At 36.1% G+C, this 115,343-nt stretch carries 101 protein-coding genes, 1 tRNA gene and 1 riboswitch (1 of these 103 running past the window's edge); of the genes, 10 read left to right on the top strand and 92 right to left on the bottom strand.

Annotated elements, in window-relative coordinates; all coding sequences use genetic code 11:
- Positions 1-34: 34 nt before the first annotated feature.
- From ACZLXV_RS02635 to ACZLXV_RS02660, 6 genes are read right to left on the bottom strand one after another with little or no spacing between them, the layout of a single operon-like run.
- Positions 35-610, bottom strand: a complete 576-nt coding sequence (locus ACZLXV_RS02635) for an FkbM family methyltransferase (protein ID WP_482382408.1) — start codon at positions 608-610, stop codon at positions 35-37.
- A 6-nt stretch (positions 611-616) separates the two neighbouring features.
- Positions 617-988, bottom strand: coding sequence for a hypothetical protein (locus tag ACZLXV_RS02640; protein ID WP_482382409.1), 372 nt, complete (start codon positions 986-988; stop codon positions 617-619).
- Between the two features lie 12 nt (positions 989-1,000).
- Positions 1,001-1,678: a ribulose-phosphate 3-epimerase gene (locus ACZLXV_RS02645; protein WP_482382410.1), complete on the bottom strand. Its 678-nt coding sequence runs from the start codon at positions 1,676-1,678 to the stop codon at positions 1,001-1,003.
- Positions 1,679-1,702: 24 nt separating this feature from the next.
- Complete coding sequence (locus ACZLXV_RS02650) at positions 1,703-2,743, bottom strand: galactitol-1-phosphate 5-dehydrogenase (RefSeq protein ID WP_482382411.1); 1,041 nt, start codon at positions 2,741-2,743, stop codon at positions 1,703-1,705.
- A gap of 19 nt (positions 2,744-2,762) precedes the next feature.
- Positions 2,763-3,455: a 2-C-methyl-D-erythritol 4-phosphate cytidylyltransferase gene (gene ispD / locus ACZLXV_RS02655; RefSeq protein WP_482382412.1), complete on the bottom strand. Its 693-nt coding sequence runs from the start codon at positions 3,453-3,455 to the stop codon at positions 2,763-2,765.
- A 2-nt stretch (positions 3,456-3,457) separates the two neighbouring features.
- Positions 3,458-4,684: a CDP-glycerol glycerophosphotransferase family protein gene (locus ACZLXV_RS02660; protein WP_482382413.1), complete on the bottom strand. Its 1,227-nt coding sequence runs from the start codon at positions 4,682-4,684 to the stop codon at positions 3,458-3,460.
- A 218-nt stretch (positions 4,685-4,902) separates the two neighbouring features.
- On the opposite strand from ACZLXV_RS02660, the gene ACZLXV_RS02665 reads away from it, so the two are divergent.
- Positions 4,903-5,814, top strand: coding sequence for a class I SAM-dependent methyltransferase (locus ACZLXV_RS02665; protein WP_482382414.1), 912 nt, complete (start codon positions 4,903-4,905; stop codon positions 5,812-5,814).
- Between the two features lie 58 nt (positions 5,815-5,872).
- On the opposite strand, the gene ACZLXV_RS02670 is transcribed toward ACZLXV_RS02665, so the two are convergent.
- The 29 genes from ACZLXV_RS02670 to murB all read right to left on the bottom strand — a co-directional run bounded on the left by ACZLXV_RS02670 (position 5,873) and on the right by murB (position 41,868).
- Positions 5,873-6,877, bottom strand: a complete 1,005-nt coding sequence (locus tag ACZLXV_RS02670; protein WP_482382415.1) for a GT-D fold domain-containing glycosyltransferase — start codon at positions 6,875-6,877, stop codon at positions 5,873-5,875.
- A gap of 16 nt (positions 6,878-6,893) precedes the next feature.
- The gene (locus ACZLXV_RS02675) at positions 6,894-8,387 is read right to left on the bottom strand and encodes an N-acetylneuraminate synthase family protein (RefSeq protein ID WP_482382416.1); all 1,494 of its coding nucleotides are present in this window, start codon (positions 8,385-8,387) and stop codon (positions 6,894-6,896) included.
- An 18-nt stretch (positions 8,388-8,405) separates the two neighbouring features.
- Entirely contained in the window at positions 8,406-10,232 is a 1,827-nt protein-coding gene (locus tag ACZLXV_RS02680) for a motility associated factor glycosyltransferase family protein (protein WP_482382417.1), read from the bottom strand.
- 34 nt (positions 10,233-10,266) lie between these two features.
- Complete coding sequence (locus ACZLXV_RS02685) at positions 10,267-10,986, bottom strand: acylneuraminate cytidylyltransferase family protein (RefSeq protein WP_482382418.1); 720 nt, start codon at positions 10,984-10,986, stop codon at positions 10,267-10,269.
- A 52-nt stretch (positions 10,987-11,038) separates the two neighbouring features.
- Positions 11,039-12,676 carry a motility associated factor glycosyltransferase family protein gene (locus ACZLXV_RS02690; RefSeq protein ID WP_482382419.1) on the bottom strand — a complete coding sequence of 546 codons (1,638 nt, stop codon included), beginning with the start codon at positions 12,674-12,676 and terminating at the stop codon, positions 11,039-11,041.
- 14 nt (positions 12,677-12,690) lie between these two features.
- A complete protein-coding gene (locus tag ACZLXV_RS02695) occupies positions 12,691-14,529 on the bottom strand; it encodes a motility associated factor glycosyltransferase family protein (protein WP_482382420.1) in 1,839 nt (612 codons plus the stop codon).
- Positions 14,530-14,563: 34 nt separating this feature from the next.
- A complete protein-coding gene (locus ACZLXV_RS02700) occupies positions 14,564-14,878 on the bottom strand; it encodes a DUF8042 domain-containing protein (protein ID WP_482382421.1) in 315 nt (104 codons plus the stop codon).
- Between the two features lie 157 nt (positions 14,879-15,035).
- Positions 15,036-15,860, bottom strand: coding sequence for a flagellin N-terminal helical domain-containing protein (locus ACZLXV_RS02705; protein ID WP_482382422.1), 825 nt, complete (start codon positions 15,858-15,860; stop codon positions 15,036-15,038).
- 171 nt (positions 15,861-16,031) lie between these two features.
- Positions 16,032-16,526 carry a flagellar export chaperone FlgN gene (flgN, locus tag ACZLXV_RS02710; RefSeq protein WP_482382423.1) on the bottom strand — a complete coding sequence of 165 codons (495 nt, stop codon included), beginning with the start codon at positions 16,524-16,526 and terminating at the stop codon, positions 16,032-16,034.
- Positions 16,527-16,545: 19 nt separating this feature from the next.
- Positions 16,546-16,944, bottom strand: a complete 399-nt coding sequence (fliS, locus tag ACZLXV_RS02715; protein ID WP_482382424.1) for a flagellar export chaperone FliS — start codon at positions 16,942-16,944, stop codon at positions 16,546-16,548.
- 185 nt (positions 16,945-17,129) lie between these two features.
- The gene (gene fliD / locus ACZLXV_RS02720) at positions 17,130-19,301 is read right to left on the bottom strand and encodes a flagellar filament capping protein FliD (protein WP_482382425.1); all 2,172 of its coding nucleotides are present in this window, start codon (positions 19,299-19,301) and stop codon (positions 17,130-17,132) included.
- A gap of 21 nt (positions 19,302-19,322) precedes the next feature.
- Positions 19,323-19,748, bottom strand: coding sequence for a flagellar protein FlaG (locus ACZLXV_RS02725; protein ID WP_482382426.1), 426 nt, complete (start codon positions 19,746-19,748; stop codon positions 19,323-19,325).
- A 141-nt stretch (positions 19,749-19,889) separates the two neighbouring features.
- Positions 19,890-20,120: a carbon storage regulator CsrA gene (csrA, locus tag ACZLXV_RS02730; RefSeq protein ID WP_367335664.1), complete on the bottom strand. Its 231-nt coding sequence runs from the start codon at positions 20,118-20,120 to the stop codon at positions 19,890-19,892.
- An 8-nt stretch (positions 20,121-20,128) separates the two neighbouring features.
- Positions 20,129-20,584, bottom strand: coding sequence for a flagellar assembly protein FliW (gene fliW / locus ACZLXV_RS02735; RefSeq protein WP_482382427.1), 456 nt, complete (start codon positions 20,582-20,584; stop codon positions 20,129-20,131).
- 90 nt (positions 20,585-20,674) lie between these two features.
- Positions 20,675-22,234: a flagellin N-terminal helical domain-containing protein gene (locus ACZLXV_RS02740; RefSeq protein WP_482382428.1), complete on the bottom strand. Its 1,560-nt coding sequence runs from the start codon at positions 22,232-22,234 to the stop codon at positions 20,675-20,677.
- Positions 22,235-22,406: 172 nt separating this feature from the next.
- The gene (flgK, locus tag ACZLXV_RS02745; protein ID WP_482382429.1) at positions 22,407-24,560 is read right to left on the bottom strand and encodes a flagellar hook-associated protein FlgK; all 2,154 of its coding nucleotides are present in this window, start codon (positions 24,558-24,560) and stop codon (positions 22,407-22,409) included.
- A 27-nt stretch (positions 24,561-24,587) separates the two neighbouring features.
- A complete protein-coding gene (flgK, locus tag ACZLXV_RS02750) occupies positions 24,588-26,564 on the bottom strand; it encodes a flagellar hook-associated protein FlgK (RefSeq protein WP_482382430.1) in 1,977 nt (658 codons plus the stop codon).
- A gap of 185 nt (positions 26,565-26,749) precedes the next feature.
- Positions 26,750-27,262, bottom strand: coding sequence for a flagellar protein FlgN (locus ACZLXV_RS02755; protein ID WP_482382431.1), 513 nt, complete (start codon positions 27,260-27,262; stop codon positions 26,750-26,752).
- 49 nt (positions 27,263-27,311) lie between these two features.
- Positions 27,312-27,590, bottom strand: coding sequence for a flagellar biosynthesis anti-sigma factor FlgM (gene flgM / locus ACZLXV_RS02760; RefSeq protein WP_367336161.1), 279 nt, complete (start codon positions 27,588-27,590; stop codon positions 27,312-27,314).
- A 207-nt stretch (positions 27,591-27,797) separates the two neighbouring features.
- Complete coding sequence (locus ACZLXV_RS02765) at positions 27,798-29,066, bottom strand: diaminopimelate decarboxylase (RefSeq protein ID WP_482382432.1); 1,269 nt, start codon at positions 29,064-29,066, stop codon at positions 27,798-27,800.
- A 266-nt stretch (positions 29,067-29,332) separates the two neighbouring features.
- Positions 29,333-31,585, bottom strand: coding sequence for a DNA gyrase/topoisomerase IV subunit A (locus ACZLXV_RS02770; RefSeq protein WP_482382433.1), 2,253 nt, complete (start codon positions 31,583-31,585; stop codon positions 29,333-29,335).
- 15 nt (positions 31,586-31,600) lie between these two features.
- Positions 31,601-33,532, bottom strand: coding sequence for a DNA gyrase/topoisomerase IV subunit B (locus ACZLXV_RS02775; protein WP_482382434.1), 1,932 nt, complete (start codon positions 33,530-33,532; stop codon positions 31,601-31,603).
- 138 nt (positions 33,533-33,670) lie between these two features.
- Entirely contained in the window at positions 33,671-33,994 is a 324-nt protein-coding gene (locus tag ACZLXV_RS02780) for a hypothetical protein (protein WP_022225281.1), read from the bottom strand.
- 40 nt (positions 33,995-34,034) lie between these two features.
- Positions 34,035-35,012: a 6-phosphofructokinase gene (gene pfkA, locus ACZLXV_RS02785; protein ID WP_022225280.1), complete on the bottom strand. Its 978-nt coding sequence runs from the start codon at positions 35,010-35,012 to the stop codon at positions 34,035-34,037.
- 140 nt (positions 35,013-35,152) lie between these two features.
- Positions 35,153-38,620, bottom strand: coding sequence for a DNA polymerase III subunit alpha (locus tag ACZLXV_RS02790; RefSeq protein ID WP_482382435.1), 3,468 nt, complete (start codon positions 38,618-38,620; stop codon positions 35,153-35,155).
- 148 nt (positions 38,621-38,768) lie between these two features.
- Positions 38,769-39,029: an HPr family phosphocarrier protein gene (locus tag ACZLXV_RS02795; RefSeq protein ID WP_022015187.1), complete on the bottom strand. Its 261-nt coding sequence runs from the start codon at positions 39,027-39,029 to the stop codon at positions 38,769-38,771.
- 37 nt (positions 39,030-39,066) lie between these two features.
- Positions 39,067-40,026: a DNA-binding protein WhiA gene (gene whiA, locus ACZLXV_RS02800; RefSeq protein ID WP_482382436.1), complete on the bottom strand. Its 960-nt coding sequence runs from the start codon at positions 40,024-40,026 to the stop codon at positions 39,067-39,069.
- A 3-nt stretch (positions 40,027-40,029) separates the two neighbouring features.
- Entirely contained in the window at positions 40,030-40,905 is an 876-nt protein-coding gene (gene rapZ, locus ACZLXV_RS02805; protein WP_482382437.1) for an RNase adapter RapZ, read from the bottom strand.
- Positions 40,906-40,941: 36 nt separating this feature from the next.
- Positions 40,942-41,868, bottom strand: coding sequence for a UDP-N-acetylmuramate dehydrogenase (gene murB / locus ACZLXV_RS02810; RefSeq protein ID WP_482382438.1), 927 nt, complete (start codon positions 41,866-41,868; stop codon positions 40,942-40,944).
- Positions 41,869-42,084: 216 nt separating this feature from the next.
- On the opposite strand from murB, the gene ACZLXV_RS02815 reads away from it, so the two are divergent.
- A tRNA-Arg gene (locus tag ACZLXV_RS02815) sits at positions 42,085-42,158 on the top strand.
- A 126-nt stretch (positions 42,159-42,284) separates the two neighbouring features.
- Here the strand turns inward: ACZLXV_RS02815 and ACZLXV_RS02820 are convergent.
- Positions 42,285-42,440 (bottom strand): hypothetical protein, encoded by a 156-nt coding sequence (locus ACZLXV_RS02820; RefSeq protein ID WP_482382468.1) that lies wholly within the window; start codon positions 42,438-42,440, stop codon positions 42,285-42,287.
- Between ACZLXV_RS02820 and ACZLXV_RS02825 the strand changes: the two genes are divergently transcribed.
- Together ACZLXV_RS02825 and ACZLXV_RS02830 are read left to right on the top strand one after the other, a co-directional pair.
- Positions 42,418-43,620 carry a potassium transporter TrkG gene (locus ACZLXV_RS02825; RefSeq protein WP_482382466.1) on the top strand — a complete coding sequence of 401 codons (1,203 nt, stop codon included), beginning with the start codon at positions 42,418-42,420 and terminating at the stop codon, positions 43,618-43,620. The genes ACZLXV_RS02820 and ACZLXV_RS02825 overlap by 23 nt on opposite strands.
- A gap of 104 nt (positions 43,621-43,724) precedes the next feature.
- Complete coding sequence (locus ACZLXV_RS02830) at positions 43,725-44,375, top strand: potassium channel family protein (protein ID WP_022225274.1); 651 nt, start codon at positions 43,725-43,727, stop codon at positions 44,373-44,375.
- A 97-nt stretch (positions 44,376-44,472) separates the two neighbouring features.
- Here ACZLXV_RS02830 and fucO read toward each other — a convergent pair whose 3' ends face one another.
- The 11 genes from fucO to ACZLXV_RS02885 all read right to left on the bottom strand — a co-directional run bounded on the left by fucO (position 44,473) and on the right by ACZLXV_RS02885 (position 60,564).
- A complete protein-coding gene (gene fucO, locus ACZLXV_RS02835) occupies positions 44,473-45,621 on the bottom strand; it encodes a lactaldehyde reductase (RefSeq protein ID WP_482382439.1) in 1,149 nt (382 codons plus the stop codon).
- Between the two features lie 197 nt (positions 45,622-45,818).
- Positions 45,819-47,312, bottom strand: coding sequence for a chromate transporter (locus tag ACZLXV_RS02840; protein WP_482382440.1), 1,494 nt, complete (start codon positions 47,310-47,312; stop codon positions 45,819-45,821).
- Between the two features lie 196 nt (positions 47,313-47,508).
- Positions 47,509-48,135, bottom strand: coding sequence for an adenylyl-sulfate kinase (cysC, locus tag ACZLXV_RS02845; RefSeq protein WP_022225271.1), 627 nt, complete (start codon positions 48,133-48,135; stop codon positions 47,509-47,511).
- 149 nt (positions 48,136-48,284) lie between these two features.
- On the bottom strand, positions 48,285-50,213 hold the full coding sequence (locus tag ACZLXV_RS02850; protein ID WP_482382441.1) for an aryl-sulfate sulfotransferase: 1,929 nt from the start codon (positions 50,211-50,213) through the stop codon (positions 48,285-48,287).
- Positions 50,214-50,218: 5 nt separating this feature from the next.
- Positions 50,219-52,600, bottom strand: a complete 2,382-nt coding sequence (locus ACZLXV_RS02855; RefSeq protein WP_022225269.1) for a Tex family protein — start codon at positions 52,598-52,600, stop codon at positions 50,219-50,221.
- 126 nt (positions 52,601-52,726) lie between these two features.
- Positions 52,727-53,941 carry a homoserine dehydrogenase gene (locus tag ACZLXV_RS02860; RefSeq protein ID WP_022225268.1) on the bottom strand — a complete coding sequence of 405 codons (1,215 nt, stop codon included), beginning with the start codon at positions 53,939-53,941 and terminating at the stop codon, positions 52,727-52,729.
- 19 nt (positions 53,942-53,960) lie between these two features.
- Positions 53,961-55,080 (bottom strand): peptide chain release factor 2 gene (gene prfB / locus ACZLXV_RS02865; RefSeq protein WP_482382442.1). Its coding sequence is split into 2 segments (ribosomal slippage): positions 53,961-55,004 and positions 55,006-55,080, totalling 1,119 coding nucleotides; the frame shifts between segments, so codons are not numbered across the junction.
- A 162-nt stretch (positions 55,081-55,242) separates the two neighbouring features.
- Positions 55,243-57,807, bottom strand: coding sequence for a preprotein translocase subunit SecA (secA, locus tag ACZLXV_RS02870; protein ID WP_022225266.1), 2,565 nt, complete (start codon positions 57,805-57,807; stop codon positions 55,243-55,245).
- 221 nt (positions 57,808-58,028) lie between these two features.
- On the bottom strand, positions 58,029-58,556 hold the full coding sequence (hpf, locus tag ACZLXV_RS02875; RefSeq protein ID WP_022225265.1) for a ribosome hibernation-promoting factor, HPF/YfiA family: 528 nt from the start codon (positions 58,554-58,556) through the stop codon (positions 58,029-58,031).
- Positions 58,557-59,057: 501 nt separating this feature from the next.
- Positions 59,058-60,119 (bottom strand): C40 family peptidase, encoded by a 1,062-nt coding sequence (locus ACZLXV_RS02880; protein WP_482382443.1) that lies wholly within the window; start codon positions 60,117-60,119, stop codon positions 59,058-59,060.
- 67 nt (positions 60,120-60,186) lie between these two features.
- Entirely contained in the window at positions 60,187-60,564 is a 378-nt protein-coding gene (locus ACZLXV_RS02885; protein WP_022225263.1) for a RidA family protein, read from the bottom strand.
- A gap of 451 nt (positions 60,565-61,015) precedes the next feature.
- Between ACZLXV_RS02885 and ACZLXV_RS02890 the strand changes: the two genes are divergently transcribed.
- On the top strand, positions 61,016-61,849 hold the full coding sequence (locus tag ACZLXV_RS02890) for a CvfB family protein (protein ID WP_367336206.1): 834 nt from the start codon (positions 61,016-61,018) through the stop codon (positions 61,847-61,849).
- 178 nt (positions 61,850-62,027) lie between these two features.
- Here the strand turns inward: ACZLXV_RS02890 and ACZLXV_RS02895 are convergent, their stop codons facing one another.
- The 22 genes from ACZLXV_RS02895 to recJ form a co-directional block, all read right to left on the bottom strand.
- Entirely contained in the window at positions 62,028-62,825 is a 798-nt protein-coding gene (locus ACZLXV_RS02895; RefSeq protein WP_367336183.1) for an acetyl-CoA carboxylase carboxyltransferase subunit alpha, read from the bottom strand.
- Positions 62,826-62,918: 93 nt separating this feature from the next.
- Positions 62,919-63,785 carry an acetyl-CoA carboxylase, carboxyltransferase subunit beta gene (gene accD, locus ACZLXV_RS02900; RefSeq protein ID WP_022225260.1) on the bottom strand — a complete coding sequence of 289 codons (867 nt, stop codon included), beginning with the start codon at positions 63,783-63,785 and terminating at the stop codon, positions 62,919-62,921.
- Between the two features lie 45 nt (positions 63,786-63,830).
- Positions 63,831-65,177, bottom strand: a complete 1,347-nt coding sequence (locus tag ACZLXV_RS02905; protein ID WP_482382444.1) for an acetyl-CoA carboxylase biotin carboxylase subunit — start codon at positions 65,175-65,177, stop codon at positions 63,831-63,833.
- A 13-nt stretch (positions 65,178-65,190) separates the two neighbouring features.
- On the bottom strand, positions 65,191-65,616 hold the full coding sequence (fabZ, locus tag ACZLXV_RS02910) for a 3-hydroxyacyl-ACP dehydratase FabZ (protein WP_022015166.1): 426 nt from the start codon (positions 65,614-65,616) through the stop codon (positions 65,191-65,193).
- Positions 65,617-65,637: 21 nt separating this feature from the next.
- Positions 65,638-66,141 carry an acetyl-CoA carboxylase biotin carboxyl carrier protein gene (accB, locus tag ACZLXV_RS02915; RefSeq protein ID WP_022225258.1) on the bottom strand — a complete coding sequence of 168 codons (504 nt, stop codon included), beginning with the start codon at positions 66,139-66,141 and terminating at the stop codon, positions 65,638-65,640.
- A 4-nt stretch (positions 66,142-66,145) separates the two neighbouring features.
- Complete coding sequence (gene fabF / locus ACZLXV_RS02920; protein WP_022225257.1) at positions 66,146-67,387, bottom strand: beta-ketoacyl-ACP synthase II; 1,242 nt, start codon at positions 67,385-67,387, stop codon at positions 66,146-66,148.
- Positions 67,388-67,499: 112 nt separating this feature from the next.
- The gene (gene fabG, locus ACZLXV_RS02925) at positions 67,500-68,228 is read right to left on the bottom strand and encodes a 3-oxoacyl-[acyl-carrier-protein] reductase (RefSeq protein WP_022225256.1); all 729 of its coding nucleotides are present in this window, start codon (positions 68,226-68,228) and stop codon (positions 67,500-67,502) included.
- Between the two features lie 76 nt (positions 68,229-68,304).
- Complete coding sequence (gene fabD, locus ACZLXV_RS02930; protein WP_022225255.1) at positions 68,305-69,240, bottom strand: ACP S-malonyltransferase; 936 nt, start codon at positions 69,238-69,240, stop codon at positions 68,305-68,307.
- Between the two features lie 189 nt (positions 69,241-69,429).
- A complete protein-coding gene (locus tag ACZLXV_RS02935) occupies positions 69,430-69,654 on the bottom strand; it encodes an acyl carrier protein (RefSeq protein ID WP_022225254.1) in 225 nt (74 codons plus the stop codon).
- A gap of 137 nt (positions 69,655-69,791) precedes the next feature.
- The gene (locus ACZLXV_RS02940) at positions 69,792-70,769 is read right to left on the bottom strand and encodes a beta-ketoacyl-ACP synthase III (RefSeq protein WP_367336187.1); all 978 of its coding nucleotides are present in this window, start codon (positions 70,767-70,769) and stop codon (positions 69,792-69,794) included.
- On the bottom strand, positions 70,766-71,224 hold the full coding sequence (locus tag ACZLXV_RS02945) for a MarR family winged helix-turn-helix transcriptional regulator (protein WP_482382445.1): 459 nt from the start codon (positions 71,222-71,224) through the stop codon (positions 70,766-70,768). The genes ACZLXV_RS02940 and ACZLXV_RS02945 overlap by 4 nt, the downstream gene beginning before the upstream one ends.
- A 276-nt stretch (positions 71,225-71,500) precedes the next feature.
- A complete protein-coding gene (locus ACZLXV_RS02950) occupies positions 71,501-71,899 on the bottom strand; it encodes a response regulator (protein ID WP_022225251.1) in 399 nt (132 codons plus the stop codon).
- Between the two features lie 25 nt (positions 71,900-71,924).
- Positions 71,925-72,380: a hypothetical protein gene (locus tag ACZLXV_RS02955; RefSeq protein ID WP_482382446.1), complete on the bottom strand. Its 456-nt coding sequence runs from the start codon at positions 72,378-72,380 to the stop codon at positions 71,925-71,927.
- A 29-nt stretch (positions 72,381-72,409) separates the two neighbouring features.
- Positions 72,410-72,814 carry a hypothetical protein gene (locus ACZLXV_RS02960; RefSeq protein WP_022225249.1) on the bottom strand — a complete coding sequence of 135 codons (405 nt, stop codon included), beginning with the start codon at positions 72,812-72,814 and terminating at the stop codon, positions 72,410-72,412.
- A gap of 2 nt (positions 72,815-72,816) precedes the next feature.
- The gene (locus ACZLXV_RS02965; RefSeq protein ID WP_022225248.1) at positions 72,817-73,539 is read right to left on the bottom strand and encodes a ComF family protein; all 723 of its coding nucleotides are present in this window, start codon (positions 73,537-73,539) and stop codon (positions 72,817-72,819) included.
- 35 nt (positions 73,540-73,574) lie between these two features.
- Positions 73,575-75,818 (bottom strand): SF1B family DNA helicase RecD2, encoded by a 2,244-nt coding sequence (recD2, locus tag ACZLXV_RS02970; protein ID WP_022225247.1) that lies wholly within the window; start codon positions 75,816-75,818, stop codon positions 73,575-73,577.
- A gap of 111 nt (positions 75,819-75,929) precedes the next feature.
- Positions 75,930-76,271 carry a rod-binding protein gene (locus ACZLXV_RS02975; RefSeq protein ID WP_022225246.1) on the bottom strand — a complete coding sequence of 114 codons (342 nt, stop codon included), beginning with the start codon at positions 76,269-76,271 and terminating at the stop codon, positions 75,930-75,932.
- 14 nt (positions 76,272-76,285) lie between these two features.
- Positions 76,286-77,104, bottom strand: a complete 819-nt coding sequence (locus tag ACZLXV_RS02980; RefSeq protein WP_022225245.1) for a flagellar hook-basal body protein — start codon at positions 77,102-77,104, stop codon at positions 76,286-76,288.
- Between the two features lie 107 nt (positions 77,105-77,211).
- A complete protein-coding gene (flgF, locus tag ACZLXV_RS02985; RefSeq protein ID WP_022225244.1) occupies positions 77,212-77,985 on the bottom strand; it encodes a flagellar basal-body rod protein FlgF in 774 nt (257 codons plus the stop codon).
- An 81-nt stretch (positions 77,986-78,066) separates the two neighbouring features.
- Positions 78,067-79,062 (bottom strand): rod shape-determining protein, encoded by a 996-nt coding sequence (locus ACZLXV_RS02990; RefSeq protein ID WP_367336208.1) that lies wholly within the window; start codon positions 79,060-79,062, stop codon positions 78,067-78,069.
- 837 nt (positions 79,063-79,899) lie between these two features.
- Entirely contained in the window at positions 79,900-80,544 is a 645-nt protein-coding gene (locus ACZLXV_RS02995; RefSeq protein WP_482382447.1) for a hypothetical protein, read from the bottom strand.
- 135 nt (positions 80,545-80,679) lie between these two features.
- Entirely contained in the window at positions 80,680-82,419 is a 1,740-nt protein-coding gene (recJ, locus tag ACZLXV_RS03000) for a single-stranded-DNA-specific exonuclease RecJ (protein WP_022225240.1), read from the bottom strand.
- Positions 82,420-82,566: 147 nt separating this feature from the next.
- Between recJ and prmA the strand changes: the two genes are divergently transcribed.
- Positions 82,567-83,604 (top strand): 50S ribosomal protein L11 methyltransferase, encoded by a 1,038-nt coding sequence (gene prmA / locus ACZLXV_RS03005; RefSeq protein ID WP_022225239.1) that lies wholly within the window; start codon positions 82,567-82,569, stop codon positions 83,602-83,604.
- Between the two features lie 62 nt (positions 83,605-83,666).
- Here prmA and ACZLXV_RS03010 read toward each other — a convergent pair whose 3' ends face one another.
- From ACZLXV_RS03010 to ACZLXV_RS03020, 3 genes are all read right to left on the bottom strand, one after another.
- Positions 83,667-85,892, bottom strand: a complete 2,226-nt coding sequence (locus ACZLXV_RS03010) for a protein translocase subunit SecDF (RefSeq protein WP_022225238.1) — start codon at positions 85,890-85,892, stop codon at positions 83,667-83,669.
- Between the two features lie 152 nt (positions 85,893-86,044).
- Positions 86,045-87,004, bottom strand: coding sequence for a polysaccharide deacetylase family protein (locus tag ACZLXV_RS03015; protein WP_022225237.1), 960 nt, complete (start codon positions 87,002-87,004; stop codon positions 86,045-86,047).
- 89 nt (positions 87,005-87,093) lie between these two features.
- The gene (locus tag ACZLXV_RS03020; RefSeq protein WP_022225236.1) at positions 87,094-87,468 is read right to left on the bottom strand and encodes a TIGR04086 family membrane protein; all 375 of its coding nucleotides are present in this window, start codon (positions 87,466-87,468) and stop codon (positions 87,094-87,096) included.
- Positions 87,469-87,594: 126 nt separating this feature from the next.
- Here ACZLXV_RS03020 and ACZLXV_RS03025 point away from each other — a divergent pair, with 126 nt between their 5' ends.
- On the top strand, positions 87,595-88,503 hold the full coding sequence (locus ACZLXV_RS03025; RefSeq protein WP_482382448.1) for a PHP domain-containing protein: 909 nt from the start codon (positions 87,595-87,597) through the stop codon (positions 88,501-88,503).
- A 104-nt stretch (positions 88,504-88,607) separates the two neighbouring features.
- On the opposite strand, the gene yajC is transcribed toward ACZLXV_RS03025, so the two are convergent.
- The 11 genes from yajC to ACZLXV_RS03080 form a co-directional block, all read right to left on the bottom strand.
- The gene (gene yajC / locus ACZLXV_RS03030; protein ID WP_367336209.1) at positions 88,608-88,937 is read right to left on the bottom strand and encodes a preprotein translocase subunit YajC; all 330 of its coding nucleotides are present in this window, start codon (positions 88,935-88,937) and stop codon (positions 88,608-88,610) included.
- Positions 88,938-88,939: 2 nt separating this feature from the next.
- Positions 88,940-90,073 carry a tRNA guanosine(34) transglycosylase Tgt gene (tgt, locus tag ACZLXV_RS03035; RefSeq protein ID WP_482382449.1) on the bottom strand — a complete coding sequence of 378 codons (1,134 nt, stop codon included), beginning with the start codon at positions 90,071-90,073 and terminating at the stop codon, positions 88,940-88,942.
- A gap of 77 nt (positions 90,074-90,150) precedes the next feature.
- On the bottom strand, positions 90,151-90,627 hold the full coding sequence (locus tag ACZLXV_RS03040; RefSeq protein ID WP_022225232.1) for a DUF1700 domain-containing protein: 477 nt from the start codon (positions 90,625-90,627) through the stop codon (positions 90,151-90,153).
- Positions 90,628-90,776: 149 nt separating this feature from the next.
- A complete protein-coding gene (gene fba / locus ACZLXV_RS03045; RefSeq protein WP_022225231.1) occupies positions 90,777-91,649 on the bottom strand; it encodes a class II fructose-1,6-bisphosphate aldolase in 873 nt (290 codons plus the stop codon).
- 137 nt (positions 91,650-91,786) lie between these two features.
- Entirely contained in the window at positions 91,787-92,626 is an 840-nt protein-coding gene (locus ACZLXV_RS03050) for a patatin-like phospholipase family protein (RefSeq protein ID WP_022225230.1), read from the bottom strand.
- Complete coding sequence (locus ACZLXV_RS03055) at positions 92,623-93,402, bottom strand: tetratricopeptide repeat protein (RefSeq protein WP_367336202.1); 780 nt, start codon at positions 93,400-93,402, stop codon at positions 92,623-92,625. The genes ACZLXV_RS03050 and ACZLXV_RS03055 overlap by 4 nt, the downstream gene beginning before the upstream one ends.
- Before the next feature lie 263 nt (positions 93,403-93,665).
- Positions 93,666-94,379: an IMP cyclohydrolase gene (locus ACZLXV_RS03060; protein ID WP_482382450.1), complete on the bottom strand. Its 714-nt coding sequence runs from the start codon at positions 94,377-94,379 to the stop codon at positions 93,666-93,668.
- Between the two features lie 26 nt (positions 94,380-94,405).
- On the bottom strand, positions 94,406-95,584 hold the full coding sequence (locus ACZLXV_RS03065) for a phosphoribosylaminoimidazolecarboxamide formyltransferase (RefSeq protein WP_022225227.1): 1,179 nt from the start codon (positions 95,582-95,584) through the stop codon (positions 94,406-94,408).
- Between the two features lie 103 nt (positions 95,585-95,687).
- Positions 95,688-95,767, bottom strand: a riboswitch (ZMP/ZTP riboswitch).
- Positions 95,768-95,856: 89 nt separating this feature from the next.
- Complete coding sequence (locus ACZLXV_RS03070) at positions 95,857-97,155, bottom strand: FtsW/RodA/SpoVE family cell cycle protein (protein ID WP_022223365.1); 1,299 nt, start codon at positions 97,153-97,155, stop codon at positions 95,857-95,859.
- 164 nt (positions 97,156-97,319) lie between these two features.
- Positions 97,320-102,746 (bottom strand): lipocalin-like domain-containing protein, encoded by a 5,427-nt coding sequence (locus tag ACZLXV_RS03075; protein ID WP_482382451.1) that lies wholly within the window; start codon positions 102,744-102,746, stop codon positions 97,320-97,322.
- Between the two features lie 156 nt (positions 102,747-102,902).
- Positions 102,903-104,003: a hypothetical protein gene (locus ACZLXV_RS03080; protein ID WP_022224015.1), complete on the bottom strand. Its 1,101-nt coding sequence runs from the start codon at positions 104,001-104,003 to the stop codon at positions 102,903-102,905.
- A 652-nt stretch (positions 104,004-104,655) separates the two neighbouring features.
- Between ACZLXV_RS03080 and ACZLXV_RS03085 the strand changes: the two genes are divergently transcribed.
- From ACZLXV_RS03085 to ACZLXV_RS03095, 3 genes are all read left to right on the top strand, one after another.
- Positions 104,656-104,802: a hypothetical protein gene (locus tag ACZLXV_RS03085; RefSeq protein WP_482382452.1), complete on the top strand. Its 147-nt coding sequence runs from the start codon at positions 104,656-104,658 to the stop codon at positions 104,800-104,802.
- A 246-nt stretch (positions 104,803-105,048) separates the two neighbouring features.
- Positions 105,049-105,417, top strand: coding sequence for a transposase (locus tag ACZLXV_RS03090; protein WP_022224016.1), 369 nt, complete (start codon positions 105,049-105,051; stop codon positions 105,415-105,417).
- A 113-nt stretch (positions 105,418-105,530) separates the two neighbouring features.
- Positions 105,531-105,785 carry a transposase gene (locus tag ACZLXV_RS03095; RefSeq protein WP_022224017.1) on the top strand — a complete coding sequence of 85 codons (255 nt, stop codon included), beginning with the start codon at positions 105,531-105,533 and terminating at the stop codon, positions 105,783-105,785.
- Positions 105,786-106,402: 617 nt separating this feature from the next.
- Here ACZLXV_RS03095 and ACZLXV_RS03100 read toward each other — a convergent pair.
- The 9 genes from ACZLXV_RS03100 to ACZLXV_RS03140 form a co-directional block, all read right to left on the bottom strand.
- Positions 106,403-107,020 (bottom strand): nucleoside recognition domain-containing protein, encoded by a 618-nt coding sequence (locus ACZLXV_RS03100; RefSeq protein ID WP_022224018.1) that lies wholly within the window; start codon positions 107,018-107,020, stop codon positions 106,403-106,405.
- Positions 107,021-107,206: 186 nt separating this feature from the next.
- Positions 107,207-108,919, bottom strand: a complete 1,713-nt coding sequence (locus ACZLXV_RS03105; protein ID WP_022224019.1) for an AAA family ATPase — start codon at positions 108,917-108,919, stop codon at positions 107,207-107,209.
- Positions 108,920-109,080: 161 nt separating this feature from the next.
- Positions 109,081-109,839, bottom strand: coding sequence for a 4Fe-4S binding protein (locus ACZLXV_RS03110; RefSeq protein WP_482382453.1), 759 nt, complete (start codon positions 109,837-109,839; stop codon positions 109,081-109,083).
- A gap of 4 nt (positions 109,840-109,843) precedes the next feature.
- Positions 109,844-110,242: an FMN-binding protein gene (locus ACZLXV_RS03115; RefSeq protein WP_482382454.1), complete on the bottom strand. Its 399-nt coding sequence runs from the start codon at positions 110,240-110,242 to the stop codon at positions 109,844-109,846.
- The gene (locus ACZLXV_RS03120; protein ID WP_482382455.1) at positions 110,243-111,760 is read right to left on the bottom strand and encodes an FMN-binding protein; all 1,518 of its coding nucleotides are present in this window, start codon (positions 111,758-111,760) and stop codon (positions 110,243-110,245) included.
- Between the two features lie 76 nt (positions 111,761-111,836).
- Complete coding sequence (locus tag ACZLXV_RS03125) at positions 111,837-112,742, bottom strand: FAD:protein FMN transferase (RefSeq protein WP_482382456.1); 906 nt, start codon at positions 112,740-112,742, stop codon at positions 111,837-111,839.
- Positions 112,720-112,893, bottom strand: a complete 174-nt coding sequence (locus ACZLXV_RS03130; RefSeq protein WP_482382457.1) for a hypothetical protein — start codon at positions 112,891-112,893, stop codon at positions 112,720-112,722. The genes ACZLXV_RS03125 and ACZLXV_RS03130 overlap by 23 nt, the downstream gene beginning before the upstream one ends.
- A 105-nt stretch (positions 112,894-112,998) precedes the next feature.
- Entirely contained in the window at positions 112,999-114,603 is a 1,605-nt protein-coding gene (locus ACZLXV_RS03135; RefSeq protein WP_482382458.1) for a penicillin-binding Tp47 domain C-containing protein, read from the bottom strand.
- Positions 114,604-114,867: 264 nt separating this feature from the next.
- Positions 114,868-115,343, bottom strand: the 3' portion of a protein-coding gene (locus ACZLXV_RS03140) for a hypothetical protein (protein WP_482382459.1). It continues 469 nt past the right edge of the window; the window shows 476 of its 945 coding nt (coding positions 470-945); its start codon lies beyond the right edge, outside the window; it ends in the stop codon at positions 114,868-114,870.

Consider the following 115,343-nt stretch of genomic DNA (forward strand, 5'->3'; position numbering starts at 1 on the left):
TGTCATTTTTTCTTCCTACATTTATTAATATTTTTTAATACTCACATTCTTTATATTTGTTTAATTCTTCTTCTAATACAAAAATATTATTTTCTTTAGTTGTCATACAATGTATATAATTATTTTTCTGCAAAAAATCTAATGCTTCTTCACTATCATTTTCTATACAGATTATTTTAATTTTGTATTTATTAAAATTAATATTTTTCAAAATCTCTATATCCATACCTTCGGTATCTATATCAATAACATCCGGAAAACTTTCAAAGTTTTCTTCTATGATTTCATTTATATTTCTAATAGGAATTTCGCAATAATTATCCAATATATTTCTCTGTTTTGCTATTTCTTTTTTAAAAGTATTTAACCCTGGCGTACTTTTACTATAATAATATCTTAATGTTTCATCATTTTTTCCACCGGTTCCACATACAATCACTTTATCTTCTGGTCTATACTCTTTTATCAATTCGACCATAAGCGGATTCGGCTCTACCAATACACCTTTTGATTTACTATTTTCATAAAACAAATATGTATTATTGCGTATAACTGGATGGCATACACCTATATCCATATATGTGAACTTCTCATATCCTAATTTTTTCATAATATCTTACATTATAATATCTTCACAATCAGTTGAATATGTATTTTCATTTTCTTCTGCTTCAACTAATCTAGCAACTATGGTATCTGCACCTGGAATATATTTTTCTATCTGTTTTATAATTTCATACTCAATATTTGGTGCTATAACTACACAAACTTTACTTTCCTCAACTTCTTTTAATTTATCAATTCCATAAACCTTTATACCGCAAATTATTTTGCCAACATCTCGATTTTGACCATTTATAACAAAATCGAGCTTGTACATAAAAGGATTATATCTGCTTTTAAATTCATTTTTAGGTGTTCCCCACCCAATAATATAATCATACTTCTCTCTCAATTCTTCATATTTAACTTTTTTCGTATATCTCACTATTAGTCCTTTCTATTGTATATGTCTACGATACTTTCTAATATTTTCCGCTAAATTTTCTCCATTGAATATACTTGAACTTCCAGCGACAAAAATATCTGCGCCTAATTCTCTAAGTAATTTTCCATTTTCAAAACTAATGTTTCCATCAACTTCTATCGTTAGTTCCGGATAACTCATTTGTTTGAGAAATGTTTCTAATTTTTTTACTTTTGGGACACAACTCTTTACTATACGCTGTCCTGCAAAACCCGGATTGACTGTAAGAACCGTAATTCCATCTATGTAATCCAATACTTCTTCAACACAATATATAGGCGTTGCAGGATTAATTGCTAAAAATACTTTACACCCATAAGTTTTAGCTTTTACTAATGTACGTTGCACATGTATTGTACTTTCATAATGTATTGAAATCTGATCCTGTGGTCTAAGTTTCAGCCATTCTATTTTTTCTTCCGGTCTTGTTACCATCATATGAAAATCCAAAGGAATGTCAGTCATTTCCCTAATTCCATTTATATAATCAATTCCAAGCCCAAAATTTGGAACAAATTCACCGTCCATTACATCTATATGAAGATACTCAACACTTTCTTTTTCCAATATACGAATATCTTCTTCCAATTTTTTCAATCTTAAACACATTAGCGATGCAGATATTTTCCCATTTTCCAGTTGTCTGTTCATCAATTCTTCCTCTTTAATATGTTTTTATCTAACAATCATTACCTTGCATGAATACTCTTTTTTATTTTTCATTATTTTTAATCCGTTAAACAAATCATTAAATTCTAATTTATGAGTAATCAAATCATTAACTTGCATTTTCCCACTACTTAATACTTCTAATGATTTGTGCCAATCATCATCATTCTTTTTGGTAAAACTTGAATTCCATGAACCATAAATTTTTAGCTGTTTACGATGAATTTTCCAAAATATTTTCTTATCAAGTGATAAATCTTCTTTTGGATTTCCTACGATTAAAACATTTCCTTCAGCTTTAACACTTTCTAAAGCCTGTGAAAATACACTATTAGCTCCCACTCCTTCTACCGCTACATCAACCCCATGACCATTTGTCAATTCCATAATCCAGTTAACAGGATTTTTCTTTGATGCATCACATATATTTTCAAATCCTAATTTACCTGCTGTTTGCATCTGAGCATCTTTATTTCCCACCAAATAAATATCTTTTATACCAAGTATTCTCGCCCACTGCACCATCATCATACCTATCGGACCAAGTCCATATATTACAATACTTGAAATTTTTTTCCCCCCTATTCGCCTTAAAGCATGTATTCCTACAGACATCGGTTCCAACATTGCAGCTTCCTCAAATGATACATTTTCAGGTATTTCAATAAGATTCCACTCAGGCACCAAAACATATTCTGCAAATCCTCCATCTCTTCTTGAGCCTAAGTAATCATAATTATTACACAGTTCATATTTTTCTTGTACACAACATTCACATTTTCCACATGGGATGAGCGGAAATACTCCAACTCTTTCTCCCACCATATCCTCTTCACTATCATCAGACATCTTTTTAACAATCCCTGAAAATTCATGTCCAGGAATTGTCGGAAAATAATAGGTTCCAGTTTCAAATATTCTCGGAATGTCTGAACCACATATACCTGCTGCCTTAACTTCTACTAAAACCCATCCTTTTGGTATCTTTGGTATATCAATATCTTGATATCTTAAATCATTTATTCCATGTAGCAAATAAGCTTTCATTGACTTTACCTTCCTTACTCTAGTGTTCTATAAGCAACTTAAATTTATCTAAATCTTCCATTGTTGTTATCTTAAAATTTGATTCATGACCTTTAATCATCTGTATATCCATTCCGCCCTTAAAGGCGATTTCACTACTTCCCCTCACTAAATTAATCTCATCTTCTGTCATCCTATCATGTATTTTAATATATTTCCCAAATCTAAAACACTCTGGCGACTGTCCAGCATATAATTCATCACGATTTAACAATTTATCTATTTTTTCTCCATTTTCACTTAAATATATCGTATCTTTAACTGTTATAACCGGCATTGCACCATCTCCGCTCTTTGTTGCTTCTATACACTCCGTTATAGTTTGTTCATCAACACACGGTCTAGCTGCATCGTGTATTATCACAATATCATTTTCTTCTGCTTGACTTCTAACCACGCTCAACCCATTATAAATTGACATTTGTCTTGATGCTCCTCCTAAAGCATACTTTACCACTTTCGTAAATTTTTCTTCTTTTACTACTTCTTCCACGTGTTCTTTCCATTCATTCGCTACTACAACGATTATCTTATCTATCTGACTATGATTCTGAAATTTTTCTATCGCATACGCAATAATCTCTCTGTTATTTACTTTCAAATACTGTTTAGGTATACTTTTTAATTTCATTCTGCTTCCACTTCCACCAGCAAGTATAATTGCATAATTCATACTTAATTTTCCTCTATCTTTTCAATTTTTTTTACAAGCCTCTTACATGCTCCAGCTTTCTGGTATTTCCACATACGATTTTTTGATTTTATTCTGTCTTTTCTATGTATATCATTATTTAAAACTAAAACAGTCTTTTCCATAAGCTGTTCCATATCAAAAGCTCTTTCCTCAGGCATATATTCATCAAATGATACATATCCTACCCTTGTATTTTCAGAATATTCTTTATAATCATAGAAAAATGATACTACCGGTCTGTCCAAAAGCATATATTCTGAATATACTGATGAATAATCAACAGTCAGCAAATCAACATATTCTAAAAATGTATAAGGGTCAACTTCTGCCGTAACATTATATATATTTGAATATTTTAATTTGCTAAATTTTTCATGCATTTTTGATTTTGGATGAAGCTTTGAAACAAATACAATATTATTTTGTTTTAAAAAGTCATTAAATTTTTGCAAATCCATTACTTCAAAAAATTTGCTTTCCGATTCTCTAAATGTTGGCATATAAAAATCAATAACCATTCCTTCTGATTTCCATTTTTTAATATTTGCCAAATTTAATTTTTCTTCAGTTGTATAAACATTAACTATCTTTTCTCCTAATATTGCATCCATTCTTGGATAGCCATCTATTATAACATGCTCTAGTGTCGTATTGAAAGCTGATGTTGTTATGTCAGCTAATGGTTCTGATGTAGCTAGTGTATAATGATGTGGTTTCTCGTCTGATATTCTACGTGGAAACGTAATAAATCTTTCCCATATATTTTGTGGATGCCTGAATTTATCAAACATATTGTCATGATTCGCCTTTTTGTTTCCTGTACCATGCCAAAGGTTTACTTTCATCGCACCGCCACTTTGCCAAAAATTTATATCTTTTGAATAATTATCAAATAAATAGACCTTTCCACGCAAAGCATACCAGATTCCTTTCAAGCTATGATACATATATGCCTCATAACCTTCCGCATTCAACATCCTGACAATATCTTCATTATGCGAAATCCAAATTGGTCTAATCGACAATTCTTCTTTGTGCTGACTTACATACAAGTACAAATATCTGGGATTATCTGCAAATCTTCTTCCAAATGTGCTGCCAAATAGCCATATCTTTTTATTTCGTGGCACTAAAAAAGATAACCAATAGACCGGCAACAGTAACAACTGTCCCCAATATTTTAGTCTATCAGTTATCTTGATAATCATTACTATTTCCTCCATGAAATGTTCATTTGTCTTTTTACAGCTTCCCTGCTACTCTGTTTAATATATATATCGACATTTTTTTCATTATGTTTAATCCCATATGCAAACTAATTTTTTCCAGTTCTCCTACATCTTTTTTTATATATGCCGATATAAATATTGGTATATATACACATATATAACCAAATAATTGTGTTATACTCGACATGGAGGTTGAAATGCTTGACAATTTAAATATTAAATGTACACTCTGCGGATGCGCTGAAGTTGAACTACAAGATTATAAAATACGAAATATCACTGATGATTCATGTAAAATGTATAAATGCAAAAATTGTGAAACACATTTTATGTATCCGCTCCCTTCTCAAGATTTATCAGAATATTACGATGGCACTTTCAGAGAAGAAGTGCATACTGCTGATTATTACGACTATACCGAACTGGATAAAGTATTCAATAATTTCTTATCCGAAGCAAAACTCAGAACCGAACGAGTTAAAAATGACTTATCGGTCAATGATACAATTCTTGAAATAGGTTCTTCTGTCGGATATTTTACTGCCGCTATATCTGATTATGCAAAAGATGTATATGCTACCGAATGGGACAGTAAAGCCAGAGCTTATATAAAAGACAGACTTGCAAAATACAATATTCATGTAGCCAAAGATCCTGAAGACTTTGAAACCAAATTTGATAAAATTTTTATGTTCCATGTATTAGAACATATCGAGAAACCAATTGATTTTCTCAAAAACTTAAAACAGTTATTAAATGAAAACGGAAAGATTTACATTGAGGTTCCTAATGTTGACGATGTAATGTTAAAAACATTCCGATGCCGTCCATTTATAGAACACTATTATAAAAAAGCACACATTTTTAATTATAATGAAAAAGGACTTGAATATATTTTTGACAATTGCAATTTTTCAAATTATAAAATAAGACAGATACAGCGGTACAATCTTTCTAATAACTTATACTGGTTATCTGACGGCAGACCCAGTGGACGCCAGAGTTCTGTCTATAAGACATTGATAACAGATGCATTAAATAAAGAATATATAGCTTCTTTAATAAAAAACAAGCAAGCCGATACTCTATTCGCAGTTGTAGATAAATAATTTTATTAAAAAAATCAGGTTATATAATAACTATTTTAATATTATATAACCTGATTTTTTATACTAATATCTTTATCTCACTCTCATACTTTTCGTCATGTATCTGCTCAACATTCTCTCCACCAGCTATCTCATTTACATATTTATATGGCACCGGTACTCTGACACCCTCTCCTCTTAAAAACCATTCGTACTCAAGATCCAAATGTCCTATATCAACTGCCTGTCTTCCTGTTTTTGCCAAATCATATGCCATGACTGTAGCGACAGGTCCAAGTGCAAGAAGATATAATGCATCCTCTTTCTCCTGCATGGCGGCTTTAAATATTTCATCATATTTATTTATCGCATCTACTGCCGGTCCTAATATTCTTGTAACAGACTTCGCTCCTGAAAGCAGGTCATTTCCAACTCCAAATCGTGTGTATACACCTTCTATAAGCACAACATCTCTGTTCTTCCATATAAGTTTAAGCTTGTCAAATCTATTTTTAGGTCCATCAGTAAAAGCATCTGCAAATGTAATATATGGTCTTGTCACATAAGTATTATAATATGCTCTATGCAAATCCAAAAGTACAATATGCTCTTTTCTTGCTCCGCTTGCCATATAACTTCTTATCTCTCGTTTTGAAGCTTCTGAGTATTTCTCAAGACTTCCATAATTATCCGCTATGGCAATCATTATATTCTCATCATCACTCGCCAAAACTTCCAACAGTTTTTTGGCAAGTCTTTCACTGTATGTTGTAGTAAATTTTGCCCTGAGATTTCCTGAAATACATGCAAATTCACCGTCACCGAACCTGCACAGCGACTTTTTTCCTTTTAAAAGTTCATCCAATGTCGCATCACAGGACAATACCGTTGGTACATCAAGCAAATCTTTTTCAAGCCTTTTGTCAGTCACTTCATACATTACATTCTTTTTAAAACAATCCATTTCCGATAAAAGCATGTTATATGCCTCGGACAAAGTCTGTATTGACTCAACAAGCATATTATTGACTTTTTCACAATTTGCTACCTTTTTAGCTAATTCAAAAACTCTTCTTTCATCCATTAAAATCCCCTTATTATTACCAGTTACGTAATATCGTCTTTCTCTCCATAGGATCAAGTTTACTTATCTTTGGGTCATCATAATAAGAATCTTTTCTTATATGTGTTGTTGAAATTTCCTCAAATATTGCTCCGTTTCTTGATGTAAATGCATGTTTCTGTCCACGAAGAACAGTCTGTACATCTCCTGCTTTAAGTTCCTTCTTCTCGCCATCAAGAACAATCTCAAGGTCTCCATATAAAAGCTGGAATGTCTCTTCTTTTATCTTATGCATATGCATAGGATGTTTCTGACCCGGAAGGACTATCAAAAGTTTCTTACAATATTCTCTATTTATTACACTTACAATAATGGCTCCTGTCTGTCTGAAGTTCTTCATTCCATAATGATGAGAAAGTTCTATCTCGATATCATCACCAAGTGCAATTCCTGCTTCATAAAGCATACCCTTTGCATCATGTATAATACTTCTTGCAAGCTTTGTCGGTGTAATATGCCTTGTCTCAAAAAGTGCCTCATTAGCTGCATAATCTCTTGACACTTCTATTCCGTCGTTAAACTCTCCGCTGTTCATCTGTTTTTCCTGACATGGCATTGCAAAGAATACATCTTCAATTCCTATAGTATCTCCTGCCTTGACGTCATGTTTAAGATAAACTCCACGCATAAGAGAATTGAGAGAATCTATCTCCGCCTGACTTACATATTTGTCATTTTCCTTCTTTGTAGTACATATGGTCTTTGCTTTAATTGAAGCCTCTACCCATTTGTCTGCCTGAGCAGGTGTCATAGAATATGCATTTATCGAATATTTTTCTGTCGGCAGTGCTACATGTCTCTCAAGTATCTTTGCACCTTTTGCTACCGCAAGCATTGCAACAGTATTATCATCTGGGTCTTCATGTCCTGAATATCCTATTGTAATGTCTCTGTATCTTTTATTCATGCGGTCAATAAAATCAAGCTGAAGATGATCCGCCGGTGCCGGATATTCTGCAATACAATGTAAAAATGCAAAATCACATTTTTTGTGAGAAAAGAAATTATAAAGCTTGTCTATATCTGATAATGTTTTTCCACCTGTAGATATAATAAGCGGTTTGCCTGTAGATGCTGCTTTCTCAATCAATGGCCAGTCGAGAGCACTGCAGCTTGCAATCTTTATGATATCTATCCCCTGTTCCATACACCAGTCAACACCATCCTCGTCAAATGGCGTACTCATTGCTATCATTCCCTCTTCCTTGATAGCATCAACAAGTTCCGTAAACTGCTCATATGTAAGTCTTGTACTCATAAATCTTGACACATGAGGAATATCAGTTCTATTCACATAATCGGGATGTATAAAGTTGTCAAGATTTCTGTACTGTAGCTTTACTGCAGCATTTATATTATACTTTCTCGCAATTTTACCCATCTCATGAATAATATCTTTTCCATGCTCCACATCACCCTGATGGCTGTTTGCCATCTCAAAAATAAATAAATCATTAAATAATCTGCTCAATTCATTAGCCTCCGTTCCTTATATTTTCTCCAATGCTTCTTCTAAAATCGGCATTGCAAAATCTACTGTTTCCAAAATTGCCTCGAAAGCATTTTTTGACAATTCATATGACATCCTAATATTTTCTTCGTCATTTTGAGATAACATATTAATCTTAAATATGCTGTTTTTCATTCTTGTTTCAACATAATCACTAATGATTATATATACAAACTGCTTTTCTATAAAATCAATTTTTTCTTTTATGGCTGCCATTGTTTTCCTTACTTCATCTCTACTCTGTGTTTCTAAATTCAATAGCATATAATCCGAAATCTCAATTCCTTCTTTTGCACACTCAGTTATTTCATTTAATTCTATCTTTAGGTCTAACAAATCATTTTTAACAAGTGAATATTTTTCGGCAGAAAATGTCGCTGGCATACTCTTCAACAACATATCAAAATCAAATTGTCCGGTGCAATAATTATCAATTACTTCTGATAATTTCATAATCCTGGTTCCTTGTATTTTAGCACCACCCTCTGTTGCATCTATCACGTCAATTTTTCCATTAAGCGTTGCTATTTCAGATTTAAACCAGTCAAGCATATCTACCCAATCACCTCTTGATTTTATCATATTTCCATAAATATCCTCAACATCTACTACACCATTTATTTCATCATAAACATGATTAGCAACTCCATTTGCATGTGTATATTCCCCTGCATATGCTAAATCCTGTCCTATTAACACTATTCTTTTCGCACCTATTATCTCAGCTACAGTGAATGCGTCTGTTGCTACAGAACCGCCAAGCATACATGATGTATATCCCAATCCATATTTTGAATATAAATTACATAAAAAATCCGAAGTGTTATTCCATATTTTTCTGCCGTGATTCATTTCCAAAATGCTGTTTCTTGCTTTAATATCAGCAATAATAGGATGATTAAAGCAACGCTCATCAGATAAATGTGATATACTTTTCCTCGCATCCTTTATTATTATTACATCATAATGTACATTATGAGATATAAATGACTTGACCGCTGTATCTGTTGCTATTATAAAAGCCTTTCCTTCTGCCCTTTTTAGTTCGTCGATATTTTTGTCAAGAGATGGTCCGGCAGCTGCAATAATAACAGGAACATTGTCAGGTACTTTTCCTATAAATTCTGTCAGATAATTACTTTCTTTAATAAAATGAAGATTTTTTAACAAATTTATAATACCCATTTTAAATATATCCTGTGACCCAAATGCCAAAGATAACTCTACACTATAACATTTCTCGATTGTATCTAAAAACTTTCTCGCTTTAGCTTTATACAATTTTTCCATTCCAGGATATATGCAAATTACCTGATTTGGTAGCATTGCATCACTTATATAATCAAAAAAACCAAAGTATAAATTATCATCATTTATTGTATCTATAAAAAGATGTACCCTACTATCCGATAGTATTTGTTCAAAATCAAAATTTTCTAAACAATACAAAAAAAGTTCTATATCCGGCTCTACCAAAATAATTACTGCATCATCTTTTGTATTTTCAAGAATCGTATTTGCAAAAATTCCATTTGCAACTCCAAACATTACAACTGACGAACTTATGTGTTCAAAATTATACTGTTTAATCCATCTTTCTGCTTCTTTTTTAGGACTATAGATACTATTTAATCTTATTTTTTTTCCTTCATCTATAATCTCAACCGTTTTGCTCCCGTCTCTTGTTTCAACAAGGTTAAACCTGTCAAAATTAAATTTTTCAGCATCATATTTTTCTTTTATTTTCTCATATAATGCAGGTCGATATTCTTCCATATTCTGAAAATTTTTATTAATATATTGCATATTCCAATCTCCTAATATGTATCAATGCTAAAAATCATTTTTCAACATTTACCATGCCCTCAATTTTTTTGCTTGCAATTAAAAATTCTTCTTCCGTATCAATATCAAAATTTTCTTCCATTTTATATCCTGCTATAACATCACCTGTCATAGAATTTTTTTTCATTACAACCTCTGCTCTAAAGACATCTATACATGCATTTTGATAATATACATTTGGCAACTTCTGTCTGGGCATATTATAACATTCAGGTATGTCTTTCATTATCGGTTCTAACAAACACTTTTCATTCATAAACCACATTTTATATGGAATTTCTTTTGCAGGTGCAACACATCTTACAGAATCTACCTCCGGATGTTCTTCCAAATACTTTATCATATTCTCTATATCCTGTATATTTCTTATAGGATATGTCGGTCTAAGCTGAACTACAATATCCGGTACATATTTTTCATTTTCTTCTAAAAATGACAGTGCATGTTTAAACACATCAATATCAAGTGCCTCATCAGTCGCATACTCCGCCGGTCGCAAAAACGGTATCTCTGCACCATAGCTTTTTGCAATTTCTGCATATTTTAAACTGTCGGTACTCACTATAACCCTATCTATACTTGGTGCATTTAAAGCATGCTCTATTGAATATGCAATCATTGGTTTTCCTGCAATAAGACGAATATTTTTATCTTTTACACTTTTTGAACCGCTCCTTGCCGGTATAACAGCCAACACTTTTTTACAGTTAATCATATCTTCACCTTCTTTCACAACTATTTTTTGCTGATATATTCACCTATATATTTCAATTTAAATTATATATTTGTGTTAAATTCTGCTCTCGCATCCCCTTAATTCTCGCTCCATGTGATGCATTTATTACCGTTACTCCTTCTTCCCCTGATATTCTCTTTTCTATCCATTTTCTGTATATCTCAAGATTTTTATTTGTATATGCCTTTCCGCCACCTACAGCTTCAATCTGCCTAAAACTGTTCTTATTAACAAGCTTTCTTCCTATTTCACCGGCATGCGTTTTTTCACCTGAATATCCCATGTCTAAACCAACACATATAAGTCTGTTGCATTTAAATTTTAACGCTATATCTATCGCAAAAGTTGCCACTGACCCTCCTGTTTCAAATAACGGATATCCACATGATAATGCTGCCTGCTCTGATTTTTCAAAATCCTTTTGATATGCTATATATCTTTTTCCTTTATATTCTCTTGCAACATCTGACGCAACAGTTGATATATAAATTAATGGTATGCCACTCTCTTCAACACCACTTATCTGCCATTTTGTGCTCTTATTGGCATCGGTCATAATTATAAAATCCGGAATAATCTTCTCCTTTATTAACCTTCTGCACATCTTTCCGACACATAATACACAAATTTCACTTCTTAATCTGGATTTCAATAATTTCTTTAAATTCTCTACATCTAAATCGAATGAAGGTCCGGCAGCAATTAATATTACATCCTTTCCCTCAAATAAATACCTTACACTTGTGACATATTCATCATTCAACAATTGATTCTGCTCAAAATTTTCTTCTAATATATCTTTAAAATACTTCATAGAAAAAAAAGTCAACTTATATCTTTCAAGCAATTCCCTTAGCCCTTCATCCTCTATTGCTTTAATTGACGGCATCCACATCCTGCATTCCATTGCTACAGAATCTTCATAATTGATGTTATCTCTTATGGCTTCTGCATAATCCAATATATTTTTGCAATATATCAAATGTATTTTTTCATTATTAATTATATCTAAAATATTTCTATAACACACGGCTATGTTTATCTGTCTTATATCATTTTCAATTACATATATATCCATATTAGGATGCATTTTTGCCATTTCCTGGATATGGTATCCTAATCCAAAACCAAATACAATGCATTTTTCAGTTTTAGCATCAACTCCGTCTGCATAAAGCATAGCTTCCTGCCAAGGATTTCCAAATGAACAGATATTTATTTTCCCAACATTACCACTCTCTATCGCCAACGAAACATCTAATACCCTGTTCCATTCCAAATCATATTTTCGTTTCTTATTATCTACATAATAGGCTTCGTTTTTTATATGCTCACTTAACTCTTTATCTCTCCTCTTCAAACTCTCTAAGTTTTTTTCGTAATAAAAAATAGGATTAACATTATAATTATTTAAAATATATTCCTTTATTTTACATATTCCTTTTAAAAAACTTCGTTCAAACCAATCTTTATTTTGTATATTTTCACAAAACAAAATTTCTAATGTTTCGTCCTTATATTCTCTTATTTTTTCATCAAGTTTTCTTAAATTATATGAAATTAAACCTAAAACATCGTCTATTTCTGTATATCTTTCTTTTTTTCTATAATACAGAATTTCCGATGTTTCTCTGATTAAGTCATCCACCAATGAAACAATTTCATACATCTGTTTTCCCCTTATTAAATTTTTTTCAAAGTTTCGCATAAAACAGGCATAAGTTCATCAACGGCTTTTAATAATGCCTTAAATAAAACATCCATACTCTTTGCTGTTTCATATAGCTTTTCATTCTCAGTATCATATTTTTTCGCAGCTGCTTCAATTCTGTCAGCTATATCTGCAGATATATATTCATCTAACAATAAATATATATTCTGTTTTTGTATACTCTTTTGTACATCATTTATTTTTTTCATATTTATATCAACTTTTTTTGGAATTATCTTGCTCTGTTCAAACATTTGCAAGATTCTATTTGCTGATGCAATTCCCGTCTTTGAATTGTCATAAACACATTCCAATTCCTTTTTTATATGTTCAATATCACGATGTACACTCTTATATTTTTCATTTCCAAATGTTGCCGGAAGTTCAGTTAATATATGTCTAAAATCAACTTTTTCACTGCAATATTTATCTATTGCTTCAGTTAATTTCATAATTCTTGTTCCTGAAATTTTAGCACCGCCCTCTGTTGCATCAATTACATTAATATTTTCTCCCGACTGAACTATCATATTCTCAAACCATCTAAGATATCCAAGCCAATCATATCTTGTCTTAATTTTATCTCCATTTATACTATCAATATAAATTTCTTTTTCTTCAATCCATTCACTGCATTGATTTTTAATGTCTCCTGCATGCGTCTTATCACCTTTAAAAGCTAAATCCTGACCGATTAAAATTATATTTTTTGCCCCTATTTCCTGTGCAACCCAAAACGCCGCCGTTGCTACCGAACCACCTGAATTGTATTCAGGAAATAAACAACCATATTTACTATATAAATTTTGTAAATATCCTGAACCATTTATCCATATCTTTTTTCCATGATTCCTTTCTAATACTTCACTTTTTGCATCAGGTACCGTAAATATCGGATATGATGCACATCTCTCATCTGCTAAATGGCTTACACTCTTTCTTCCATCTACAGTTATTATAGCATCAAAAGCTATATTATGAGCCAGTAAATACTTTACTGCTGTGTCTGTTGCCAAAATAACTGATTTTTTTTCTGCCATTTTTAATGCATCTATATTTTTATCAAGTGAGGGTCCTGCTGAAACAATTATGAACGGAATATTTTCATCAATTATTCCTTTTAACTCGCCGATGTAGTTACTTTCTTTTACATACTGCAAATTTTTAATTGCATTTACAGTAAATTTTTTTGCATAAATAACAGATGTATTTTTTCTTGCATTGAGCATATTTTTTAATTGTTCTGTCTCGCAAACAAATTTAATATACTTTTCATTATATAGCTTGTCATATATAGGATGCACACATAACATTTGCGTAGATATCATAGCCCAATTTAACTTAACAGATAAGTCACTTAAAAAGCTACTACTATTAACATTGTCTACATAAATAAATACTCTCTCATCAGATAACATTTCTGTCATATCAAAATTTCTAAAACAAAACAAAAACAATTCAAAATCCGGTTCATATAAAAATAAATAGGTTGAGCTGTTTAATACTTTTTTTATACTCCTATAAAAAACACCTGTTCCAATCCCAAACATAACAACTGATGTGATATTGTCAACTTTATTTAGCTTATTAGTCCAATGTAATGCTTCCCTTTCAGGGCTATATATACTATTAAGTCTCACAAATCTACTATCGCTATAAACTTCTACTGTTTTATCTCCATCTTTGGTATCAACAAGCCTGAATTCTTTGGATATCTCTTTATAATCATCTTTTGATATATTTTCCAAAATTGCATTACAAACTTCCGGATTTTTGTTTTTTAATTCTTTAATATTATTTTCTAAATACATAATGAAAATCCTCCGAGCTGCCATAATTTATCCGCTACTCCATATTTTCTACCAAATCACTTATGTATTCTATAAAATCATACTGTAATATGTCAGCCATCAAAACTTTATCGTCAGACTGAAGAGCTTCCATTGCATCACTCAATATACTGAAAATTTTACCTTCATCCATTACAAATTCCGGATTAGAATTCTTATATACTGCAAGATTATCAATTGCTTTTGTCATATCTTCTAACACAAACATAAATTTTTCAAATGCATCTTTATCATTTTGTTGATAAAATAAATCTACAACTTCCTGCACTTCATTAATCGTACTTTTAATCTGCTCTTTTTCTTTACTCATAATAAACCTCTTTCTTATTTAATTATTTATTTTCAAAAAAAAGAGGCTGGCTTTACGCCAGCCCCTTTCAGAGTAACTGTTATAATCATAATATGAATAAACAACACCCTGTCTGGTCTCTTACGCATATAATTATGCCATACAAAATATTCTTTAATTACTGAAGTAATGAAAGAACACCCTGTGTAGCCTGATTTGCATGAGAAAGCATAGACTGTCCAGCCTGCTGAAGAATACTCATGCTTGAATATGCTACCATCTCTGATGCCATATTTACATCACGGATCTTGCTTTCTGAAGACTGGAGATTCTCAGCCATGTTATCAGCATTTGCGATTGTATGGTCAAGTCTGTTTGAAATAGCACCAAGATCTGATCTCTTTTCTGATACAGCTGTAATAGCTTCATCAATCTTTGTGAGCTGTATTCCGATAGCACTACCCTTAGCCTTACGAACTGCTGAATGAATCTTGTCTACACCAAGCTTCTTAGCTGTCATAGTTGTAATGCTAATGCTGATTGTCTGTTTATCGTTTGCACCAACCTGAATCTGTTTACTCTTGTATGATCCATTAAGAAGGTTCATCTTGTTGAACTGAGTCTGTGTAGCAATACGTGTAATCTCAGATTCGAGCTGCTGCATCTCTGCCTGAATCTTAGCACGATCTTCTGATAAATATGTATCATTCTTAGCCTGAACAACAAGTTCTCTCATTCTCTGAAGAACTGAGTGAATTTCGTTCATAGCACCTTCTGCTGTCTGGATAAGTGACTGACCATCCTGAGCATTTGTAGATGCCTGTTTAAGACCTCTGATCTGTCCACGCATCTTCTCTGAAATAGAAAGTCCTGCAGCATCATCTGACGCACGGTTGATTCTATAACCTGAAGAAAGCTTCTCTGTGCTTCTTGAAAGATTTGTATTTGTGATGCCTAACTGTCTGTTTGCGTTTAACGCAGTCATATTATGCTGTACTATCATAATGTTTTCCTCCTTGAATTTACAATGGCTTCCATGCCATTGAGATAATAATTAATAATTTTGCTTTCCTATCTGTCCGTACACATATAGTCAAAAGCTATTATAAGTATTAACTTACTCAATATATATATCGGTTGATTGCCATATGACTTTAGCTTTTTTTTAATATTTTTATTTTTTTTGATCCAAAAAATGCGACTGCCATACTCTATGCTGGTTTGACATATTCTGATAGTATGAAGTAGCAACTCTGTTTGACTGTTTAAAGTCATTTATAGCATGTCTTTTATTTCTTATATAAGTATTGAACTTTGTTTTATTTTGCTGTTCAAGACTTTCAAGTTCCATACCTATATTTGTAATCGTCCTTATAAGATTCTGCATCTGAAGTATTTCGGATTTATACATGTCTTTATTATCTGCTAACATTTTTCCTATCTTTTTATAAACTGAATCGAATCCGTTATCAAGTTCCTGCATTTCATTAAGCAGCTCATATTTTTTCTCTACAATTCTGTCAAATCCATCAACATCCATTTTTTCTATATCCGATTCACTTAAAATCTGTCCCTGTTCTTTTGTCAAATCAAGGATATTTTGCAATACATCTATTTTTTTTCTGAGAGAATCTGAAAGAATTGTTATATATACATTTATATTTTCCATATAACCGACCTTTCAATCATCACTTCGCTTTACCTTCATTATTTAAACGCACTACCTCTTTCCAAGTATCACGCATGGTATGTATATGCGTAAGTGTATCCTTTATTATATCTACATCTTTTTTCATATTGCCTTCAACAAGTCTTCTATATATATAATCATATACTTTTTCAAACTCGCCCGCTACAGGATATTTAAAATCAAGCCCCATTCTAAGCTCCATTATACAATCTTGAGCTTTTTTTAAATTCTTATTTATCTCCTCATAATTATTAGGATCATTTTCCATAAGTTCTATACCTGCGTCTGTAAATCTGACTGCTGCATCATAAAGCATACTCGTAAGTCTTGCCGGCGATGCTGTTTTTATTGCATTAAGTTTGTATGCCTGTGCCGCATTCCTCTTGTTTGGTATCATATTTTCTCCTCATTTCTCGATTAATTTTAATTTACATACATATATCCAGCTTTTTTTATTTTACTAAATTTCAATAATATTATAAAGATAAAATTTGCTCTTTTTAACAAAATTTTAAAAGTAGCAACAATTGATATAACCTCTGCCGCTACTTTTAAAATGTATTATGTAAAATATATAATTAATTAACTTCCAAGATAACTTGACAATGTATTCTGCTGACTCTGTATCTTTGCAAGTGCAGTCTCCATCGCACTAAACTGTGAATAATATCTTTCTTCCATATCACTGAGTTTCGATTCCCAATCTGATATTTCTTTCTTGTAATCTGAAAGCTGCGATGCCATCTCTTTATCGTTATAAAATGTAAGTGCACTACTGAGTGTAGATGTTCCCATCTTTTTATTTAAACCGTCATAAAGATTTTTCGCAAGTCCTGACAATACTTCCTTGACCGTATCAGGATCTTCCTCAAGCATCTGCATAAGTGTATTTGTTGAGTCTGCAAATTCATCATCATCCTCATCACCTTTAATATGAAGTAAGCCCCCCTCATTATAATTCTTTGAAGAAGTCGTAATACCAAGGTTAGCAAGCGAATATGTCTTGCCATTTGACGCAGTAACTGTACCCATCATATTGGTTTTCATAGTAGATATAAGTCCACTTAGCGTGCTGTCTCTGCGAAGCAATGAATCCTTGATTTTAGTATTCCACTTGTCAACTTCATCATCAGACATTGCCTCTTTCTGTTCGTCGGTGAGTACTTCATAACTGCTTGCTGATGACGCATCATAATATGTATTCATCGTCTTGAGAATACTGTTGTACTCTGTAATAAATTCTTTTATTGTATCATAAACAGCTGATGTATCATTGCTTACTGTTACATTAACAGTTCCATATACAGGTATTTTTTTATCTGGGTCATTCGGATCTTGAATTTCTCCCGTCTGTGTAGTTCCAAGAAGATTAAGTGTTACTCCTGCTACATCTATACTGGTAGTCGTGCTCGTAAGCGTTGCTCCATTATATACAACTTCTGTATCCTTAGCTTTTGTAAGAACCATTCCCTTTCCAGGTGCGGTCTCTGAAATGCCTGGCTTGTCCTTAAGAGCTTCCATGCTAAAATTCTGCATTCCCAAAGCTGACAATGCACTACTCTCCGATGTCAGTCCTGTTTTTGCAACAGCATTATATGCTTTTACTGAATTTGTCACTGCTTCTTCAGCAATCTTATCTCTTTCTGTCTTTTCTGCAAAAGTGTACTTTGATGCATCATCTGATGATAATCCCGCACCTGTAACAGTAGCATCTGTTATTCCTTTTTTAACAAGTTCTGCTATAGCAGCTTTGCTCTCGTCAGTTGCCATTGCCGCATCGATTTCAGTTTTCTTTTTTTCATCTATTTCTTTTTGAATAGCTGTTTCCTTATCAGCATCAGTTAATGTGGTATCATCCTTATACTTTTCACGGATTGCTTTTTCAGCTTCATCCGAAATAGTATAACCTTTTTCCATTTTTGCTCTGTAAAAAGCTGTTGCTTTACTTGTTGCCTCTGCATCTGCTGAACTTTTTGCAAGCGTCTGTAATGTAGCAATATCTTCACTTGAGATTTCTTTTTTAGCTGATATTGCTCCATATACAATAGAATTATATGTTTTCTTCTGTTCTGATGTAAGATTTGAAAGTCCCACTGAATCATTAATGTTATTTATAATGTTCTTACCGTCACCTGAATAATCATTAGCAGACAATTCAAATGAATTTTCTGAACCACTGTCTTTTGAACTAAGGAAAAATCTCTGCTGTTTCTCATCAAATGTGGCATTAAGTCCCGCATCACTGCAGAATTTAACAAAATCATCTATTGTAGTACTGTCATTTACCTCTAACGCTGTTGACTTATCACCAACTTTTAACTTTAAGACAGTACCTGATGTCATCCCTAAATCATTAAGCTTTGTTGAAGAAGTAGCTGTTTTATCATTGCCATCACTATCTTTATAAGTACTTAGTTTTCCACTTGTTACATACTGTGCTGATGCTATAGAATGGATTTCAACCTTATATGAACCTGCTGCGGCCTTTGTTGATGCAGTTGCTGTAAGTTTTGTTGAATCACTAACTGCGGCTTTTTTTGTCGAATAGTTTGAAGCATACTTCATCTTTGAAAGCGAATCTTTATAAAATCCGTAAATCTTTGTATTGAGTCCCTTCCAAATTTCCTGCTTCCATTCAAGTTTCTGTTTTTTATTTTCAACCTTTGTCTGCTTTGTACGCTGTGCTGACATCAGGGCATTTACAATAGATTCTGTATCGAGTCCCGATGTAAGTCCTGTCATCCTTATTGGCATAATGATACCTCCTTTTATTTCTTATAATTTCTTATCTACTATAATACCTGCTATTTCCCATATCTTCTTTATTGCTTCAAGCGTTTCTTCAGGTGGAATTTCTCGTATAACCTTGTCTGTATTCTGGTCAATAACTTTTATGGATATTCGCTGTGTTTCTTCGTCTATTGAATATTTAAGCTGTGTATTAGACATTTTTATTTTTGAGTTTATGTCCGACATAGTGCTGTCAATAGTGCTCTGAGCTACCTTCTTACCATCCAAAGTTGTCTCTGTCTCAGGATTCTGACCACCGTTTTGTTTTTGACTTGCTACATTTGATGTTGTGACCGGTTTACCTTGTGTTTTGACTGCTTTCACCGTATTGCCGGATGAATTTTCCGATACCGGTGCCGCGTTCACATTTGCACTCTGAGTCCCTGCCTGATTTACTGATTCTATTTCCATAATAATACACCTCCATGTGATTTCCTTTTTCACTACATTTAATAAACTGTTGCTCTCTTTAAAGTGTTTCAAAATCCTTTTTATGACATTCTAAAGAAACTATTTGCTTTATCCTTTATATCGGCAATTCCACGCTTTTTTTTAGGCTTTACCGGAAAATAACTTATTTAAAGCTTCTACATCTATCTCTCCCTCTGAAGCTTTTTTATTTTCATCCTGTATCTGCACATATATTTCTTTCCTGTATATAGGTACAGATTTGGGTGCATTTATTCCTATTTTCACCTGGTCGCCTTTTATTTCAAGCAATGTTATCTCAATATCATTGCCAATCATAATAGACTGGTTTGTTTTTCTGGCTAATGCTAACATACTACCTCCTATTTTGATGTTTCTTTACCAATGTCTTCTATAATTTTATGTTTTATACTGTAATTGCCTTTTTCAAGAATTACCTGTATAGCTTTTCCATTTGCGGCATTTACTATAATAGGCGCCTTCATATTAACTGAAGCTTCTCTTACATTTTTAGGGATAGTGGCAAGTACAAAAAGAACTATATCCTCATCTTTAAGTTCGCCAAGCGGTTCAAGAAGTGCTTCTTCCACTACGGGATTGTAGTCTTTTATCACATTTAAAGGATTGACAACCGGAAAAGCAAGCCATTTCTCAGTCACGCACTGAAGCCATGAAAAAAACGGCTTTTTCTCTGCTTCACTGTCATAAAGAATAGTAAAATCCTTGTATTCCTCAAACCCCATAATACCGCTTTCAAAGTGGATTATCTTTTCATCACCAATCTCTATTTCACCGAAATATTTTGTATCTATTTTCATACAAACCTCCGTTCTAAATTTAGAATACCGGAAGCAATGAACTTCTATTCATCACATCCGGCATCCTTTCCATCTGTTATGATTTTTTATTTAAATATAATTAAGAAGTGAATTTCCAAGTATCTTAGCTGTTGCGGACAATGATGCCTGATAAAGGTTGTCTGCCTGTGTAAGATTTATGTACACATCAGTAAGGCTTACGTCCTCATTTTCAGAAAGCTTGTCTTCCGAATCTGTCTGTTCATCTAGAAGCTTGTTGTATGTAAGCTGTGCCCTGTTATATTTTGCTCCAAGTTCTGATGTTGCAACGCTTACTTTCTGCCCTGCTTCATCAATCATTGTAAGTCCCATTCCAAAAGCATCCGTCATTACCTTTGAGCGAAGGTCTCTTTCTGTCTCAAGTGATGTTTTAAGACTGTTGAGCGTTGCAAGCTTGTCTTTGTCAGTAGTATTTGATATCATTTTGTCTACTTCATCAATCTTTGTCTCTACTTCATCAACATATTTCACTGTTTTAGAAATATAGTCTACCATTCTGTAAATATCCGTGCTTATCGCATCTTTTGCCTGTGTGTTTACGATTATATTCTGGCTGTAATTTATCTCGTACTCTATCTCCTGATCACTTGGGTCTGCATAATCAGTTGTTTTATTGTTTACCGAGTCATATGCCGTACATTTAAAATACATCTCAGGTCTTATGTCATTCTTTTCAAAATCATTTTTAACATATGTAACACTGAAATCTGCCTGCTTTGTCTGAATGTCTGCATATTTTGTTTTACCGACAAGAACTTCTCCTGTATCATAAAGATAAACGATTTCATTGTCACCTACTTCGTATGCATTTGTATCTGTTGATGAACGTGTAATGATATTTCCTTTTGCCGCCGGTGTTCCATTATAGCCTGCCGCTGCATAAACTTCTGTCGTATCTTTACCTGTAGTCTGGTCTTTATATGTGAACGATATGGCTATGCTTGTACCATTGGTGCCTGCCTGTGCGAATGCATCTTTTGAGCAGTTATCATATGCAAGTCTTAACTGATATACTTCATTTTTCTTTGCTGTTTTATCTGTATATTGCTGACCGTTTGCTATAGTAGAGTCATAATTCGCTCCACCTGTTATTACAGTTATATTGTCAAATGAATCATATGAAAAGTTTTCTTTTATCTGATATGAAAGTTTGTCTGTATTCTCAGGGAATAAAAGTGATGTATCCGTACGATAACCTGTAAATACATATCTTCCCGAATAATCTGTATTTGCCTCATCCTCAAAAATAGAATTTACATACTGCTGAAGTGTTGTTAATACTGACTTTCTGTCATCTGCTTTAAGATAATCATTTGCTCCCTGGTTCAGATATGATTTCATATTATCAAATTTCTTTGATATGTTTGAAAGTGCTGTTTCTGTTGTGTTCATCCAGCTCATTGCATCTTTTACATTCTTCTCGGCATACTGTGTAAGCTGAGAATATGTAGTACGAAGCTTCAAAGAACGAACAGCAACTGTCGGATCATCTGAAGGCCTCTGTATCTTTTTCTGTGTCGTATACTGCTCAGAATATTTCAAAAGACTGTTTTTTGCATTTGTAATATGTGCCGAAGCACTATTTGAAATCATGGAATTCGTTACTCTCATGTCAATCCCCCTTCTATAAACTATCAAGCCCTGTATTATTGTGGTAATTCAAAAAATTTTCTTCGTCTTTTTTGCCAGATATTTTTGAAAAAGACTGTCTTTGTTTTTTTATATACGTTCTTGAAAAGGCTGTCTTTGCCTTTTTTTAATACCAAATCGAAGATTTGGTATTTTATACACCTGTCTGATTTATAAGTTTGTCAAGCACTTCATTCATTACTGAAATCACTCTGTACTGCGCATTTAACAAATTCTGCGTAATTATAAGGTTCTGTCCTTCCTCATCCTCATCAACGCCCATTACCGAAAGTCTTCTGTTCTCAATCGCTTTTTGTATATTTTCAGAGTTTGTTGTTGCTGCCACTATCTTATTTGAATCTACTCCGACTGTTGCTGTCATTATCTGAAGGAAAGCTGTCGGTGTTCCCTGCTTAAATATATTCTGGTCATTCTGCAATGCTACAAGTTTATCAAGATTTCCCGACTCTGATATACCTGTCTTGTCCTGTGAATACTTAGCGGCTGCTATAAGTCTTCCATCCTTTACAACATCCTTATTTGCCTGAAAACGTGCTGCGGTGACATTATAATAAGAAGAATAAATATTACCATCCGTACTTTCTTTTGTTGATGAACTGAAAGTAAATACATTTTTAGAGTCATCCGGTACAAATATCGTTTCTGCTTCTTCCCCATTTTTATCTAAGAGTGTATATTTCTTTCCGCTTATACCATTTGCACTGACTGCTGTTTCAGATTTTCCTTTTATTGTATATTCATTGTTTGTAAGATATGATTCAAGGTCTGAGCCGGCTGCTGCCTTCGGAGCATCTGTTGTTCCTCCTGTAACTTTTCCTGAAAATACCTTGCTTCCATTCAAATAATAATATCCGTCTTTTGTGTTTCTGATAAGCTCAATCATGTTCATCTGCTTATCTGTCTGACTATCAAGTCCGACAAACAAATCTACACCTTTATTATTATCCATGTCATAACCGGCATTCTGAAGCTGGTTTACATTTGCTGAGAATGTTCTGATAAACTCATTTAACTGTGACATATAATAAGGTATTCCTCTAAAGTCTACCGAATCTCCTATCGATGCAGACTCGCTATTATCGAATGCTGTCTTTATGTTTTTCTTATCTGCTTCTTCCAGCGGTTCCGATAATGTAAATGTGTATGTATATGTTCCGTCAATTCCTACTGTTACTTCAAATGAATCATATTTATAATCTTTTCCGGCTATAGTAAGGCATGCATTCGCTTCCGGTATGCTTAATTTTGCTAAATCGCAGTTGTTTGCTCCGCTTACTGATTTTGCTGATAATGTGATTGTTGATTTGTTATTTTTTGTTCCTATACATGAACCATTACCATTGTTTGTAAGCTTTGCCGTAAAGTTTTCTCCGTTATTTCCGTCTCTGAGTTCAAACAATGCCTGAAGCTTTCCGCCGAGTACTGTATTTCTTATATTAAATGACTGTCCGTCACTCCATTTAAGTCCGTAAAGTCCCTGATTATCGCACTGATTATCCTTTGTCTTAGATGCTTCTACTGATATTGTTTTGTAATTGTAAGTATCTACAAGTATATTTCCGCCAAGTGCAACTATGTACTGATGAAGTCCGCTTCCTGTTTCAGGATTTTTTTCTGTCACTTCAACATCTGCAAGCTGTGACAACTCATCCAATATTCTCGCTCTCTGGTCACGAAGGTCATTTGCCTGGTTTCCATATACCTCAAGTGAGTTTATCTGCTTTGTAAGTGCTGCAAGCTGTTCTGCATACGCATTTATCTGTTTGACTGTTGAACTTATCTCAGTGTTTATGTCATTCTGGAGTGTCTGAAGATTTGTTGACATTTTTCTTGCATATTCTCCAAGTGCATCTGCATAACCTGCTGTTTCAGCTCTCTTTGTGGTGTCTGTCGAATCTGTTGTCATATTTATGAGTGATTTGAAGAATGAATCTAAAGATGTTGAAAGTCCACCGCTCTTTTCATCTTTTACATAAAGATAATCTTCAATACTGCTCATATAATATTTGGCTGTATCATAATATCCGAGTGTTGTTGTACTCTTTCTGTACTTATAATCATAATATGAATCTCTTGTATTTACTATTTCGGTAACTTCTACACCTGTTCCCTGCATTCCGAAAGATGTTTTAAGGGATAATGCTTTTTTAGCCTGCTGGTTTACTACCTGCTTTGAATATCCGGTTGTTTTTGTATTTGATATATTGTGTGCTGTTGTGTTGAGCACGGCATTATATGTATTCATTCCGGATACAGCTATATTTAGTCCAAAAAATGTTGATGCCATATTCTACCTCCAATGAATTTTTCGTTTTTATCCGAGTCTCTCTATCAAGTGTTCAAGCATCTGGTTTACTACGTTTATGTATCTTGATGCTGCATTGTATGCATGCTGATATGTCAGAAGACTTGTAAGCTCTTCATCTGTCGATACTCCTGACACCTGTTGTCTCTTACCCTCAACCTCCTGGGCAAGTTTTTCCTGATTATCTACTACAGTCTGCCATACTTTTCCCTTTGATCCGAAATTTCCTATCATCTCATTGTAATACTCATCATATGTGTATGATGTCTTAGTATTAGGGTCGAGTACCGCAAAATCTGACTTCCAGGCTGTAAGTATCTCTTTGTATATTTCCTGTGCATATGCTCCCGAATCACCGCCTGCTGAATTTGCTTTTATAGGTAAAAGTGAATAGTCAGCAAGTATATCCGGATTTATCTGAAGATTCGTGATTGTATACATTGAAGTCTTTTCAGTATAATCATCACCATGTTCAACATATGTATATTTGCCATCTGTACCTTTCTCTATGGTAACATTTTCTTCATTGTAGACATAAAGTGTAAATGTTCCGTCTCCATTGTCTTTTGCAAGTCCGATTTGATTTCCATCCTCATCTGTATAATTGTCTGCGTATACCTGACCGGTAAGTGTGATTTTTGTATATCTTGATGAACCTGTTCTTGTAAAAAGCTCTGTTCCTATTGTTTCATCATCATCTGCTCCCACAGGTGTGTTCTTCACATCAAGTATCTTATATTTCTTTGTCGCATCAAGCTTAAATGTAATATCGTTTCCGACTTCATCTTTCGTAGTTCCCTCCACAGCTGTGTTGAACTGTATTTTGCTGCTTCCGCTGTCATCCTTAACATTCGGGCAAAAGATGTCATTGAGCATAGTGACAACGCCATGTATAAGCAAATCAAATTGTGCTTCTGCCTGTGTGAGGATTGAATTTCCTGTAGTATTGTTGTAGAGTTCTACTTTATCCTTATATTTGCCGTAATCTTCATCATATAAATCCTGGTTGAAAGAGCCATCTGTTTTCTGATACTTCGTGTCATTTGGGTCAGGCTGCTGTGGTATATCACTATATACGGCGTTCTTCTTTCCTCTCGCCGTAAGTATACCGAGGAGCGAACCTGTATCTGTCTTTTTGGCTGTCGAATACGCTTCGTCTGTATTGTAAACCTCTCCAAATCCACTGTCTTCCCATACTACATTGTACATGCCTGTCTGTGTGGCACTTTCTGTTTTCATATGGAATGATTTTGTCTCAATAACAAGTGGTGCATCATCTATATATATCTGTACTTTTCCGTCTACATCTTCGTTGTATGTATAATATGTATAACCGGCAAGTTTATCCATAAGAAGATTTCTCTGGTCTCTGTAGTCATTTGCATTTTCTATTCCGGCTGCTTCCTTTTCAGCTATTACTTTGTTCAAATCTGCAATCTGATCTGCTATGCTGTTTATCTCTTTTACCTGCTTTGCAACCTCATTGTTTAGACCCGTCTGGTACTTAGTAATTGCATTGTAGGCATTTTTAGCCGTCTCTATAAACGACTCACACTGTGCTATAAAAAGCTGTCTGTTTACAACACTCTCAGGATTTGTTGAAAGGTTCTGGACTGCCTCCCATATGCTTTTCATCGAATTTCTGAATTCTACGCCTTCCGTTTCACCAAATATATCTTCTACTTCCTGCTCACATTCAACCTGTTTCTCATAAAAACTCTGTCTGCTGACCTGAAGTCTGTACTCTTTATCAAGGAACATGTCTCTTATCTGACGTACATCCGCCACATACGTTCCCATACCCACTTTCATAGTTGCATTGTTTGTAACTTTGAATGTCTGATAATACATATCTTTCTGAATGTTCTGCTGTCTCGTATATCCCGCCGTTTTTGTGTTGGCAAGGTTGTGCGAAGTCGTGTTAAGCCCCGCCGACGCAGCATTCAGACCTGAAACCCCATTTTGTAAACTTGTAAATAAGCTCATCTTTCTTCCTCCATATTTTATGAACTCTGTCAAATCACATATAAATGATGATGCCACAGATTGCTATCTGTTTTTGACTCTTGCATCACATAAATCAAAAAAAGAATGTACACCGTATAACCATAATCTTTCCTGACGCTTATGACTATACGCTATACATTCTTTGTTTAATGTATAACATATAATCACTGTTTTGCATCAAATCCGCCTCTGTCTGAATCTGTGTAACTCGTAGCGGCGTTACGATTATAATTGTTATTTCCCGGCGACATCCTTGTGCTTTTAATATAGTTCATATTGAACTCTATCATTCCTAGGGAATTTTCTATAAGTTCTTTATTTTGTTCATTTGCAACGACAAGCCTGTTCATAACTTTCTTCAATGAATCATGAAGCTGATTCAGTTTTTTTCTTTCCTCAGGCTGCTTGCACAGTATAGTTCCGAGTGTTGCCAAATCCAATTCCTTTGGATCTTTGTTTAAAACCACACTGATATTCTTTATAACCTTTTCTCTTTTCCTGTCAATGATACTCACCTTATCAACAAGAAGCTGCTCCTCGTCCGTTATCTTTTTGAGTTCTTCAAGGTCTTCTTTTATAAGCACCTTTGTCTTTCTCTCTGATATCGGCGCAAGCTGTTCATAAATATCTCTTTCCTCGCTCAATGTTTCGAGGAGTTCATCCATTAAACTAGCCAAATCTTTTTCCTCTTTTTTCACGCCCAGACATCTAATGCCCCCGGCTTATTTAAAAAATTGAATCAAAATATCTGCTTACCATCTTATCGGCAATCTCTGCTGCTGATACATTATAAGTACCACTCGCTACAGCTTCTTTAAGTTCAGCCACCTTTTCTTCTCTTATGTCAGATGATTCGCTGACTGCTGCTTTTGCCACCTGATAATCCTTTGCTGACTGTGATATTTCAAACTTATCTGCTGTATCGTTCTCTTTGCCTTTTGAAACCTTTTTAGGTTTGTTTGCCTGATACAACTGGCTTACCTGATTTAATGCATCAATTCTCATATAATCACCACCTGTTTAAATCTTATAAATGCTTTTTCATATTATTTATCGGTCTTTCGTAAAGAAAACTTTACCTGAAAACAGCTATAAAACAAAAAAGACACCGACAAATTTTATCGGTGTCTCTCTTTGTTTTTATGCAATTTGAACAATTTTTATCATTTACTATTTCTGGTACAATTAATAATTGATATAATTTTCGCTGTATTAGTATTTAACATCTTTAAGTATATCGCAGAAGTCAAATGTTGCAAAATAATCCTTAGGTGTCTCTGCTCTTCTTATCATCTGAACACTTCCGTCCTCTTTGAGAAGAAGCTCTGCTGACTTTAACTTGCCGTTGTAGTTGTAACCCATGGCAAATCCGTGTGCTCCTGTATCATGAATAAAGAGATAGTCTCCCATGTCAATCTTTGGAAGCATACGATCAATTGCAAATTTGTCATTGTTTTCACAAAGTGAACCTGTTACATCATATTTGTGGTCACACGGCTCATTTTCCTTGCCGAGTACGGTAATGTGATGATATGCTCCGTACATTGCCGGACGCATAAGGTTTACTGCACACGCATCCACTCCTATATACTCTTTATAGATATGTTTCTCATGAATTGCTTTTGTTACAAGTCCTCCGTATGGTGCAAGCATGAAACGTCCAAGTTCTGTAAATATCGCTACATCTCCCATTCCTGCCGGAACCATAATCTCATCGAACTTCTTGTGTACACCCTCACCGATAACTGCTATATCGTTCGGCTCTTTGTCCTCTGTATACGGAATTCCTACTCCGCCTGAGAGATTGATAAATTTAATCTCAACACCTGTCTTTTCTTTGAGCTCTACTGCAAGTTCAAAGAGGATGCCTGCAAGTGTAGGATAATATTCATTGCTTACTGTATTGCTTGCGAGGAATGAATGGATTCCAAAATATTTGGCTCCCATTGTTTTGAGTCTCTTAAACGCCTCTATCATCTGCTCTTTTGTCATACCGTATTTGGCATCTCCCGGGTTGTCCATAATGTCTGTTCCCATCTTGAATACTCCGCCCGGATTGTAACGGCAGCAGATTGTTTCTGGTATTCCTGCTACTTCATCAAGAAAATCTATATGTGTAATATCATCAAGATTTATATATGCACCGAGCTCTTTTGCTTTCTTATATTCAGCTGCCGGTGTAACATTTGAAGAGAACATGATATCATTATTGCTAAATCCACATGCCTCTGACATCATAAGCTCTGTAAGTGATGAGCAGTCCACTCCGCATCCTTCCTCCTGAAGAAGTTTAAGTATAAAAGGATTTGGTGTTGCCTTTACGGCAAAATACTCACGATAGCCTTTGTTCCATGAGAATGCTTTTTTAAGTCTGCGTGCATTTTCTCTAATTCCCTTCTCATCATATATATGAAAAGGTGTAGGATATGTCTTTGCAATTTCTTCAATCTGTTCTTTTGTTACAAATGGTGTCTTTTTCATGTTGTGTCGTCCTTTCTTAAAGCAGTCTCCCTGTAAATCAGACGATTCCGTTCGTGTCTGCTTTTGTATATTCAAGGTCATTTTTGTTTTAACCTGATACAATTTTTATTTTTTATAAAAGTTATACCTCACTTATGTTATCAAAAATAAAATAAGGTTTCAATACCCTAACCGGAGAAATATTTAAAACATATCACATAAACGCTCTTGACAGTACCACAAGATTTTAAATAAACCAACAGTTAATTTTCCTCACCCAAAAAAACTTACATCCTTATCTTAGTTTTTGTCGCTTTATCATTTCGCTTGCGTGTCTTTATCTTCTTAACCATAAATCTCTTTCCGTCGTGTTCAATTGTCTCCGTTTCTTTTGATACTGCTTCTGCACACCATGCATAATCCTCTGCTGCCATGGTTATTCCCTTTACTCCCTTGCTGGCTTTTTTGAGTTCATTTACCTGAGAGAGTGGAAAACGCAGTGATGCTTCTTTATGTGTTATGATGACCACACTGCTGTCTTCTGATATTGATTCTTCATCGGTGAGTGGGCGTACTTTTATGAGTTCATCCCCATCGTCAAGTTTTGTTGAATTTATCATTGAACGGTTTGTTTCAAATTCTACGCCTGATACAAGTTTCACAAGACCGTTTTTTGTCACAAACAAAAGCTGTGAATTAAATAAATCTTCAAATGCTATATATGTGAGTGCCTCATCGTCACCCAGTTTACACAGTGATTGTATAAGTACACCTTTATCTCTGTTTCTCCCTTTCGGTATCGCATTCATTTTTATTTGATGCATAAATCCGTTTCTGGTAAATACACATAACTTGTCTGTATTCCTTATCTGTATTTTATGTGTATATTCATTTAACGATTCTTCGGATATTCTCGAATAACTTGACTCGTCTACTGACTTGCAATAACCAAATCTGTCAATAAGCACATAAAGATTTTCTTCTTTTACTTCCTCGACATACTTTCCTGCATCAAGATTTGTAATCAGTGTGCGTCTTCCTCTGCCAAACTGTTTTTTATAATTTTTAAGTCTTGCCTTTATAACTTTGTGAAGTTCATTTATATTTCCAAGTATTCCATTGTACTCTTCTATATTTGCAAGCAGCGAATCGTTCTCCTGATGAAGTTTTAAAAGTTCCAGTCCTATCAATTTGCTGAGCGGCATTGCGAGTATCGCATCTGCCTGATTTTTTGTAAAATCAAGTTTTGCTGCCGCATTCTTAGACTTCTGCGACTTGAATTTAATATCCGTTGTCACTCCGTTTATGAGACAGTTCTTAGCCTGTTTTACCGAATCACTTCCTCGAAGTATTTCTATAATAAGATCAATTACATCTGTCGCTTTTATAAGTCCTGCTACTATCTCAAGTCTTGCTTTCGCTTTTTCCAAAAGATGCTCGTACTCTTTTGTGTAGAGTTCCTCCTGAAACTCCACAAATTCCTGTACAAGCCCTTTGAGTGTAAATGTAATCGGCTGCTTATCTTTTACGGCAAGCATATTTACGCCGTATGTATCTTCAAGTGATGTTTTTTGATAGAGTCCGTTCAAAAGATTTTCTGCGTTTCTGTCTTTTTTTACTTCTACTACTATTCTTATTCCTTCCTTTGACGATTCGTCACGCACATCATATATCTCATCAAACACTTTATCCTTTGATAATGATACAAGATTTTCAAGCAGTTTTGTTTTGTTTCCTGCTACTGTATATGGAATTTCCGTTACCACGATATTTTTTCTTCCGTTTGTGCCCGCTTCTATCTCTGCTTTTGCACGCAGCTTTATTTTTCCCTCACCTGTATCATAAATTTCAAACAAATCATCTGAATTTGTCACTGAAGCACCCGTCGGAAAATCAGGTCCCTTTATATATTTCATAAGTCCTTTTGTAGAAATCTCAGGATTATCCATATATGCAATAACTCCGTCTATCACTTCTCCCGGATTGTGCGGCGGCATATTTGTCGCCATTCCTACCGCAATTCCTGTTGTTCCGTTTATAAGGAGATTTGGAAGTGTTGCCGGAAGTACAAGCGGCTCCTTTTCACTCTCGTCAAAGTTTGGTCCAAATGGTACAAGCCCCTTATCAAGATTTTCAAGCATTGTCATTGCCGGTTTTGAAAGTCTTGCCTCTGTATAACGCATAGCTGCCGCACCGTCACCGTCTATTGAGCCAAAATTTCCATGTCCGTCAACAAGCGGCAGTGAAAGTGAATAATCTTCCGTCATATGCACAAGCGCATCATAGATGGAACTGTCACCGTGAGGATGATACTTACCCATAGTATCACCTACTATACGTGCACTTTTTCTGTGTGGTTTATCCGGTGCAAGTCCGAGTTCATCCATAGCATAAAGTATTCTTCTCTGAACAGGCTTTAATCCATCCCTTACATCAGGAAGTGCCCTTGCAATAATAACACTCATTGCATAATCTCTATATGAATTTCTCATTTCCTCGGAGAAATCAAGCTGTATAATCGATTGTTCCTTCGTTTTCATTCTAATCCCCATTTCTTATATATCCAGATTTGCATACTGTGCTTCTTCCATTATAAACTGGCGTCTCGGAGGCACATTACTGCTCATAAGTGTTGTCGTTACATCGTCTGCATCTACACCGTCACTTATGTTTATCTGTGCAAGCAGTCTGCTCTCTGGGTCAAGTGTCGTCTCCCAGAGCTGTGATGCGTCCATCTCGCCAAGACCTTTATAACGCTGTATGCTTATTATTTTATTGTTCTTATTTTTTCTAAACTTTTCAAGTTCAAAATCATTAAATACATACTCTGATTGTTTCTTTTTCGTTTTTTTGTCAAGTGCTTCATAATCTACTTTGTAAAGTGGCGGAAGTCCTCTGTATATTTTACCTGAATAAATAAGTTCCGGCATAAAACGATAGAAAAATGTGAGCAGCAATGTGCTTATGTGTGCCCCATCAACATCGGCATCGGTAAGAATGATAATCTTATCATATCTCAATTTACTTATATCAAATTCATCACCTATACCACATCCGAACGCAGCAATCATTGATTTTATCTCATTGTTCAATAAAATCTTTTCAAGTGATGCTTTCTCTACATTCAGTATTTTTCCCCTCAGCGGCAGAACAGCCTGTGTTTTTCTGTTTCTTGCTGTCTTTACTGTACCTCCGGCTGAATCTCCCTCGACTATATATACCTCACACTCTTCAGGATTTTTCGATGTACATGCCGCCAGTTTGCTCTTTGTATCTACATCATTTAACTGCTTTAATACCGTATTTCTTGCTTTGTCACTTGCCTTTCTTGCATTGTAGCTTTTCACTGAATTGTCAAGGATTGCCTGAAGCACATTGATATTTTTGTCAAGATAACGCTGTATCTCTGTTGTCACGACCTCATCTACTGCCGTTTTGGCATCGGTATTTCCAAGTTTTGTCTTTGTCTGACCCTCAAACTGCGGGTCTGGATGCTTTATTGAAATAATTGCAACAAGTCCGTTTCTTATATCTTTACCGTCAAAATTTTCATCTTTGTCTTTTAACACTCCGAGTTCTCTCGCATATTGATTCATAACTCTGGTAAGTGCCATCTTGAATCCTGTTACAAGTGTTCCTCCATCTACCACATTTATTCTGTTGCAGTATGGATTTATCTGCTCTGTAAAATTCGTCGTATATTGAAGGGCAACTTCCACTTCTATATCACCGCTTGATCCCTCAAAATAAATCGGCTCTTTATGAAGTACATGTGCATCTCTGTTTATGTAAGATACAAAGCTTTTTATACCATGTTCTTCAAGGTATGTCTGCTCTTCTCCGTCGTTTTCATTTTTAAATATAAGCTTAAGATTTTTATTAAGGTATGCTATCTCTTTAAGTTTTTTCTTTATAACTTCTGCTTTAAAATGTATTGTCTCAAATATCTCGGCATCCGGATAAAATGTAACTTTTGTTCCTGTCGCTGATTTTGCACATTTTCCTACCGGCTCAAGCGCGCCCTTTTTCAGCTCAACTACAGGATGACCTCCATCTCTGTACTCATCTCTGTATACAAATCCGCCTCTTTTTACTTCAACTATCATATGCGTTGAGAGTGCATTAACAACCGATGAACCTACACCGTGCAACCCTCCTGATACTTTGTATGCAGAATTTCCAAACTTTCCTCCTGCATGAAGTATCGTATAAACCACACGCACCGTCGATACTTTTTTTGTAGGATGTATATCTACGGGAACACCTCGTCCATTATCCTCTATACATATACCCCCGTCTCCTCGCATTGTAATATGTATCTCATCACAAAATCCGGCAAGATGTTCATCTATGCTATTGTCAAGTATTTCCCATATCAGATGATGAAGTCCCCTCGAACCTGTAGAACCTATATACATTCCCGGTCTTTTTCTTACCGCTTCAAGCCCCTCAAGTATCACTATCTCTTTTCCTGTATACTCGCTCATTATATCATGCAACCTCCTATAATTTTATACGAACAAATATTTGCCATTATAACAGAAATAAAAAAAAAATGCAAAAAAATCTGCGTGGCATGATTTATCCACACAGATTTTTTGAATCATATGTCAAAAGACTTTCTTTTATTCATCTGATTTTTCATCATCCTCTGATGCCTTTTCACTGTCATCTGATGTATCTTCACTTTCCATGTCAAGTGTCACATATTCCCTGTCACCTGCTTCATCATCATTTGACGGCTCAGCGTCTTCTGCTTCATCGTCATCTTCGTCTTCATCATCAAAATCATCATCGAAATCGTCATCAAATTCTTCATCGAAGTCATCAAAGTCCTCATCTCTCTTTAAAAGGTCGATTCCGCAGAATTTTTTAAGACAGTAAACAGCACCACATGCTGCTCCCGCAATCGCTGCCACACCCGCAGCAAATTTAAAAAGTTTCTTCATAGACAAACTTACCTCCTTCTATTCTATTTGAATTTGTTTATTATCTTGTTGTAAGTTTATGAGTAATATGGAATAAATATGGGTCCAAATCTTTTGACATTGAGAGTGCTTCCTGAATATCAAAATCAACAAATTCTCCCTCTTTATATCCTACAACTCTATTGCTCTTTCCCTCACATAAAAGTTCAACAGCCATAGTACCCATTGCTGATGCAAATACTCTGTCTTTACATGTAGGGTTTCCACCACGCTGAATATGTCCAAGAATTGTCGCTCTTGTCTCAACGCCTGTTGCTACCTCAATAATCTTAGCCATTTCTGCTGAGTTTCCAACTCCCTCGGCATTTACTATAATATGATTTTTCTTGCCGAGTTTTCTTCTGTCCTGAATTTTTGAAATAATTCTCTGAATATCTCCGTGATATTTCTCAGTAGTAAGAATATATTCTGCACCACTCGCAATACCGGTCCAAAGAGCAATGTGACCTGCTGTACGTCCCATAACCTCAACGACACTACAGCGCTCATGGGATTCAGATGTATCTCTAAGTTTGTCAATAGCTTCCATAGCTGTATTTATAGCTGTATCAAATCCTATAGTATACTCTGTACAGGCTATATCAAGGTCAATGGTTCCCGGTACTCCTATCGTGTTTATTCCCTGTTCCGAAAGTCTGCTCGCTCCGTTGAACGAACCGTCACCACCGATAACTACTATACCGTCAATACCATGCTTACGGCAGATTTCTGCTGCCTTCTGCTGATATTCTTTCTTTTTAAATTCAAGACATCTAGCAGTATAAAGGATTGTTCCTCCTGTCTGAATGATGTCTGATACAGAAAGATTGTTCATATCAATGATATCTTCCTCTAAAAGGCCTGCATATCCTCTTCTGATTCCTTTAACATTAAGTCCGTTTGAAATTCCTGTACGGACAACTGCTCTTATAGCAGCGTTCATTCCCGGTGCATCTCCACCGCTTGTCAGCACACCAATAGTCTTAACAGCATTACTCATAATGTCCTCCTTAAGTATCGTAAAATAAAAACGTTAGTATAAATTTTCCGAAACAATAAGTATAGTACAATAAGTATTTTTACATAAAATTTACTATGACTTATTCTCATTTATCCAATATAATTTTACGGCAAATTTGATTATTTTTCAATACTCTTTTCACGAATTGCAAGTGCCTCTTTCGGCATAAATTTAAAGTTTTCATCTCTAACCAGTCTTCTTGCATCTACACCTCTGCTTCTTGGAAGTCTTTTTATCTGTTTTTCCTTTGCGGCATAGATACATACCATATCTTTTCCGTCATACGGAAGCAGATTTTTATATAATTCCTGCTCTTTTGAAGCAAACTCATCCAAATCCTCAAATCGTATCCACAATTCACACGGTATCATGTCGAAAGGTATTATATCCTGGCATATAAGTTTTGCCGCACCGTTCTCGCTGTTTTGTGCCCTTCCCTTTACAAATACTTTTGCATCATCCTCAAGAAGCGGTTTAAGTCTCTCATAATCTCTAGGAAAAATTGTGACTTCAACTGTTCCATAAAGGTCCTCAATCTGAATATATGCCATAAGTTTATTTGTTTTTTTTGTGACTTTCACTTTCTTATCCGAAAGCATGCCACCGATAACAACACTTTCTCCGTCTGCGACTTTTGCCGATGAATTATCCTCGTCTTCCGATACCATAAAATCGAGTGATGACCTTGTGCAGTTTTTATCCATCAGCTCCGTATAATCGTTTAAAGGATGTCCACTTATATATATACCCAGAACTTCCTTTTCAAATCCAAGAAGTTCCTCTTTGCCAAATTCTTCAATGTCCGGATATTTTATCTCATTTGCCTTGTCGAGTTCTTCATCGCCCATATCAAAGAGTGACATCTGTCCTGCGATTGCATCTTTTTTCTCTCTGTTTACACTGTCAAGCATCGAGTCGTACACCATCATTTTCTGACGGCGGTTTCCCGGCATCGAATCAAGTGCTCCTGCTTTTATAAAATTCTCTATTGTATGTCTGTTTATTTCTTTTGATGTAAGACGTTTCATGAAATCATACATGGATTCAAATTTTCCTCCACGTTTTCTTTCGGCTACTATAGCCTCGATAACCGGTTCGCCTACACCTTTTATTGCCGACATTCCAAATCGTATTGCGCCACCTGCCACATGAAATCTGCTGTATCCCTCATTTACATCAGGTGGAAGAATGTCTATACCAAGGCTTTTGCTGCTCATAATGTATGATATGACTTTTGTCGTATTGTCTTTTACGGACGTGAGAAGTGCCGCCATAAATTCAACGGGATAATAACATTTTAAGTATGCTGTCTGATAAGATACTACCGCATACGCCGCCGCATGTGATTTGTTGAAAGCATATTTTGCAAAATCAATCATCTCATCATAGATTTTATTTGCAACAGCTTCATCTATTCCGTTTGCTACGCATCCCTTTACTCCCTCAGCTTCATTTCCATAAACAAAGTTTTTACGCTCTGCCTCCATGACTTTTGTTTTCTTTTTAGCCATGGCACGGCGTACAAGGTCACTTCGTCCAAAACTGTATCCGGCAAGGTTTCTTACTATCTGCATTACCTGCTCCTGATATACAATACAGCCATATGTAGGTGCAAGTATCGGTTCAAGCTGCGGGCAGTCGTAAACTATACTGTCTCTGTTGTTCTTTCCTGCTATATATTTGGGAATAAAGTCCATAGGTCCCGGACGGTAGAGTGAAATTCCGGCAATAACATCTTCCATGTTCTGAGGCTTTAATTCTTTCATGAACTGTCTCATGCCGGGACTTTCAAGCTGAAATACCCCCTCTGTCTTTCCTGTTCCTATCATTTCAAACACTTTTTTATCGTCATAATCAATATCCATCATGGTATCATCGGCAAGCCCTGCCATGTGTGCCGCATTCTGTATAACGGTAAGTGTTCTAAGTCCAAGGAAATCCATCTTTAACAGACCAAGTTCCTCAAGTGTTGTCATCGTGTACTGCGTTGTTATCGTTCCGTCAGAAGCTCTCGAAAGCGGCACATATTCATCTACCGCCTCAGGGCTTATCAAAACCCCTGCCGCATGCATTGATGTATGACGTGGAAGTCCTTCGAGACGCATTGACATATCAATAAGATTTTCCGCCTGCTCATCACTGTCATAAAGTGCTTTTAATTCAGGATTTTCCTTCAATGCCTTTTCTATTGTAATTCCAAGTTCCATAGGAATCGCTTTTGCAACCATATCCACAAAACTGAGTGGCAGATCAAGTGCTCTTCCGACATCTCTTATTGCATTTCTTGCTGCCATAGTTCCGAATGTTACAATCTGAACCACATGATTTCTTCCATATTTATCCATTACATATTTTATGACCTCAGGACGTCTTTCATAACAGAAATCTATATCTATATCAGGCATTGTCACTCGTTCAGGGTTCAAAAATCTTTCAAAGAGAAGGTCATACCTTAACGGGTCTATATTTGTAATCCCAAGCGTATACGACACAACACTTCCGGCTGCTGAACCTCGTCCCGGTCCGACGCTTATGCCATTGTCCCTCGCATATTTAATAAAGTCCCATACAATAAGGAAATAATCAACAAATCCCATGGTATGAATTGTCTCAAGCTCATATTCAAGCCTTTCCTTAAGTGACTTGTCAGGCTTGCCATATCTTCTTATAAGTCCCTCATTACAAAGCTTGTTCAGATATTCCCATGCCGTATATCCGTCAGGCACATCATAATGCGGCAGTTTATAGTTGCCAAACTCAATCTCAACATGACATCTGTCTGCAACTTTTTCCGTATTTTCCAATGCTTCCAGTGCATACGGAAAAAGACTTTTCATCTCATCTTCCGATTTGAGGTAATACTGACCCCCGTCATATCTCATTCTGTCCTCATCGGTAACTTTTTTCTGTGTCTGGATACAAAGCAAAATATCGTGTGCCTTGGCATCATCAGCCATTATGTAATGTACATCGTTTGTCGCAACAAGTTCAATTCCAGTCTCCTGGCTCATTCTGAGCAGTCCCTGATTTACAGTTGTCTGGTCTGATATTCCGTGATCCTGAAGTTCAAGAAAAAAATTATTTTCTCCGAATATATCTCTCAGTCTTAGAGCTTCTTTTTTTGCTTCGTCATAAAATCCCTGTCTGAGATTCGTTGCCACAATTCCGGCAAGACATGCACTAAGCGCAATAATTCCTTCATGAAACTGCTCAAGTACTTCATAATCTACTCTCGGTTTGTAGTAAAAGCCTTCCGTAAATCCTCTTGAAACAATCTTCATAAGATTTGCGTAACCCTTATCATTTTCCGCAAGCAGAACAAGATGGTTATATCTTCCTTCACCCTTTTCATTTTTCTTATCAAACCTTGACCCCGGTGCCACATACACTTCACAGCCTATTACAGGATTTATATCCGCCGCCTTACATGCTCTATAAAAGTCTATGACACCGTACATATTTCCATGGTCTGTAATCGCAAGATTTTTCATTCCAAGTTCTTTTGCTCTGTTTACAATCTCATTTATCTTGCATGAACCGTCCAACAAAGAATACTGTGTATGGACATGAAGATGTGTAAAACTCATATACACCGGCCTCCTCTTCTTTAAATGCAGCTACATAATAACGAAACTGTTATAATTTATAATTAAATAGTTTTTCAAAAAACAAAAAGCAGACTGCATCATATAATGTAACCGTCTGCTTTCATTTTTTATTTCAGGCAATATCTATCTATGCATTGGCTGTGCTTAAATACTTTACAATATCATCCATAGCTGTCTGTTCGTCATCTCCATTTGCTGAAACTACAACTTCCTCACCTGCTGTAAGTCCAAGTGTCATCATACCCATGATACTTTTTGCGTTTACTTTTCTGTCATCACACTCAACATAGATGCTGCTGTTGTACTGGCTTGCAACCTGAACTAATACTGCTACAGGTCTTGCCTCCAACCCATTCTGAAGCTGAATTTGAATTTTTTTTGTAATCATGTTGTTCCTCCTTTTGTCAGACATCGTATTCAGTCTCTCAACTGATACCCTCTTTTTCCTGTCTGAGCTCATTTGCAATATTGCTTAGTTTTTTCAAACGATGGTTAACACCGGATTTGCTTATGGGATTGTCTAACATTTTCCCAAGCTCCTGCAGTGAACTGTCAGGATACTCAAGTCTTAGTTCGGCAATCTCTCTCAATCCGTCTGATAACGTACCAAACCCCATATTACATTGAATATACTTAATATCTTCTATCTGCCTGGCGGCAGTATTTACTATCTTTGTTATATTTGCTGTCTCACAATTCACCTGTCTGTTTACGGAATTCCGCACTTCTTTGACAATACGGACATTTTCAAATTCCATAAGTGCCATATGCGCCCCTATGACATTTAAAAAATCGACTATCTGCGCTCCTTCTTTTATATAAACAACCTGATATTTTTTTCTCTCAACAATTTTTGCATCAATGTCAAAAGCACTCATTTCCTCTTTTAACTGCTCTGCAAGTTTTGCTGAAAGAACAGCTATTTCAAGATGATATCCCTTTTCAGGATTCGTCACCGAACCAGCTACCATAAATGCTCCTCGAAGGAATGCACGCTTGCAGCACATATTTTGTACTATAAGCTTATTTACCGTTCCAAAATCACCCCATTGATTTTCATCACTCAACAGTTTTATGGTCTTTAACACTTCTATTACAAGTGCGCTGTCTTTTATACATATAAAATAATTTTTTGACTGAACCTGAAGATTATGTGTTCGTATCATTACCTCAGGTGAAGTATCAAACATACACTTTAATAACATATAAGATTTCTTTGCAACTGTCAAGTTCTCTGTTCGCATTTCAATATAATTATCATTTTTAAAATCTTTTTTTATATGTCCCGTAAGTGCAAATATTATCGCAAACTGTGCTATCTGACAATGCCTTCCCCTGTCTGTCTGTTTTCCTATTTCTTCTTTTACATCACTTGCAAATGACATGTACTACTCTCCCTTTATTTTTGCATCCTTCTCAATATCTCTATGTTCTGTTTTCAGACTGTACGGAAGTTCCTGCATATGTTTTGCCAATGCATTTGCCAATGAAACGGAGCGATGTTTTCCGCCTGTACACCCTATTCCTATGACAAGCTGATTTTTCCCTTCTGTTATATAATTAGGTATAAGGAATTTCACCATATCAAACAACTTTTCGTCAAACTGCTTTGCCTGTTCTGATTTCATGACATAATCAAACACCTCAAAATCATTGCCTGTTTTCTTTTTTAGTTCCGGTATATAGTATGGATTGGGCAGAAATCTTACATCAAACACAAGGTCACAGTCTGCCGGTATTCCGTATTTAAAACCAAATGATAATATCGTAACAAAAAAGTTCTGATACTCTTCATTTTTGAGAAATATTTTATCTATCTCCTGTTTTAATTCGCGTACAAGCATATGACTTGTGTCCATTATATAATCTGCACGTTTCTTTATAAATTGAAGTTCTTCTCTCTCCGCTTCTATTGCTTTATCAACCCTGCCCTGAAGTGCAAGCGGATGATTTCGTCTCGTCTCCTTGTATCTCTTAACCAAAACATTGCTGTCCGCATCAAGAAAAAGTACTTCATACTTATAACCTTCATTTTTCATCTCGTCGAGAATTTTATCAAGATATGAGAGTCCCTCAAGATTTCTTATGTCTATACCAAGTGCAAGCTTATCAATACTGTCAGTTTCACATATAAACATTTTTGTAAGTTTTGGTATAAGTTTTACCGGCAGGTTATCAACACAAAAATATCCGATATCTTCAAGCATTTTAAGCACCGAACTTTTTCCGGCTCCTGACATTCCCGTAACTATTACAAAACGCATATCCATCCTCATTTCTCCTGCCTTTTTATCAGGCTTTTAATTCCAACCAAGTTTTCTTACTTCCATTTCAAGAGTAACACCAAATTGTTTCTCAACCTCTTCTCTTACATGGTTTATCACGGCTTTTGCTTCTTCACATGTTCCGCCGCCCATATTTACCACAAAACCACAGTGTTTTTCAGATACCATGACATTTCCGACTCTGTAACCGCGCAGGCCTGCATCATCTATAAGTTTTCCGGCAAAATATCCCTCAGGTCTTTTAAATGTACTTCCGGCACTTGCATACTCTAATGGCTGTTTATCACGCCTTCTCTGCGAAAAATCTTTCATCTTGTCGAGTATTTCACTTTTATTTCCTTTTTTCAATGCAAATTCTGCCGACAAAACAATCATTTTTTCTTTCTGTACAATGCTGTTTCTATATGAAAGTTCGAGTTCATCCTTTGTAAGTTTTACAACTGTTCCATCACTCATAAGCACATCCGCACTTACTATGACATCCTTTATCTCCCCTCCGTATGCTCCGGCATTCATAGATACCGCTCCGCCGACTGTCCCTGGAATTCCTCCTGCAAATTCAAAACCTGTAAGCGAACTTTCCGATGCAAGTACAGCTGCCCTTGAGAGCATTACACCCGCCTCTGCATATATATAAGTTTCGTCACCGTCTTCTCTTTCTATATTTAAATCCTTTAAACTTTCAGTAGATACAACTATACCGTCATATCCTTCATCTGCTGCCAAAATATTACTTCCATTTCCAAGTATAAAATAATCACATTTTTCATTTTTAAGTAATTCTATTGTTTTTATTATCTTTTCTATATTATCAGGACTGACAAATACTTTTGCCGGACCTCCTATTCTGAATGTAGTATGTCTGCTCATAGGTTCCGACTCTGCTACTTGTTTTTCTCCATTTATATCGATAAGTTTTTTTACAATTTCAGATACGACCATATCGTCCTCCATTCTTTTATTTACCCCATATATTTATATCACAATGGTTATGAATGTTGCAAGCTTTACATTTTGGGGCTGATTTTATGACGCAGGGATTGATATAGTTTTATATAGTTTTATATAGATTTTTAAATTTTTTTTAAAAAGTACTTGATTTTTTCTTTTAGATAGGTTATAGTATAACTCGTTGGTGCGAAAGCATCACTCAAATATGTGCGCGTAGCTCAGCTGGATAGAGCGTCTGACTACGGATCAGAAGGCCGGGAGTTCGAATCTTCTCGCGCACGTTTGATTATCCTCGTATTATGAATTGTCATGATATGGGGATTTTTGTTTTTATCTTTTTATTTATGGTTTTATTTATGGAATGAGGTTTATATGTTTAAAACTTTGATTAAAGAGCTGTCTACTACTCAGATTATCGCCCTTGGTTTTTTAGGTACAATTTTCATAGGTGCTTTTATTCTATGTCTGCCTTTTTGTTCTTCCAATGGCACTTTTACTCCTTTCATCGATGCGTTATTTACTTCAACTACCTCTGTCTGCGTGACAGGTCTTGTTGTTGTCAATACAGCCTCTCACTGGAGTTTGTTTGGAAAAATCATAATTCTTATACTTATACAGCTTGGCGGTCTTGGTATTGTATCTTTCGTCACCGGTATTATGATGATTGCCGGAAGCCGTATTACTCTAAGTGACCGTCTTCTTTTGGAAGATGCACTGAATCTCAGCACACTTAAAGGATTGGTGCGCTTTTTGAAATTTATTTTTAAAGGAACATTTATAATAGAAATAACCGGTGCAATATGTTACAGTTTTGTTTTTATTCCGGATTATGGGCTGATAAAAGGATTGTGGTTTTCTCTGTTCCATTCGGTGTCTGCTTTTTGTAATGCAGGTATTGACCTGCTTGGCGAAAACAGCCTTGAAATATATGCTTCAAATGTATGGATCAATCTGATTACAATGTTTTTAATTATCTCCGGCGGAATAGGTTTTATAGTATGGAAAGATATTATGGACGGTTTTAAAAATCATTTTATAAAAGGATTTTCTTTTAAAAAATGTTTGCAAAAACTCAGGCTTCATACAAAAATAACACTTATCACTACTGCTATTTTAATTTTTGGCGGTGCATTGCTTATATTTCTTCTTGAATATACAAATTCAGATACAATTGGTAATATGAGTTTTTCAGGTAAGATAATCGCCAGTTTCTTCCAGTCTGTTACACTTAGAACTGCCGGTTTTGCTACTTTTTCACAATCAGGATTGAGACACGGTACCGTCCTTTTATGTTATTTTCTTATGATTATCGGCGGTTCCTCAATAGGTACGGCAGGCGGAATAAAAACAACAACCGCAGCCACCTTATTTTTAAGTACACGGGCAGTTGTAAAAAATAAAAACCACCTTTTTGTATTCAGAAAAAATATACCGCACCAAACTGTCACTAAAGCTCTCGCAATAACAATGGTCAGTATATCTTTTCTGTTGCTGGCATCCTTTAGCCTTTACCAGGCTGAAGGTGGTTCAATGGTCGATGTTGTCTACGAGACAACAAGTGCAATCGGAACTGTGGGACTGACAAGAGATTTCACTCCAAAACTTCATCTTTTAGGAAAACTTATTATAATCATATGTATGTACCTCGGTCGTATAGGCCCGATTTCAATGGTTATCTTCTTTAATAATGACAGCAGGAAAGAACTTGTATCTTTCCCTCACGAAGACATTACTGTTGGCTGATAAATTTAATTCACACAGCTTTTTGTGTTACAAAGAATTTGAGTCTGTGCGCACCTGACTCAAATCTTTTATATTCAGAAAATGTGCGCAGAAATGAGGATTGTATGGATAATTCATTTGCTGTTATAGGACTTGGAAAATTTGGCAGAAGTGTCGCAATAGAACTCACAAATACCGGTGCTGACGTTCTCGCCATTGATATTGATAAGGAACGTGTTCATTCCGTTGCTGATTTTGTAACATGTGCCGTTGCCGTCGATGTAAGAGATACAGAGGCTATGGATACTCTTGGTCTTTCAAATATGGATGCCGTTGTTATAGCTATCACTGGAAAACTTGATATAAGTATTCTCGCCACAATTTATGCTAAAGATGCAGGTGTTGGTACTGTTGTCTGCAAAGCACAGGATGAAACTCACAAAAAAATCCTTGAAAAACTTGGTGCAGACCAGACAATAATGCCTGAACACGAAACCGGAATACGTCTGGCAAGGAAACTTTCTAACAGACGTGTTATAAATTTTATGGAAATATCAGATAAATTAAAAATGGTCGAAATTGATGTAAAAAATAACTGGGTTGACAAGACACTCAGAGAACTTGACCTTCGCAACAAAGAAAACCTGAATGTGATAGCAATCAGAAAAGATACTTCATCAGAATATGAAGTAAATCCCTCTCCCGATATAAAACTCACAAACAATATGACCATGCTTATCACCTGCGATGTTAAAGACCTTGATAAACTTGTGTAATTTTTATTTTGAACGAAAAAAAACTGCCACAGAACAACGATAAAATCGTGATACTCTGTGGCAGTTTTTAACAGTGATTATTTTTTATTTTGTATTGTCAGATAAGTGATTCATAAAGCTTTGTAATATCTTCTACACTTGTCTCTTTTGGATTTCCCGGACGGCATGCATCATCATATGCTGACTGTGCAAGGAATGGAATATCCTCTCTCTTTACGATTTCTTTAAGGTCATCAGGTATTCCAACATCTTTTGAAAGCTGTTTTACGGCATCTACTGCTGCCTTTCTGTATTCTTCCTGTGACATGTTTTCTGTTCCTTCAACTCCCATTGCTTTTGCTATATCACGATACTTTTCCCCTGTAGCTTCTGCATTATATTCCATAACCGTAGGAAGTATGATTGCATTTGCAATGCCGTGTGGTGTATCATAAAGTGCTCCAAGAGGATGTGCCATACTATGTACTATACCAAGACCTACATTTGAAAATCCCATACCTGCAACATACTGTCCAAGTGCCATGCCTTCTCTGCCTTCTGGTGTATTGTCAACTGCTCCTCTGAGTGAACGTGAGATTATCTCAATTGCCCTTAAGTGGAACATGTCTGAAAGTTCCCACGCACCTGCCGTAATATAACCTTCTATCGCATGTGTAAGTGCGTCCATACCTGTTGCTGCTGTAAGACCTTTTGGCATAGATGACATCATATCAGGGTCTACAAATGCCACAAGCGGAATATCTTTAGGGTCTACACAAACCATTTTTCTGTTTTTCTGCGCATCTGTTATAACGTAATTGATGGTAACCTCTGCTGCTGTTCCTGCTGTCGTAGGTACAGCAAGGATAGGCACTGATTTATTCTTTGTCTCAGCAACTCCCTCAAGACTTACAACATCTGCAAAATCAGGATTGTTGATAATAATTCCTATTGCTTTGGCAGTATCCATAGAAGAACCGCCACCGATTGCTATAAGATAATCTGCTCCTGATTTTTTGAAAGTTTCTACACCTGTCTGAACATTTTCAATAGTAGGATTTGGCTTAATATTTGAATAAAGTTCGTAGTCAAGGCTGTCCTTTTCAAGAACATCCAAAACTTTCTTTGTAACACCAAATTTCACAAGGTCAGGGTCTGAACATACAAAAGCTTTCTTGTAACCTCTCTGTTTAACCTCTGTAGCAATCTCTGCAACAGCTCCTGCTCCGTGATAAGATGTTTCATTTAAGATAAAACGATTTGCCATAATTTATCTACCTCCTATATAATTGTATTTTTGATGCCACGGATTGCTCCATTGCATCATATAATAACATTATTTTTGTACATAACTGCCAATTATTTTTGCACAATCAACATTTTTATATATACATTATACAAATCATATCAGGATAAATCAATATAAATTTATGGTTGTAGTTATAATATTTTTTAATCGTATTCCTAAATTAAAATACCGTTGCAAAGTACAAGTCCGAATACGGCAGATATGAGAATAAGCACTCCGTTACCTGCCTTAACCTTTAACATAAGAACAAGATTTACTATATAAATAATAAATGTAATTACAAGTGTTATTGCTACTTTGCCGCCTATGGCAAGTCCTGTTGCAATGTTCTGATATATCATTGACACCATGACATTTAATAAAAGTCCGGCTATTATAGGTCTAATCCATCTTCCTATAAGTCTGAATACTGCTATTCCCTCAAATTTTTCATATAAATAATAAATTATACAAAATACAACCCCCGATGCAGCCACACTGCACGCAAATCCAGCAAGTGCAACCCCGAAACCTTCAAGTATGCTGTTATTTATATCGTATCCGATGAAATATCCGATTCCGGCAAGTGTTTTACATAAAATCGAACCCGGCAATACATTAACTATTGATACAAGCTGGCTGTAAAACTCACTTTCCCTTATCATTCCAGTACTTACAAACATACCGTCAGCTACAGACAAATATGCATCTCCGCCTCCGAATGATATGATTGATGAAGCAAATCCTCTCAAAAGATAAAGCCATGTATCTTTTGTTATTATTACCGCCGGTATCGAAAGGATAAGCAAAAACAGGAACCATGTAACCATTTCTTTTGTGAATTTCGCAGTTGTAAGTTTATTGCCTGATTTTAAAATTTCCTCTTCAGGTCTTTTTCCTTTGCTCATACCATATCTTGTACAGATGCAAAGTCCACGGATTGCAAGTACAAACATTAACACCTTTAATCCTGTTTCAAGATACGCATTCTGGATAATCCCTGCTTTTCCCACACAAAGTACATATAATATAATTATTATTCCTGATACTAGCGTATTTTTAATATTAAATCTGCAATGTGTATAAAAAATCCCAAAGAAGGCTATTCCCAGAACCTGAACTGTTGACAGACCAAATATCGGCGAAGCTTTTATACCGAGTATACTGTAAACCGATTTTCCGCATGATAATAAAAATACAGCTATCATTATCACAAATGCACGCTGAAACCTCTTTGTACTCTCTTTTTTGGCTTCCTGCATGCTTTTTACGGCATACTGTGTAAGAAGGCAGCTTATAAACGCAGTAAGTCCGATAGACAGACATTCTATCTGTACAAAAAGCTGTTCATCAACTTTTGACAATACAGACAGCATAAGTACAGTCATAAGCACTCCCGGAAAAGCCATAAGAAATGCAGCAAGTGCCATTCCTCTTGCACCATACGCGCGCTTTCCAAGACCTGTCGCAATCTCTACAGGAAGTGCTCCCGGAGTGATACTGGCGACAATAACATCCTTATCATATTCACTTTTTTCAACTATTTTCTGGTCTTCTACAACTTCTCTCTCTATAACAGGTATAAGAGCTGTTCCTCCACCGAAACCAACAACACCTATTTTAAAAATCGAAGCCATCAGTTTAAATTCTTTTTGTATATTTGCCTTCATATTTTAAATTCCTATCTTTTTTCTATATCATATAGGATTACTATGAATAAGGCAACCCTACTCAAGAAAAAAGTTGATTTATATTACAAAATCAAATACTTTTATTTAATTTCATTACAATATTAGATACATTATATTTAGTAAAATCTGACAAAGACAGTATACAGAATTTTTATTGCTATATACTGTCCTTTGTCTATAAGTGTTTCTTTAATTCCGAATATATATAATCAGCTGTCTCTTCTATTGTTCTGCCTGTAGTATCTGCTTCAATATCAGGTGCTTCAGGTGCCTCATAAGGACTTGAAATTCCTGAAAAATCTGCTATTTTTCCGGCTCTCGCCTTTTTGTAAAGTCCTTTTACATCTCTTCTTTCGCACTCTTCTATAGGTGTGCTTATATAAACTTCAATAAAACTGTCCTCACCTATTATTTTTTTTGCATTCCTTCTATCCTTTCTAAAAGGAGAAATAAATGATGTAAGTACAATAACTCCCGCATCATTCATCAGTTTAGATACTTCAGCTATACGTCTTATGTTTTCAACCCTGTCTTCCTCGCTGAATCCAAGATTTTTATTTAATCCCATTCTGACATTATCACCGTCAAGCACCATAGTCTTTTTTCCGTAAACAAACAATCTTTTTTCCAATTCATTTACTATTGTAGACTTGCCGGCTCCTGATAACCCCGTAAGCCATATTGTTTTAGGCTGCTGCCCCATTTTTTCGGCACGAACCTCTCTTGTTATGTCCATATTATGCCATGTAAGATTATTTTCCGACTTTGCTGTTGTATTTTTTGATTTTGGTAACTGCTCCATATTTTCCTCCATATTTTGCCAGGTTGTCTGTAATTTATCCCTCCCTAATGTAGTACAACTAAAATTAAATCTTTAATATATTCATTATACTAAAACGCTTGATTTTGCATCAATCATAAATATTAGATGCCACGGATTGCTCCACTATATTACTTTATAATACGAATCTCATTTTTTAATTTATGAACCTCATCATCATATTCAACATATACATGATATTCATCTTTCTCAAAATCGTTTAAAGGAATTGCAAATCCCTCTTTTTTATTCACAAATTTTACATTTTCCATATCTTTGACATATGAATGCTTCTCTCCGATAAAATATATTTTATCTACCGTTCCCGGTCTCATATTACACAAAAACAAATCATCACATATTCTGCCGCTCCCAAAGAAATATCCGTCTGTCTTATTTTCAGACAGTGCCGGCATAATGCCTTCAAACTTTTCTAAAGGATTAAGTTTTCCTAAAATCGCATTGTCATTTTTCTCCATTGATACACAATAATCTTTTATATCCGGTGCAAACGGCCATGCATTAGAAAAAACTTTTTTGATACCTGCACCGTGCAGTTTTTCTCCTGTTGCTGCATCTATCTCTTGGATTATACCTCTAACACCCCCTGTTTGTGTTCTCAGATAGCCTTGAGCGACCAAAAGATACTTTTCATCTTGTGAATGAAGCACTCTTGAAAATCTTATTGAACTTGGTACCTCAATACATTTTTCAACTTTTAATGACATGTCATTCTCGTCTATGTCTATTATTTTGACCAATGAATTTTTTACAGACCGCTTTCCTCCGGGTACAATCACTTTCCCATCAATTTTGACAACATTTCTTATATCAAACAATACTGCTTTCTGTTTCCCGTTATTGTCCTCCATAAGAGATGTATATTCAGGCAACGAACATATTGGTATCTTTGCGCTCTTCTCATCATTCACAGATATATCCTTTAGTACATATTTTTCTGCTTTACTGTCTTTCCATACCTGCTGCGGTGCTATAATCCACTCAATCTTTTGTTCATTCCAGTCAATATTTATAACAGAATTCAATCTCTTTGCAGTTATGAGAAGCTTGCCACTATTATACTCAATATACGATGTATCAATCCAATTATCGTACTGCCTGTATTCTTCTCCTATAATGGCATGTATGTCACAATATTTTACAAGCTCCCCCGTATTTAAATTTAATTCTGCTATTCTGTCTGAAAGATGTTCATCATCAGATGACGTTATAAAGAAAAGTGACTCTCCATGCTGGGCTATGGCTCTTCCTATTTTGTGTTCAAGAAGATATGTCTTATAAACCCTTCCCATATAATCTATCTCATGATATCTGCATAGTGTAACTTTTCCATACTTATCAACTCTGTTCGCCGTCTTATCTACAAGAAGAAAATGCCCATTTGCAAGAGGAATCATACCTAATCTTCCCGTTTTTATCTGAAGCGAATATCTTACATCACCATGCCCGTCAATTGCTACAGGACTTCCTATGGCAGTATTTAACAGTATAAATCCAAAATGTGACATTTTCATGTCGTTGTCAGATACCATCTTTCTTATGTTTTCCTGAATCGGAGACACATATATCTGTAACATTCTGTGCTTGACAACTTCACCATTTTTATCAACAAGTTTAAGGTCTATCTTATTATTTCTTCCTCCATAAAGTCCAAGTATAGGAACTCTGTGTCTTGTAGTAAATCCTGTCTCACCCGTAAAATCACAATCAGGTGTATCACCGAGAACTCTGTACACAACTTTATACTCTTTTGAAGAATTAAACAAAATAAGTGCTGTCTGCTTTGCGACACCATATGGATCAGGTATCACAAGCATATATTTGAATGTGTAAAGATGTCTGTCCAATATCTTTTCAAATGCATAATCCCTTACCTGTGCCTGAAAACTTTTCTGCATTTCCTTTTTGAACGGCGACATTACCCTCTTTTCTTTTCTTTCAAATACCTCTGTCTCGTACATCCTGTCCAATTTGTTAAGGTCACTTACACTGTAAGTCATCTTTCCGCCATTCTTTACTTCAACAAATAATTTTTTCATATTTATTAGCCTTTCAGTTTCATTGTAAGCTGAATCCTCTTTTTCTCAAGATCAACACTCATAACTTTAACATCAACTATATCTCCTACACTTACTACATCAAGCGGATGCTTTACAAATTTACTGTCAGAAAGTTCAGATATATGAACAAGTCCGTCCTGGTGAACTCCTATATCCACAAATGCACCAAAATCAATAACATTTCTTACCGTTCCTTTTAATATCATTCCCGGTTTTAAATCTTTCATTTCAAGCACATCTGTACGAAGTATAGGTTTTGGCATCTCATCACGCGGATCTCTTCCCGGCTTCTCAAGCTCCTTTACGATGTCTGAAAGTGTTATTTCTCCTATGCCAAGTTCCTCTGCCATTTTAGCTTTATCTTTTATGCGGTACTCAATGCTGTTTTTAACATTTTTTCCTGACGTTGATGAATTACTCTTTTTGTTATTTGATTTATCTTCATCTTCATTAAATTCAATGCCGTCACCATCACCTAAAGCCTTCATAAGTGCAGCTCCAAATGCTGAATTTTTCTTTTTAATGACAAAGTCTTTTTTCTTTTTCTTCTTTTCAGGATTGGCTGTTTCTGACTTCTTTATCTTATCATTTGTCTTTGCGGCTTCTGCCTGTATCTCCTTTAATTCATCCTGGGAAATTCCCAATTTTTCCAAAAGTGCCTCCGCTGCCTCATATGACTCAGGGTGAACGCTTGTCGCATCAAGAGGATTATCTCCTCCCTCTATTCTTAAAAATCCCGCACATTGAAGAAATGCCTTCGGTCCAAGCTTTGCTACTTTTAGAAGCTGTTTTCTGTTTGTAAATTTACCATTTTCCTCTCTGTAAATTACAATATTTTTTGCTATAGTTTTGCTTATTCCTGAAATATATTCAAGAAGCGATGCGGATGCGGTATTTATATCCACTCCGACTCTGTTTACACAGTCCTCTACTACTCCCGTAAGTGTTTCTTCAAGCTTTTTTTGGTTCATGTCATGCTGGTACTGACCTACACCGATTGATTTTGGGTCAATCTTTACAAGTTCTGCAAGTGGGTCTTGAAGCCTTCTTGCTATCGATGCGGCACTTCTCTCTCCAACATTCAAATCCGGAAATTCCTCTGTCGCAAGTTTGCTTGCTGAATATACCGACGCTCCTGCTTCATTTACAATAATATACTGAACAGGCTTTTTGATTTCCTTTAACATATCGGCAATTATAAGCTCGGATTCCCTCGATGCTGTTCCGTTTCCTACTGATATAAGCGAAATATCATATTTATCAATAAGTTTTTTTACGGCAGCCTTTGTTTCTTCTATCTTATTTTGCGGCTCCGTCGGAAATACTACAGTGGTATCAAGCACTTTTCCCGTACTGTCAACTACTGCAAGTTTACATCCTGTTCTGAATGCCGGGTCCCAGCCAAGTACGTTTCTTCCCTGAATAGGTGGCTGCATAAGAAGCTGCTCGAGATTTTTACCAAATACCTTTATCGCTCCGTCCTCTGCCTTTTCAGTAAGTTCATTTCTTATCTCACGCTCTATCGCAGGTGCTATAAGTCTCTTATAACTGTCCTCTATTGTCTCTGAAAGAATTTCGTTTGTATTCGGATTGTCATTTGTGAGCACCTTTTTCTTCAGATAGCCTATAATTCTTTCTTCCGGTGCCTCAATCTTTACCGTTAGGAATTTTTCTTTTTCTCCTCTGTTTATTGCAAGAATTCTGTGTCCGACAATCTTGTCAAGTTTCTCCTGAAACTCATAATACATCTCGTAAACCGACTTTGCTTTCTCGTCTTTAGCATTTGAAATAAGAAAACCTTCCTGCATTGTTATGTTTCTTATGTACATACGATAATCTGCATTATCGGAAATAATCTCAGCTATTATGTCTTTTGCTCCCGATACAGCATCTTCTGCGGAATTGACTTCCTTTTCCTCTGATATGTAATCTCCGGCTATATTTTCTATAGGTTCTGTAGTTGTCTGCTCAAGGATAATATCTGCAAGCGGTTCAAGACCTTTTTCTTTGGCAATTGTTGCTCTTGTTCTTCTCTTTGGCCTGTATGGTCTGTAAAGGTCATCTACAACAACCTGTGTCTGTGCCTGCTCTATCTGGGCTTTAAGTTCCTCTGTAAGTTTTCCCTGCTCCTCAATACTTGCTATAACCTGTGCTTTCTTTTCTTCAAGGTTTCTAAGGTATGTAAGTCTCTCATTAAGATTTCTAAGCTGCTCATCATCAAGCGAACCATGTGCTTCTTTTCTGTATCTCGCAATAAAAGGAATTGTGTTCCCCTCATCTATAAGTTTTATTACAGCTTCAACCTGCCACTTTTTTATTTCCAATTCCTCGGCAATCTTTGCCGCAATATCAAGTCTGCTTTCCATGTTACTCTCCATTCATTCAAAAAAAACAACAATAGACGGCTATAAAATAGCCGCCCACTGTCAATTTATAAGTAGTGTTATACTACAACGATTTAATTTTTCCGCGCCAACTATTTTTATGTTTCACTATGCATCAAAACGAATCTTATTTATAACATTTCCCATCTCTTTTGCCGCATTTTCATATACTGCTTCAGTGATATCTTTTGTTACAAAACCTGTTTCGTCTGCATAACCTGCATCCACAAACTCAACTTCGCCAAATAATTCCTTGATTTTTGCTTCATTATCAGCTTTGTTTCCTAATACTCTTACAAAGAATTTTGATACTACTTCGTCCATTGGCATAAGCTCAAGTTTATCAGCAGACCAAATTACATTTATATTATTTTCAAGATTTTTTGACGCTTCCATGATGTCAGAAACAACCGCACTTGCTGTTGCAAGCTTTCCTGCTCCCTGACCATAAAACATTACATCACCAACCATGTTTCCTTTTACAAGTATGGCGTTAAATACACCGTCTACGCTGTAAAGAGGATGGTCATGTGTGATAAGCTTAGGTGCTACCATTGCACTTACCTTGTCACCTGCTAATTTGCTTGAACCAAAAATCTTTACTTTCGCTTTGAGCTTTGATGCGTAATTTATATCTCTGTCTGTTATCTTTGTGATACCCTCTGTATAAATATCTTCAAAGTCAAGCTGTTTGCCATATGCAAGTGATGTGAGGATTGCAATTTTACGGCATGCGTCATATCCCTCTACATCTGCAGTAGGGTCTGCTTCCGCATAACCTTTTGCCTGTGCATCTTTAAGTACCGAGTCAAAATCAGAACCGTTTTCTGTCATCTCAGTAAGAATAAAGTTTGTAGTACCGTTTAATATACCCGAAATTTCCTCTATCTCATCAGGAGCTAATGATGTCTGAAGTGGTCTTATTATAGGAATACCGCCGCCAACGCTCGCTTCAAATAAAAAGTTTACATTTTTGTCTCTGGCAATCTGTAAAAGTTCAGTACCAAATGCAGCAACAAGTGCTTTGTTTGATGTTACAACATTTTTTCCTTTGAGAAGACTTGCTTTTACAAATTCATATGCCGGATGAAGTCCTCCCATTGTCTCAACAACTATCTTTACTTCATCATCATTTTCAAGTATTGAAAAGTCATGTACAACATAATTTTCTGCTGGGTCTCCCGGAAAATCTCTAAGGTCAAGTACATATTTTACTTCTATATCCTGACCTGCTCTTTTTGTTATAATATCACTGTTTTTGTTTAATATCTCAAAAACACCTGAACCTACTGTACCATATCCTAATATTCCTACTTTTACCATCTCTTCCTCCATTCCTCTCTTACTTTTCTTTGTCTGCTGATGTAATCCATGCAAGATATGCATTTATAAACGGATCTATGTTTCCGTCTAAAACACCTGTAACATTACTTACTTCCTGACCTGTTCTATTATCCTTAACCATAGTATACGGCTGCATAACATATGAACGAATCTGGCTCCCCCATCCATTATCCTTGACTTCTCCACGGATACCGCTTGCTTTTTCAAGCTGCTCCTGCTGTTTAAGCATATAGAGTTTTGCTTTGAGCATCTGCATGGCTTTATCTTTATTCATATGCTGCGATCGCTCATTCTGACACTGTACCACTATTCCTGTCGGGAAATGTGTGATACGGATTGCCGATGATGTCTTGTTTATGTGCTGTCCTCCTGCACCGCTTGAACGATATGTATCAATTCGGATATCATCATCTGCTATCTCAACGTCAAGGTCTTCCTCTATATCCGGCATAACATCACATGATACAAATGAAGTCTGCCTTTTTCCTGCCGCATTGAACGGTGAAATTCTTACAAGTCTGTGAACACCATGTTCTGATTTCAGATAACCGTATGCATTTTCACCATCTATCTGCAATGTAACTGATTTGTAGCCTGCCTCGTCACCGTCAAGAAAATCTATCATTTCGACATTGAAACCTTTTTTTTCAGCCCAGCGCTGATACATTCGACAGAGCATACTTGCCCAGTCACAGCTCTCTGTTCCGCCTGCTCCCGCATGAAGTGTAAGTATTGCATTACACTTATCATACTCTCCGCTTAGCAATGTTTCTATCCTAAGTGATTTATACTCATCTTCAAATGCCTGAAATGATTCCTCAACTTCCGGCAAAAGACTGGCATCATTTTCTTCCTCAGCTATATCGATAAGTGTAAGTATGTCATCTCTGTCTCCACAAAGTTTTTCATACCTTTCTATAACTGACTTTAATTTTTTACAATCCTGAACAACCGCTGCCGATTTATTCGGGTCATCCCAAAATCCCGGCTCTTCCATGGTGTGTTCCAATTCTTCGACTCTGTCACGCTTATTAGCTAAGTCAAAGTGAGTTCCCCATTTCAAGCAGTGGTTCATCGTAATTTGATAATGAAATTTTTATATTATCAAATTCTACCATCAACTCACCTCTTTCTATAAATAACGGAACATATGACGAAACGCACATATGCCCCGTATTCTGCAAAAATATGCACTTAAATTCTTATTCCAAAGAATAAATATTTTTAACTTTTTATTCTTTGAATTTTTCCATAGAATTTCTGTTCTCTGTAATTTTTATTTAAAATTTTCTTCCACAGCACATTTTGTATTTCTTGCCGCTTCCGCATGGGCAAGGGTCATTTGGCTGTATCTTCTTTCCTTCGCGTGTCTTTGGCTTCGCTGCTACAGTCTCATCTTTGTTTGTTCCTGTAACCTTTGCAACCTGCTCACGCTCTACTTTCTGCTCTATCTGAATATGAGTAAGTGCTTTTACTGTCTCTTCCGTAATAGCATCTATCATTGCATCAAACATGTCAAATCCGGCAAATTTGTACTCAACTACAGGATCTCTCTGACCATATGCCTGAAGACCGATGCCCTGACGGAGCTGATCCATATCATCAATATGATCCATCCATTTTCTGTCAATAACTTTGAGAAGAATAATTCTTTCTACTTCTCTTATCTGATCTGCATCAGGGAATTCTGCTTCTTTAGCTTCATATACTTTTACAGCTTCCTCTTTAAGTCTCTGTATAAGTTCTGCTTTTGTCGCATGTTTTTCTTCTTCCTCTGTAAGCACTATCTTCTGGATAGGCACTATCGGACGAAGTACATTATTTAATTCAGCGATATCCCATTCCTCAGGTGATGACTCATCACCGATAATTGATAATACACATTTTTCTACAACATCAGTAATCATCTTGTAGATTGTGTCACGCATATTCTCACCGTCAAGTACCTTGCGGCGTTCTTTATAGATAACTTCTCTCTGCTCGTTGTTTACACGGTCAAATTCAAGAAGGTTCTTTCTGATTCCAAAGTTGTTGCCCTCAATCTTCTTCTGTGCACTTTCAATGGCATTTGAAAGCATTTTATGCTCAATCTGCTCTCCGTCAGGCATGGCTGAGAACAGTCCCATAAGTCTTTCTGAACCGAAAAGACGCATAAGATCATCTTCAAGTGAGATATAAAAACGTGACTCACCAGGATCACCCTGACGACCTGCACGACCACGAAGCTGATTGTCGATACGGCGTGACTCATGTCTCTCTGTACCTATTATTTTAAGTCCTCCAAGTTCTTTTACTCCCTCGCCAAGTTTAATATCAGTACCACGACCTGCCATGTTAGTAGCAATCGTAACTGCTCCCATCTGACCTGCATCTGCGATAATCTCAGCTTCAAGTTCATGGAATTTAGCATTAAGGACCTTATGAGGTATTCCCTTTTTCTTAAGTTTATCACTGAGGTACTCAGATGTATCAATGTTTATTGTTCCGACAAGTACAGGTTGTCCCTTCTCATGTGCTTCTACAATGTCTGCAACAACCGCATTGAATTTTTCTTCCTTTGTCTTGTATACCGCATCTTCATAATCAATACGGGCAACCGGAAGATTTGTAGGAACTTCAACAACATCCATCTCATAAATGTCACGGAACTCTTTCTCTTCTGTAAGAGCAGTACCTGTCATACCCGATTTTTTAGCATATTTGTTGAAGAAGTTCTGGAATGTAATAGTCGCAAGAGTTTTGCTCTCTCTCTTAACCTTTACATGCTCTTTTGCTTCTATCGCCTGATGAAGACCATCTGAGAAACGACGTCCCGGCATGATACGTCCTGTAAACTCATCAACGATAAGTACCTGGTCATCTTTTACTACATAATCTTTATCTCTGAACATAAGAGAATGTGCTCTCAATGCAAGATTTATGTTGTGCTGTAATTCAAGATTGTCAGGGTCTGCAAGGTTTTTGACCTGGAAAAATCTTTCGGCTTTTCTTACACCTTCTTCAGTAAGGTTTACATTTTTATCTTTTTCATCAACAACATAATCACCTGTTTCCTGCTCTTCCTCATTCATAATGAAATCCATCTTTGAGAGTTCTTTTGCAGTACCTCTTGTGAGCTGTTTTACAAATATATCACAGGCTTCGTAAAGTTTTGTTGACTTTCCGCTCTGTCCTGAAATAATAAGTGGTGTTCTTGCTTCATCAATAAGAACTGAATCAACCTCATCGATAATGGCATAGTGAAGTTCTCTCTGTACAAGTTCTTCTTTGTATACCACCATGTTGTCACGAAGATAATCAAATCCAAGTTCATTATTTGTAGCATATGTTATATCACAGTTGTACGCTTCTCTTCTTTCGTCATTGTCCATCGAATTCAGTATAACACCAACTGTAAGCCCAAGAAACTCATGAACTTGTCCCATCCATTCGGCATCACGTTTTGCAAGGTAATCGTTTACAGTAACGATATGAACACCTTTTCCCTCCAATGCATTTAAATACGCAGGAAGTGTAGAAACAAGTGTCTTACCTTCACCTGTACGCATCTCGGTAATTCGTCCCTGATGAAGAATCACACCACCGATAAGCTGTACACGATAGTGTCTCATTCCAAGAACTCTTGTTGCTGCCTCTCTCACTGTTGCATAAGCTTCAGGAAGCAAATCATCCAAAGTCTCTCCCTTTTCAAGACGCTCCTTAAATTCAGGTGTCTTAGCTTTAAGCTCATCATCTGTTAATTTCTCGAACTCAGGTGCAAGAGCTTCTATTTTATTCACTATCGGAATAATTCTTTTCACTTCATGCTGACTGTGAGTACCGAAGATTTTACTAATTATACTCATGAATTTCACTCCTATACATTATTACTGTTTATGTAGTATTTAACCACCTAAAAAAACTATTTCCTAGTATAACATTAAACAGGGGGTTTTTCAACTACTGTTTTTTCTAAACGAAACAGCCCCGGATAACTCTCCAGGGCTGTCTATTGGCTTAAATTATTTATTTTTCATACTCTCATTTGATATATGTAACACTCTCTCCAAAGTGTCTATCTCATTAATTAAAATTCAGGCTCGATAAGTCCGAATGTATTTCCCTTTCTCTTATAAACAACATTTACTTCGTCTGTTGCCGCATTGCGGAATACATAGAAGTTGTGTCCGAGAAGTTCCATCTGAATGCATGCCTCCTCAGGATCCATAGGCTTCATGCCGAATTTCTTTGAACGGATAATCTTAATCTCGTCATCCTCCTCAATCTCTTCCTCAATGAATGCCTTGCTCAAACTTGCTGCTGACTGCTGTCTGTCAACAAGTTTATTTTTGTATTTGCGTAACTGTCTCTCAATAACCTCCTCAACCAAATCTATTGAAACATACATATCGTCGCTGACCTGCTCAGCACGTACAATGTTTCCTTTCATAGGGATTGTAATCTCTATTTTCTGTCTTTCTTTCTCTACACTCAAGGTAACGTGAACTTCAGTTTCCGGAGTGAAATACCTCTCAAGCTTTCCTATCTTTTCCTCGATTGCTGCTTTAAGTCCATCTGTTACATCAAGATTTTTACCACTGATAATAAATTTCATGACTATCACTCCTTTACAAATTGTTAAATATATTATAACTCACGTTTTCCAAAAAAGCAAGTAAAATTGCACAATCGTTTCGACTTTTTTAGTCTTTTATTATACATTTATCACAAACACGTTGCTGTTAAGTATTTTTTGAAAATTGTATATGTTTGTGTGACAATTCAAATCCACAAAATTTATTGTTAATCTGTGGATTTGAATTTTGTGGATAATGTTGATAACTTCGTGCATAACTATACTTTTTCGCATTTTTCGACATATTACACCGCTTTTTTATGTCGATTTATCAACATTTTTTGTTGATTTAGTGTTCATAACCACAATTTTACGAGATTTTTTTTGCTTTATTCTATCTGTTATCACATTCTCCGTGCATTGTTTTGCACTACTTTTTCTATATTTTTTCTAAATTGTCAGACAATTTAGTCGACTCTATAACAAATTACCATCCGGTGGCTTGACCCGCCAAACACCGACAAAAGGATTGGAAGTGCATCATAAAATTCTTCTTATACAATAAGGTGTTCTGTAATTCATTTTGGATATTTTTACTCCATCTTTCTCATTGCTTGAATGAATTACCTCACCGTCTCCGATATAGATAGCAACATGTCCGACTTTCTTTCCGTTTTTATAGAATACAAGGTCTCCCTCCTGTACGGATGATGAACTCACCTTTGTACCATATGATGACTGTTCCAAAGAAGTTCTCGGAATGCTGTAACCAAATTCCTTATATATACTCTGGGTAAAACCTGAACAGTCAGAACCTTTTGTCAAACTTGTTCCGCCATATTTATATGGGCATCCCAAAAACTTTTTAGCATATTTTACAATTTTGCTGCCGGTAACTTTATTTTTATCCGTATCGTTGTCTGTATCTCCCTTTGCCGCATCGCTGTCAGTTGTCGTTGTGTCATTTTTTGCGGTACTATTTGTAGAACTGCTTGCTTTTTCCGCCTCCTGCTGTTTCTTCTCGTCTGCAAGAATCTTTGTTATTGAAACAGGACGTTTGTATTTAACTCTTAAATTAACATAATCCTTGGCAACATATCCTATATCACCGTCAATAGTAATCCTTACCCAGACTTTTCCACACTTCTTTACATAAAAACTCTCACCTGACGCAATCTGTGTGATAACTTTTGCTTTTTTGTTGGATTTTTCCCTTACATTTAATGAAGAAACACTCTTTTTAACGGTAATATACTGCACTCCATATTTCTTTGCAAGTTTCTGTGCCTCTGCCCCTATTGCCAGATATTCTTTTTTTATGTATCCTCTGAAGCTTCCGCTTTTTATAAGTGCCCAGCCGTTTTTGTAAGTCTTTGTTATTGTAACTGCACTTCCCCTGTAAAGTCGACCCTTTATTTTTCCATGCAAAGACGGCTTATTTCTGATATTCACATAGTCGTTTGCAATCGATATGGCAAGATTTTTATTTGCTGCATCTGCCTTTTCAGTTTTTAATGCAAATGCACCACAAATGATGACAAGCTGCGATGCCACTATCAATCCACATCTGATAAACTTTTTTCTCAAATGTATCTTTTCCATAACCTACCTCTCATTTTTTGTACGGTCGCTGTTCACCTGTACAATGTAAGTAAACAGTACTATATAACTATTTTGTCGCAACAGCCTCTATCTCTATTGCAACATCTTTCGGAAGTCTTGCAACTTCTACACATGACCTTGCTGGATATGGCTCTTCAAAATACTTTGCATATACTTCATTTATCTTGCCAAAATCGTTCATATCACTGATAAATACTGTTGTTTTTACTACATTTGCTGTTGAAGTGCCTGCTGCCTCAAGAAGTGCTTTAAGGCTTGTGAAAGCTCTCTCTGCCTGAACATCTGCAGGTCCTGTTACAAGTTCTCCTGTTGCAGGGTCAATTGGAACAACCCCTGATGTAAATACAAGTCCGTTTACCTCTACTGCCTGTGAATATGGTCCAATAGCTGCAGGTGCTTTGTCTGTACTAATAATATTTTTCATTTAGTCAACCTCTTTTCTGCGCTGATACATAAATCTTCATGAATTAAAATCTTAATTTTTTTATCGTATTATTATCTTTTTGCAGTCTCAACGCAATAACCACAAAATTATTAAACTTTTCTTACATTTTACAGTATAACTCAAAATTGCACAATTTACAAATTTAACTGGATTTTTTTTTATCAAAAATGTATACTTAGTATAATTGTTTACCCGCTATTTTGACAACAGCTGTCAATCTATTCAGCTACGAGTAAATTTTACAGAATTACAGAATATGTGAACAGAACGGAGGACCCTAAATTTGAGAAACGAATATTCCAAAAATGAAAAATCTTATTCACGTGGCAGACAAGACCATAAGCCTTATAGAAAAAATAATAAAGAAAATGACAGAACATTCAGACATAAAAGAAATGATAAGACAGATGAACAAAAAAAGAAAAGTGCAATCCCAATAGGAAAAACTCAGGAACTTATAGTTGTTAAGACCACAGATTTCGGTGTATTTTTAAATACTCCTACCGGTGATGACAGCGATAAGATACTTCTTCCAAAATCACAGGTTCCAAAAGATACGCAGCCGGGTGATGTTTTAAATGTATTTGTTTACAAAGATTCAGAGGACAGACCTATTGCTACTATGGAAGAACCATCATTAGAGTTAGGTCAGGTTGCCAGACTCTATGTAAAAGAAATAACAAAAATCGGTGCTTTCCTTGACTGGGGTCTTTCAAAAGACCTTCTTCTTCCTTTTAAAGAGCAGCTTTATGAGGTAAAAGAAGATGATGCCGTTTTGGTGACACTATATGTTGATAAGAGCGACAGACTTTGTGCTTCCATGAAAGTTTACAATCATCTTTCCAATGAATCCCCTTACAAGAAAGATGACGAGGTATTTGGCCGCGTATATGAGATAAGCGACAATTTTGGTGTATTTATTGCTGTTGACGATAAATACTCTGCTCTTCTTCCCAAAAAAGAAGTTTTTGAAAAATACCGCATAAATCAGCCTGTCTACGCAAGGGTTGCACAGGTTATGGAGGACGGCAGGCTCACATTAAGTGTCAAGAAAAAAATACCTGAGCAGATGAACGATGATGCTTCATTTATATATGAAACTTTACAGAGAGAGAACGGTTTTCTTCCATTTAATGATAAATCCGATTCCGAAGCAGTTAAAAACCGTTTTCATATGAGCAAGAATGCCTTTAAGCGTGCCATCGGGCATTTGTATAAAGAAAGGCTTATCACAATTGAAAAAGATGGCATACATTTGAATTAGTTTTTTGTTTTATTTAATGCTTACTGACTCCTTACTAAATAGATGTTATACGAACAATGGCGTTAGAACACCGTAGCGGTACTTAAAGTTACAAATCAAGCACCTTAAGTAACGACGGACGTTCTAACGCCATTTGTTGCATATATTTTATTTTTTTATCACGGTAATTATACGCTCTTTACTCCGAAAATTCTCCAAATTTTCTAAATCTTTTATATCTGTCATCAAGCAATCTGTCAATATCTTTTTTCATCAGCTCCGGCAATTTCTTTCTAAGTACCTCTCTCAACTGGTCTGTCGTATAATTTAAATTATTTTCTATTCCGTCTTTGTGCTCTTGAAATGTTCTGTCTGATACTCCGTTTTTTATGAGCTCGTTTGCGGTCATTTTCATAAGTTCTGCTGCTTCGCTTACTCTTTCTGCGTCTCTCCATAGGATACTCGCAAATCCTTCCGGTGAGAGCACTGAATAAAGACTGTGTTCAAGCATCCACACTTCGTCCGCAACTGCGAGTGCAAGTGCACCGCCGCTTCCGCCTTCTCCTGTAAATATTGATATTATTGGAGTTTTAAGTCTTGACATTTCCATTATATTTCTCGCAATCGCTTCTCCCTGACCACGTTCCTCAGCACCTATTCCACAAAAAGCTCCTGCCGTATTTACAAGCGTTATAACAGGTCTGTGAAATTTTTCTGCCTGTTTCATAAGTCTAAGTGCTTTTCTGTATCCCTCGGGATTAGGACTTCCAAAATTACACTCAACATTTTCATCAAGAGTATGACCTTTCTGTATTCCAATAACCGTAACCGGAATTCCCTCAAATGATGCTATTCCTCCAACAATCGAACCATCATCCGCAAAAAGCCTGTCACCATGCATTTCCATAAAATTTTCAAATAATTTATCAATAAATTCCCTTGTATTAGGTCTGTCTATCTTTCTTGCAATCCTTACGGATTTCATAGCACTATTCATAACAGCAATTCCTTCCTAACAATATGTCAAGCCACCAGACAGCATTTTGTATGTAAACATACATTTCTATCTGCTTTTGATCTTTGCATCATATTAACAATTGTGCAGTTTCAAAATTGAGATTAATTCATCTCTCATATCTTCCCTATTGACAATCCTGTCAACAAATCCATGTTCAAGTTGAAATTCAGCACGCTGAAATCCTTCAGGAAGCTTCTGATGAATTGTTCCCTGTATAACTCTTTGTCCCGCAAATCCTATTAGTGCCTTTGGCTCTGCAAGAATTATATCTCCAAGCATTGCAAAGCTTGCCGTCACTCCGCCTGTTGTCGGATCAGTAAGTACCGTCACATATAAAAGTCCGGCTTCATCATGTCTTCCAACTGCTTCTGCTGTTTTTGCCATCTGCATCAGAGATACTATTCCTTCCTGCATTCTTGCACCGCCTGATGTGGTAAATATTATGATTGGAAGTCTTTTCTCTGTAGAATACTCTATCGCTCTTGTTATTTTTTCTCCCACAACAGAACCCATACTGCCCATCATAAAATGACTGTCCATTATCGCAATTACCGTCTTAAATCCGCCAACTGTGCATTCCCCTGTTACTACAGCTTCATTTATTCCTGATTTTGCTTTGGCTTTCCCAATCACTTTATCATAATCAGGATAATTCATAGGATTTTCAGTAGACAGGTTCGCATCAAGCTCCCTAAAGCTTCCCTCATCACAGATTATCTTTATTCTCTCTGAAGGGTTCATTCTGAAATGTGCCCCGCAGTTTGGACAAAGTTTAAATTCCGTGACTTCCTTTTTGTATATTATGTTTTTGCAGGTATTACATTTTATCCACATACCGTCAGGAATTGACGGTTCCTGGCTTTTTTTGTTTTTTTCAGTTTTTTTCTTTTCTTCTGTTCCGTTTACTGAAAAATAACTTTTCTTTTTGAAAATATTCATATCCTATTTCACTCCAACATCTAATCAACAGGCAGTTACATCATTTTACAATTTTACGTTCTCAAGAAATGATGTATTATACTGACATTTTTCAAATTTCTTATTATTCAAAATTTTATTCTGATATTCTATATTTGTATCTACACCCTCTATTACAAATTCATACAATGCCCTTTTCATTTTTGCTATCGCTTCTTCTCTGTCTTTGCCGTGAACTATAACCTTCGCAAGCATCGAATCATAGTATGGCGGTATCTCATAACCCTGATATATGGCACTGTCAACTCTAAGACCAATGCCTCCCGACGGCATTAAAAGATAGTCAATCATTCCGGGACAAGGTGCAAAATTTCTCGAAGGATTTTCTGCATTTATCCTGCATTCTATTGCGTGACCGCTTATCCTTATGTCATCCTGTCTATATGATAACTTCTCTCCCGCCGCTATCCTTATCTGCTCTTTTACTATGTCAACACCTGTAACCATCTCTGTTATCGGATGTTCAACCTGAACTCTTGTATTCATCTCCATAAAATAATATTTATCAGAGTCTTCATCATACAAAAATTCAATTGTTCCTGCATTCTCATAGCCTGCTGCTTTCGCAGCCTTTACTGCCGACTCACAAATTTTTGCTCTCGTAGCTTCTGATAAAACCTCACAAGGAGTTTCCTCAAGAACTTTCTGATTTTTTCTCTGCAGCGAACAATCACGCTCACCGAGATGTATAACATTTCCAAAGCTGTCACCAAGTATCTGTACCTCTACATGTCTTGCCCCTTCAATAAGCTTTTCCATGTACATTGAATCATCACCAAATGCAGCCTTTGTCTCACTTTGAGCTGACAAAAAAGCTTCTTTCAAATCTTCTTTTTTTCTGACAATCCTTATTCCTTTTCCGCCGCCTCCGGCAGATGCTTTCACAATAACAGGATACCCCAGTTTGTCCGCCATTTTATACGCACCATCCACATTGGCAATCACCCCGTCACTTCCGGGTATAACAGGTACTCCTGCATTGATCATCATTTGTCGTGCATTTGCCTTATTGCCCAGTGCATCTATAACCGAACCCTTTGGCCCGATAAATTTGATATTGCAATCTTTACATACACCGGCAAACATGCTGTTTTCAGATAAAAATCCAAATCCCGGATGTATTGCCTGTGCCCGCTTTTCAACTGCTGCACTGATTATATTATTCATGTCGAGATAGCTGTCACCTACTTTAGCCGAACCTATACAAACAGCCTCATCTGCAAGCTGTGTGTGTAATGCCTCTCTGTCAGGCTCTGAGAATACAGCAACCGTCTTTATTCCCATCTCACGACATGCCCTGATTATCCTTACTGCAATCTCTCCACGATTTGCAATCAAAATCTTGTCAAACATAAAGTTGTCACCTCTAACCAATCATAAATACAAGTTCTGCCTGTGCTGCCACTTTGTCTCCTACATAAGCAGTTCCCTGACCAATACCTGCATTCTTTTTGAGCTTTTCGATTTTAACTTCAAGACGCAATGTATCACCAGGAACAACTTTTTTCTTAAACTTAGCTTTATTTATACCTCCAAAATAAGCAGTTTTACCCTTAAACTCATCCATAGATAATATTGCTACAGCCCCTGCCTGTGCCATTGCTTCAACAATGAGAACTCCCGGCATTACAGGCTCATTTGGAAAGTGCCCTGCAAAAAAAGGCTCATTGTACGTAACATTCTTTATAGCTGTTACTGACTCACCCTCAACAATCTCCTCTACTCTGTCAATAAGAAGAAACGGCTGTCTGTGAGGAATTATACTCATTATCTCTTTAATATCCATTGCCATAAAAAACCTCCTAAGCTCTTTTTATTCAACTCTGAAAAGCGGCTGTCCAAATTCAACAAACTCACCATCTTCTACAAGCACTTCGATGATTTTTCCGCTTACTTCACTTACTACTTCGTTCATAAATTTCATCGCTTCAATGATGCAGACGACATCACCTTTTGCAATTGTATCACCGACTTTAACAAAAGGCGGTTTGTCAGGTGCCTGACTCTGATAATATGTTCCGACAATAGGTGCCGTAACTGTCTTAGCATCGTCTTCAACATCACTTTTTAAATTCTCTTCAAAAGCTTTATCTTGCGTTGTATCCTCAAAAGCTGCACTATTATTTTCAATAGTTGTCACGCTGTCATTATTTGAACCTGCTATAACAGTTTTTGTAGTTTCTTTTTCACTATTAGATACAGAGAATGAAGCATTTCTTCCAAGATGAACACTGTCTCCATCAAGTTTTATCTCCATTTCACCCATATCACTTTTTTCAAAAATAGCAATAAGTTCTTTAACTTCATCAAATTTCATAGGACTACTCCCCCCACTTTTTAAAACAAAGAACTGCATTATGTCCACCAAATCCAAGTGAATTTGATAACGCATATTCAGCTTTTTCAACCTTTCTTGCCTCATTTGGAATGTAATCAAGGTCACACTCTTCATCAGGTGTCTTATAATTTATTGTCGGTGGAAGAATATCTTCCTGTAATGCTTTAACACACATAATTGCCTCAACTGCTCCGGCTGCTCCAAGCAGATGTCCTGTCATGGATTTTGTCGAACTTACTGCAACATCCTTTGCCGCATCACCGAATGCTAATTTGATTGCATTTGTCTCTGTAGAATCATTTGCCGGTGTACTTGTTCCGTGCGCATTAATATATGAAACCTGCTCAGGTTTTATGCCGGCTTCCTCCATGGCAATCTCCATAGCCTTTGCGGCTCCTGCTCCGCTCTTTTCCGGAAGTGTAATATGATATGCATCACTTGTTGCGCCATATCCAACTATCTCTCCGTATATTGTTGCATTTCTCGCAAGCGCATGCTCAAGTTCCTCTACGACAAGTACTCCTGCTCCATCTCCAAGAACAAAACCATCCCTGTCCTTGTCAAAAGGCTTGCAGGCATCTTTCGGATCAGGATTTGTTGAGAGTGCCGTAAGATTGGTAAAACCTGCAATGCCAATCTCGCAAAGTCCTGCCTCTGCTCCACCTGTAATAACAACATCTGCATAACCGTGAATAATATTTCTGAAAGCCGCACCTATACTGCTTGTAGCTGTTGCGCATGCTGTAACTATATCTTCATTAATTCCCTTTGCACCAAATCTTATGGCAATGTTTCCTGCTGCCATGTTTCCGATTGTCATAGGTATAAACATAGGTGAAACTCTTGAAGGTCCTTTTTCTCTCATTCTTGTAACCTGCTCCTGCATTGTCCCAAGACCGCCTACACCTGAACCAAATATGACTCCGACTCTTGATGCGTCCTCTTTCTCCATATCGATACCACTGTCATCCATTGCCTGTACGGCAGCACCCATCGCATATACGGCAAAAGGATCATTTCTCTTTATATCTTTTTTTGTCATATATTTTTCAGGGTCAAAATCCTTAACCTCTCCGGCTACTTTCACCTTAAAATCAGTAGTATCAAACTTTGTGATATTCTCAATTCCACATACACCGTTTTTTGCATTTTCCCACATGCTGTCAACTGTACTTCCAAGCGGACTTACAACACCCATTCCGGTTATTACACATCTTCTTGACATAATTCCCCCGTTTCTACAGCTCATTGCTGATTTTGTTAATCTAAACCATCATTTTCCATTATATGATGTTGGTGTCAAAAGATATTTTGACCCTTGCACCATTATATATACTCTACATTATCATACCGCCGTCTACATTTAAGACCTGACCTGTAATGTAATTGTTTTTAGCCAAAAATACTGCCGCATTTGCTACATCTTCCGGTTTTCCGGCTCTGCTAAGCGGAATAGAGTTAAGGATTGCATCCTTTGTCTCATCAGCTAAAACTGCCGTCATATCTGTTTCTATAAATCCCGGTGCTATCGCATTGCATGTGACACCCCTCTGTGCAAGTTCCTTAGCTGTCGCTTTTGTAAGACCGATAACTCCTGCCTTAGATGCCGCATAATTTGCCTGACCTATATTTCCCGCAACTCCGGAAACCGATGACATATTTATTATTGCACCACTTCTTTGCTTAAGCATCACACTGCTTGCGTGACGTATCATATTGAATGAACCTTTAAGATTTGTATTGATAACAGAATCAAACTGTTCCTCCGACATTCTCATAAGAAGCATATCATTTGTAATACCTGCATTATTTACAAGAACATCGATTGTACCAAACTCTTTTTTAACATCTTTTATAAAATTCTTTGCAAAATCAAAATCGCTCACATCCCCCTGAACAGGCATGCATTTAACACCACAATCTTCAATCTCCTTAATAGTTTCATCAGACACATTGCTGTGATAATTAAGAACTATATTGCAGCCCTCTTTAGCAAAAGCAATTGCAATTGCCTTGCCAATACCCTTGGCAGCACCTGTCACTATCGCTGTCTTTCCTTTTAACATCTTGTCCCTCCTAATCTGAAATTCTGTTACTTTTCTATCTATGCTAATCTTTGGATATTTTCATCTGTCATTATCACTACTCTCTAATTTTTTTAAGAGCCTTTTCAAGCGATGCCGTATCCTCAACATTCACATTTACAACACCCTTTACTGTTCTCTTTACAAATCCGCAAAGAGTTTTACCCGGTCCCAATTCTATAAATGTATCTGCTCCCGCATCATACATATTTTTTATTATGTGTTCCCAGCGTACAGGTGATACTACCTGTTTTGCCAATGTAGGAACTATCTCACTCTCATTTTTAAGTGTTTCTGCTGTCACATTTGTATATACCGGAATTTCCATCTTTCCTATGTTCATCTTTTCAAGTTCAGGCAGAAGTTTGTCTGCTGCCGGCTGCAAAAGACTTGTGTGGAACGGTCCGCTTACTTTAAGTTTGACAGCCATCTTCGCCCCTTTTTCCTTTGCTATCTCTGCCGCCTTCTCAACTGTAGCAGCATCTCCTCCGATTACTATCTGACCCGGTGCATTATAATTTGCAGGAACTGCTACACCTCCAATTTCCTTTACGGCCTCCTCACATGATTTTTCTACAAGTTCTGTATCAAGACCTATTATCGCAAACATTCCTCCTTTGCCGTTCGGAACTGCCTCTGCCATAAATTTTCCTCTTTTTTGCACAAGTGCTACTGCTTCCTCAAATTTCATTGCACCACTTGCAACAAGTGCCGAATACTCACCAAGACTAAGTCCTGCTGTCATATCCGCATTTATTCCATTTTCCTGCATGACTTTCATAGCTGCAATGCTCATTGTAAGTATTGCCGGCTGTGTAAACTCTGTAAGTCCGAGTTTCTCCTCATCAGAAAAACATATATCTTTAATTGAATATCCCAAAACCTCATCTGCTCTATCAAAAACTTCCTTTGCAACGGCATAATTGTCATACAAATCTTTTCCCATGCCTGCATACTGTGCACCCTGTCCACTAAACATAAATACTGTTTTCATTTACAATTTCCTCCATCTTCAAGAATAAAATCCATATATTTATATATTTATATATTTTAATTAAATCAATCCCTCTTCAACCCGAAATCTTCTATATTACATAAAAAAGTAAAGAGATAGCGCCAGCAGGCGGATATAATTATCAACCTCCAGCGCCACCACCCAGTTGTACGAGTACACTCGTTTGCTTTAGTTCTTATGGCTTTCTACAAAATCAACTGCATCCTGAACTGTGACAATTGACTCAGGGTCTTCAACTGATACATCAAATTCGTCTTCAATATCGTTGATAATCTGGAATAAATCTAAAGAATCTGCATCAAGATCCTCTTTTACATTTGTCTCCAATGTGATTTCATCAACATCCTTACCTGTCTGCTCAGCAATAATTTCTCTGATTTTTTCAAATACCATGGTTTTTCCTCCTAAAAATAGATTAAAATATATATATTTTTTTGTTATGAAAACTTTATCAGAACACCTTATGATAAAGACCCGCCTGAAGGATAATATTTATCGCAATGCCTAAAATAAAATTTTCTAATAACCTTTTACCATGAAATGAGCATGGTTCCCCAAGTCATTCCACCGCCAAAACCTGTGAGTAGAAGCTTGTCCCCTCTTTCTATAAGCCCCTTCTCATTAAGTTCATTCAAAACTATCGGAATACTCGCAGATGAAGTATTTCCGTACTCAGACATATTCATATAACACTTGTCATGGGCTATCCCAAGTTTTCTAGAAATAATATCAACAATCCTTGCATTTGCCTGATGTGGTACAACATACTTTATTTCATCTGCTTTTACTCCTGCAGTGTCCATAACTCTCTCTATACTCTTCGTGACAGCTTTAGTTGCAAATTTAAATACTGCCCTTCCATCCATATTCACATACCAAAGATTATCTTTCTCATGTTTAATATCATTGAATGCATTTGAACATCCGACATAACCCTGCGTCAATATATTCCAAAGTTCTCCTTTTGCACCGAGTTCTTCTTCTAATATACCCATATCCTCTGATTTCTCTACATATGCACCACCGGAACCGTCTCCAAACAATACACAGGTCGCTCTATCCTTCCAGTCAACAATCTTTGATAATGTCTCTGCACCTATAACTATTGCATTTTCATACATCCCTGTTTTTATGTATTTGTCTGCTATACTGAGTGCAAACATAAAACCGCTGCACGCAGCATTTACATCGAATGCAACTGCATTTACAGCTCCAATCTCTTTTTGTACCATACATGCAAGTGACGGTGTTCCATAGTCGGCTGTAACGCTTGCAACTATGATGAGGTCAACATCCTCAGCCGCAACTTCAGCCCTCTCTAATACCTGTCTTGCCGTATTTATCGCAAAATGCGAAGTATTCTCTCCGCCTGATATATGTCTCTTCTTTATGCCTGTTCTCTGTGTAATCCACTCATCACTTGTATCAACTATTTTTGACAAATCATCATTTGTTATAACCTGTTCAGGCACACTTGCACCTGTCGAAATAATTCTCGTCTTAATCATTTTATTTCTCCATTCTCAAAACGCTTTTCAACAAAACTGTCAAGATTATCCAAGGCTTTCGCTACAACATCCATTTCACTTTCACTCAATCCTTTTATAAGAGCAAATACTATATCATTGTGAAACTTCTCATGCAATGAATATATTTTTTTTCCTTCTTTTGTCAGGGCTACCTTGACAACTCTCCTATCCCTCTCAGTTTTATAACGTTCTACAAATCCTTTTTTTACAAGATTGTTTATGGCAACTGTCAGTGTCCCGACAGTAATTCTTAACTGTGCTGCAAGTTCGCTCATGCTTTTTAATTCTGCAACACCTATCGCCGCAATAGTATGAACTTCCGTCATGGAAATCTTGTCACCGTACTCATTTCTTATCGTATGCGCTTCGACCTCCATAATATTATCAAATAATTTTATTAAATTAGCACTTATAGATCCTAAAACATTATTCATTTGTTTTTCCTTTACCAACATACAGCACTACTAATTTTCACTAAAATAGTTTGTATATCAAACTTTATCAAACAATAAAAAGTATATTCTAAAATCCACCAATTCGTCAACCATACTTTTGTTGTGTTTTTTCACAATAAAAGAGCTGTATTTTTGTGCATAATCAACAAAAATTACAACTCTTTTATTTTTCATTTCATCTTTATGGTATTTGTTTTGATATTCAAAGCTTTTACTTTCCATGTATAATAGTTTTTAAAACCATATCGTATTTTTTTAATTATTATCTTCTTTTTTATTCTCCTCTTTATGCTTTTTTAAAAGCTCGAGTGTAGCAAGTAAAACATCATCCTCCCAAGGCTTAGGTATGAGATATTTAACACCTATTGCCCTGACCTCTTCCAAGGTTCCTGTATCACATAATGAACTAAGCATAAGGATAGTTACATCCGGGTCACTCTTTTCCAGAATTTCTGCTGTCTCTATTCCGTCAATTCCCGGCATGATAATATCAAGAATAACTATGTCCGGATGAAGCTCCTCATACATTTTTATTCCTTCTTCACCACTTTTGGCATAGCCAATAACCTCATATCCGTTTTCTTCAACTAAATCTTTTATCTGCTTTGAAGCAAATGGTGAATCATCTACTACAATTATAGTTGTTTTATCCATTTTATGTCCTCCTTTGACAAACAAATTAATCTGTGATCGTATAATGAATTGATATTTTAATCTGTCCAAACTCTGACTCATAATATAAAATTTCATTTCCCGTTTTTCCGGGTTCAACACTTATACTATCAACATCTAAAGATAATGTAGGGACAGTAAGTCTCGATGAAACTCCCATCTGATTATTTATTTCAGATAATGCCCTTCCACATACGATATTTACATATTCATTTATATACAATATCTTTTCGTCCTCTGAAGGCATCTTCCCTCCATTCATATTTTTTATGATAATATCAAACATCATAGACGAAAAACCGCATATTATAGTTGATACAAACTTTCCTTTAGTATGTACAAATTCCAAATATTTTATATCTGCTTTTTTATCTGCCTTTCTGTCAAGTTTCAATGAAACTATCTTTTTTGAAACATTAACAAATGCATCATCAAAAATTTCTTCAACCTTCACATCAGTCAATGCAATCCCCCTTTCATAAAGACGGAAAACTAATTCTTTAGGAAACGCATTTTACCGTTTGGATCACCTGTTTTCTTTTGCTTAGCGACTTTATTCTCAGTTCCATACATTTTTGAAAGGTCATCGCGCATACTGTTTTTGCACTCCTTGCAAAATCGACCTGTCAAAATTGGCTTTCCACATTTTTCACATGATATAGTTATGCCTGAATCTTTTGAAAATGCAAGTCTTTCTTCTCTAACCCACTTTTTAATCTGCTGAATCGGCACATCCATCTCCTCTGATACCTTTCCCATATTTGCCGTAGGATTTTCATAAATATAATCCCTGACTTCAAAAAATTTATCCTCAAGTTTTTTATTGCATGCAGGACATATTGGTTTTCCTACAAACTGAAACAATTTACCACAATTTTTACAATTTCGTACATCCATTTCTATTCCCCTCCTTGATCATCCTTTCCTATGCAGGCACATAGAAAATAAATTTTTTTCACACCTGCCCTTTTTAACGCAGCAGCACATTCGTTTATAGTGCTTCCTGTTGTATATATATCATCTACAAGTATAACACACCTTAAATCACGATACAACAATTTGGAAGTTTCTGATACAAAAAATGCATCTTTCAAGCATTCTCTCCGCTTGGCTTCACTCAAATTTTTCAATGCTTCTGTATTTTTGTTTCTCTCAATAAAGTTGTCAATAACAGGCAGCTCCACTCTATTTCCTATCTCATCCGCAATTATCTTTGCCTGATTATACCCTCTTTTTCTATATCTCTCGCGATGAATAGGCACCGGAATAAGACACTGTGCTCCTATGGTCTCTATCCATTTTTTGTGTTTTTTCACAATCTGCTCTGCATAGTAATTTCCATATTCTCTTCTTCCCCTGTATTTAAAAGCGGCTATTGATTTCTGCATATATTTATCATAGACAAATGCCGCTTTTCCCTGTAGATAAAAATGTTCTCTCTTTTCACAATCTGTGCAAAACTCTTTTCTTTCATCACCTATCGGTTTCCCGCACTTCATGCAGTACGGTCTGACTGCCTTTTGTACTATTCTCTCACATTTTACGCATGCTGTGCAATCAATTCCTACAGGCAATACATCATCGCATATAGGGCACCTGTGCGGATAAAATATATCAAGCATGCTCTTTGCAATATTCTTAAATGTATTATTTGTAACTATTTATACTCCTCCATTTCTATTATGCGTCTGCAGAGCGTTGAATACCTTTTCTGCTCATTTACATTTTGTATCATCTTTCTTATCGTGTCGGCACTGCCGACTATAGTAACACATTTTTTTGCCCTTGTTACTGCCGTGTACAGCAGGTTTCTGTTTAAGAGCATCCTTGGACCCGATATAATCGGAAGAATTACCGCCGGATACTCACTTCCCTGCGATTTATGTATTGTTATGGCATAAGCTAATTCCATCTCGTCCATATCACTGAAACCATACTCGACGATTTTTCCTTCCTCATACTCAACATAAACTACTTCTGCCGCTTCTATTATCTGTTTTATTATTCCGGTATCACCGTTAAACACTCCTGTTCCCTCGTCAACAACATCATCAAATCTGTTCTTTTTCTGCCATTTTATCTGATAATTATTTTTTATCTGCATGACCTTGTCATTCTCCCTGAAAATAACACCGTGAAATTCATGTTCATTTTTTCCCTGCATTTTAGGATTCATGTATGCCTGTAATACCTTATTTAAATTTTCTACTCCCAGTTCCCCTTTCCTCATCGGTGTGAGTACCTGAATATCATAACTTGTTGCATCGACATATGGCGGCAGATTTTTCATTATAAGTTGAATCGTTACATTTATAACATCCCGGCTGTTATTTCTCTCCAAATGAAAGAAATCCATATTTTTATTGTCGAGTTTTATCTGCTCTCCGGCATTTATCTTATGTGCATTTGTTACAATCTGGCTCTCCGCTGCCTGTCTGAATATCCTGCTCAGTTTTACTACATTGCAAAACTCTGATTTTATCATATCCTTAAGGACATTTCCGGGGCCTACCGACGGAAGCTGGTTCACATCACCAACCATAATAAGTCTCGTACCCGGTACAATAGCTTTTAAGAGTGCATATAACATATAAATGTCCACCATGGAAAACTCGTCTACTATTATTACATCGGCTTCAAGAGGCTTTGTTTCATTACGTTGAAAATGCATTCCGCTTTTGTCATCATCCAGTGAACCTCCGTCTATCTCCAGCATTCTGTGTATTGTCTGTGCTTCCATTCCGGAAGTTTCCGACATTCTCTTTGCTGCTCTGCCCGTAGGCGCAGCGAGAAGTATATCGAATCCTTCACTCTCCATAATTTGAATAATAGTATTTATAGTTGTTGTCTTACCTGTTCCGGGTCCGCCGGTAATTATCATAATACCATTCTGCACAGCTTGAAAAACAGCATCCTTCTGTAATTTATCAAGTTCTATATTATCTTTTTTCTCTATTGCAGCTATCTTTTTTTCGAGTACAGCCGGTTTTATCTTATACGGAATATTTAAATCATGCAGCATTCTGGCACAATTCATTTCCATATAATAGAGATTGCTCTGATAAAGCATTCTCTCTCCGTCATATTCTTCTATGACAAGCTCTTTGTTTAATGTAAGATTGTCTAACTCTTTTTCAACATTTTCTTTCTCTATGCCAAGCAGATATGCAGTCTCTTCAACAAGTTCATTCTCTGGAAGATAACAATGACCGTTTGAACCCGATTGCTGCAGAACATATAGTATTCCCGCTTTTATTCTATACTCGCTGTCCTGATAAAATCCCGCTTTTAATGCTATCGCATCAGCAATTTTAAAACCAATTCCTGTTATATCTTCTGCAAGCTTATATGGATTTTTCTCCATAATCTCATAAATTTTTTCTCCGTAATATTTGTAAATCTTTACAGCCATATTTACAGATATTCCATATTCCTGAAGATATATTACAGACTGGCGCATCTGCCTTTTATCATTAAACTGCTCGGCAATGCTCATGGCCATCTTCATGCTGATGCCCTTTATCTCGGCAAGTCTCTCCGGCTCTTTTTCAATTATGTCAAATGTTTTCTCACCAAATCTTCTTACAATCCTCGCTGCCAGTGCTGCACCTATTCCCTTGATAGCTCCTGAGCCAAGATATTTTTCTATTGCAATTGAACTGTTTGGTCGTTTCGTCTCATAACTTTCAACTTGAATTTGAGGTCCATAACTTTTGTGTACTGTCTCCCTGCCGTTTATTACGAGATACTCTCCCTCTGATACAAAAGAAAAATATCCCACACAGCATACCTCGTCATCCTCATCATCTTTCGGTTCCGGATTTGAAAGATAAATAACACTATAACCATTTTCTTCATTTCTATATGTAATTCTCTCTACATATCCCTCTACCTGTTTCATATATGATATTCCTCATTTCAAAAAGTAATAAAGCCGCCACACAAAATGTGCAGCGGCTCATTTTAAAATTTGCTCACGAATCTTTTGGCTCTTCCACGAATCTCTATGCTTTTATTTTATATTGTATGTACCTTTTAATGAATCATATAACTGCTGTGCCAAACCTATGCCTCCGTTATCTGTGACAATATCAGCATACTCCTGATTTAATGTGTCAGAGAAATACTGCATATATTCTCCCTGCTCATCCTCATTATCAAGTGTTTTCTTAGACTCTTCAATAATTTTCTGAACAAAATATGACTCAAAATCTTTGCATACTTCCATAAGCTTTTCATCATCTGATGAAGAATTTGTACTCTTCAATGCACTTTCCAAAGAATCAGCTGATGTAGAACTAAGCTTTGATGAATATGAATTGTACATTGATGAAATATCTAAAACAGAACTCATACTCTACCTCCTGACTATGACCTCAAATTGTTTGCCTGCTGAAGCATCTCATCCGATGCTGTGATTGCTTTTGAGTTCATTTCATATGCTCTCTGTGTAACAATCATGTCTACCATCTCGTCTACAGCCTGTACACTTGAACTCTCGAGATAACCATTCTTAACAATACTTCTCTGGAGGTTTGCATCCTGTCCTTCTATTCTTGGAGTACCTGAAGCTGCTGATTCTTTATAATAGCTTTCTCCGATTTTTTCAAGTCCTGCCGGATTGTTATACTGTGCAATTCCGATAGAAATTCCAAGATTCTGTGCATTTCCTGCTGCATCTGTATATTTTATGTTTCCATAGTTGTCAAAAACAAGTTTATTTGTGTTTATGTTTGCATCGAAAGTGATAGGATTTCCTGTCGAATCCAATACAGCATTTCCGTCTGATGTACAAAGTGAAAGACCACCTGCTGCATTTACTGCAAGCTGGAAGTTTCCGTTTCGTGTATATGATATACTTCCGTCAGGCTGCTCTATCATAAAGAATCCATTGCCTTCAATAGCGAAGTCAAACTGACCTTCTGTATGTAACATATTTCCCTGTTTAAAAGATGTTCCGATTGCTGCAACTTTTACACCAAGACCAACCTGTGCACCTATCGGTTTCTGCTGACCGTTTGTATCAGTAGTCTCTTTCTGTATTGACTGGTACAAAAGAGAACGAAACTCTGTTGTCTCTCTCTTGTAACCTGTAGTATTTATATTTGATAAGTTGTTTGATATTGTATCAAGACTTGTCTGCTGGGCTTTCATACCCGATGCAGCAGTCCAAAGTGATCTCATCATATTGACTCTCCATTTCCGTCACTGTATAGACTATTCTCTGTACAGAAAACCATCTCTGTCATATGTATAATAAACTTATACATAAACCAACAATCCTATAGTTTAAATTATACCTTACCTACGCTTGAAACCGCCTGAGTAAGTAAATCATCCTGTGTCTTAATCATCTTCTGGCCTGCTTCATATGCACGCGTAATTGTAATCATGGAAACCATCTCGTCAATAACATTTACATTTGACTGCTCTGTAAATCCCTGAAGGATAGTCGCTGCAGAACTCTTCGTCGTAGCTCCATCAACTGCCGTATACATATTGTCTCCATATAATTCAAGATAATTGTAATCGTCAAAGTCCGTAAGGGTAATGGTATCTACCTGTACTCCATCCGCATATATTGCCCCGTTGAGTTTTATGGCAATATCTGTGGCATCCACGGGAACCTGAACATCACCGTTGGCACCCTGAAGTTTGTTTCCGTCAACATCAACTATATAACCATCGCTTGTAATTGAAAACTGACCGTTCCTTGTATATTTGATTGTTGAATCTCCATTCGCATCAACAACCTTTATTGCAAAAAATCCATCTCCCTGAATAGCCATATCGTATGTGTTGTCAGTTTCACGAAGTGAACCCTGATCCCAGTTCATATATGTTTCGCCGATTTTTACACCGGGATTTGATACTCCTATCTCCCTGTCAAGATAAGCCTCTGAACCATCTTTTATCTTTGTCATCATCAAGTCTTTGAATGACCTGCTGGTAACATTTTCTTCTTTGTATCCTACTGTCGCAGAGTTTGCAAGATTGTTCGATATAATGTCAAGTCTCTTTTGTTCATTTACCATACCCGTGTAGGCAGTATATAATCCTCTAACCATCTACTATCCCCTTTCTAAAGGAACAAAAAATACATTTATTTTCCTAATATAAATATATATCGTCAAAATCAATATATATATTTAGTCGTCATCACGTTTTCCGCTCAAAAATTCAACAAACTTTCCTGTACCGATGGCAACTGCTGTCATTGGTTCTTCTGCTGTCATTGTTGTGATGCCTGTCTTTTCTTCTATAAGTTCTTCGAGACCGTATAACAAACTTCCGCCACCTGTAAGAACAATACCTCTGTCTGAGACATCGGCTGCAAGTTCAGGCGGAGTCTTTTCAAGAACACTGTGAACCGCTTCAACTATCTGTGATGTAATCTCTTTGAGTGCTTCAAGTGTCTCATCAGATGTAACTGTAATAGTCTTTGGAAGTCCTGTAACAAGATTTCTTCCTCTTACATCCATAGTTACAACTTCAGGACGCTGATATGCTGAACCAATCTTTATTTTTATCTCTTCTGCTGTTCTCTCACCGATAAGAAGATTGTGAGTTTTTCTCATGTATCTTACAATGGCATCATCAAAATTGTCACCGGCAATTTTGATAGAGGTACTTACAACTGTTCCTCCAAGAGAAATAACAGCTATATCGGCTGTACCACCGCCTATATCTACTATCATGTTTCCACATGGTTTTGAAATATCTATTCCTGCACCGATTGCAGCAGCTATAGGTTCTTCGATGATGGCAACTTCTCTTGCACCAGCTTCGTAGGTAGCATCCTCAACTGCTTTCTTCTCAACTTCCGTAACACCGCTAGGTACACATACACTGATACGAGGTTTTCTGAAACGGCTCTTTCCGCATGACTTCTGAATAAAATATCTAAGCATTTTCTCTGTAACAGTATAATCTGAAATAACACCCTGACGAAGCGGACGGACTGCTACGATATTTCCGGGTGTACGGCCAAGCATAAGTCTTGCATCCTCACCTATAGCCTTAATTTTGTTTGTATCTCTGTCAAAAGCTACTACTGAAGGCTCCCTTAAAACAACGCCTTTTCCTTTTATATAAACAAGTACATTTGCTGTACCAAGATCTATTCCGATATCGCTACCTACCATCTCTGTTTCTCCTTTCGATACATTTATAACTTTAATATTTTTATTTTTCTTCATATTTCTACATATTCCAATTTATTATATACTATTTTCCTGCAATTTAAAAGTCCCTTTTCAATTTTAAAACGAATTGTAATATTTTTGTCATTTTTGACTAAATTTGCTATACTGTTTATATTCTTTATATATATTTTTATCAGAATAAGGAGCGGTCACATGTCAGACAACAAAAGCAACAACCATGAACTACATATTATAAGCAGGTATCTCGGTATCCTGACATCCAAATATATTGTATTTTTACTTTTGGTATTAACTCTGTATCCAATGAACGTAATACCCGGATATATACTTCTTGCAGGCATTGTTTTTCCTGCAGCATTAAAATTCGCCATATATGACAATTCTGCTGACAGTAAAAATGATGACAACAATATCAAAGATTTCACTCTTTATCCAACAGCCAAAAAATATAAATTTACATATACAAAATACCGCTGTGAATCTTATAATTTTATACTTATAATGATTCTACTCTTAATTTGGCAATTTACTTTGGACAAATCCGGTATTTTCAGTTACCCAAAAAATATTGTTCCCAGTCTTATACTTATCATATACATCTTATCAAGATTTTTAGGAAGTATTCTTTTTAAGATAAAATTACATATTGATTTTATGAATATGAAAATATAATTTTTCAAATTCTAAAGCTAATTATGACATATAAATATACATGATAATTTTTATATTTATATGTCATTTACACATGATACATAAAAAACGGTTTAAAACTATCTGATTATAGTTTCAAACCGTTTTTATTTTATTATTTTTATTCTACATATTTACTCCGGTTGACTGCATTGAAGCTTCCAGCATACTGTCAACATCACTCTCAAATGAGTCAAAATCAAATTCTCCGCCTACAGCTTCAGCCGCCTGCTGTAAGGTGCTTCCCTGTGTACCGGAAGTACTTGACGTACTTGCTGTTGTTCCCGATGCCGATGCAATATTTGATGTTCCTTCTGCTTTTGCCTTTTCAGTAAAGTAATTATAAAGTTCCTGAACTGTTTTATATGTAACAGAAGCTTTATCTTCACCGTTGGTGTCAGCCTCTTCAAGTGCATTTGACATATTTTCAGCCATATTTGCCGCTTCTGTCTGTTCAGAAGAAAGATATGTCTTTAATATCTGAGAAAAACTTGTAAGTGCACTAAGCGACGAACCATCACTGTCTGTTGATGAATTTCCAACTAATGACGATAATCCCGTAAGCGATGATGTACCTGTAAGTCCTGATGCCTGACTCAAAAGATTTGAAATCCCCGATAATCCGCTACTGTCACTGTCACTTGAATCACCTGACAATGCGTTTAACATCGTACTTGTCGAATTGTTATTTATAAGATACTGATAATATGAATCTCTCTCACTTAAACCGCTAAGTCCTGAAATAGACGATAATGCTGATAAATCTGACATACTTACCCCCCTGTAATTATTATATATATAATAAGATGTTGTAGTCAAAAGCTATTTTGCCCACTTGCATTATAATATCATTATCTAGCTAAAACAGCAATAAGTAAACAGCAGATAATGAAAACAAAATCTATTTTACATACAATCAATTATTTTCATCTGAACATTTCCACTCCAGTTATTTATCTCCGGCTGATACAATATACTTATCTGCTGCCCGTATTTTCCCTGTTTCATCTGCTCCCACTCATCTTTGCCGTATTTTTCTTCTATCACACGTGAAAGACAGTTATCTGCATGAAAATCTACCGCTTCATAAAGCAGACCCTCGTCTTCAAGTTTTAGTTTTGCTATCTGATTTTCCTTTCCACACAGATACATTGATTTTATTTTAAGTTTTCCTCTTGCAAATATGGCACTGTCGTTTGACTCTCCAAAAGGTTCCATATAATGTAATTGTTCTACAAGATTTTTTGTTGCTTCCAATAATTCAAGTTCCATATCAAAACTTATTTTCTCAACAAGTTCCTCGTCAGTAAGATTACATTGCTCATTTAAAGCATCCCTAAATTTATCAAGATTTTCTTTTGGCAGCGAAAATCCCGCCGCCAATGCATGACCTCCAAATTCCGTCAAAATTTCCTGACAATTCTGCAAAGCCTGCTGCATATGATACCCGGGGATTGAACGTCCTGAGCCTTTAAGTCCTTTTTCTCCGTCAGTAAGCACATATGCCGGTCTGTAATATTTCTCTCTTATCCGCCCTGCAACTATCCCCGCAACACTCTCATGACAATCTTTCAGGTATATTACAAGCACCGGTTTTTCAAGAGCTTTCATTTCCTCAATCTGAGCTATCGCATTATTTGTAGCCTGTGCAGTAAGTTCCTTTCTTTCCTCATTGAGTGTTATAAGTTCATTTACAAGTTTTACAACTTCCCTTTCATCTGTCGTTGTGAGCATCTTTAATCCCAATGCGGCATCATCAAGTCTGCCCGCTGCATTTATGCACGGTCCTATCCGAAATCCCAAATCGCCTGACCTGACATGCTCTGATAATTCAAGGATTTCCAACATTTTCCGCATCCCCAAATTTTTCAGATGTGGTGTGTCATTCAATATTTTTAAACCGTTGCTTACAATAATACGATTTTCATCGGCAAGCGGAACAACATCGCATACCGTCGCAATTGCCGCAAAAGGAAGAAGTTCGTTTATATATGACTTATCATTTTTTTTCTCAAAAATATAACTCATAAGTTTATAAACAACACCAGCACCACAAAGCATATTATACGGATATTCACAAGCTTTCTGTTTTGGATTTACAACTGCGTCGGCGTCCGGAATTATCTCCGTTCCGTCATTGTCAGGAACTTCATGATGGTCTGTCAGAATATATGTAATCCCCAGTTCCTTTGCCCTGCTTGCAGCACTCACCGCCGATATTCCATTATCACATGTAATGATAAGACCAATTCCGTCCTCTTTTGCCTCATCAACCATATAATCACGAATACCATATCCATCTTTTACTCTGTGCGGAATACGGCATGAGACTTCTCCCCCAAGCATCACAATCCCTCTGTATAAAATATAAGATGACATAACTCCGTCAACATCATAGTCCCCTATAACCCTTATCTTCACATTATTTTTTATCGCATCCATCAAAATCTCTGCCGCTTTTGTAACATCTTTCATAAGTCCGGGTTTATACATTTTTTCCATGTCCGGAAATAAATATGCATCCATATCTTTCCATGTATAAAGCCCCCTGTTTACGAGGACTCTGGCAAATACTCCTGAAATATTATATCTTTTTGCAATAGCCGCAGTATCGGCATTACATTTTTTATACATCCACTGTTTCATCGGAAATCTCCTGCTGTTTTAAATATTCTTTCACATATTTATTATACTAAACCGTCCAAACATATACAATTATCATTTTTAGGAGACATTTCAAAATATCTATGATAGTATTATAATATTATCAAAAAACACGAAAGGATTTCACTTATGAACTGGCTCAAATATGAATTACATACAAATACACATGATGCTCCCATAATAGGAAACATTCTATGTTCTATGGGTATAGATGGATATGAGATAACAGACCATGTTCCTCTTACCGAAAAAGAGGAAAAGCAGATGTATACCGACATTCCTGCGGACATGGGCGTTGATGACGGAAGTTCCATTCTCACTTTTTATACAGAAGTTCCCGGCGAAGAAAAACCTGATTTTTTCAGTACCGGTTCTTCCATAAGAGATGAAAATCTGACAGATGAAAATAAAGAAGTTTTAGAACCCGAAGTTCTCATAAAAAGATTAAAAAAGAAAATCAAAAAAATTAAAAAATTTACACATATAAAAATGCCACAGATAAATTATTCCATTGAAGATGACAGTCAGTGGAAAGACAAGTGGAAAGATAATTTTAAGGCATTCAGGGTTGCCGATGATATTATCATAAAACCTACATGGGAGGAAATCCCTGAGGATGCTTCTGAAAACGACATAATCATGCAGATAGACCCTGGTTCCGCTTTCGGAACAGGTACGCATGAAACAACAAAACTTTGCCTTTTATCTCTCAGAAAATATATCAATCCCGAAACAACACTCCTTGATGCAGGATGCGGCAGTGGAATACTTGCAATCTGCTCACTGTTATGTGGGGCAAAATCTGCTTTCTGTCTTGATATAGACCCATATGCTGTCGAGGCCGCTGTTGAAAATGCAAAATTAAATAATATAGGTGAAAACCGCATAAAAGCAGCTCATTTAAATATACTTGAAGATACTGAGAATGTGCGTAGTGAATTGAAAGACCCCGTTGACATTGCAGTTGCAAATATACTTGCCGATGTTATCATTCCTCTTTCTGACTGTATTGCTGACTTCATAAAACCGGGAGGGCTTTTTATCTCATCGGGAATACTTGCTGATAAAGCAGACCTGGTTGAAAATGCACTTCTTAAAAACAATTTTGAGATTATTGAACGAAATACCCTGGGTGAATGGGTCTCATTTGTCTGTAAACGCAGTTAAAAAAACAGCAGAATGTCTTTTTTAGACATCCTGCTGTTTTTTTAACAATAAATTCTAAAAACTTATTTAGTCTTTTTGACTGCTTTTCCTGTTTTATTATGTGTTGCTTTTTTGATTGTATACCAAAGTGTACCTGTTATACATACTGATGAATATGCACCACATATGATACCTGCAAGAAGTGGTATAGCAAATTCTCTTACTGATTCTACTCCAAGAATTGCAAGCATGAATACCATGAAGAATGTTGTAAGTGATGTATTTATACTTCTTGTCAATGTCTGAGTTATACTGTCATTTACAATTTCTGTCATTCTTTCTTCACTAATTGATGAACGTCCGCCCATATTCTCACGGATACGGTCGAATATTACGATTGTTGCATTTATTGAATAACCTACTATTGTAAGCATACAAGCAATGAATGTGTTACCTACTGAAATTCTTGCTGCAGCATATACCAAAAGAACTACAATTACATCATGAAGCAATGCAAGCACAGCACTTCCCGCAAATACAACATCTTTAAATCTGAACCAAATATAGATAAGCATACAGATTGCAGCTATAATTACAGCAAGTACGGCATCACGTTTCATCTCTCCTGATACTGAAGCACTGATACTCTGTATCTGAATGTTGCTTTCTTTTATATTGTATTTCTTTGCAAGTTCATCGGTAACATTTGCTCTCTGTGTCTCAGTAAGTTCAACTGTCTTGACATTAAGTTCATTTGAACCTGCAACCTCAGAGATAACAATATCACTTGAGCTGCTGTTCTTCGCAAAAATAGATTCAACTTCTTTCTTAAGACTTGCATCAATTTTTGTATCTTTTCCAAATGGAATATCATATGTTGTTCCACCAAGGAAGTCAAGTCCATAATTAAGAATGTTTCCTGAAGCAGCTTTATTAACAATAAGGCAAACTACACAAGCGAGGATAAGCACCCCTGAGATAACAAAGAATTTAACTCTGTTCTGTACAAATTTAATCTGTCTTCTCGGTTTCTCAACACCAAAGTATTTGACATCGTCAACACCGAGAGAATACATAGCTTTAAGGATATACTTTGTAACATAAAGGGCCGTGAACATTGAAAGGATAATACCAAGTGCAAGTGTTGTTGCAAAACCTCTGATTGTTCCTGAACCTTTTATATAAAGTACAAATGCTGCGATAAGAGTTGTCACGTTACCATCAATGATGGCAGAAAGTGCTTTCTCAAAACCAAGTTTAATACTTGTCTGAACCGACTTGCCTTTCGCAAGTTCTTCCTTAATACGGGTAAATATAATAACATTGGCATCTACCGCCATACCTATGTTCAATATAATACCTGCCACACCCGGAAGTGTCAGTGTTATATTCAATCCATTGAGTGCTACAAGCATTAACCCAAGATAGAATACAAGTGCTATAGATGCTGCAACTCCAGGAAGTCTATAGAATATAAGCATAAATATAACTACAAGTGCAAATCCTATCGCACCTGCGAGTAAACTTGTCTGAATAGCATCCTGACCAAGCTGTGCCCCAACTACCTGTGACTGAATTTCTTTAAGTTCTACCGGAAGTGCACCTATACGAATCATTGACGCAAGTTCTTCTGCTGATTCATAAGTATCAAAACTTCCTGAGATAACGGCTTTTCCATCTGTAATCTCAGCCTGAACATTTGGTGCTGAAAGAACTTTTCCGTCATATACGATATAGATTTTCTTTTTAGAAGGATATGCTTCTGCTGTTGCATTTGCAAATAACTTTGTACCCTTAGCATTGAATGTAAGCTGTACAACATATTCCTTGTTTTTTGTAACCTCATCCTGCTGTGTACCGGCTTCTGCCTTTTTAATATGCTTTCCTGTACATACTGTCTTTGTATACTTAGGATTGTTGTTTTTATCAAATGACATGTCATCTTCTGCTACAAAATCGAGTGAACCCTCTTTACCGAGTGATTTAAGAACGTCATCAGCATTCTCAACACCAGGTATATCGATTTCGATACGGTCATCTCCAACCTGTACTACCGAAGATTCTGTACTGTAAACTTCAGCACGCTGCTGCATCATCTGAATGGTATCTTTCATCTCTGTTGCTGTTGGATTGCCCTTAGTCGCCTCATAAGTAATACTTACACCACCAGCTAAGTCCAAACCAAGTTTAATGTTTTTGGCACTGCCCTTATGTGCACTAGTGATACCAACTAATGTTGTATAAGCACAGAGTCCGATTACTGCTATTATTATGAGTAAATGCAATAATCCTTTTTTCTTGTCCTTCATGCTGTTTTTTCTCCTTTAACTTAATACTTATAACATGATTTCGCGGTTTACCGTACAATAAGCCACGCTAAATTGCATTATAACATAGAGAACAACATGAATGCAAATTTTTTTACTTTTTCTTAAAACTTTTTAACCTGACAATATCTTTGCTATTGTCTGCCGCTAGCATATACCTTTCCTGCTTCAGCTTTTATGCCCTTGTAATAAAACATTTCATCTACCGTGACAAGTTCATAACCTTTCTTTTTAAGCCGTGGTACCAATTTTTTCACCGCTTCTGCTGTGCTCGGATACAAATCATGCATCAGAATTATATCACCGTCTTTTACATTTTTACACTCAGCCAAAACCTTCGCTGCATTTCTCCACTTCCAGTCATCAGTATCAATACTCCAATACATCATCGGGATTTTAATGTTTTTGCGCATCACATCGCTTATATTTCCATAAGGCGGTCTTACAAGTGTAGCATGACATCCTATAACCGACTGCAGCGCATTATTTGTTTTCGTCATCTCTGCAGATAACTGTTTCTTTGTCATTTTACTTAAATCCTCATGGTCAAAAGTGTGACTCGCTATCTGATTTCCCATATTGTACGATGCCTTTAGAACTTTACTGTAAGCATTAACTCTGTTTCCGACAACAAAAAATGTTGCTCTCGAATCATATTTTTTCAAAACTCTTAATATTTTGCTTGTAACAGGAGTATAAGGTCCGTCATCAAAAGTCAAGGCAATCATAGGTTTATTCTTATCAAGATTTTTTCTTATCCATTTCTTGCTGCCGCTTCCCATGGAATTATCTTCTTTCACCGTGGCAGTCGGTGCAGCGGTAGGCTTACTTTTTTTGGCTGTGTCCTTTTTTCCTTTATTTTTTTCACTGCTCTTTTGACTTACATTTTTATCCGAATAATTTTTTATACCTGAATTATTTTTTCCATTTAATTTTATAATGGCAACAACAAACACAATAAGAATAACAACAAGCGCAATAGCAGCATTTATAAGTATCATTTTTGTTTTTCTGAGTTCACGCTCCCTGCGTCTTCTGCTCCTCATCTCCCTGTCCCTGTAACTTCCTCTTCTCATTTCATCATTTTGTTTCATAAAGTTCCCTGCCTCCACTCATATATTTCGTAATTCATAATAACACACTTTTCATAATATGTGATTACATTTCTATTAAGTTTTGCTTATCATGTCTGTTTGTGAGTACCTGCCCCAAACATCCCTCCTGTCATTCCCGATACAGCACATATAAGAGCATTTCCGACAACATTTATCCCTGGGGTTCCTGTTTTAAATATAACGATTCCAAATAACAGCAATACCGAAAAATATATAACTCCTGCCGCAAGTCCCCACAAGAATTTATTTTTCTTAAACAACTTTCCCGCTATTATTCCACCCAGAATATTTACGACAATATATGTCCCTGTCACAACTGCACTTATCGCTTTTTCATCATAAGCATACTTCCATATTATTCCCGATGACACAAATAATATCACTGTCGTAAGAATAATTTGTGTCAAAAGAATAATAACAATATTTTTAATCACTTTTTCCACTTTGATAAAACCCCTTTTTTTCAATATCTATTCATTTTGTCACAATTTTATGTTAAGATTCATAAAAAGAAAAAATAACAGCAACATAACTTTATTATTAAAATGTATGCAGAAAAGAGGTTATAAATGAACAATACAAACGGAACCGTAGATTTACATACACATTCAACTTTCTCCGACGGAACATTTTCACCTGAAGAACTTGTTAAAAAAGCAGTTGAAAAAGGTCTCACTGCATTTGCACTTACTGACCATGATGCTGTCGGCGGCATAGAAAGTGCCGCTGCTGCCGTAAAAGAGCAGAATGCTCCCGTTTTATTTGTCCCGGGAACTGAACTTTCGGTCGGTTATAAAGATGGAGACATTCATATAGTAGGACTTTTTATTGATTACAAAAATCCTGCATTTACAAAAATCTCTAATCTTCTGGTTGAAAGAAGAGTTGAGAGAAACAAAGAAATGGTTGCCAAATTCCGGGCAGCTTCAATAAATATGACTTACGAGGAACTCCAGGAAGGAAATCCAGACACCGTAATCACCAGAGCACATTTCGCAAGATGGCTCATTAACCACGGTGTAGTCAAAAACACTGCCGAGGCTTTTGATAAATATCTTGATATACATTGTCCTTACTATGTTCCAAGAAAATATATAACTCCTGAAGAAGGTATTGAACTTATCCTCGAATCAGGCGGTGTTCCAATACTTGCACATCCCCTCCACTATAAACTCGAAGAAAAGGAGCTTGAAGCCCTTATCAAAAGACTCAAAGCCGCCGGTCTGAAAGGTATGGAGGCAAAATATTCAAACCACACTACTCAGGATGAAGCTTATGTCAGAAAACTCTGCAATAAATACGAGCTGCTCCCAAGTGGAGGTTCAGATTTCCACGGTACCAACAAGCCGGCAATCGATATGGGTACAGGCCGCGGAACTTTAAGTGTTCCTTTTGAGTACCTTATCAATATTGCCAAAGCAGCAAAACCGTCTGAATTTACAAAAAAAGTTTTGGATTTTGCTGAAAAACATTCATAAAAAGATATAACAAAAAAGCTGTAGACACTTTGATACGCTACAGCTTTTTATTATTAAGATTATTTTAGATATTTTCAACTTAAAGAAATTTATTTCAAAGAATTTTATTTCTTTGTTGTCTTAATTTCTTCTTCCTGCTTGTCTATCTCAACGATATTTTCTTTTTTCATTGGGATACGGCAGTTCTTATTGTTTCCAAATTCAACTATAACAACTTCGTCCATAATATCTATTACAACACCGAAAAATCCGCTTGTTGTAAGTATGCTGTCTCCTACTGCAAGTGTAGATACAAGTGCATCATGCTCTTTCTGCTGTTTCTTCTGTGGTCTGATAGCAAAGAACCAGAAGATTGCAATGATAGCTGCATAAATTACAACCATGCTTATTATACCCTGTGTTCCGCCTGCTTTTGTTGCCAATATTGTAGTCAAATTCATTTTGCTTCCTCCTCAAGCTGTTCTAATTTCTTCTTTTTATATTCTTTAAAACACCCTTTTTCAATGGCGTCACGAATTTCTTCCATCATATTGTTATAGAAATAAAGATTATGAGTTACCATAAGTCTCAGTCCAAGCATTTCTTTCGCCTTCAAAAGGTGTCTTATATATGCTCTGCTATATTTGCGGCATGTCGGACAATCACATGTTTCATCTAAAGGTCGGTCATCAAGCTCATATTTTTTATTCATGAGATTCATCTTTCCATGATTTGTATACGCATGACCGTGACGGCCGTTTCTTGCCGGATATACACAATCGAAAAAGTCAACACCACGTTCTACTGCTTCCAATATATTTGCCGGAGTTCCAACTCCCATCAAATATGTAGGTTTATCTTCGGGCAGATACGGTACTGTTTTTTCAATAATATCATACATTTCTGCATGACTTTCACCTACGGCAAGTCCTCCAAGTGCATAACCGTCAAGATTTAACTCCGATATTCTCTTTGCATGTTCTACTCTTATATCTTCAAAAATTCCGCCCTGATTGATTCCAAAAAGAAGCTGCGATTTATTTATAGTAGTATCAAGGGAATTAAGTCTGTCCATTTCATTTTTGCATCTCTCAAGCCATCTTGTAGTCCTGTCAACAGAATTCTGCATATACTGTCTCGTAGCAGGATGCGGCGGACATTCATCAAATGCCATTGCAATTGTAGAAGCAATATTTGACTGAATCTTCATGCTCTGTTCAGGTCCCATAAATATTTTTCTTCCATCTATATGAGAATTGAAATAAACTCCTTCTTCTTTTATCTTTCTTAGTCCTGCAAGTGAAAAAACCTGAAATCCGCCTGAATCTGTAAGAATAGGTTTGTCCCATACCATAAATTTATGAATACCACCCATCTTTTTGACTATTTCATCACCCGGTCTGACATGAAGATGATAAGTATTGCTAAGAACAACCTGTGTTTTTAAGTTCTGCAAATCCTCAGTTGATACAGCACCTTTCATTGCGCCAACTGTCGCAACATTCATAAATACAGGTGTTTCTATAGTTCCATGTACCGTTTCAAGACGACCTCTTTTAGCACTGCCGTCCTTACATAATATTTTATACATAGTTACTCCATTCTTTTTCCTTTTTCCGTGTATCGCCCACTTTATATGCACTAAGGATATTAACACTCAATACGCATCTATGTCAACCTCTCCATAATAAACTTAACTATAAAATAAATAACTATAAGAGGAAGAATTATCCTAAAGAAAATTCCAACTGCTACTGCACCTAATGCCAAAACCAGCATAGCCACAACAACAATTATTATTATTCCCAGCAATTTGTCATACCATTTTAACGAAAAATTATGATACCCTTTATCGTAATTGTCACTATCATCGTATGATGAAGTATAACTGTCGTCTCCACGATACTCTTCCCTTGCCTGCTTTGTATAAAAATCTGCCATAGGTCCTTTTTCGGCAACAAAACTGTCTATAATGGTTCTTGCAATAAGTCTCGGATCTCCAAGTTCTTCAAGAACCTGACTTTCCGTTTTATCATTATTTTCAATATAGTCTTTATAATAACTTATATTTTCATTGATAACGTCAGAAGGTACATTTCCCGCCAAGCTATCCCTAAGTATGGATAAAAATTCATTTTTAGTCATATAAACTCTCCTTCCTGGCATTATAGTTTTAAAAAAGTTTAAGTTTCCATAATCAAAATTTTATAATCTTTATAAAGGAAAAACAACTTTGCAACAATAAATGCTGCAAAGCTGTCAGATAATACTTTGTTTTGTCCTCGCGGATTGCTTTATTTAGCTTTTCCAACTGATCCGAAGAGTTCCATCTTCTCTTTAACAGTTGCTTTGATTGCCTCAGCACCAGGAGCAAGAAGTTTACGAGGGTCAAATCCCTTTCCTTCTAAGTCCTTGCCTGCTTCGATGTATTTACGTGTAGCTTCCTGGAATGCTAACTGGCACTCTGTATTTACATTAATCTTTGCAACACCAAGTGAAATAGCTTTCTTAATCATATCAGCAGGGATTCCTGTACCACCATGAAGAACAAGTGGCATATCTCCTGTCTTAGCCTGAATGGCATCAAGTGTCTCAAAGCTGAGTCCTGCCCAGTTTTCAGGATATTTACCGTGAATGTTTCCGATACCTGCTGCAAGCATTGTAACACCGAGGTCTGCAACCTTTTTACACTCATCAGGGTCTGCACACTCACCGGCACCGATAACTCCGTCTTCTTCTCCACCTATAGAACCTACTTCTGCTTCAAGAGAAAGACCAAGAATATTACATGTATTTACTAACTCTGTTGTCTTCTGAACGTTCTCTTCGATTGGAAGGCTTGATCCATCAAACATGATTGAAGAAAATCCTGCATTGATACAAGCTTTTGCACCTTCAAATGAACCGTGGTCAAGGTGAAGTGCTACAGGAACAGTGATATTTAACTCTTCAAGCATTCCCTCTACCATACCAACGATTGTTTTATAACCACACATATACTTTCCTGCACCCTCAGATACACCAAGGATAACAGGTGACTGTAATTCCTCTGCTGTCTGTAAAATAGACTTTGTCCACTCTAAGTTGTTGATGTTGAACTGACCTACTGCATACTTACCGGCTTTAGCTTTTGTAAGCATTTCTTTTGCTGAAACTAATCTACTCATTTTAAAATCCTCCATCTTTAGACTTGTCCCTGATTTGATACAGGAACTTTAATTACCTAAAGCCCATAACTCAGGACTTTTCAGGCAAAACTACTCTCAATCAGTTTTATTATATACTATTTCTTATAAAAATCAAATCATTTTTCGCATAAGAATTTTATCTTATCCATATTTTCTTTTGCAATCTCTTTGCCCATCTCATACGTCTGCCTTAACTTACCCGTATCGCTTTCAAGACTGTTTAATTTATATTTTGGTCTTAGTATAACTGCTTTTCCTGTTTTTTCAAGCTTTTCACACAATCGTACCGACTCGTTATATTTGTCACATCTTTTCAATAGTTCTTCCGCAATTGCCGGATATTTTAACTTCATTATTTTAGCCATATTTTTTTCCGATTTTCTAGGCGTTTTTATAAATCCCTCGGGCTGTGTAAGAACTATAAGCATTTTATCGCATCCGTCCTCAAGACATTTGTCTATCGGAATTGGATTTGACAATCCTCCGTCATAATATTTTCTTCCGTTTATCTTCGCCGGAGGACACGCTCCCGGAAGTGCACATGTGGCACAAAAGACCTCAAACGTCTCATCTACATCTTTCTGGTCAAAATAATGCACTTTTCCTGTTTTTGCATCTGTAGTTACAATAACAAACCTGCCATCATATTCTTTGAATGTTTTCATATCAAATACATCAAGTTTATTTGGTATCTCCCTAAATACAAAATCCAGTCCGAAAATACTTCTTTCCTTCAAAAAATTTCTCTTGCTCAAATAGCGTTTATCATTTCGATATTTTTCAAGTATTCTGATATTTCGCTCCGGCTGCCTTGATATATATGACGCTGCATCTGCTGCCCCTGCCGACACTCCTATACAATACGGAAACATTATGCCTTCTTCAAGCAATGCATCCATAATGCCGCAACTGAAAACCGGTCTGAATGAACCACCCTCAAATAATACTCCTGTCATGATTCTGCCTCGATAATCTTTCTTATATGCTCATCACCTGTTACCTGATATAAAAGTTCCATGCATTCAACTCCCGAAGTCTTATCACCCTGCTCAAGCTCAAGTTGTCCCGCCCTAAGAATGATAGTGAGCGTTGTCTCTGATATTCCATCCGGCAGTTTTAATTTTCTTATCTCTTTCTGAATTTTATCCACTGTATACTCAGGGCACTCTCTTTCAAGTGCCGTTTCCAAAAAGTTTAGTTCACTATCAGCCGTTTTGCTGTGGCTGAACATGTTGCTGTATGTGTAAAGCACCATGGCTTTCTCTGGTTCTTTCTTCTCTACATAATAATACCCTATATTTCTGTAAAAATGAGCAATGTCTGCTCTCGTATATATAAATTTATGAAGTTCCTTTGTTGTCTCTTTAAGTTTTTTAAGTTCACCGAGCTGCTTTAAACATTCAGTTTTTTCCCAGTATATATCCATATCCACGGCATTCCATTCTGCCGCCTTTACAAGCTTTTCATATGCTTTATCAAAATGCATTCTCTCCATATATTTTTTTGCAAGGGAATGATACATTTGATGCACCGGATATCTGACTGCCTCATAATCTCTTGTCTTAAAATAATACTCAAAAAGATAAAATTCCAAAATGTGATTTGCACATAAAACCCTTTTGTCATCTGCTTTAAGCTCTTTAGCTATCTCATCAGCTATTTCCGATGCCTTCTCAAGTTTGTTGCTTTTTTGGTACTGTTGAAATAATCTTATGTTTTCTTCGATATCCATGGCGGTGCCTCCTTGTTGTGTAGTTTATATCACTATACCACCAAAAAACAAAACATGAAAGAACTTTACAACGATAAAAAATTTCATTGTGGTTATTTAACGCAAAAATTGATATAAACTTTCCTGCCACTAAACTGCTATGCACCAACTGAAACAAAGTGCCAACCGCCTCCTTTGCCATTCGCTGAAAAGTTTATATCAATCTCTTCTATTTACATATGCTTTTTTATGAACATCCTATCCTGACAATAAGTTTCTCTGCTTTACGCATTCTTATTGTAAATTTTGCTTTCAAATGTTCCGTCTTCAATATTTATAAATCTGATAAAAAGCGATACCTTGTTATCAGCATTCAAACTGTTCCATACAAGTTCTCCAAATTCATCCATATCATTTGGTATATTAACAAGTTTAGGCTCTCCCTCAAAACTTAGGAGCGGATTTCCGTCATGCATATATGTATGAATAAATCTTCCCTCACCTGCTATCGGATTCTCATAATCAAATGTATATCTGTTACAGCAATCCGGATTTCCGTTGTTACTCTTAAGAATAGACATTGAATAATCAAATCCACCATCCTCAACATGAAGAATAGCTGAAATTCTAGGTGTGAAGTTTGGCTCATCCGGCTCAAACTCTCTTGTACAAAGTGACTGCTCAAAAGTTGAGCCATCCTGCATAAGATCATATACAGTATCTGTCTGGTCACCGTTTGTCACTATTGTGTCATTGCCGAGGACACGGACAGGTGCATATATTATAAGACTTGGGTCTGTAAGTTTTGAAGGATCAAATGCCTGTGTACGGATTCCGTCACCGTCTGTTACAAATACCCTGTTTCTGCTGTTTTCACTTCTGCCCATGATAAAATATGCAATAGCTGCATGTTTTCCGTCAGCAGTCTTTCCTACAACAATGCCACGACCCGGATATGCGTTTGATGTTAATTCATTTTTTAAAGATAATTTTTCCATAAAAACCTCCGATATACTATTTTATTTTAGTGGTGGAAAAGTCTGAGACCTGTAAATGCCATAAGTATTCCAAATTCGTTACATGCATCTATAACCGCCTGATCATTCTTTGAACCGCCTGCCTGTGCCACATATTTAACTCCACTCCTGTTTGCACGCTCAATATTGTCGCTAAATGGAATAAACGCATCTGAACCAAGTGTAACTCCATCAAGATTTTTAATCCACTCTGCACGCTCCTCTCTTGTCATCGGTTCAGGCTTTTCAGTAAAGAACTGTTCCCATTTTCCATCAGCAAGAACATCCTGATAATCATCTGAAAGATATACGTCAATAGTATTATCTCTGTCAGGCTTTCTGATGTCATCCTTGAACGGAAGATTAAGTGCCTTTGGAGACTGACGGAGGAACCACTTATCAGCCTTATCACCAGCAAGTCTTGTACAGTGAATACGTGACTGCTGGCCTGCTCCGATTCCGATTGCCTGACCGTCTTTTACATAACATACTGAATTTGACTGTGTATATTTAAGTACGATGTTTGCAATTATCATATCGTTAAGTGCATCTTCTGAAAGCTCTTTCTTTTCAGTTACAATATTTTCAAAAAGCTCTTTTGTTGTCTTTACTGTATTGTGCCCCTGCTCAAATGTAATTCCGAATACATCTTTTGTCTCAAGCGGTGCTGCTTCATAATCAGGGTCAATCTTAATAACACAATAATTTCCACGTTTCTTTCCTTTAAGAATTTCAAGAGCCTCATCCGAATATGAAGGTGCAATAATACCGTCAGATACAAGTGTCTTAAGATACTTTGCTGTCGCAACATCACACTCATCTGAAAGTGCAACAAAATCTCCAAATGATGACATTCTGTCTGCACCTCTTGCTCTGATATAAGCTGTGGCCATAGGAGTAAGTTCAATATCATCATCTACAAAATAAACTTTTTTCATAGTATCTGTAAGTGGAACATCTATAGCAGCTCCTGCCGGACTTACATGTTTAAAAGAAGCTGCCGCAACGTGACCTGTAGCCTCTTTTACTTCCTTAACAAGCTGCCAGCTGTTAAATGCATCCAAAAGATTTATATATCCCGGATTTCCATTTAATACCTCAAAAGGAAGGTCACTTCCATCCTTCATAAATACTCTTGCTGGTTTCTGATTTGGGTTACATCCATACTTTAACTGAATTTCGTTCATTGGATAATCTCCTTTCGTAAATAAAAAGATAATAGAAGTTTAACAAAACATCTTTTGTCAAACTATTAAATTTTGACAAAGAAAAAACCGACACTATCCCGGACTTTTCTGCCCAGACGGTCGGCTGTCAAACTGTTATACTCCCTGTGGTCACTTCCACTTCCGTCAGTTATATAACTAGATTAACTTTATCATATTTCTTTTGGGTGCGCAACCCTAATTTTGTCTTATATACATCCTGAACATTTTGTTTGATTTCGGATATTTTGTTCCTAATATCCCGGAAGTTCTTTCTCCTCTATAATCTGCTTCGCTTTTCTTTCAACTTTGGCTCTGAAATGCTCTCTGTCAACTGACAGTGCTATGCCCATCTCAGCCATTGTAAATATAACCGCTGAACCTCCATAACTTATAAACGGCAGTGATACACCTGTATTTGGAAAAATCATCAGCACTACAAATATATTTACTATAACCTGTAAAGAAATATGTATTGCTATTCCCGTTACAACAGCTCTGCCAAATATGGTTTCTGCTCTGCTGGCAATCTTAAAGAGCTGGAAAATAAGATACAGAAACATACCAAGCATTATAAATGCACCTAATATTCCAAGTTCCTCACATATTACGGCAAATATCATATCATTCTGCGCTTCCGGTATTCTTGAAAGCTTCTGCACACTATTTCCAAGTCCTTTTCCCGAAAATCCGCCTGAGGCAACTGCATATAATGACTGAAGTGACTGATAACTCTCATCACTCGAAAACTTCTCGGGTGCAAGCCATGCTCCTATTCTGCCGTATCTGAAATCCTTAAAAGCAGTGTTTGAATTTATAATGCTGTAAATGTGATTTATCACAACTGCAACACCGCCCGCTGCTGCCGCGAATACCGCTATATGCGTCTTGTTAAACGGTGTCATTATTATAGTCATACCAAAAATAATGCCACAAAGTATAATCAAGGTTGACAGGTTAGAACTTTTGGCACAGAGGAACAATGCAGATGCTCCTGCCGGAAGCCATATAAACCATAATATTCTGTATCTGCTTTTGTTCTTTGTATATCTCGATATCCTTGTTCCTATCCAAAGTATTATAAGAATTTTTGAAACTTCCGCAACCTGCAATGACATCGAACCTATTTTTATCCATCTCACCGCACCCTTTGCCGAAACTGCGAGCGGTGTATATAACGTCAGCGTCATACATATCGATAACAGATAGATAAACCATGACATCGATAATTTTACATTTTTAAGTCCTTTTATCTTCTTTAATAAAGGTATTTTAGAAAAATTAAGTATATTAAAATTGTTATAATTGCAAACCCTCAATATAAGCATGCCAATAAAACTAAGTATGACATACTCAATCTGCTTTTTTGCAAAATACATATTATCATAATTATATTTATGGCTGAGACTGCATCTGTAACTTGATGCACTGTATATCATAATTATCCCAAAAATGTTTAACATCAGTAAGATTATAAAAACCTTTATATCTACTCTTTCCTGACTATCTATATACGAAGCAAGAGCTCTTCTTGCAGATGGTTTTCTAAGCACAAACGCACCCCCTGTCACAAAAAACTACTATTGTAGTTTAGCATATACCATATATAAAGTCCAGTTTCATTACTTTTAATCCGGCATTTCCAAACATTATCTAAAAAAACAACGGGGAACCAAGCTTAATTTTAGTTCCCCGCCTTATACATCTAAAGTGTATATTATTTAACTTTTATTTTGATTGTCTTTGAAGCTGCCTTATATTTTGACGTCTTCTTAGCAAGCAATTTAACCTTTACTGTACCTTTCTTCAAACCTTTTATCGTAAGCTTTTTATTCTTCAATGTAACTTTAACTTTCTTTGCATTAGCTTTTGAAAGCTTATTGAAGTAAACCTTTGCTCCTGAATTTGCTGAAACAGTAATTGTCACTGTCTTTTTCTTCTTTACAGTTACTGTTGAAACTTTTTTCTTTCCTTTTTTAACAGTAATTGATGCATTCTTGAGTGTTGGCTTTGTTGTTGGTTTTACTGTTGGTGCTGTAGTTGGCTTTGTTGTTGGTTCTACTGTTGGTTCAGTAGTAGGTACTGTTGTCGGCTCCGCTGTAGGTGCTACTGTTGGCTCTGCCGTTGGTTTTACCGGTTCTGAAGACGGAGCTGTTGTCGGCTCTGTTGTAGGTGCTGCTGTTGCCGTTGGTTTTACCGTTGGTGTAGCTGTCGGTGTTGTTGATGAACCACCTGAAGATGATGATGAAGAACTAGATTTCCATACGGCATACAATGTAATCGTTTCTCCCTTAGCTGCAAGGTCAGTAGATATTGTCTGTCCATTTGAATATATCTTATCACCATTTGTTTTGTCGAGCCATCCTTCAAATGTGTACACTGCTCTTGTGTATGGATTTTCATAGAGATTGAATTTCTGACCAAGTTTTACAATCTGTGTCATCTCTTCACCATCTGTACCACTAGGATTATAAATAATAGTGTATGAATACTCTTTCCATACAGCATACAATATTGCAACTCCCGCATCCTGTGCAAGGTCTTTAATTTCCTGTTCATCTTTATATTCAACAGCTCCTCCCGGTGTTGTTGACCATCCAAGGAAATCGTAGTTTTCGCGTGTAAATGTATTTTTCGGAAGTTTACCTGTTTCTCCGACTGCATATTCCTGTGATGTTGCAGTCATTGTATCTGTTGTATAATTTGGATCTAATTTAACAGTATATTTTCCTGTAGGTACATATACACGGACATTATCTAATGCTGTTACTCCGTTATATCTTCCGCTAAGTACAAATAAACCTTTTATGTCCGCAATGCTGTCCATCTCAAACTTCTTTGATACAAGTTCTTTTCCTGCTTCATCAGTGATAGTAAGAACCATTGTATTTTTAGTTTTGTTTATAACTGTCTTAATGTGTACCCATGTATCAGTTGCAATATCAACAGACGCTGTATCAGTTGTCTTTGCTGTACTTCCACCTGAAATTGTCCATTCTGTTGTCTTTAATGCATTTAAGCTCCATAAATATGAATCTGATGCAAGAATATCATTTTTCTTGCTATATTCTGAAACAGCTAATGCAAGCTGTGTTTCCTGATTATTTCCTGCTGTCAATTTGCTGTCAAACTCAACAACATAATTATCAGGCACTGTCAAACTTCCAAAGTCAAGGTATGCACTTCTTGAATTTATATTTCCCGGTGCAAACTGTAAATATCTTTTGTGCTCTGCTGCTCCATCACTGGCAAGTGTAAGATTGTCTGCTGCATTTGCTGATAATCCGCCGGCTGCTGCCGCATCTGCATCATTATTGAAACTCTTGTACAAGATACTTGCATCTGCCAATGCCTGTTCTTTCTGTTCTTCTGCATTCTTTGCTGCTGCAGTATCAGCTTTTTCTGCCTTATATAATGTTCCGATATCGGCTGCTGATAATGCACGGCTGTAAATTTTAACATTGTCCATATATGCCGGAGATGAACCCCAGAATGAACCATATCCAAGATAGAACTTATCTGCTGATGCAATCATCTTAAGCATATTAGATGCCAGACTTGCATAGCTGTCATTTGAGTCAAATAACGTATATTTTGTTTTGTTTACAACGAGTTTACCGTCAACATAAATTCCAAAGTTAGCCTTTCCAACAGATACTGTTACATAATGCCAGCTGTTTACATGAATATTATTTACCGGCTTTTCTGCCTTGTTGCAGTCAAACCACTGCCATGTACCGCCTACTGTTCCGTTGTAACCAAGATATGTATTTGGTGTGAAGAATAATCTTCCGTCTGCTCCATCGGAATTATCCGTATCAAAGAAACTCCAAAGTGCATCCCACGCGTCATCATTCTGTCTGTTTACCCACATTGATACTGTCGCACCGTTTAATGTCTTTCCTTTAAGTGGGTTTGTAAACTCAGCATAGCTTGTTGTCGCTGCTGCTTCATATCCAAAATACTGATTAAGAACATTTCCTGCTCTGTCAGAACTATACTCTACTGTAGGTTTTGTTCCGCTCTCAAGAGTCTTTGCCTCTCCGACCTGCTCTGTATTTACTTCATTTCTAAGACCATTTTCAAATGTATAATTTGCTTCAAGTCCTGAATCAATGTCTGAAGTTGCATTTGCTTTTATTGTTGTTGTATATTCTTTCTTTGTGTAATATAAACCATTCTTAATTGTTGCTGTAAGTGTTACTGTTGTATCTTTTGCAACTGCCTGAATTTCACCTGTATTTGAAAGTGCAGTCTCATCTGATGACTCCCATTTGATTGTTGAGCCTTCATTTCCTGAAACCGGAAGTTCAAGGTCTGTATTTAACTGTTCCGGAACAGTTAATGATAAATCTCCGGCATCTTTTATAACTTTCTGCTCGTTTGTATAACCTTTTGTACCCCAGATAGTAATATTATTGCTTCCTACAAGTGTAAAGCACATTGTCTCACAGTTTGTGCCTTCAACCTTCTGTTTAATAAACACACCCTGATATTTTACATTGTCTATTGTTAAAGTAACATAAGGTTTATCAGACTCCTGCTCCCATTTTCCTGTATAATCACCTGAAACAGAGCCATCCTTATTTAATTTAACAGATTTCTCCTCACAGCACTGAAGTGCAGTTGTATTTACTGAAGGTTCATGATAGATAACTGTATATTCTCCCGCAACTTCCTTTACTGCGTATGCAGTATTTGATAATGTCTCTCCTGAATATTCAAACGGAGTTGCAACAAGACCACCGTTTCCAGCTGTAAATAACTGATGAACTCTCACCTCATGTCCCTCTGAACCATCATTAAAACGTGTATGATATACAAGATATGTTTTTCCGTCTGTATCAACTACTGCAGAATTATGTCCCTGTGCAACACGTCCCTTATCAAGATAATGCCAGTTGTAATATGACATAAGACGCTCACCTGTAGCAGTATTTCCATATCCGTCACCACCTGCGTTCTTGTTGATAACACTTGTCTCTGTACCGTATCTTGCATCATTTCCTGCTACATCCTTGTATGGACCCGTGATTGCATCTGATGAGAATACACGCATATTATATCCGCCCTTAGCGGTAAGTCCGCCGTATGAAAGGAATAAATAATACTTGTCACCTATTTTCTCTATGTATGATGCCTCACCTGATCTTGAAACACCACCTGCAAGTTTATATCCCATATAAGGGTCTGTTTCATTTTCTTTATAATCGTATTTTGTAGCTGTATCTCTAAGACCTGTCTTAGGGTCAAGCTTGAATATCCAGATACCGCCTGACCATGAACCATAACTCATCCAAAGGTTTCCGTCAGAATCATATGTAACACATGGGTCAATTGCATGTGCGCCGTATCTTGAATTCCATGTTGTATCTGAAGATTTAAATCTTACAAGAGCTGCATCTGCATTATCTGAACCTACTACTGATGCAAAATCTGTATCTGTATATGCATGAACTCCTGATTTAGTAAATCCTGAATATACTACAGTTCCCTGATTTTCCCAGTCACCGTTAAGTGAATCTGATGTAAGAAGCACAATGCTTGAGTTCCATGATTTACCGTTGATACTCATATACATGCACCACTTATTCATCTGTTCATTCCAGATAACATCAGGTGCCCATAAGTTGCCTGACCATCCATAACTGCTGTCACCTTTTGCTGCCCAGTCAAATGCACTCTTAAAAAGAGCCTGGCATTTTGTGTCATCATTTATGTTATTTGTAAATGTTGTCCAGTTCTGCATGTCTGTTGACCAAGCAAAAGCTCTGTGTGAACCAAATATAAAGTATACTTTCTGTCTTGAACCGTTATCTTTTCCATATACTCTCTGGCTTCTGTCTCCTGTATATTTACCATCAGTATATCCGATTACAACAGATGGGTCATGGACTGATACATGACTTTTCTTATTGCTTTCACTGAAATATTCATTATATTTTGTTGTGACATCTGAAGCTGATATTTCCTGTGGTGTTGTCGGTGTATCATCATCTCTGTCTGTTTTGTCTACAAGTTTAATATTTGAAAGGTCTACCTGCTCTCCTGTAAGATGCATGCTTACTGAATCGTTTAATTCACCAAATGTAACTGTATCTTTCATCTTATATACTTTTGATGAATTTGTGTTGTCTGTTATCGTATATGATATTGTAACTATTTTATCTCTTCTTGACACATCAACTACTACACTTGCATCTTTCATGGATTCTTTAAACTCTTCCCATGTAAAATCTGTATCACCCCAGGTATGTTCTGAACCATCACTTAAATGAGTTCCATAAAACCAGCCATAATTATCTGCTCTGTCTGTTATTCCTCCATTGCTGTCAAAAACTTCTATTATAAAATTAAACCAGTTTGACTCTGTGCTCTTTGTTTTGTTCGTAAATGTATACTGAACATCAAAATCTCCGCTTATAGTCTCATTTCCACTATTAGCAGAAAAGCCTGCTTCAACACTTAACTTGTCAGCTGTATTTTCTCCAAATGCTTTTGTCTCGGAGCCTGTCCCTGAACCTGAGCTTTCATCAGTTTTGTCTACAAGCTTTATATCTGAGAGGTCTACCTGCTCTCCCGTGATATGCATGCTTACTGAATCATCAAGAGAAGTAAATGTAACAGTATCTTTCATACTATATACTTTTGATAAATCTGCATTGTCTGTTATCGTATATGATATTGTAACTATTTTATCTCTTCTTGACACATCAACTGATACACTTGCATCTTTCATGGATTCTTTAAACTCTTCCCATGTAAAATCTGTATCACCCCAGGTATGTTCTGAACCATCACTTAAATGAGTTCCATAAAACCAGCCATAATTATCTGCTCTGTCTGTTATTCCTCCATTGCTGTCAAAAACTTCTATTATAAAGTTATTCCAATTATCACTTCCCTTTGTTTTGTTTGTGAATGTGTACTGAACATCAAAATTTCCACTTATTGTCTCATCTCCGGTATTAGCCGAAAAACCTGCGTCAATACTTAATTCACTGACAGTATTTGAACCAAATGTACTGCTCTCTGCTGCTTTAGCTGTTGCAGTAAAATCAAGCGACAAATTTGGTGCTGATGTAACTGCAAGAACTGCCGACATTGCTATCGCTGCAATTTTCTTAAACTTAAATTTTGCCATACTTCTCTCCTTCTTTTCCCTTTCCTTGCTTTTTTGTTTAGGCATTTTAAATGCCAGTTTTATACAAAAAGAGGGCGTTGACTACTTTTTGTCAACTCCCCCCTTTAGTTTACACAAATAAGTTTATTTTCTTATTCAATATGCAGTTTTAAATAATTATTTTACTGTTACCTTCAAAGATTTTGTAGCTGCTTTATATTTAGAAGTTTTCTTTGCTGAAAGTTTGATTGTTACTTTTCCTTTCTTAAGACCCTTAACTGTAAGCTTGTTATTCTTTAATGTAACTTTTGCAATCTTTGCATCTTTCTTAGAAAGTTTAGCTGCTGTAACCTTTGCTTTTGAATTTACTGAAACAGTAAGTTTAACGCTCTTCTTAGCTTTTACTGAAACTGCTGAAACAGATTTCTTTCCGTTCTTAACAACGATTGCAGCCTTTTTAGCACTTGGTTTCTTTGTAGGTGCCGGTGTTTCTGTAGGCTCTGTTGTCGGTGCTGCTGTAGGCTCTGTTGTTGGTTCCTGTGTTGGTGCTACTGTAGGCTCTTCTGATGGTGCCTCTGTTGGAGCTGTTGTTGGTTCTTCTGTAACTGCAGGTGCTGTAGAAATTGCTGGTGAAGTAGCAGGCTCTGCCGGTACCTCAGTAGGTGCTACTGTAGGCTCTGCTTCTGCTTTTAACTCTGCTTTTATATCAGATAAATCTACCTTTTCGCCTGTAAGATGAACATATACTGTTTCAGGCAAGTTTGCCATTGCACATGTGCATACAAAATTGTATTTTTTACTGCTATCTGCATTTCCTGTAATATCATTTGCAACAGTCACAGTATTTCCTTCTCTTTTTACTGTAACTTTTACAGATGCATCTTTCATTACCTCTCTAAAATCATCCCATGATTCAGCACCGTCACCCCATGACATTACTGAACCATCTGTGTTCCAATCATTTGCTAACCAGCCATAATTATCTGCTCTTGTTGATATAAAGCCACCAACACCATTATGAACTTCAACACCATAGTTGAACCAATTTGTACTTGCATCCTGTGTTTTATTGGTAAAAGTATAAACCAGTTCAAAATCGCCTGTCATAGCTTCATCACCACTGTTAGCTGTTCCATATCCACCTGTAATACTAACATTCTTTACTGTTGCATCTCCTACTGCCGCCTCTGCTACAACTACATTGTTGTAAACTGCTGGTGCAGATGTCATTCCTACTACTGCTGCCATTGCCAAAGCTAAAAATTTCTTATTTCTCATTTGACTTCTCCTCCCGAAAATCTCATTTAATCTTTCTTTTCAAATATCTTAACTGAATCCAAATATTCAGCAATTTCACCTAATAGCTTTCATTTATAAACAGTTAAAATATTTTACATTTTTAAATATGCTTTAATAATAGCACATTTTAGCTATTTACGTCAATATACTTTTATTAAAGCTATATTTTTTGTTGATTTTATACAATTTTTTATTTTTTAGATTTTTACATATTTTTCTAAACTATTTTAATACAATATTGTATTCCCTCAATAATTACAGCATTTTTACCATAATTATTCCATCACTTACCAATCTTGCAAAAGTATGTTTATTTTTATGATTTTTGGTAATTTTTCACAAAAATGTGCTAGCACATTTTTATTATAAACGTTTTTTCCTGCATGCAATTTTATGCAAAAAAACGACCACTTTTTATTTTGACCGAACGTCATGGAAGTGGCTATTATACGACAAATGGTCGGCTCCCAGCCTCCAACGCCATTTGCTGTATAATAATCCATCTTCCATGACTGTATATATAAAAGCAAAAAGAAAAGCACCCTTTATCAACCATAATGGTGTATAATGTAAGTGTTCAAACCACATTAAAAAGGAGTGCTTTTCTCTGAAAATAATAACACAAATTTCCATGTTTGACGATACCCAAAATGAAAATCTTGGAGATTTAGAAAGATTACAAAAAGTTTTTGACAATCTTCCTGATGAAAAATTAATACGAAGATTAAAAGAAAAACGAGGAAAAGGCAGAAATGAATGGTCTGTAGAAGCTATGTAGAATTCTTTTATAGCAAGCTTTATATTTGACCATGACTCTATTGCAAGTCTTTTAAGAGAATTAAACAGAAACAGCCAGCTCCGCATAATCTGCGGATTTCAACCACACATATACTCTGTACTGACAGATAAAAAAGATGAGTATGGAAAAAGGATAAGTGAAAGTCGATATAAACTGGCTCCAACAGCAAGTGCATATACAAACTTTTTGAATAATTTAAAGGAATGTGAGCAGGAATCAAGAGAAATGTTTGATACACTTGTAAAATATATGTATGAAAACCTTAACGATTTCGGTGAGATTATGGCAGCGGATGGAAAAGCCATACAAAGTTATGCAGGAAAAATTTCAAAGAAAAACAGCGGCAACAAAGGAGAGAGGGATGCTGACTGGTGCAGAAAAGAATACACAATAACAAAACCTAACGGTGAAAAAGTGGTAAAAACAAAGAAATGGTTTGGATTTCGTCTGCATCTTTTATCAGATGCAACATATGAACTGCCGGTTGATTATGAAGTGACAAAAGCATCGAACAGTGAACTTAAAGAAACAGAAAAACTGTTAGATAACATAAAAGAAAAAAATCCTAAAAAGTTGGAAAAGTGTATTACATAACAGACGGTGGTGAGAAAATATAATTAGTATATAAGGGGTATGATAAAAGCAGGGACAGTCATAGATATGTTTTTCATCCGAAATATCATAATAAAAGAATATTCAGAATACCATTGAAAACGGATACACGTATATTTACAAAAGTAGCAGGAAATTCAAAGAAATGGAGAAGATTATATAAAAAAAGAACAAGTATTGAAAGAGTAAACGGACGGATAGACCGTGCTTTTCAATTTGAAAAGCATACGATAAGAGGATTAAAAAAAATGAAAATGTTTCTTACAGTTACCTTTATAATACAGCTTGCATTAGCTAAGGCAAAAATAGAATCAGGAATAACAAATGGACTGGCAATGTATACTGCATAAAAATATGTAAACAGCAGAGATTAATATAAACTTTTCAGCGAATGGCGTTAGAATGTCAGTCAGTACTTAGTGTGCGTTTTTTTGCACACTTATGTACTGCTACTGATATTCTCCGAGGCGAGAGCCGTCCATGAGTCGGAAAGTTTATATCAATCTCTGCGTTAAAGTGCCACAGCGAAAATAATTCTCAAAAAGGGCACTTGATTTCTCAAGTACCCCATTGTATAATCTAATTAGAAAGGTAATCGGATGTAATATCCGATTTTGCCCTCAGTAAGATACAAACATAAAAATAGCATCTAACTTTGGTCGGTTGGGATGCTATTTCTTTTTATTATTATGATTGTCTATGTAAGACAGTGCCGCAAAAATCACCAACACAAGAGTAAGAACTTCAAGCGTATTCATAGGGCATCACCCTCCTTTGTAGACTAGAGGGCATCACATAAACGGAAAATCACATCCATCATTCTTCTAAATTATACAATGTCAGTATAACATAACACAACCAGAGATACAAATAAAAATAAGCTACGTAGCAACGACTGACAGCTTACTGGCAACTTTATGAATTTAAGAAATAAAACGCTAAGCTGTTATTATTTTTAAGTTTACTTTCATAAACGTTTTTTCCTGCATGCAATCTTGCAAAAAACAACTGCTACCAGTGTACTCACCCCCGTTGCTATAAGTCCCGGAACGACTATCCCCACCGGATTTACACTGCCATACTGACTTCTATACGCTATTATGTTTACAGGTATCAACTGAAGCGATGATATATTTATTACAAGGAATGTGCACATTTCATTACTTGCTCTTAATTTCACTTTTGATATATCAACATTTTTTTCCACAAGGCGTGCACGTTCTATCTTTGCCATCTCCTTTATTGCTTTCAGTCCCATAGGTGTCGCTGCCCAGCCAAGACCAAGTATATTTGCAACCATATTTGCCGTTATATATTCATTTACCACATGCTTCTCATCAATTTCAGGAAATAAAAAACGTACCATCGGAGACAATAATTTTGTCATTTTATCCATAAGTCCGGACTGCCTTGCGACCTCCATTATTCCGCACCACATAGCCATAACGCCAAGCATTGTTATCGCAAGTGAAACGGCTTCCCCCGAACTGTCAATAATAGAATCTGACAAAGCTTTCGCCTGACCACATGCCACACCATACGATAATCCCCCAAGTATCATAAATGCCCATATATAATTAAGCATCTGCACCTCCGCCAAAAATTACACGTTAAATAATATTCATCACTCACCCAAATATACCATGTATTACTTTATATGCACCGGCTCTTTTTTTGCAAAAGCAAATCTAAACGCAAAAAATCAGCATACCCCAAACTCATGCTGATTTTTTGTTGTTTTTCATATTTTGGTATTTTGAAACGATTATTTTTACCCTATCAATACTTTTTTCCCTTCAAATGCAAATCCATAATGTTTTATCCTGTCTTTCTCTATCCCCAATTGTATGATTTCATCATCATATCTCTTTTCTTCTATCTGCCTGTGAGCCGCTTTCACCGTATCTTTAAGCTGTTTTTCATCCTCACTGTCATATACCTTAAATTCAATAACAATTGCCGGTAATTTTTTATTTTTTATATCCTTTGGCACCATCATTATATCATATCTTCCAAATCCACTTTCCCTATTTGATTTTATGATATAATTTTCTCTTTCTCCTACCATAATTCCTAATACAAAACCATGGTAAAAACGCTCAGGTTCAATATATTCCGATGGTTTATTTCCAACATCAAAATAACTAAACGTCGCAAGTGCTATTTTATTCATAAAATAATTCATAGCTTTTATATCACCTTTTATCAAGGCAATAACAAATTCATCTGATGTGTTACGTATTGTTTTAAACCATCCACTTATCAATTTTTGAAACATTATTCTTACTTCCAAATTTGTAAGACTAAGTTCATATTTTCCACTGATTTCACAGTTATCTGCATTTTCAACTTTTAAATATCCACTTGCAAGAAACAAACTCCATATTGCATTTTCATCATAATCAAGCTGATTAAATACTATCTGCTCATCAATGTCAACTGTTATGCTTTCTCCATTTAAAAGCTTTTCCATTGACTTTTTAACTTCCGGCGAAGCACTTTGTATCAATTTCCCTGCAAGCTCATTTGAACTCGTATCGACCCAGTATGTTTTCAATTTTCTTTCATCAATAAAGTTTGTTATAGACCAAGGATTATATATATCTTTACTTTTGCCAAATGAAAATCCATCATACCATTGTTTTACATCTTCCTTTCTATCCGAAATTCCAACTTCATCCAATGCCTTAAAAACTTCATCCTCTGTAAATCCAAAACACGTTTCGTACATATTGCTTGTTGTCGATACTATCCTCAAATTGTTCAAATCCGAAAACATGCTTTCTTTAGATATTCTGGTAATACCTGTCATTATTGCTCTGTCCAGATACGGGTTAGTCTTAAATGTTGCATTAAAGAAAACACGCATAAAACCTACCATTTCATCCCAATATCCTCCCAAATATGCTTCCTGAAGAGGTGTATCGTATTCGTCTAAAAAAATGAGTACTTTTTTTCCATAATATCTTTCTAATAAAAATGACAAATTTTTTATCGCTCTGCAAATTACATCTTCAGAAATTTCTTTATTTATATTTGTATTGTTTGAATACGCATCTAACGCCTTAAACACACCCTTTTCGGCATCTGTTATTTCATCTGTTTCAATTAAATATGAATGTGTTCTATATACATCACTTATAACAGATATAATGCTATTTTTTGCATTTTTAAAATTATCGTCTTTTACATCAGCAAAACTTAAATTTATAACCGGATAAGTTCCCTGCAATTTTCTGTACTTCTCATCTGTCCATATTTCAAACTTTTCAAACAAATCTGCCCGATTCATATATTTATTTGAAAAAAAACAATTCAGCATACTCATATTTAATGTTTTTCCAAATCTTCTTGGTCTGGTAATAAGTGTAACATCGTCCTGAGACTCCCACCATTGTTTTATAAAATACGTTTTATCGACGTAAAAGCAATCGGACATTATCAATGACTCATAATTTTGTTTTCCAATTCCCACGGTATGCATAAATATCCTCTCTCCCTCAAAAATGACCGGCATACTGCATCAATATAACATTAACTTCCACACCAAAATATTAACAATACATTGATACATTACACAGCCCATATTAAACCCATATTTTTATAAACATTTTAACATACCTGCATATGAATTACCATAAACAATTATTTTTTCTTCATCCTATGAGGGCAGACCATAAAACAGCGTCCGCAGCTTATACACTCCCCTTCCCTCATACCTGCTTCGTCATATTTAAGATGAACCGGGCACTTGTTTGTACATGCCTTACATCCATTAAAACACTTTTCTTCTTTTTTCTTTACACTGAACAAAAAGTTTTTAGGCAGAAGTGAAAATACTGCTCCAAGCGGACATATAAACTGGCAGAAAAATCTTTCCTTTAGCATCATTCCTATTATTATAAAAACAAGCAATACACTTCCTGCAATATATGTACCTATTTTGAAGTTACGCTGTGTTATAAGTGAAAACACTGTCCACGGACTATATTTTGCAACATACTCTCCATTTTCGCTAAAACAAAGCAGAACTATAAACAACAGCACGACATATTTGAATTTTTGCAAGTTAATCTGTGCTTTTTCAGAAATTTTCGGGAATTTCACACCGATTTTTTTCTGAATAAATTCTGAGAGCATATAAAACCAGTCTCCGATTGCTCCGAATGAACACATGAAACCGCAGAATATTCTTCCGAATATTATCGTAAGCAGACACAAAACAATAAGCTTTATCAGAAAGTCAGACATTTTTAACGGTTGTGCTTTTCCAATAAGCGATACAACTTCTTTTATCCCTGCAAAAGCCTGAGAAAAAAGTGATGGCATAAATACAAAAAATCCTATTTGTATCAGTGTTCTTACTATTTGCAAACGCTTTAATTTAGTTTTTATATTTACCATTTATCTATTGTTCCTTTCCGTTTACGAGTGCATCCTTCATCGCTGCTATTATTCCGTTTGATGATAATGTAGCACCCGATACCGTATCTACATCTGTTGACTGCCGCTTTACAGCATCGTTAAGTATTTTTTTTGCCGATTCAAGATAATCTTTTGTCTCGTTTTTTGCCGATATTATTTCTGCTTTTTGAAGTCTCTCATTCTTTACCGTAAGGCGGACAGTTATCTTTCCGCCAAATCCGTCACCACTGCCTTCATATACACCATCATCTGCAAAATGTGACTGTGCCGCCCTCCCTGCATCTGCCATATTTTTTTTAAGTTTTCCTGCCTGTGTGCAGTATACATATACAATTCCTATAATGAGTATCAGATTTATACTCTTTGTAACAAATATCTTCAATTATTCCAAACCTCTTTTCTTAGCCTCGTTCCATGCCTTTGAAAACAATTCTATAAGTGCATTTGATGTGCATGTTGCTCCCGATACGCCATCCAGTTCATCATTCTGTTTTGTATTTATCTGCGAAATAAGTCCCGGCTTTGTTTTTGTTCCGTTTACTGCCTTATTGTAATAAAATCTGTTTGTCTCATCAGATAATGTTACATTGTCAAAACCACAAAAACGATTATCATTAAATATAACATCCGCTGTAAGCGTATACTCTTCAAAGTCATTTGATTCATCAGGATATACCGTAACAGTTTCTTTATATGTACCCGGATTTAACGGCACAAGACTTGGTTCAGGTGTCGGTTCAACGCTCTGGCTTGGCCAAGGAGCCTGTGTCGGCGTCGGATAAGCAGTATTTTCAGGCGAACCTGTTTCATCAGGTTTTGATGTCGGTGCTGCACTCTGGCTTGGCTTTGGTGTATTTTTCACTCCCGCTTTTTTCGCCGCTTTCTCTAATGCTTTAACATAAAGTTCGACTATTGTTTTGGAAGAGCATGTTGCCCCTGACACCGCACTTATATCATCTGCCGACTGTTTTTGTATTATCTGGGTCACCATTCCTTTTGCTTTACCGTTTCCATTTGCCGCCTTCATATAATAATTTTTATTACTTTCCGCTGTTGATGAAAAATCAGATATAGCAGTACATTTTCCATTCTTGAAAGTAAATGAGGCACTAAGTGTATATTTTTCAAAATCTTCATCTTCATCCGGCTCACATACAGCACTCACCTTATATTTTCCATCAGCTATAGCGCCACTTGGAACTTTTACAGGTTTTGGAACTTTTACTGCCGTCGGTTTCTTTGAAGGTACAGGTGTTGGTTTTGCCGTAGCTTTTAATTTCTTACCTTCAGATTTTGCAATAGCTTTATTGCGTGCATCAAGATAAGCACTAATAACTGCATTTGATGAATATGTTGCTCCTGATACACTATCTACATCCGATACAGCGCCGTTATCCGCTGCCCCTCCAATTATGCGTTTCACCATTTCACGCCATGCCCTAGCCATATATGCATCGTTTGAGCTATCATTGCTATTAAGCATTTTCATTCCATAGAGTGCCACAGGCTTTCCATCTTTAAACTTTGCCTTAAGGCTTACCGTATAACCGAACTTCTCGCATACACTGCTGCCATCAAACACACCATCTGCGGGTTTTCCACTCTTTGCCTTTGTTTTTTTCACTGTCGTGGCAGTTTTCTTTACCGTACTTCCTGAAACGGTTTTCTTTGTCTTTGCACTCCTATCGCCTGCACTTTCAGTATTATCTTCACTGTTTTTGCTTTCTTCCACGCTGTTGTTTGCGCTATTATTATACGCACTGTTTTTTATTGCACTACCGCTTCCAATATAAAAACCACCGACAGAAAATGCCGCAATAATAACAGACGGCAAAACAAAAACAGCCGGTTTAAACTGTTCTATATACGCACAAAATTTCTCTTTAATTTTTTCAGTCATCCTGCGACCTCCAATCTATTCGCCTCAATTATTTGTTATATTTTTGCAACTTGCTCAACCTTAATTTGTTTCGCACTCATCCTACAACACTATATTTAAAATCAGACGAAAAAACATCCTCTATTCCATCTGTAATTGTCACTGTCCCATCATTTTCAAGCCATACCACATCAAATTTATCTTTATTTTTCTGCCAATATTTTATTCCCTTTTGTTTACCCATTATAAACAGAGATGTAGAAAGTCCATCGGAAAGCGTTCCGTCACTACTTATTATTGATACACTTATAAGTCCGCTGTCTGCCGGTTTTCCGGTTTTCGGATTTAATATATGGTGATACCTCTTTCCGTTCTTTTCAAAATATCTCTCATATCCTCCCGATGTAATAACTGCTTTGTCAGTAATGTCAAGTACTCCCAGATAATCTCCATCAAGCGGTGATGTCTCTGGATTTTCAACAGCTACTTTCCATTTTTTATTTTCAGATTTGTAACCATAAGTCTGAACATTTCCGCCAAGAGAAACAATTCCGCCTGAAAGTCCATATTTCTTAAATATCTGCATAAGTCTTGCTGATGTATAACCTTTAGCTATCCCGCCTAAATCTATTTCATAATTTTGCGGCAATACTACCTGTCTTGTATTTGCATCATATTCAATCTTTGAAACATCAATATACTTTAAAAGTTTTTTTATTGTTTTGTCATCAGGAATATTATATTTTTCATTTGTAAATCCCCACTCCTTCATAAGCGGATAAACTGCTATATTAAATGCTCCTGCTGTATTCTTATATAATTCACATGACTTTTCAACAAGAGAAAATGTCTCCTTTGATAATATCTCACTTCCGCTTTCATTCAAAATCGCAATTTCACTCTCATTGTTTCCCGTGCTAAAAAGCTTATCAAGTCTGTTTATCTCATCCACTGCCGCCTCTGCTGCTTCATCTGCCTTGTCACCATATGTCTTGATTGTCATATATGTTATCCATCGCAAAAATTTCTTTTTGAGCCTCTAAAGTCTCACTCTTTTCATTTTTTTGTTTTGTCTCACCGACTTTATTTCCGCTGTTCCGGCACCCCGCAAGAAGTGCCGCACACAAAATAAGACATAATATTTTCTTAATCATCTATACCCTCGTTTCAAAATTTATTCTATAACGCACAAAACGGAAGGTTAATACAACCTTCCCTTTTGCGTATTATTAATATCCCAAAACAATCTCTTCTACAAATTATTTTACTTTAACTGTCTTTGCTGCTGACCAGCCACTGTTAAGTTTTTTATCTGAAGCTGCCGCCTTAACTCTCACATAATACTTTTTGCCTGACTTTAACTTTTTAACTGTTAATGTTGTCTTTGTAACATTCTTGACTGTTGCTTTTTTAAAGTTCTTTGTAAGAGAATACTGAACCTGATATCCTTTAGCACCGCTTACTTTTTTCCATGTAACAGTAAACGATTTCTTCTTTGCTGTCACTTTTACTGATGCAGGGGCATTCAATGCCTTTTCTACTTTTACAAGTGCCTTGATTGCCTCATCAAGATGATTATACGCTTCATCTACCATTGCCTGATAATGATTTGGCTTTGCAAGTTCTTCCTCAGCCTCTTCAAGTTCCCCGACAAAATCTTTCCAGCTTGCTGCAGTGTAATCAGACTCTTTCAATCCTTTGGCATCTTCTACAAGGCCGCTTAATTTTGTTATATCTGCATTTTCAGTTATATTTACCGTGTCAACTATATTGTCTTTTGTTACCTCAAAGTTTACTGTCTCATCCTCATATCCGAGAGCATATACCGTAAGGCTCCAGTAACCTGTTCCATCTGTTCCTCCCGGAAGTGCAGCTCTGTATGAATCAGTAAGACCAAGCTGAATACCCATTAATTTATGCATCCAGTTATCTGCTGCAAACTTAGTTCCGAAGTTTGCAAGTGCTGTCTTGCGCTCTGAATCGTTTCCATAATATGTCCACTTTACAGCCTGCATTTTTGCACCGAGAGCACCATACCCCTCTCCCTTTGATGTATCTGCATCATCTGCATTGTTTATATCTACACGAAGAAACTCTCCATAGCTTCCGTTTGCTTCTTTAACTTCAACTTTAAGTTTAGATGCCTTAGCAAGTGTCTGCTCCTTGATACCTGAATCTGTTCCTGTCTTTCTGGCACTGAACTTAAATGTACCGTCTTTTTCCTCTGTTGCGGTTTTAAGACCATTTGTATCTGCTGTTACATTAGCCTTTAAATCATATGCCGAAAGATTCATCTCACTGTATCCTCCAACAAGTTCACCGTCATTTTCAACAACTTTGTAAGTTTTCTTAAAATCGTCAAGTTCTGATGTTTTTACTGCAACAGGCACATATTTAAGTCCGGTAACTTTATATTCCTTTAATTTAGTCTGTGTACCGTCTGCTTTTGTGATAGTTCCCTTTGCATATGCTACATCTGTTCCATCTGTAAGATAAAGTGTCTTTCCATCAGCTGACCAATGAGATACATCAAACTCACTTCCGTCCTCACCGTAAATCACTGCATCACACTGATAACTTCCTCTATGAAGTCCATGATTTGTAGTAGCTCTCGAAACTGCATCAAAAGCACCCTTATCCATCTCTCCCCTTGCATCAGCCTCAGTATTAGAATCTGTCATAGCCTTGTCACTCTGCAGATAAATATTCTCTGCAGCCCAATACTGATCCCAAGTAAGTCCGGCATAAAGATATGTATAATCATCTGCTGCCTTTACTGTTGAAATATCTGCTACAGGTCCCAATGTTACAAGAAGCGCTGTTGATAACGCTGCTGCCACACTTTTTTTAATAAGTTTTCGCATTGCTGTCTCCTATCATGTGTATAGTTTTAATATTATTTGTCCCAGCCGCATAGCTTCTTAGTTACCTTTTTCTAAGTCTGGTAAGTCATGTCTCACTCGAACATCAATTATTATATTTCGCATATAGTATGAAGTCAAACACTTTTTCCTTATTGGATAAAACTTATCAAAAAGTATTGTAAACAAAATAGAGAGCCGGTAAAACCGACTCTCCATTTTGGATAATAAATGAGAAAATTTATGTTACAAATATAAACTTATAACCTATTTAACTTTTACAGTCTTTGTTACTGTCTTGTAACCTGACTTTGTAACCTTTACAGTAATCTTTGTGTTCTTCTTAAGTGCTGAAGAAACATTTAATGTAAAGTTCTTTCCACTAACCTTAGCTGTTTTTGCTTTTGCTTTTCCAACAGTTACTTTAACTTTTGCTTTTGCAACTGAAACCGTTCCCTTAACAACCTTTGTGCCTGCTTTAGCTGTAACTTTCTTTACAGACATTGATTTTTTCTTTGTTGTTGTATTTGTATTGTCATTGCTCTTTTCAAATGGGTCATCACAAGGTGTTGTGATAAGTGCCTTAGGGTATTTAGCTATGGTGCACTTTTCACCTGAAACAGAAAGATAAAGCTTCTTTCCTTTTGTCTCATCAAATTTGAATGTTGTTGTGCTTGTGATACCATTGTTTGTAACTTTTATTGTAACTACACCATCTTTAACAGATGTTGTGTAAGATACAT

It is taken from the genome of Butyribacter sp., assembly GCF_056818865.1.

Excerpts from the sequence above, each read along its gene's own strand:
- ACZLXV_RS02635 (WP_482382408.1), bottom strand. The coding sequence starts at position 610 with ATGAAAAAATTAGGATATGAGAAGTTCACATATATGGATATAGGTGTA.
- ACZLXV_RS02645 (WP_482382410.1), bottom strand. The coding sequence starts at position 1,678 with ATGAACAGACAACTGGAAAATGGGAAAATATCTGCATCGCTAATGTGT.
- ACZLXV_RS02650 (WP_482382411.1), bottom strand. The coding sequence starts at position 2,743 with ATGAAAGCTTATTTGCTACATGGAATAAATGATTTAAGATATCAAGAT.
- ispD (WP_482382412.1), bottom strand. The coding sequence starts at position 3,455 with ATGAATTATGCAATTATACTTGCTGGTGGAAGTGGAAGCAGAATGAAA.
- ACZLXV_RS02660 (WP_482382413.1), bottom strand. The coding sequence starts at position 4,684 with ATGATTATCAAGATAACTGATAGACTAAAATATTGGGGACAGTTGTTA.
- ACZLXV_RS02665 (WP_482382414.1), top strand. The coding sequence starts at position 4,903 with ATGCTTGACAATTTAAATATTAAATGTACACTCTGCGGATGCGCTGAA.
- ACZLXV_RS02670 (WP_482382415.1), bottom strand. The coding sequence starts at position 6,877 with ATGGATGAAAGAAGAGTTTTTGAATTAGCTAAAAAGGTAGCAAATTGT.
- ACZLXV_RS02680 (WP_482382417.1), bottom strand. The coding sequence starts at position 10,232 with ATGCAATATATTAATAAAAATTTTCAGAATATGGAAGAATATCGACCT.
- ACZLXV_RS02685 (WP_482382418.1), bottom strand. The coding sequence starts at position 10,986 with ATGATTAACTGTAAAAAAGTGTTGGCTGTTATACCGGCAAGGAGCGGT.
- ACZLXV_RS02690 (WP_482382419.1), bottom strand. The coding sequence starts at position 12,676 with ATGTATGAAATTGTTTCATTGGTGGATGACTTAATCAGAGAAACATCG.
- ACZLXV_RS02695 (WP_482382420.1), bottom strand. The coding sequence starts at position 14,529 with ATGTATTTAGAAAATAATATTAAAGAATTAAAAAACAAAAATCCGGAA.
- ACZLXV_RS02700 (WP_482382421.1), bottom strand. The coding sequence starts at position 14,878 with ATGAGTAAAGAAAAAGAGCAGATTAAAAGTACGATTAATGAAGTGCAG.
- ACZLXV_RS02705 (WP_482382422.1), bottom strand. The coding sequence starts at position 15,860 with ATGATAGTACAGCATAATATGACTGCGTTAAACGCAAACAGACAGTTA.
- flgN (WP_482382423.1), bottom strand. The coding sequence starts at position 16,526 with ATGGAAAATATAAATGTATATATAACAATTCTTTCAGATTCTCTCAGA.
- fliS (WP_482382424.1), bottom strand. The coding sequence starts at position 16,944 with ATGATACCAAACAAGAGGAATGCGGCACAGGCATACAAACTTAATGCA.
- fliD (WP_482382425.1), bottom strand. The coding sequence starts at position 19,301 with ATGCCAATAAGGATGACAGGACTTACATCGGGACTCGATACAGAATCT.
- ACZLXV_RS02725 (WP_482382426.1), bottom strand. The coding sequence starts at position 19,748 with ATGGAAATAGAATCAGTAAATCAGGCAGGGACTCAGAGTGCAAATGTG.
- csrA (WP_367335664.1), bottom strand. The coding sequence starts at position 20,120 with ATGTTAGCATTAGCCAGAAAAACAAACCAGTCTATTATGATTGGCAAT.
- fliW (WP_482382427.1), bottom strand. The coding sequence starts at position 20,584 with ATGAAAATAGATACAAAATATTTCGGTGAAATAGAGATTGGTGATGAA.
- ACZLXV_RS02740 (WP_482382428.1), bottom strand. The coding sequence starts at position 22,234 with ATGAGAGTAACGAATTCCATGATTTCAAATAGTGCTTCGGCACATATT.
- flgK (WP_482382429.1), bottom strand. The coding sequence starts at position 24,560 with ATGGCATCAACATTTTTTGGACTAAATATAGCTGTATCCGGAATGAAT.
- flgK (WP_482382430.1), bottom strand. The coding sequence starts at position 26,564 with ATGAGCTTATTTACAAGTTTACAAAATGGGGTTTCAGGTCTGAATGCT.
- flgM (WP_367336161.1), bottom strand. The coding sequence starts at position 27,590 with ATGAGAATTGATGCATTAAATCAGGTAAGCCAGTTGTATCAGGCAAAC.
- ACZLXV_RS02765 (WP_482382432.1), bottom strand. The coding sequence starts at position 29,066 with ATGAAAAAGACACCATTTGTAACAAAAGAACAGATTGAAGAAATTGCA.
- ACZLXV_RS02770 (WP_482382433.1), bottom strand. The coding sequence starts at position 31,585 with ATGAAAACGAAGGAACAATCGATTATACAGCTTGATTTCTCCGAGGAA.
- ACZLXV_RS02775 (WP_482382434.1), bottom strand. The coding sequence starts at position 33,532 with ATGAGCGAGTATACAGGAAAAGAGATAGTGATACTTGAGGGGCTTGAA.
- ACZLXV_RS02780 (WP_022225281.1), bottom strand. The coding sequence starts at position 33,994 with ATGAAGAAACTTTTTAAATTTGCTGCGGGTGTGGCAGCGATTGCGGGA.
- pfkA (WP_022225280.1), bottom strand. The coding sequence starts at position 35,012 with ATGAGTAATGCTGTTAAGACTATTGGTGTGCTGACAAGCGGTGGAGAT.
- ACZLXV_RS02790 (WP_482382435.1), bottom strand. The coding sequence starts at position 38,620 with ATGAGTTTTACACATCTTCATGTCCATACACAGTATTCTTTGTTGGAC.
- ACZLXV_RS02795 (WP_022015187.1), bottom strand. The coding sequence starts at position 39,029 with ATGATTACAAAAAAAATTCAAATTCAGCTTCAGAATGGGTTGGAGGCA.
- whiA (WP_482382436.1), bottom strand. The coding sequence starts at position 40,026 with ATGTCATTTGCAAGTGATGTAAAAGAAGAAATAGGAAAACAGACAGAC.
- rapZ (WP_482382437.1), bottom strand. The coding sequence starts at position 40,905 with ATGCGTTTTGTAATAGTTACGGGAATGTCAGGAGCCGGAAAAAGTTCG.
- murB (WP_482382438.1), bottom strand. The coding sequence starts at position 41,868 with ATGGTCGTATCTGAAATTGTAAAAAAACTTATCGATATAAATGGAGAA.
- ACZLXV_RS02830 (WP_022225274.1), top strand. The coding sequence starts at position 43,725 with ATGGATAATTCATTTGCTGTTATAGGACTTGGAAAATTTGGCAGAAGT.
- fucO (WP_482382439.1), bottom strand. The coding sequence starts at position 45,621 with ATGGCAAATCGTTTTATCTTAAATGAAACATCTTATCACGGAGCAGGA.
- ACZLXV_RS02840 (WP_482382440.1), bottom strand. The coding sequence starts at position 47,312 with ATGAAGGCAAATATACAAAAAGAATTTAAACTGATGGCTTCGATTTTT.
- cysC (WP_022225271.1), bottom strand. The coding sequence starts at position 48,135 with ATGGAGCAGTTACCAAAATCAAAAAATACAACAGCAAAGTCGGAAAAT.
- ACZLXV_RS02850 (WP_482382441.1), bottom strand. The coding sequence starts at position 50,213 with ATGAAAAAATTATTTGTTGAAGTAAAGAATGGCGGAAAGATGACTTAC.
- ACZLXV_RS02855 (WP_022225269.1), bottom strand. The coding sequence starts at position 52,600 with ATGGAAAGCAGACTTGATATTGCGGCAAAGATTGCCGAGGAATTGGAA.
- ACZLXV_RS02860 (WP_022225268.1), bottom strand. The coding sequence starts at position 53,941 with ATGGTAAAAGTAGGAATATTAGGATATGGTACAGTAGGTTCAGGTGTT.
- secA (WP_022225266.1), bottom strand. The coding sequence starts at position 57,807 with ATGAGTATAATTAGTAAAATCTTCGGTACTCACAGTCAGCATGAAGTG.
- hpf (WP_022225265.1), bottom strand. The coding sequence starts at position 58,556 with ATGAAATTTATTATCAGTGGTAAAAATCTTGATGTAACAGATGGACTT.
- ACZLXV_RS02880 (WP_482382443.1), bottom strand. The coding sequence starts at position 60,119 with ATGGAAAAGATACATTTGAGAAAAAAGTTTATCAGATGTGGATTGATA.
- ACZLXV_RS02885 (WP_022225263.1), bottom strand. The coding sequence starts at position 60,564 with ATGAAAAATATTATTAGTACAGACAAAGCACCTGCAGCTATTGGACCA.
- ACZLXV_RS02895 (WP_367336183.1), bottom strand. The coding sequence starts at position 62,825 with ATGAATAGTGCTATGAAATCCGTAAGGATTGCAAGAAAGATAGACAGA.
- accD (WP_022225260.1), bottom strand. The coding sequence starts at position 63,785 with ATGAATATTTTCAAAAAGAAAAGTTATTTTTCAGTAAACGGAACAGAA.
- ACZLXV_RS02905 (WP_482382444.1), bottom strand. The coding sequence starts at position 65,177 with ATGTTTGACAAGATTTTGATTGCAAATCGTGGAGAGATTGCAGTAAGG.
- fabZ (WP_022015166.1), bottom strand. The coding sequence starts at position 65,616 with ATGGCAATGGATATTAAAGAGATAATGAGTATAATTCCTCACAGACAG.
- accB (WP_022225258.1), bottom strand. The coding sequence starts at position 66,141 with ATGAAATTTGATGAAGTTAAAGAACTTATTGCTATTTTTGAAAAAAGT.
- fabF (WP_022225257.1), bottom strand. The coding sequence starts at position 67,387 with ATGTCAAGAAGATGTGTAATAACCGGAATGGGTGTTGTAAGTCCGCTT.
- fabG (WP_022225256.1), bottom strand. The coding sequence starts at position 68,228 with ATGTTAAAAGGAAAGACAGCGATAGTGACAGGTGCTGCCAAGGGTATT.
- fabD (WP_022225255.1), bottom strand. The coding sequence starts at position 69,240 with ATGAAAACAGTATTTATGTTTAGTGGACAGGGTGCACAGTATGCAGGC.
- ACZLXV_RS02935 (WP_022225254.1), bottom strand. The coding sequence starts at position 69,654 with ATGGTATTTGAAAAAATCAGAGAAATTATTGCTGAGCAGACAGGTAAG.
- ACZLXV_RS02940 (WP_367336187.1), bottom strand. The coding sequence starts at position 70,769 with ATGATTAAGACGAGAATTATTTCGACAGGTGCAAGTGTGCCTGAACAG.
- ACZLXV_RS02945 (WP_482382445.1), bottom strand. The coding sequence starts at position 71,224 with ATGAATAATGTTTTAGGATCTATAAGTGCTAATTTAATAAAATTATTT.
- ACZLXV_RS02950 (WP_022225251.1), bottom strand. The coding sequence starts at position 71,899 with ATGGATAAAACAACTATAATTGTAGTAGATGATTCACCATTTGCTTCA.
- ACZLXV_RS02960 (WP_022225249.1), bottom strand. The coding sequence starts at position 72,814 with ATGGATGTACGAAATTGTAAAAATTGTGGTAAATTGTTTCAGTTTGTA.
- ACZLXV_RS02965 (WP_022225248.1), bottom strand. The coding sequence starts at position 73,539 with ATGCTTGATATATTTTATCCGCACAGGTGCCCTATATGCGATGATGTA.
- recD2 (WP_022225247.1), bottom strand. The coding sequence starts at position 75,818 with ATGAAACAGGTAGAGGGATATGTAGAGAGAATTACATATAGAAATGAA.
- ACZLXV_RS02975 (WP_022225246.1), bottom strand. The coding sequence starts at position 76,271 with ATGAGTTCTGTTTTAGATATTTCATCAATGTACAATTCATATTCATCA.
- ACZLXV_RS02980 (WP_022225245.1), bottom strand. The coding sequence starts at position 77,104 with ATGATGAGATCACTTTGGACTGCTGCATCGGGTATGAAAGCCCAGCAG.
- flgF (WP_022225244.1), bottom strand. The coding sequence starts at position 77,985 with ATGGTTAGAGGATTATATACTGCCTACACGGGTATGGTAAATGAACAA.
- ACZLXV_RS02990 (WP_367336208.1), bottom strand. The coding sequence starts at position 79,062 with ATGGTAGGTAGCGATATCGGAATAGATCTTGGTACAGCAAATGTACTT.
- ACZLXV_RS02995 (WP_482382447.1), bottom strand. The coding sequence starts at position 80,544 with ATGTCAGATTTATCAGCATTATCGTCTATTTCAGGACTTAGCGGTTTA.
- recJ (WP_022225240.1), bottom strand. The coding sequence starts at position 82,419 with ATGAAACAGTGGATGTATAAAAAATGTAATGCCGATACTGCGGCTATT.
- prmA (WP_022225239.1), top strand. The coding sequence starts at position 82,567 with ATGAACTGGCTCAAATATGAATTACATACAAATACACATGATGCTCCC.
- ACZLXV_RS03010 (WP_022225238.1), bottom strand. The coding sequence starts at position 85,892 with ATGAAGGACAAGAAAAAAGGATTATTGCATTTACTCATAATAATAGCA.
- ACZLXV_RS03015 (WP_022225237.1), bottom strand. The coding sequence starts at position 87,004 with ATGAAACAAAATGATGAAATGAGAAGAGGAAGTTACAGGGACAGGGAG.
- ACZLXV_RS03025 (WP_482382448.1), top strand. The coding sequence starts at position 87,595 with ATGAACAATACAAACGGAACCGTAGATTTACATACACATTCAACTTTC.
- tgt (WP_482382449.1), bottom strand. The coding sequence starts at position 90,073 with ATGTATAAAATATTATGTAAGGACGGCAGTGCTAAAAGAGGTCGTCTT.
- ACZLXV_RS03040 (WP_022225232.1), bottom strand. The coding sequence starts at position 90,627 with ATGACTAAAAATGAATTTTTATCCATACTTAGGGATAGCTTGGCGGGA.
- fba (WP_022225231.1), bottom strand. The coding sequence starts at position 91,649 with ATGAGTAGATTAGTTTCAGCAAAAGAAATGCTTACAAAAGCTAAAGCC.
- ACZLXV_RS03050 (WP_022225230.1), bottom strand. The coding sequence starts at position 92,626 with ATGACAGGAGTATTATTTGAGGGTGGTTCATTCAGACCGGTTTTCAGT.
- ACZLXV_RS03055 (WP_367336202.1), bottom strand. The coding sequence starts at position 93,402 with ATGGATATCGAAGAAAACATAAGATTATTTCAACAGTACCAAAAAAGC.
- ACZLXV_RS03060 (WP_482382450.1), bottom strand. The coding sequence starts at position 94,379 with ATGGAAAAATTATCTTTAAAAAATGAATTAACATCAAACGCATATCCG.
- ACZLXV_RS03065 (WP_022225227.1), bottom strand. The coding sequence starts at position 95,584 with ATGAACGAAATTCAGTTAAAGTATGGATGTAACCCAAATCAGAAACCA.
- ACZLXV_RS03075 (WP_482382451.1), bottom strand. The coding sequence starts at position 102,746 with ATGGCAAAATTTAAGTTTAAGAAAATTGCAGCGATAGCAATGTCGGCA.
- ACZLXV_RS03080 (WP_022224015.1), bottom strand. The coding sequence starts at position 104,003 with ATGAGAAATAAGAAATTTTTAGCTTTGGCAATGGCAGCAGTAGTAGGA.
- ACZLXV_RS03085 (WP_482382452.1), top strand. The coding sequence starts at position 104,656 with ATGTTTGACGATACCCAAAATGAAAATCTTGGAGATTTAGAAAGATTA.
- ACZLXV_RS03090 (WP_022224016.1), top strand. The coding sequence starts at position 105,049 with ATGTTTGATACACTTGTAAAATATATGTATGAAAACCTTAACGATTTC.
- ACZLXV_RS03100 (WP_022224018.1), bottom strand. The coding sequence starts at position 107,020 with ATGCTTAATTATATATGGGCATTTATGATACTTGGGGGATTATCGTAT.
- ACZLXV_RS03105 (WP_022224019.1), bottom strand. The coding sequence starts at position 108,919 with ATGCATACCGTGGGAATTGGAAAACAAAATTATGAGTCATTGATAATG.
- ACZLXV_RS03110 (WP_482382453.1), bottom strand. The coding sequence starts at position 109,839 with ATGGTAAATATAAAAACTAAATTAAAGCGTTTGCAAATAGTAAGAACA.
- ACZLXV_RS03120 (WP_482382455.1), bottom strand. The coding sequence starts at position 111,760 with ATGACTGAAAAAATTAAAGAGAAATTTTGTGCGTATATAGAACAGTTT.
- ACZLXV_RS03125 (WP_482382456.1), bottom strand. The coding sequence starts at position 112,742 with ATGACAATCAAGACATATGGTGACAAGGCAGATGAAGCAGCAGAGGCG.
- ACZLXV_RS03130 (WP_482382457.1), bottom strand. The coding sequence starts at position 112,893 with ATGATTAAGAAAATATTATGTCTTATTTTGTGTGCGGCACTTCTTGCG.
- ACZLXV_RS03135 (WP_482382458.1), bottom strand. The coding sequence starts at position 114,603 with ATGCGAAAACTTATTAAAAAAAGTGTGGCAGCAGCGTTATCAACAGCG.